Below are 112,276 nucleotides of genomic sequence, written 5' to 3'. Positions count from 1 at the left end.
ATGGGTTCGGGCGGCATCCAGATCGACATTGTTGGTACCGGTGGCGGTTACCAGTACCAGCTCAAGATCCGGGCAAGCGGCGAGCACCGATGCATCGATCACTGCCTTGTTGACGATGGCCACGCGGGCGGCCTGCAGCCGTTCGATGACCTGCTCCGACGTACTCCGCTCGTGCAATATCAGTTCGGCGAACTGCTCGCGCAGCGGGCTCATGTCCAGATCGCCGAGGTCGAGGGAACGGTAGTCGAGAAATACTGCGCGGCCGGTTTTGCTCATCAGCTGTACCTTTCTGGCAATCTTGTTGGGAAGTAAAGTGCAGCCTATCAGAACCTGTTCGCCGTCTGCGGCAGCTTGACCCTCAAGGGTGAAGCTCGACCATTGAAGGCCAGCGACAGGTTGAAGCCCAATGCGGAGCCGCTATGTACTGGATGGAATTCTTCACCGTCGCCCTGATTCACCTGCTGGCCGTGGCCAGCCCCGGGCCAGACTTCGCCATCGTGGTGCGCGAAAGCGTGGCGCACGGTCGCCGCACGGGTGTGTTCTGCGCGCTAGGCGTAGGCGTGGGGATTTTCGTTCACGTGGCGTATTCGCTGCTGGGGATCGGCCTGATCGTTTCCCAGTCCATCGTGTTGTTCAATGCCTTGAAGTGGTTGGCCGCCGCCTATTTGTTGTACATCGGTTTCAAGGCGCTACGCGCCAAGCCTGCGACTGCGGATGCCGCGCAGAATCAGGCTCCAGTGGTTGCGCGAACGCCTCGCGGGGCCTTCGTCACGGGTTTCGTCACTAATGGCCTGAACCCCAAGGCGACGCTGTTCTTCCTGTCGCTGTTCACCGTGGTGATCAACCCACACACACCGCTGCTGGTTCAGGGTGGTTACGGTGTCTACCTGGCCGTGGCCACCGCACTGTGGTTCTGCCTGGTGGCAATGCTGTTCAGCCATCAGCGGGTGCGTGATGGCTTTGCCCGCATGGGCCACTGGTTCGATCGCCTGATGGGCGCCGTGCTGGTCGGCCTGGGCATCAAACTGGCCTTCACCGAGTTGAAGTGAAGAGCGCAGGAGCGCTCCTCCTTCACTGAGCGCTAGATGATTTCCACGGCGATTGCCGTCGCCTCGCCGCCCCCGATGCACAGCGAGGCGATGCCGCGTTTACCACCGGTTTGGCGCAGTGCGTTGATCAGCGTGATGATGATCCGCGAGCCGGTCGAGCCCACCGGATGACCCTGGGCGCAGGCGCCGCCGTAGATGTTCACCTTGGCATGATCGAGGCCGTGTTCACGGATGGCCAGCATGCTGACCATGGCGAAAGCTTCGTTGATCTCGAACAGGTCGACCTCGTCTTTCTGCCAGCCGGTCTTGCGCAGCAGGTTGCTGATGGCGCCGATCGGGGCGAGGGTGAACTCGCTGGGATCCTGGCTCTGCGTTGCGTGGGCGACGATTCGAGCCAACGGCTTGAGGCCGCGCGCCTCGGCCTGCTCGGCACTCATCAGCAGCAGCGCGCTGGCACCATCGGAAATCGAGCTGGCGTTGGCTGCAGTGATGCTACCGTCCTTGCTAAAGGCCGGCTTCAGGCTCGGAATACGGTCGATCCTGGCGCTCAGCGGTTGCTCGTCCTCGCTTATCTGCGTATCGCCCTGTCGGGTGCTGAGGGTGACGGGCACGATCTCATCGGCCAGCAGCCCGGCGGTCATGGCGTGCTGTGCGCGGCGCAATGACTCGATGGCATAGGCATCCATGGCTTCGCGTGTGATGCCATAGCGATCCGCGGTTTCCTGGGCGAAGGAACCCATCAGGCGGCCCGTGCGGGCGTCCTCCAGGCCGTCGAAGAACATGTGATCCTTGACCTCACCATGGCCCATGCGCAGGCCTCCACGTGCCTTCGGCAGAAGGTACGGGGCATTGGACATGCTCTCCATGCCGCCGGCGATCATCACCTCGTTGCTGCCAGCCTTGATCAAGTCGTGGGCCAGCATCACCGCTTTCATGCCGGAACCACAGAGTTTGTTGAGGGTGGTGCAGCCTGTGGCGCTGGGCAGGCCGGCGGCCAATGAAGCCTGCCGTGCCGGCCCCTGTTTGAGGCCCGCGGGCAGCACGCAGCCCATGATCACTTCCTGCACATCGGCTGGCGCGATACCGGCTTTGGCTACCGCTGCGCGGATCGCGGTAGCGCCTAGCTCCACGGCGCTGACGGTCGACAGGCTGCCCTGGAAGCCCCCCATAGGCGTGCGTGCGCCGCTGACGATGACAATATCTGACATGTTTTTACCTCGATCTTCAGGAATGGGGCGAAACAGGCGCTGTGGTCTTGGGCTAGGGTTGAAAAGTCATCCTATCGGCTCATTTGAGCGGGTTCGTGCTCGCGGTACTGTCGGCCGAGATGCCAAGACACACCCAGGTTTCGCTTCATATCGTCGCTACCCACAATAGTCCATAACAGGTGAGCCCATGCTGCAGACCCGCATCATTCCTCCCGCTGCCAATGCCCATCAATACCCGCTGCTGATCAAGCACCTGCTGCTCTCTGGCTGTCGCTACGAGAAAACCCGCGAGATCGTCTATCGCGACACCTTGCGCTACAGCTACGCGACCTTCGCCGAGCGGGTGGCGCGTCTGGCCAATGTGCTTGGTCAGGCAGGGGTCAAGGCTGGGGATACGGTGGCGGTGATGGACTGGGACAGCCACCGCTATCTGGAGTGCATGTTCGCGGTGCCGATGATTGGTGCGGTGCTGCATACCATCAACATTCGCCTATCACCCGAGCAGATTCTCTACACCATGAACCACGCCGACGACCGTTTCGTGCTGGTCAACAGTGATTTCGTTGCGCTTTACCAAGGCATTGCCGATCAGCTCACCGGTGTCACCGGCACGCTGCTGCTGACCGATGGTGACGACTCCCGTGCAGAGCTGCCAAACCTGGTCGGTGAGTACGAGGCGCTGCTGGCTGCTGCCAGCCCGGCATACGAATTCGCCGATTTCGATGAGAACTCGGTGGCCACTACCTTCTACACCACGGGGACAACCGGCAACCCCAAGGGCGTGTACTTCACCCATCGCCAGTTGGTGCTGCACACTCTGTCCATGGCCTGCACCGTCGGCAGCCTGGACAGCATCCGCCTGATGGGTAGCGATGATGTGTACATGCCGATCACGCCGATGTTCCACGTGCATGCCTGGGGCGTGCCCTATGTCGCCACCTTGTTGGGGGTGAAGCAGGTTTACCCGGGCCGTTACGAGCCGGAAATGCTTTGCAAACTGATCAAGGGCGAGCAGGTGACCTTCTCCCACTGCGTGCCGACCATCCTGCAGATGCTGCTCGGCGCCCCAGGTGCCCAGGGTTACGATTTCAAGGGGCTGAAGGTCATCATCGGTGGCAGCGCCCTGAATCGCGCGCTGTATGACGCAGCCAAGGCGAGCGGCATCCAGCTCACAGCAGCCTATGGCATGTCGGAAACCTGCCCGCTGATTTCCTGTGGTTACCTCAACGAGGAGTTGCTTGCTGGCAGTGAAGACGAGCGCATCACCTATCGCATCAAGGCCGGAATTCCGGTGCCCCTGGTGGAGGCGGCGATCATGGACGCCGACGGCCAGCGACTACCAAACGATGGCGAAACCCAGGGTGAACTGGTATTGCGCTCCCCCTGGCTGACCCAGGGCTACCACCGCGAGCCGGAAAAGAGCGAAGAGCTGTGGGCGCATGGCTGGATGCACACCGGCGATGTGGCGACCCTGGACGCCATGGGCTTCATCGACATTCGCGACCGCATCAAAGATGTGATCAAGACCGGTGGTGAGTGGATCTCCTCGCTGGAGCTGGAAGACCTGATCAGTCGCCATCCTGCAGTGCGTGAAGTCGCGGTGGTTGGCGTGGCCGATCCGCAGTGGGGCGAGCGGCCGTTCGCGCTGGTGGTGGCGAAGGAGGGGCAGGCGCTGGACGCTAGAATTCTCATGGAGCACCTCACGCCTTTCGTCGAACAAGGCCACATAAACAAGTGGGCCATTCCCACTCAGGTCGCGCTTGTTACCGAAGTTCCCAAGACCAGTGTGGGCAAGCTGGACAAAAAGCGTATTCGCGTCGACATCGGGCAATGGCAGGCGGCAGGAAGTGAGTTTCTGTCGACCCTGTAAGGCACGAATTTCAACGCCAAAAATGTGACTGATCAGTCAAACAAGCGTTTGGCTTGCTAATTGCTGGTTTCAAGCCATTCTTGGCTTGTCACGGATGGGACTGATCCGTCGAAACCTGCGAGCCAGAGTGTCTCGAGCACTGTAAAGCACTCTTTAGGGTGATCACTTGGCAAAGCTCGCTGGCTATAGTCAATCAGCCATAACAAAAACAAATGGAGTAGCGTCGATGACCAACACAACAAGGCCGTTCTGGCGTCTGGCAAAACTGCCGCTGGCCGTCAGCCTCGCATCAGCTCTCGCCAGTCCGGCATTCGCCGTCAATTTCAATATCGGGGAGATCGAAGGGCAATTCGATTCGTCGCTGTCGGTAGGGGCTAGTTGGTCGACGGCTTCGCCGGACAAAAACCTCATCGGCAAGAACAATGGCGGCGACGGTCTGTCACAGACCTCCGACGATGGTCACCTAAACTTCAAGAAAGGCGAGACCTTCTCGAAGATCTTCAAGGGTATCCACGACCTCGAACTCAGGTATGGGGATACTGGTGTTTTCGTACGTGGCAAGTATTGGTACGACTTTGAGCTGAAGGACGAGGGCCGCGAGTTCAAGGAAATCAGTGATTCCAATCGCAAGGAAGGCGCGAAATCCTCGGGCGCTGAATTACTCGACGCGTTCGTGTATCACAATTACTCCATTGCCGATCAGCCGGGTTCTGTTCGCTTAGGCAAACAGGTGGTGAGCTGGGGCGAAAGCACTTTTATCTTGAATAGTATCAACTCAATCAACCCTATCGACGTCGCTGCCTTCCGCCGCCCTGGCGCCGAAGTCAAAGAGGGCTTGATTCCAGTCAATATGTTTTATGTTTCGCAGAGCTTGACCAACAACCTCTCGGCCGAAGCCTTTTATCAGCTGGAATGGGATCAGACCGTTGTAGATAACTGCGGTACGTTTTTCTCGCAGGCGGATATTGTTGCTGATGGGTGCAACAACAATCTTGCAGTGTTGAATCCGGCGGTGGCGGCATTTGGCCGAGGCGCAATTCCCGGCATTCGTTATAACGCCACGTCCGAAGGGATTATCGTGCCTCGTAGTGGGGATCGCGATGCACGTGACAGTGGCCAGTGGGGCGCTGCGCTGCGCTACCAGTTCGAGCCGCTGGATACTGAGTTCGGCGCGTATTTCATGAATTATCACAGCCGTAACCCTGTATTCAGTGCGGCTGCCGGGCCTCGGTCGCTGTATAACGCCACTGCGGGGGCTGCTGCAACTGTGCAAGGTGCTTGTGCAGGCGTCCCTGGCGCAACTGCAGCTTCGGTTGCAGCTTGTACTCAAGGTGTTTTGTTTTCCAACATCGCTGGTGGAAGCAACTATTTCATTGAGTACCCTGAGGACATCCAGCTGTACGGTTTGAGTTTCGCTACAACGCTGCCAACCGGCACGGCCTGGTCCGGCGAACTTAGCTACCGTCCTAACGCTCCAGTTCAGATAAATACGACGGATATTCTGTATGCGGGCGTTAGGGGGTTGGCTGGATACTCTGGGATTCCAGGGTTAGGCGGCTTGGCTGCTGCAAACAACTTGTCGCTACTAGGTGGCCCAGCTGCAGGCGTTCCTGGATCCACAGTCCATGGTTATAACCGCAAAGAAATCACTCAGTTCCAAACTACCCTTACGCATTTCTTCGATCAAGTCATGGGCGCGAGTCGCCTGACGGTGATTGGTGAAGTTGGTATCACCCACGTTGGTGGGCTGGAAAAAAGCAGTGAGCTGCGTTACGGCCGCGATCCGGTTTACGGCCCAGGCCCGCTGCCGAATGGCGCTTGCCCTGTCATCAATGGCGCTGGTAAAAATCAGAGCAAGTACTGTGAAGACGACGGCTTCGTTACCAGCACATCCTGGGGTTATCGCGCTCGTGCTATCTGGGAATATAATGACGTATTTGCTGGTGTAAACCTGCGCCCCAACGTCTCCTGGTCTCATGACGTAAGTGGATATGGTCTCTAACGGTCTGTTCAACGAAGGCGCCAAGGCAGTCAGTATGGGGGTCGAAGCCGAGTACCAAAACACCTATACCACCAGCCTGGCTTACACCGATTTCTTCGGCGGAACGTATAACACGCTGGTTGACCGCGACTTCCTGGCCCTCAGCTTCGGCATGAACTTCTAAGCGCCCGTATTCATAGGAAAATGCATTTATGAACACAACAAAAAGACTGTTGCAGACCGGCGCTTTGACCTTGTCGCTGCTGGCCTGTGGCGTGATGGCGGCAGTGTCTTCGGACGAGGCGGCCAAGCTGGGCAATACGTTGACGCCAGTTGGCGCGGAAAAGGCCGGCAATGCCGATGGCAGTATCCCGGCCTGGACTGGTGGGCTTCCTGTTAATGCGGGTGCAGTCGATGGTGGTGGTTTCCTGGCCGATCCATTCCCCAACGAGAAGCCGCTGTTCACCATCACCGCGCAGAACGTGGAGCAGTACAAGGACAAGCTGACTCCTGGGCAGTACGCGATGTTCAAGCGTTATCCGGAAACCTACCGGATGCCAGTATTTCCGACCCACCGCACGGCAAACCTGCCGGATAACATCATTGCGGCGGCCAAGCTCAACGCTACCAACACCAAGTTGATTCAGGGCGGCGAAGGTCTGGAAAACTTCCAACTGGCCAATCCTTTCCCGATTCCGAAAGACGGCCTGGAGGCAATCTGGAACCATATCACCCGTTACCGTGGTGCCAGCGTGCGACGCCACGTCGTACAGGTGACGCCGCAGGCCAATGGTTCGTTCAGTCCGGTCAGCCTGGAAGAGGAGTTCGCCTTCCGTGGGATGATGCCGGGGGTCGATACCAGCAAGCCGAGCAATATCCTGTTCTACTTCAAGCAACGAGTAACGGCGCCTTCGCGCCTGGCCGGTAACGTGCTGCTGGTGCACGAAACCATCGACCAGGTGAAGGAGCCGCGCATGGCGTGGCTGTACAACGCCGGTCAGCGCCGCGTGCGCCGTGCGCCACAGGTGTCCTATGACGGCCCGGGTACCGCAGCCGATGGCCTGCGTACCTCGGACAACCTGGACATGTACAACGGCTCGCCGGATCGCTATGACTGGCAGTTGCTGGGCAAGAAGGAAATCTACATTCCTTACAACAGCTACCGTCTTGATTCGCCGAAGCTGAAGTACGCCGATATCGTCAAGGCTGGGCACCTGAATCCCGATCTTACCCGCTATGAGCTGCACCGCGTCTGGCACGTGACCGCCACGCTCAAACAGGGCGAGCGCCACATCTATGCCAAGCGTGATTTCTACCTTGACGAAGACACCTGGCAGGCCTCAGCCATCGACCATTACGACGGTCGCGGTACTTTGTGGCGTGTAGCTGAAGCTCATGCTCAGTACTACTACGACAAGCAGGTACCTTGGTACGCTGTAGAAGTTATCCACGACCTGCTGTCTGGCCGTTACCTTGCCCTGGGTCTGAAGAACGAGGAGAAGCGTGCTTACGAGTTCGACTATCCGGCCAAAGAAAGCGATTACACCCCGGCAGCTTTGCGTCAGTCTGGCGTTCGCTGATCGAGTTGAGTGACGGAGAAGCCGGCCTTGAGCCGGCTTTTTCTTGTCAGTGGTATAGGTTCTGTAGTGAACAGCGTGTCTGCATACCGGCTCAAGCATGCGGTGCTAGCTGGGCATGGGTTGCAGAAACTTGACTGCATTTGAGTCATTACGGCCGCTAAAAAGTTGAATTAACGGCTCACTGATTTACTTCACTACAGCCTTGTTCTGCTGAAGCGAATAAGGCTGCTCCACTGCCGGAATCCTTTGCGGCTAGAATCTGCGCTTGGCCCGCCAGCAGCTTTACAGGAACACCCATGCAAACCACTCCGCCATCTCTCATCCGCGAAACCTTCCCCGTCGGGCCTTTGCAGTGCAACTGCACCATCATTGGCGACCCACTGACTGGAAAAGCCATCGTGGTCGATCCGGGCGGCAATCCTGAGTTGATCATGGCGCGCTTGGAGGTGTTGGGCCTGAAGGTTGTGAGCATCATTCACACCCACGCTCATCTCGATCACTTTCTCGCCTCGGGGCAGATGAAAGAGAAAACCGGGGCGACGCTGCACCTGAACAAGGACGACCAATTCCTTTGGGACAACCTGGAGATGCAGTGCCAAATGTTCGGTGTGCCTTACACGCCTGTGCCTGCGCCGGATCATTGGCTGGCGGATGACGAAGAGTTGGCCTGTGGTTGTGGAGTCGCACTGCATACGCCGGGACATACGCCGGGTTCAATGAGCTTCTGGTTTCCCGCGGCCAAGCTGCTGATTGCTGGCGATACGCTGTTCCGTCGAGGCATTGGTCGCACCGATTTGTGGGGTGGCGACTATGCCACCATCGAGCGCTCCATCAAGCGCCGTTTGTATAGCCTGGATGAAGACGCCACCGTAGTAACCGGCCATGGGGCTGACACTCGGTTAGGTGACGAGATGCGTGAAAACCCATTCGTGCGCGCTTGAAAAACAAGCGTTTACAGATTTTTACCAGTTTGATTGTTAGGCTTGGTCGGGAACTTGGCCCTGTTTGGTGGCTCGAACCCGCGGGCAAAGGTCTGTTATTACACGCAACAATACAAAGGATTCGTTCATGAAGAAGTACCGCTTTCTGATCGCCGCGGCCGCTGTACTCGCCGTTCTGTCCGGCTGTACGGCCAACCCCTATACCGGTGAAAGCCAGGCTGGCAAGGCCGGGATTTATGGTGGTGTTGGCGCCCTGGCAGGCGCTGCGGTTGGTGCTGCGACCTCGAGCAAGAAGGATCGTACCAAAGGCGCATTGATCGGTGCTGCCGTAGGTGGCGCGGCGGGTGGCGGCTATGGCTACTACGTCGATACCCAGGAAGCCAAGCTGCGTCAGCAACTGCAAGGCACGGGTGTTCAGGTGCAGCGCAATGGCAATGATCTGACGTTGATCATGCCGGGCAATATCACCTTTGCCAGTAACTCGGCGGACATCTCCGGTAGCTTCTACCCGACGCTGAACTCCCTGGTGCTGACCTTCAAGGAATTCAACAAGAACGGCGTGAACATCGTCGGTCATACCGATAGCACCGGTTCCGCCGAGCTGAACCAGAACCTGTCCACTCGTCGTGCTCAGAGCGTGGCGTCGTACCTGTCGGCCAATGGGGTTCCAGCGTCGCGCATCTCTGCCTACGGTGCTGGCCCTAACCAGCCGATTGCCAGCAACGCCAACGAAGCGGGTCGCGCGCAGAACCGTCGTGTAGAGATCAATCTGCGTCCGCTGTAACGGCTGCAGGTTCATCTGAAAACCCCGCCTCGGCGGGGTTTTTCATGCCTGCGATTCTGCTCTCGGGTACGTGGCTATGTTGCCGGGCGTAGCTAGACTGTGTGGAGCAATAGTCGAATGTCATGCGCGGTTGTCGATGTCGGGCACCCGCCTTGGTACGCAGTCGTGGCCATGGAGGTAGGTGTGCAGGATCAGGATGAGACGTTGGTAATCCTTGTCGTCGATGACCGCTGGGACAATCTGGAGGACATGCAGGAGCTACTGGATGAGATCGGCCGGCCGGTGCATTGCGTCGACTCCGGTGCCAAGGCGCTCGCGTACATGGCGCAAGGGCATGTGGGGCTCGTGTTGCTGGATGTGCAGATGCCGCGCATGGATGGTTTCGAGGTGGCGCGGCGCATGCGTGATGACCCGCGTACGCGCTTCACACCGATCATCTTCATCTCCGGGATGATTCAAACCGATGACGTGTTGAGCCAAGGCTACGGTGCTGGCGCAGTAGACTTTATTTCCAAACCCGTGCAACCGGTGATCCTGCTGCACAAGGTGCGCGCGCTGCTCGAGCATGAACAGTATCGCAGCGGCCTTTTGCGCCTCAGCCAGCAATTGGAGCGCGAGCGAGCCTTCAATGCATCGATTCTGGAGAATACCGCTGAAGGCATCATGGTGGTGGGGGATGACGGCCGCATCCGTTTCGCCAATCCGGCGATCACCAGGATGCTTGGCTGCACGAGTGATGAACTCACTGCCAGCGAGTTGCTGACCTGGATCGATACTCCGCGCGAAGAGCGTTGGCAGGCGTCGAGCTTCTATGGGCATTGGCAGCGCCGGGAAAATTTACGCCTGCATGACGCCAATCTACGTACTCGGGATGGGCGTAGCGTGCCGGTGGCGCTGTCCTGCTCACCTTTGCCGGATGACCAGAACGCGATGATTCTGCTTGCGCTGGACATGTCGGTGGTGCGCGACCTGCATCACCAGCTCGAGTCACTGGCCATCACTGATGCCTTGACGGGTTTACTCAACCGGCGCGGATTTCTCCAAGAGCTACAGGCCGCTATTTCGCGTAACGAGCGCACGGGCCAGAGCGCCGCGTTACTTTATCTCGACCTGGATGGCTTCAAGCACATCAACGACACCCTGGGCCATGAGAGGGGGGATCAGGTGTTGCGTTGGGTCAGTGTTCAGCTCAAGACCTGCCTCAGGCCTTACGACCATCTGGCGCGGATTGGTGGCGACGAGTTCACGGTGATCATCGACAGCCTGGGCGGCCCGACTGATGCTGCATCCGTGGCAGAGAAGTTGATTGAGCAGGTGTCCAGCGAGCAGAGTTTCCAAGGCGAATTGTTCCGTCTTGGTGTCAGTATCGGTATTGCGTTATTGCCCGCCGATGGCAAAACCATCGAAGAGGTGATGCGCGCAGCAGATACCGCAATGTACGCGGCCAAGCGAGGAGGGCGGCGACAATTCTGCTTTTACCGCTCCGATGTGCTTCCGGTTAGCTGAGTGCTCATGGATGCTGCTGATGCAACCGTGCCAACTGACTGTCCTTGTCCTGCCAGAGCGCGTTGATCCATTGCTGGAATTCCTTGCGATAGGCTTCGTCCTGATCATAAGCGCGGCCGATGAAGTGCGCGGGGATCGGTAGCTGTTCGATGAGCACCACCACGTCCTCCAGTTGGCCGCTGAGCAGCGCCCAGAATCCCGGGCTGCCCTGGGGATAATGCAGCGTGACGTTGATGATGCCGTGCAGTTGCTCGCCCATGGCGTCGAGTACGAAGGCGAGGCCACCCGCTTTGGGCTTGAGTAGGTAACGGTAGGGTGATTGTTGCTCTCGGTGCTTGGCCGGAGTCAGCCGCGTGCCCTCGACGAAGTTGAAGATGCCCACCGGGTTGTGTCGGAACTTGGCGCAGGTACGCCGCGTGGTCTGCAGATCCTTGCCCTTTTTTTCCGGGTGTTTGGCCAGGTATTCCTTGGAATAGCGCTTCATGAACGGGAAACCGAGCGCCCACCAGCACAGCCCGATTACCGGTACCCAGATCAACTCCTGCTTGAGGAAGAATTTCAGCGGGCGAATACGCCGGTTGAACAGGTATTGCAGCACCAGGATATCCACCCAGCTTTGGTGGTTGCTGGTTACCAGGTAGGAGTGCTGATAGTCGAAACCCTGCGCCCCTTCGATGTGCCAGCGGGTGTTGCCCAGAAGCTGCATCCAGACCTTGTTGCAGCTGATCCAGCCTTCGTGGATGAAGGTCATCATCCGGTCACACCCACGCTGCAGCACAGGTGCCGGCACAATGATGCGCAGCAGCGTGACGGCAAACAGCGGCCAGCACCAGAACAGGGTATTGAGGGCCAGCAGGGCGCTGCCCAGCAGGCCGAGTAATGGGGCAGGCAGAAAGTGCAGCATGGACGCTCGAACCTCTTGCAGGTTGGGCCCCGGCCATGGTCGCGGGGCAATTGCCGCACAGGTTAACGATTGGTGATGGAACTGCAAGCCGATCCGAACGCGAGCCGCATTGGCCGCGTTCGAAGTGGCTGCACCTCACTGGCGCATGTTGGCGGCCTGAATGGCGGTGAGCGCGATGGTGAAGACGATATCGTCGACCAGCGCCCCGCGGGACAGGTCGTTCACCGGCTTGCGCAGGCCCTGCAGCATAGGGCCGACACTGATGCAGTCGGCGCTGCGCTGCACCGCCTTGTAGGTAGTATTGCCAGTATTCAGATCCGGGAAAATGAACACTGTGGCCCGCCCTGCCACCGGGCTGTTGGGAGCCTTCTGCCGGCCGACGCTTTCGATGGCCGCGGCGTCGTACTGCAAGGGACCATCGAGAAGCAGATCCGGATTGGCCTTACGCGCCAGGCGGGTCGCCTCGCGGACTTTCTCCACTTCCTCGCCGCTGCCGGAGTCGCCGGTGGAATAGCTGAGCATGGCCACGCGTGGCGGAATGCCAAAGGCTTGGGCCGAGCGGGCGCTCTGTAGGGCAATCTCGGCCAGTTGCTCTGCATTGGGATCCGGGTTCACCGCGCAATCGCCGTACACCAGAACCTGATCCGGCAGCAGCATGAAGAACACCGAGGAAACCAGGTTGTAGCCAGGCGCCGTCTTGATCAGCTGCAGCGCCGGACGGATGGTGTTGGCAGTGGTGTGCACAGCACCGGACACTAGGCCATCGACCTCATCCAGAGCCAGCATCATGGTGCCCAGCACCACGGTGTCTTCCAGTTGGGCGCTGGCCATTGGGGCATTGAGGCCCTTGCCTTTGCGTAGCTCGACCATCGGCTCGACGTAACGCTCGCGGATCAGATCCGGATCGAGGATTTCCAGGCCCGGTGGCAGTTCGATGCCGAGCGCCTGAGCCACGGTGTGGACTTCTTCCGGCTTGGCCAGCAGCACGCAACGGGCGATGCCGCGGGTCTGACAGATGGCGGCAGCTTGTACGGTGCGGGGTTCCGCGCCTTCGGGCAGCACGATGCGTTTGTTCGCTGCCTTGGCCTGTTGTACCAACTGATAGCGGAATGCCGGAGGCGACAGACGCAGCTCTCGAGGTGTACCGCAGCGGGCGGCTAGCCAGTCGTGGTCGAGGTGGCTGGCGACGAAGTCGGCGACCTTCTCGGCGCGTTCCTTGTCGTCGACTGGAATCTCCTTATTCAGCCGGTTCAGGTTGGTGGCGGTGTCATAGGAACCGGTGCTCACGGTCATTACTGGCAGGCCGCTTTGCAGCGCACCTCGGCACAGTTCCATGATGCGTGGGTCAGGTGCGAAGTCGCTGCACAGCAGCAGGCCGGCCAGCGGCATGCCGTTCATCGCTGCCAGGCTGGCGGCGAGAATGATGTCGTCGCGGTCGCCCGGTGTCACCACCAGCGTGCCGGGCTTTAGCAACTGTACGGTGTTGGCCACGGCGCGGGCGCAGAGCACGATCTTCAGCATGCGTCGCTGTTCGTAGTCGCCGGCGTTGAGTACGCGGGCGCCAAGCAGCTCGGCGATGTCGCGGGTGCGCGGTGCATTCAGCTCGTCGAGCCAGGGAATGCAGCCGAGCAGGCGGAATTCCGGGTGGCGCAACAGCGAGGAGTGTTCACGCAAGCGTGCAGCGAACGCGTCCAGGCCGTCGTCACTGCGAACTTTGTTGAGGATCACCCCGAGCACCTTGGGATCCTTCGGGCCGCCGAACTGCTGGGCCTGGATTTCCACGCGGTCGCACAGCTCGCTGAGGCTTTCCTGCTCTGGCGCGGAAACCAGGATCACGTCGGCATCCAGGCTCTTGGCCAGGTGGAAGTTGACCCGTGCTGCATAACTGGCCTGACGCGTCGGCACCATGCCTTCGACGATCACCACGTCCTTGTCCTTGGCGGCCTCCTGATAGAGGCTGATGATTTCCTCGAGCAATTCGTCCAGATCGCCATCGCCGAGCATGCGCTCGACATGGGCCAGGGCCAGCGGTTTGGGGGAGTGCAGGCCGTGGGTGCGGGCGACCAGCTCACTGGAGCGTTCGGGGCCTGCATCGCCCAGGTGCGGTTGGGCGATGGGCTTGAAGAAACCGACCTTGAGGCCGGCACGCTCCAATGCGCCTACCAGGCCCAGGCTGATGGAGGTGAGGCCGACACCGAAGCCGGTCGGGGAGATGAAAAAGGTGTGCATGGGGTTCTCCGTGTCAGTCGAGCAGCGCCAAAGTGTCGAGGGCGATCTGTCGCTCTTCGTTGGTGGGCACCACCAGCACCCGAATATGCTCTTGCGCATGGATCGGCCCGCTGACGCCGCGCAGGCAGCGCTCGTTGGCCGTTTCGTCCAGTTTCAGGCCGAGTAGGCTCAGATGGGCGACCGTCTTGCTGCGGATCAGCGGCGAGTTCTCGCCGATGCCGCCGGTGAATATCAGCCCGTCGAGGCGCGGCAGGGCGCAGCTCATGGCCGCCAGGGATTTGGCCAGGCGATAGCAGAACACCTCGATGGCCAGGGTCGCACCGGCATGGCCCTCATCGCGGGCCTGTTCGAGGCTGCGCATGTCGTTGGAGAGGCCGGACAGGCCGAGCAGGCCGCTGTCGTGGTTGAGCATGCGATCGATCTGCGCAAGGCTCCAGCCCAGCGTGCGCGACAGGTGGCTGTGCAGGTTGGGGTCGACATCGCCGCTGCGAGTGCCCATTACCAGCCCTTCCAGAGGCGTCAGGCCCATGCTGGTGTCGCGGCTCTGGCCGTTGACCACGGCGCAGGTCGAGCAACCGTTGCCCAGGTGAGCGACCAGCCAGGCGCTGTCCTCGACAGGCAGGCCGGTGAGCTCGGCAGCGCGGACGCTGACGAAGCGGTGGCTGGTGCCATGAAAGCCATAACGGCGCACGCCGTGGTCGCGATACAGGTTCTCCGGCACAGCGTAGCGGAAGGCATGCTCAGGCAGGCTCTGGTGAAAGGCGGTGTCGAACACGGCGACCTGAGGCAGTTGTGGGTACAGCGCCAATGCCGCTTCGATGCCCAGCAAGCCGGCTGGGTTGTGCAGCGGTGCCAGAGGCGCCACGGCGCGGATCGCCGCGATTACTTCATCGTCCAGACGCTGGGCGCTGGTGAAGTGTTCGCCACCGTGCACCACACGGTGGCCTATGCCATGCAGATGACCGCCGGTGGTTTCCTGAACACGCTGCAGCAGATGAGCGAGCGCAGCGCGATGATCGTCACCGGCAATCACCTGGCTGTGCTTGATGCCATCGCGCTGCCAGTGCAGCACGGCGTCCGCGCTGCCGAGGCGTTCGGCCAGGCCGCTGATGGCGAACTGGGCCTGGTCGGGATCGACCAGCGCGAACTTGATGGAGGAGCTACCGCAATTGATCACCAGAATATTGCGTGCGGGCATTCAGAAGTCCTTAGGCGTTTCGGCTGGCGCTGCGACACACCAGCCACAGGTGAAGTTCGTGCCGATACGTGCGCGCCGTTGCGCGGCATCGAGCACCCATGCGCGATTTTGCCAGGGCGGCTGATGGCGCAGGTGTTGAGTATGGCCACAAGATAAGACAGCCACCCAGTGACCGTCATGATCCTGTTCAAAACCGAGCAGGGTAATGCCCGATGCGGCCCGCCCGTCTGGGGTTGGGTCGCTTTCGCATCGTCCCTTGGTTACAATCTCACGTTCATTTTCCTCGAGCAAAAGGTTCGCCCCATGCAGATCGCCGCCAACAAGGCCGTTTCCATCGACTATACCCTGACCAACGATGCCGGTGAGGTAATCGATAGTTCCGCTGGCGGCGCGCCGCTGGTTTACCTGCACGGTGCCGGCAACATCATCGTCGGTCTCGAGAAGGCACTGGTCGGCAAGCAGGCTGGTGACGAAGTCAATGTCTCCGTCGAGCCGGAAGAAGCCTACGGCGAATACAGCGCTGAGCTGGTCGCCACCCTGAATCGTTCGATGTTCGAAGGCGTCGACGAATTGGAAGTCGGCATGCAGTTCCATGCCTCCGGCCCGGACGGCGGCATGCAGATCGTCACTGTACGCGAACTGGACGGCGACGACGTGATCGTCGACGGTAACCACCCGCTGGCCGGCCAGCGCCTGACTTTCGCAGTCAAGATCGTCGATGTGCGTGACGCCAGTGCTGAAGAAGTCGCCCACGGTCATGTGCATGGCGAAGGTGGTCACCACCACTGATCCGTATGTCGGCAGTCGATCCTTCGCTGCTGGCCGCTGGTCATCAGTGGCTGCTAAGCTGCAGTCACTAGAAAGGGCGCCCTCTCAGGCGCCTTTTTTGTCTTTTTTCATCCGTTTTCGCGTTACCCGGAGCACAACCATGAGTGCCTTTCACGACCTGACACTGCACGCATTGGACGGCCAGGAGCTCCCTCTGGCACCGTTCAAGGGCAAGGTCTTGCTGGTGGTCAACGTCGCCTCGAAATGCGGGCTCACACCTCAGTATGCGGGGCTGGAGCACTTGCAGCAGGCCTATGCCGCCCAGGGTTTCAGTGTGCTGGGTGTGCCGTGCAACCAGTTCGCCGGCCAGGAGCCGGATAGCGAATCGGCTATCGCCCAGTTCTGCAGCCTCAACTATGGGGTGACCTTTCCGTTGAGCAGCAAGCTGGAGGTCAACGGCAGTGGTCGTCACCCGCTGTATCGGCTGCTGGCAGGTGAGGGGGCCGAGTTTCCCGGTGACATCACCTGGAACTTCGAGAAGTTCCTTGTGGGTCAGGATGGTCGTGTGCTGGCGCGTTTCTCGCCGCGCACCGCGCCGGATGATCCGGCCCTGATCCAGGCCATCGAGAAAGCGCTGGCCTGAATGAAAGGGGCCGCCTGCTTGGCGGCCTTTTCCTATGTACTGTTCCTGCTGGCCTCAGCACCGGCTCTAATGCGCCCGTTTTGTCTCGATCGCCAATGCGGCGGCACGCGCAGCGGTTTGCTGGTCGTTGCCGTGGATCGCGCCGTGCAGATGGTTTTCGAACTGTTCGATAATCAGTGACCAACTCTGTCTGGCGGCGTGCCGGCGTGCATTCAGGCGCACGCGGCGCAGATTTTCCCTGTCCTCGATCAGCCAGTGGGCGGCCTCGATGAACGTCCGTTGATCGTCGGCGCTGGCCAACATGCCGTTGTGCCCGTGTTCGACGTGCTGAGCCGCGGCCGCCTGATCAAAGGCAACCACTCCGAGCCCTGCCGCCATGGCTTCGAGCAGCACATTGCCAAAGGTTTCCGAGAGGCTGGGAAACAGAAACAGGTCGCCGCTGGCGTAGTGCTCGGCCAGCGTTTCGCCACGCTGTATGCCGCAGAACAGCGCATCCGGTAGCCTCTGCTGCAGGCTGTCGCGTTGCGGGCCGTCACCGACCATGATCAGCCTGAGCCGTTGCCCTGTGTGTTGTCGCTGCAGGGCCTGGAAGGTGCTGACCAGCAGATCCAGGTTCTTCTCCGCGGCCAGCCGGCCAACGTGCAACACGGCAATGTCCTGTTCACCCAAGCCCCAGCTGCGGCGCAATTCGTCGCTGCGTCGGGCCGGGTTGAACAATTGAGCATCGACACCGCGCGCGAGCAGTTCCAGGCGCTCGAAACCGCGGCGTTGCAGCTCACAGCGCTGGCTGAGGCTAGGCACCAGGGTCAGCCGTGAGGCGTTGTGAAACCAGCGCAAGTAGTTGGTCAGCAGCCGCGTCAGCAAGGTGATGCCGTAATGCCCGGTGTACTGCTGGAAGTTGGTGTGAAAGCCGCTGATTACTGGAATGCGCAGGCGTCGGGCGGCTCTCAGAGCGGACAGGCCCAGCGGCCCTTCGGTGGCGATGTACAGCACGTCCGGACGTTGCCTGCGCCACAGGCGTAGCAGCTTGTGGCGTGCCGACTGGCCCCACTGCAGGCCGCGATAACCGGGTAGCGGCCAGCCGCGGGTGAGCAGCAGGTCATCATCATTGGCCGCTGGCGTATCAGCTACCTGTCGGGGGCGTATCAACTGCAGGCGATGACCGCGCGCGCGCAGCCCGGTGACCAGATGGCCAAGGGTATTGGCCACTCCGTTGATTTCCGGGCTGAAGGTCTCGCTGACCAGGGCGATGAATAGCGGGGGAGTGCTCATGACAGCAGTCTGGGCCGCTGTCATGTAGCGTTTGTGACGTCAGCGTGGCGTTTGTGTGACAGCTCGCGCGCCATCGTTGACGCCGCCCTCGCGTACCCAGAACAGCGTCGCCCCGGCCACGGCTGCCGGCATCATCAGGATATTGACGAAAGGAATCAGCAGCGCCGCGTAGGTGATGCCGCCGAAGCCCAGCGACTGCCAGCGCTTTTCGCGCAGCCAGGCGAGCATGTCCTGCCAGCTGACCTTGTTGTTGTCGGCGGGGTAGTCGATGTACTGAATGGCCATCATCCACACGCCGAACAGCAGCCACAGAGGCGCGGCGATCAGGTTGACCACCGGGATGAACGACAGGATCAGCAGGCCCAGTGCCCGAGGTAGGAAGTACGCCAGTTTGCGGCCTTCGCGGCCCAGGGTGCGCGGCACCATGGCAATCAGCTCGCCCCAGCTGAATGGCGGGAAATTGTCCTCGCCACGTACCACCACCTCGACCTTCTCGGCGAGAAATCCGTTGAACGGCGCGGCGACGATATTGGCCAGCATGGTGAAGGTGAAGAACACCATCAGCACCACCAGTACCACGAACAGTGGCCAGAGAATGTACTGCAGGAAGCTCAACCAGCTGGGCAGGCTCGGCATGAAGGTATCCACCCAACCGCTGAATTGCTGAATGGCGAAGCCGATCATCAGGCTGAACAGGATCAGGTTGATCGTCAGGGGCAGCAGCACGAACAGTCGCAGGCCAGGGCTCAATACCAGCTTCAGGCCCTCGCTGAGGTATTGCGGGCCGGACAGCACGGGGGCGCGCATGAAGGTGTCTCCAGAAAGTGAACGTCGCGCGACCTTACCCATTTTGCCGCCCCTGGGAAAGCGCGGCAGCGTTACCGCTGGCGTCATAGGCTGCGGCTATACAGGGGATTGGCAAAGGGCATTTCCATCCCCGTTGCGGTGACCCGTAGTCTTCGCGCATCCCTTTCTGGAGCCGCTTCTGACAGATCCTTGCCCGTTGCCGATGGCTCCATTTTTCCGGCAGCCATGCCGTGAGGAGTTTGCGATGTCCAGTGTGCGACATGCTCGTGTGATCATTCTTGGCTCCGGCCCTGCCGGCTACAGCGCGGCGGTGTATGCCGCGCGCGCCAACCTCAAACCACTGCTGATCACCGGATTGCAGGCCGGCGGGCAACTGACCACGACCACGGAAGTGGACAACTGGCCCGGCGATGCCCACGGCCTGACCGGCCCGGATCTGATGCAGCGCATGCAAGCCCACGCCGAGCGGTTCGAAACCGAAATCATCTACGACCATATCCAGGCGGTTGATCTCGCGGCTCGGCCGTTCACCCTGGTGGGCGACAGCGTTTCCTATACCTGCGACGCCTTGATCATTGCCACGGGTGCCAGCGCCCGCTATCTGGGGTTGCCTAGCGAAGAGGCGTTCATGGGCAAGGGCGTGTCGGCCTGTGCCACGTGCGACGGTTTCTTCTACCGCAATCGCGAGGTCGCGGTGGTCGGCGGCGGCAATACTGCTGTGGAGGAAGCGCTGTACCTGGCCAATATCGCCAGTCGGGTGACGCTGATTCACCGGCGCAACGGCTTCCGGGCGGAAAAGATCCTGCAGAACAAGCTGCAGGCTCGGGTTGCCGAAGGGCGCATCGTGCTGGCGCTGAATGCCGAGGTCGATGAAGTACTCGGCGACGCCTCGGGCGTTACCGGCGTACGCCTGCGTGAGCGCGACGGTGGCACGCGGGACCTGGCGGTGGACGGACTGTTCGTAGCTATCGGGCATACGCCGAATACGGCGCTTTTCGAAGGTCAACTGGCGCTCAGGGATGGTTATCTGCAGGTCAATGGCGGGCGGGATGGGAATGTCACAGCGACCAATATTCCAGGCGTGTTCGCTGCTGGCGACGTAGCGGACAGCGTCTATCGCCAGGCGATTACCTCGGCGGGCGCTGGCTGCATGGCTGCGCTGGATGTGGAGCGCTATCTGGATGGTCTCTGATCGTCGAGACTAAGCCCGGCTTGAGCTATGCCCTGAACGAAAATGCCCGTATCCATTGATACGGGCATCTTTTTATCCGGCTCTGATACCGGCTTACAGATCGAAGTCGTATTCGGCCAACTGTTTGTGCAGGCGTCGCTCTTCGAGAAAGTTGTCGATGATGCGTCGCTTGGTCAGGTTGGTTTTCGCCACTTCCACGGGTGCTTCGCTGTTGTCCGTTTCGTCACTGACGAAGTCGTCTTCCAGCTCCAGCTCTTCTTTGCCGTTGCTCATGCGCTTCACTCCTGGCTACAGGGGCCATTTGCCGACCTTATAAGGGCAAACGTGAGGCGAGTAAAAAAGATTTTTTCAATCGACTCATACAAGGAGTATATGAAGCCTCAATCGTCAGAGGTCTTTAGTTTGTATTCGCACAGGTCTTCGATCCGGCAACTGCCGCAGCGCGGCTTGCGCGCCTGGCAAACATAGCGGCCATGCAGGATCAACCAGTGGTGGGCATCGAGGAGAAAACCCTTGGGTACGAACTTCAGTAGTTTCTTTTCGACCTCCACCACATTCTTGCCTGGAGCGATGCCGGTGCGATTGCTGACCCGGAAAATGTGCGTGTCCACCGCCATGGTCAGTTGACGAAAAGCGGTGTTGAGCACCACGTTGGCAGTCTTGCGACCGACGCCTGGCAGCGCCTCCAGCGCTTCACGGGATTCCGGAACCTGGCTGCCGTGCAGCTCGACAAGCATGCGGCAGGTCTCGATGACGTTTTTGGCCTTGCTGTTGTACAGGCCAATGGTCTTGATGTATTCGCTGAGCCCTTCGACACCAAGGGCCAGAATCGCTTCCGGGGTATTGGCCACCGGATAGAGTTTCGCGGTGGCCTTGTTGACCCCGACATCGGTGGCCTGGGCGGAGAGAATCACCGCGATCAGCAGTTCGAAGGGCGTGCTGTAGGCCAGCTCGGTCTTCGGCTCCGGGTTGTCTTCGTGCAGGCGGCGGAAGATTTCAAGGCGTTTGGCGGCGTTCATCGTCAGGGCGGTTCACGGTAGTCGGTGCGCTCTAGGTGGCGCTGATATGCGCTTGCAGCCGGCGTTCGGCGACGGCAAGGCGTTCGATTGCTGCATTCAGGGTGTCGCTTTCAGTGTTTGCGCTGCGTTGCAGCTTGCTCACGGCAGCACGGGCGTAGGCCAGGTCGGTTTTCAGCTGACGCAGTTCGGCGCTCACGCCGGCCTTGTCGACCAGTACCCGCTGTGGAGCGGGTTTGCCGCAGTGCTGCTCGGCATCGTGTAGCGCCTGCTGCGCTGCCGCGTAGTCTGCTTGCAAGGTACTCAGCTGGACGTCATCGACGCCCCGGCGCTCGCCGGACTGCAGCGCTGCGCGGCGGTTGGTGACTTCGATCTTGGCCTGCTTCAGTGCCTGCTCTCCGGCGCTGGGCGTCTTGCCGGAGGTGTCGGGCAGCAATCGATCCAACTGCCGTTGCGCCTGTTCGGCTGCCTGGCGCAGCGTATCGAGTTGCAGCCGCTGGGGTTCGTCCGGCGTTTCGCCAAAGGCCTTGAGGGCCTTCTGCAACTGAGCACGGCTCATTGCCGCATCGATCTTTGCCTGTTTCAACGCGCCGTCGTCGCTGGCTGCAGCGACAGCGACAGCGACCGTCGATGGCGAGTCGTGCTGAGCAGCCTGCAGTGCCGCCGCGGCCTGCTCGCTGGCGCTTTGCAGGGCATCAAGCTGCGCTGCGAACGGTGAGTCGGGGTGCAGAGCCACCTGTTTGCGGATCTTTTCGTAGGCGACCTTGGCCATCGATGCGTCGATTTTCAGGCGCTTGAGCCGAGCGGTTTGATCGCCATCGTTGGCTGTACGGGTAACGGCTGCTTCCGGTTCTGGGCGCACGACCGGGGTGCTGCGTGCTGCGCGGCGGCGCGCATCGTCGCGAGCGAGGCGGGCGAGGCGTGCCTGATGACGAGCGCGAAACTGGTCGGCACGCTCACGCTGAATGGTCGCCTGCGGCGCAGCCAGGGTGATCAGGTCGATGCAGTCCACCGGGCAGGGCGCAATGCACAGTTCACAACCGGTACATTCATCGCTGATCACCGTGTGCATCAGTTTGGCGGCGCCGACGATGGCGTCCACCGGACAGGCCTGGATGCATTTGGTGCAGCCGATGCACTCGGCCTCGCGGATCACCGCGAGCTGCGCGGGAGTTGTCGGTAATGCCAGTGGCAGTTCCGGAACTTGCAGCAGGTTGGCCAGCGCGTGGATGGTGGCGGTGCCGCCTGGCGGACACTTGTTGATCGCTTCGCCCGCAGCGATGCCTTCGGCGTAGGGCTGACAGCCTGGGTGGCCGCATTTGCCGCATTGCGTCTGCGGTAGCAGGGCGTCTATGGCGGCTATACGCAGGGCGTTGCTCATGCTCGAGGCACGCAGCGTCGCTCGCACGGGGTCGGCCCGTGGGAGCGCATGCAGGAGAGGTCGCGAGATTCGATCATCGGTGTTGCAGATCTGGCTGAAGCGTTGGCTGTGCATTATCCGGCATGCGCCGCGCCCGGTACAGCAGCACGGCGCCGCCTGGACTCACTCAGACCTTGTTGCGGGCGCGACTGGCCTTGCGCCACAGCCAACGGATCAGCAGGGCAAGCGGGAACAGGATGATCACGAAGGGGATGCCGTAGCCGAGCAGCTTGAGGGCTTCCGTAGCGCCTTCGGTGGCATTGTCGAGCATGCCGCCAGCGGCTTCGCCGATACGCGCCAGGCGACCGACAGGCTCGCCCTCGGTGCTGAAGCTCAGGGTCAGCAAGTTGGTGGTAAGGCGACGTTGCTGCTGGGCCGACTGCTGGGCTGCGCCCGCCAGCTGTACCTCCACCTCGGCCAGTTCGCGGGCAAGGGCGAGCATGTCGCTGACGCTGAGGTCACTGCGTGTCTGGTATTGCAACAGGGTTTTCTGCTGGCGTTCCAGGCGCTGGCGTTGTTGCTCGGTATCGCTGACGGCCTGGGCGAGATCCTCGGCGCGGGTGTGACGGCTCTGCAGCTCGCCGCCTTCGCCGGCAAAGCCGACCAGCGGCTCGACACCGCTCGGAGCGATGCGCACGGTAATGCTGGCGGCCTGGTAGTGGCCCTGGCTCTGCTCGATGGCCAGCAGGTCGCACTGGCCGAAACGCTGGCTGTTGCACGCTTCACGCACCGCCGCCAGGCGTGATTCGACCTGCTCGACGGGCAGGCGAATGCCCACGCTGTGCTCGTAGGCGAGGAACGCGCCCTGCTGCGCGCTTTCACCCAGCAGCGCCGCACCAGCGGGCGAACGGTTTTCGCCGGATGGCGAGCAGCCGCCGAGCATCAGCAGGAAGGCAAACAGGGCGAGCAGTGGATGGCGGCGGAGAAACATCCTTGTACCTCGAGAATTGTTGACGATCGTTGCCCAGCGTCTGCTGGCGTTTTTACATGAGGCAATTCATAAGATGGGTCGGGCCGCGCAGGCCGAAGAGCGATAATACCTATCAGTTTTTGCGCGTGCCCCATGATGGGTATCGTTTCGCTCAACGCCATCCTACGGCAACGACCCTGTCAGATCGTTTCTTACGCTCTGCGTGTGAATGCCTCTCGGACGCTTTGCGTCCGATGTCGAAGCTGGTGGCTGGCCCATGAGGGGGCAGAGCACCCTGGCCTGGACTCCCACGCTGGAGCGTGGGAGTCATCAGTCTTGCATGGCGCGGCCGGTTGTTTACTTGACGCGCTGACCCGGCTTGGCACCGCTGTCCGGGCTGAGCAGGTAGATTTCTTCGCCGCCAGGGCCCGCAGCCAGCACCATGCCTTCCGACACGCCGAACTTCATCTTGCGTGCGGCCAGGTTGGCCACGTACAGCGTCAGCCGGCCTTCGAGCTTGCTTGGGTCTGGATAAGCGCTCTTGATGCCGGAAAACACGTTGCGCTTCTCGTCACCGATATCCAGGGTCAGGCGCAGCAGCTTGTCGGCACCTTCCACGAACTCGCACTTCTCGATCAGCGCGATACGCAGATCGACCGCTGCGAAGGCATCAAAGGCGATTTCGGCGGCCAGCGGATCCTTCGTCAGTTCGCCATTGCCTCGGGGAGCGTCCTCCTGTGGAGCGTTCTGCTGGCCGGCGTTGGCGGCGGCCAGGTCTTCCTTGGAGGCTTCGACCATGGCTTCGACCTTGGCCGGTTCGATGCGGCTGAGCAGTGGGGTGAACGGATTCAACTGATGATCGGCCAGCGGCGTGGTCAGGTCATCCCAGGTCAGCGGTGCGACGTTGAGGAAGGCCTCGGCATCGCGGGCCAGATGCGGCAGCACCGGCTTGAGGAAGATCACCAGTTGACGGAACAGGTTGACGCCCAGGGCGCAGATCGCCTGCACCTCGTCGGCCTTGCCTTCCTGCTTGGCCAGCGACCACGGCGCCTTGTCGGCGATCCAGGCGTTGGCGCGGTCGGCCAGGGCCATGATTTCACGCATGGCACGGGCGAAGTCGCGACTCTCGTAGGCGTCGGCGATGCTCGGGGCGGCGCTTTGGAAAGCATTCCACAGTTCCGACTCGGGGTTGGCCGCCACCAGCACACCGGCATTGCCCTTGTGGATGAAGCCGGCACAACGGCTGGCGATGTTGACCACTTTGCCGACCAGATCCGAATTGACCTTCTGGATGAAGTCCTCGAGGTTCAGGTCGAGGTCATCGACGCCGCGCCCGAGCTTGGCCGCGTAGTAGTAGCGCAGGTATTCCGGATTGAGGTGATCCAGATAGGTGCGCGCCTTGATGAAGGTGCCGCGCGACTTGGACATCTTCTGCCCGTTCACGGTCAGGTAGCCGTGCACGTTGATGGCGGTCGGTTTGCGGTAGCCGGCACCTTCAAGCATGGCAGGCCAGAACAGGGCGTGGAAGTTGACGATGTCCTTGCCGATGAAGTGGTACACCTCGGCGCTGGAATCCTTGTTCCAGAACGCATCGAAATCCAGCTCCGGACGGCGTGCGCAGAGGTTCTTGAAGCTGGCCATGTAGCCGATCGGCGCATCCAGCCAAACGTAGAAATACTTGCCCGGCTCGTCGGGGATCTCGAAGCCGAAGTAGGGTGCATCACGGCTGATGTCCCACTCGTGCAGGCCGCCATCGAGCCATTCGGCGAGCTTGTTGGCGACCGACTCCTGCAGCGTGCCGCTACGCGTCCATTTCTGCAGCATTTCCTGGAACTGCGGCAGCTTGAAGAAGAAGTGCTTGGAGTCCTTGAGCACCGGCACCGCACCGGAAATTGCCGAGCGCGGGTCTTTCAGTTCGGTGGGCTCGTAGGTGGCACCGCATTTTTCGCAGTTGTCGCCGTACTGGTCGGGCGTCGCGCATTTCGGGCAGGTGCCCTTGATGAAGCGATCGGCCAGGAACATGCCTTTTTCCGGGTCGAAATACTGGGTCACCGAGCGCGTGGCAATGTGGCCATTGTCACGCAGCGCCTTGTAGATCGACTCTGACAACTCGCGGTTTTCCGGCGAGTGGGTCGAGTGGAAGTTGTCGAACTCCACCAGGAAGTCGGCGAAGTCACCGCTGTGCTCGGCCTTGACGCCGTCGATCAGCTGTTCGGCGGTGATGCCTTCCTTTTCCGCACGCAGCATGATGGCCGAACCGTGGGCATCGTCCGCGCAAACGTAGATGCACTGGTTGCCGCGCAGTTTCTGATAGCGCACCCACATGTCGGTCTGGATGTACTCGAGCATGTGGCCAAGGTGGATCGAACCGTTGGCGTAGGGCAGGGCGCTGGTAACGAGAATCTGGCGAGCTTGGGACATTGTCAGGCTGTCATCGGGTGGAGGGAGGTCGGTCACTATAAAGTAACCGAGCGCGTTCCGGCCAGCGGGCAAATAGCGCGGACATCGACTTGAATTTAGAGGCGTAAGCGGGTTCCAACGAGAACCTTCCGCTCCCAGCAAGGAGATGAACCATGCCTGCAGTTTTACGTCCGCTCGCCTGTGCCACCGCTCTGGCCCTGATGGTTGGCTGTGCTTCGAACAACCCTTACGACAACGCTGGTGGTGGAGCAGCCAGTGGCGGCGGCCACCGTACTGCCACCTATGGTGGCCTGGCAGCGCTGGCCGGTGCTGCAGTCGGTGCGGCGGTCAGCCATGATGACCGCGGCAAGGGCGCCGCCATCGGTGCTGTGCTCGCCGGTGCTGCAGGTGCTGGCTATGGCTACTACGCCGATCGCCAGGAAGCCGAGCTGCGTCGCAGTATGGAGGGCACCGGTGTGGAGGTGCAGCGTCAGGGCGATGACATCAAGCTGATCATGCCCGGCAATATCACCTTCGCTACCGATTCTGCGGATATCGCTCCCAGCTTCTATGCGCCGCTGAATAACCTGGCGACTTCGTTCCAGCAGTTCCAGAACAACAGCATCGAGATCGTCGGTTACACCGACAGCACCGGTTCGCGTCAGCACAACATGGCGCTGTCGCAGCGCCGCGCGCAGAGCGTGACCAGCTATTTGACCGCCCAGGGTATCGACGGCACTCGCCTGTCCAGCCGCGGTGCCGGCCCGGATCAGCCGATCGCCGACAACGCCAGCGCCGATGGCCGTGCGCAGAACCGCCGCGTCGAGGTAAATCTCAAGCCACTGCCCGGTCAGCCCGTGCAGTGAGTGTTGATGGCCGGCGGCCCTTCGGGTCACCGGTCTGCATCCGACTGGTAGCTCGGGTAGGATAGGCGTCTTTTCCTGCCATCTCCGGAGCTAAGCATGAGCGCTGATATCCGCGCCGCGGTCGAAGCCGTGTTGCGCCAGTACACCGATCCCCATCTCGATCAGGATCCGCTCAGCGCAGGTTGTGTGCGCGCTATCGACGTGCTGGGCGACCAGGTCAGCGTCAAGTTGGAGCTGGGTTACGCTGCCGGCCTGTTCAAGCAGGGCTGGTCACAGCTGCTGCAACTGGCCATCGAGAATATCGAGGGTGTACGCAGCGCCAGCGTAGAGGTGAACTGCGTGATCGCCGCCCACAAGGCGCAGGCTCAGGTGCCGGCCCTGGCCAACGTCAAGAACGTGGTTGCCGTGGCGTCCGGCAAGGGCGGGGTGGGCAAGTCGACCACTGCTGCCAACCTGGCGTTGGCACTGGCCCGTGAAGGTGCGCGGGTGGGCATTCTCGATGCGGATATCTACGGCCCGAGCCAGGGCATCATGTTCGGTATCCCGGAAGGCACGCGCCCTCAAGTGCGTGATCAGAAGTGGTTCGTGCCGCTCGAAGCCCATGGCGTACAGGTGATGTCCATGGCCTTTCTCACCGATGACAACACGCCGGTGGTATGGCGTGGCCCGATGGTCTCCGGCGCGTTGCTGCAGCTGGTCACCCAGACCGCCTGGGATGACCTCGACTATCTGATCATCGACATGCCGCCCGGCACGGGCGATATCCACCTGACCCTGGCGCAGAAGGTTCCGGTAGCGGGGGCGGTCATCGTCACCACGCCGCAGGATCTGGCCCTGCTCGACGCCCGAAAAGGCGTGGAGATGTTCCGCAAGGTGAACATTCCGGTGCTCGGCGTGGTGGAGAACATGGCCGTGCACATCTGCTCCAGCTGTGGCCATGCCGAGCATCTGTTCGGTGAGGGTGGTGGCGAGAAGCTGGCTGCCCAGTTCGGCGTCGATCTGCTGGCTTCCATGCCGCTGTCCATGGCCATCCGTATGCAGGCTGACGGTGGCAAGCCGACGACCATCGCCGATCCGGAAAGCCAGATCGCCATGCTCTATCAGCAGGTGGCTCGTCAGGTCGGGGCGCGCATCGCCTCTAGCGCGGCGACGGCCCAGGCCATGCCGACCATCGTCATCGCCGACGATTGATCGCCATAGCGCGGCCGCCGGGCGGGCGCGCTGCATAAAACTCAGGCATAAAAAAACCCCGCCGAAGCGGGGTTTTTATAGAAAGAGCAGGTTAGATAACCTGAACTTCCTCAGCTTGCATGCCTTTCTGACCACGAGTGGCCACGAAGGAAACTTGCTGGCCTTCTTTCAGGCTCTTGAAGCCATCGCTCTGGATAGCTTTGAAGTGTACGAACAGGTCGTCACCGGATTGCGGAGTGATGAAGCCGTAGCCTTTCTCATCGTTGAACCACTTAACGGTGCCATTCTGACGATTGGACATGTGATGTCTCCTAATATCTAAAGAAATAACAGCCCTGGATAAAACCAGGCCGGGACTGAGTGCAACGAGTACTAGGAGTCGGACGATGTTTGGATCGAAATCTAGGCATCATGTAGCGATTCGCGGTGACACATGCAGCACAGTGGGGTCACCATACCCGCTTTTTTCGGGAAGTGCGAATGGTCTGTAAGTCTTTCTGCGATTTACTTGCATTCTTCTCGTCGGCTTATAGCCGAAACGCTCTGTCAAGAGGCTTTGAACCCAGCCCTCCAGCCCGGTAAGATGCGCTCACTTTTTCACCGATCAGACCTTCAGGACGGCCCCGCCATGAGCATCAAATCAGACAAGTGGATTCGCCGCATGGCCCAGGAACACGGCATGATCGAGCCGTTCGTCGAGCGCCAGGTGCGTAATGAAGGCGGTTTGCCGCTGATTTCTTACGGGGTGTCCAGCTACGGTTACGACGTGCGCTGCGCCGATGAATTCAAGGTCTTCACCAATATCAACTCGGCCACCGTCGACCCGAAGAATTTCGATGAAAAAAGCTTCGTCGATGTAAAAAGCGATGTGTGCATCATCCCGCCGAACTCGTTCGCGCTGGCCCGTACCGTGGAATTCTTCCGCATTCCGCGCAACGTTTTGACCATATGCCTGGGCAAGAGCACTTATGCGCGCTGCGGCATCATCGTCAACGTCACGCCGCTGGAACCGGAATGGGAAGGGCATGTGACCCTGGAATTTTCCAACACCACCACTTTGCCTGCGAAGATTTACGCTAATGAGGGCGTGGCGCAGATGCTGTTCCTCGAGTCCGACGAAGCCTGTGAGGTGTCGTACAAGGATCGTGGCGGTAAGTATCAAGGGCAACGAGGGGTCACGCTGCCTAGGGCCTGATACGGCCTCTACTGCTCGTTTCGAAGAAACCGGGATTTTCCCGGTTTTTTTGTGCGCCGCGTTTACCCGATGCTCAAGTTCCTGGCGGCGTGAGGTCAAATCGCAGGCAAAAAAATGGGCGCCATGGGCGCCCGGAGAAATCAATCGATGCCTAGTTTCTGAGTGGAGGTGTGCTGCGAAGTTCCGGGGATTTATAGGTCGAACTGTTCACGGACGACAGGTCTACATGGTTAATGGTGCGGTACGCGCATGATTGCGTGCCAGCCACAAAGCCCCCCGCTGGAGACTCACTATGAGCCAATGGAATATTGCCTACAGCCGAGATGAGGCGGCCGAAGTCCTCAAGGTCAAATCGAAAGACAAACCCAGCCTCGAGCAGGCCGTGATCTGGCTGCTGGAGTGGGCCGAAGAGAACCTGGAGCGCCTCGAACCGAAGGAGCAGCCCCGTGAGGAGCAGACTCCCGCAGTTCGCTTGGAGGAGCGCTTCGGCATCACCGTAACGGGCATTGCCCGCGACTGATCGCAGCATCTAGGCGCGAGCGCGCTCCTTGCCGGCCGGCTCTTTAGCTGCGGCAGCGCGGTGTGCGCTCATGGGTTCGACCTTGCGCTGTTTTTCGTGCAGGAAACTCAGCACGGCATGCCGATAGGCGTTGTAGCGCGGGTCGTCAGCCAAAGCGATGCGGTCACGGGGCCGCGGCAGATCGATGGTGAGGATTTCACCAATGGTCGCCGAAGGGCCGTTGGTCATCATCACGATGCGATCGGAAAGCAGCACGGCTTCGTCGACATCGTGGGTGATCATCATCACCGTGTTGTGCAGCTCGCTCTGGATACGCATGACCTCGTCCTGCAAGTGGGCGCGGGTCAGGGCGTCGAGTGCGCCAAAGGGCTCGTCTAGCAGCAGCACCTTGGGTTCCATGGCCAGCGCGCGGGCAATGCCTACACGCTGCTTCATGCCGCCGGAAATTTCGCTGGGCCGTTTGTGCAATGCGTGGCCCATGCTCACCAGCTCCAGATGATGCAGCGTCCAGTCGCGGCGCTCGGCCTTGCTCTTGGTACGCTTGAAGACCTTGTCGACGGCCAGGGCGACGTTTTCCTGCACCGTCAGCCAGGGCAGCAGCGAGTGGTTCTGAAACACCAGGCTGCGATCCGGGCCGGGGCCGCGAACTTCCTTGCCGTCGAGAATCACTGCGCCGCTGCTTGAGTCGGTCAGGCCGGCGACGATGTTCAGCACCGTCGATTTGCCGCAACCGGAGTGGCCGATGATGGAGATGTATTCGCCACGCTCGACGTTGAGGTTGATCTGGTTCAGTACATGGGAGCTGACGCCGTCACGCTCGAAGTACTTTTCCACATGTTCGATGCTCAGATAGTGCTTGCTCATGTCTGTCTCCTCAGGCCGATGTGCCACGGGTGATGCGGTTGCCGACGAACAGCACCAGGCGGTCGAGCAGGAAGCCGACCACGCCGACGTAGACCAGGGCGAGAATGATGTCGCTGATGCGCGAGGCGTTCCACGCGTCCCAGATGAAGAAGCCGATACCCACGCCACCAATCAGCATCTCTGCCGCGATGATCGCCAGCCAGGACAGCCCCACGCCAATGCGCAGCCCTGAGAAGATGTAGGGGGCGGCGGCGGGCAGCATGATCTTCTGGAAGTACTCCAGGCCATTGAGGCGCAGCACTTTGGCGACGTTGCGGTAGTCCTCGGGGATGTTGCGGATGCCCACCGAGGTATTGATGATGATCGGCCAGATTGCAGTGATGAAAATCACGAACAGCGCCGACGGGTGACTGTCCTTGAAACCGGCCAGCGACAGCGGCAACCAGGCCAGCGGCGGCACGGTACGCAGGATCTGGAACAGCGGGTCGAGACCGCGCATCGCCCAGGTCGACTGGCCGACCAGCACCCCCAACGCTACACCGACTACGACTGCCAGGGCATAGCCGTAGGCCACCCGCTCGAGGCTGGCGAGCAGTTGCCAGGCCATGCCGACGTCGGTGCCGCCGTTGTCATAGAAGGGGTTGATGATCAACTCCCAGGTGTCTTCGATGACCTGGCTGGGCGGCGGCAGCGACGCGTTGGGGCCACTGCACAGCAGTTGCCAGATCAGCAGCAGTGCTGTGGTGATCACCAAGGGCGGCAGCACCGACTGCATGAGCGTGGTCGACAGCCGCTTCAGCCAGCTTGGAGCGATGACACCGGCCGGCAGGGCCAGCGATTTTACGGGCGCATTCATGGAGCGTTCCTCCGGTTAGGCCTTCAGGGACAGGCTGTCGAGATAGGCTTGCGGGTTCTGCGGGTCGAAGGTCTTGCCGTCGAAGAAGGTCTCGACGCCTCGCGATTTGGATTGCGGAATCTGCTCGGCAGGTACCGCGAGCTCGGCGGCGGCCTGGCGCCAGATGTCCTCGCGGTTGACGGTGTCGATCAGTGCCTGGCTGTCGAAGTCCTTCGGCAGGTAGCCCCAGCGTTTGTTTTCGGTCAAGAACCACAGGTCGTGGCTCTGGAAGGGGTAGGAGGCGAACTCGCTCCAGAAGCGCATCAGGTGCGGGCTGTTTTCCACCACGCGGCCGTTGCCGTAATCGATGTTGCCCTGCAGGCGAGCCAGCAGGTCCTGGCGGGAGCGCCGATCCAGCGGCGCTTGGCGCAGATTTCCGCGACCTGCTCTTTGTTCTCCGCCGCTTCGCAGAACATCTGCGCTTCCATCACCGCCTTGAGCAGGGCACGGGTGGCGTTGGGGTTGGCATCGACATAATCGGCGCGCAGCGACAGGGCTTTCTCCGGGTGGTTGGCCCACAGCTCGCCGGTGGTTACCGCGCTGTAGCCAATGCCCTGGTTGATCAACTGAGCGTTCCATGGCTCACCGACGCAGAATGCGTCCATGCTGCCGACCTTCATGTTGGCGACCATCTGCGGCGGTGGGATCACCACCGTCGGCAGATCCTTGTTGGGTTCGATGCCGCCAGCTGCCATCCAGTAGCGCAGCCACAGGTCGTGGGTGCCGCCCGGGAAGGTCATCGCCGCGGCGATCTTTTGACCCTTGGCCAGCTTGGCGGCAACGGCCTGCTTGAAGGCGCTGGCGTCGGTGCCGAGTTTGAGATCCTGGTATTCCTTGCTGATGGAGATGCCCTGACCGTTGAGGTTCAGGCGCGCCAGCAGGTACATCGGCAGCGGAGTATTGTTGGTGGTGACCTTGCCGGCGGCCATCAGGTAGGGCATTGGCGTGAGGATATGGGCGCCGTCGATGCCGCCACTGCCGGAGCCGAGCACCAGGTTGTCGCGGGTAGTGCCCCACGACGACTGCTTGAGCACTTCCACGCCGGTCATGCCGTGCTTGGCGAACAGGCCCAGTTCATCCGCCACGAACAGCGGTGCGGCGTCGGTCAGGGCGATAAAGCCGAGCTTGGCCTTGGTGGTCTCCAGACCATCGGTGCCAGCAGCCCACACCGCGCTGCTCAGCCCCGCCGGCAGCAGGCTCATCAGCGCACCGCCACCAAGCAGGCCCATGGACTGCTTGAGAAAGGTGCGGCGTGGCTGGCTGGCGCTGTCGTCGATGCTCGGCAATGTACGTGGCTTGTCGTCCATATCGTTTTCCCCAAAAGGCACGCATAAAAAAACGGCGTCACTCTCATGGCAGCGCTTGGGCTGCAACAAGGGTGGACGCCGTTGTCCAGGATTCGGATTGTGGAGGGGCAGAGCCTGCCTCCCTGTCAGGGACTTAGCAGGTTGCGTGCCAGTAGTGAGCGCACCGGGCAGAGTCTCAAGTCAGGCGACCCTGAACCGCGCGGTATGCTGAGTTAACTATCTGAATGGGAAAACGTTTCTGGCTGTGCAGGGGTATTTCATCGAGGCGGTGATGGCTAACGGCAAAGGTCGGTGCCGCACAGTGGCGGGGCGTCGACCGCCAAGCGTGCGCGGCTCAGGTGCATGGTTATCTGGGCGATTGCCACAGGCACCTTCGCGGAGTCGCTTTGCTATAAGGGCGCAGTAACTTGGACGTAGCCTGTGGTTGAGCGAAGCGATACCCAGGGCGGATTTCGGGCGTGCGCCAGTTTTGCACTGACTATCCCTTTTCGGCATCGCTGCGCTCAGCGCTGGGCCACCAGATCACGGCGCGTTGGTCATTGCCACGATTGAGCGCAGCTAAGCAAAGGTACAGATCAAGCGCGCTTGTGCTTGTCGCTGCGCGGATTTTCCTGGGCCTTGCGGGCGGCGAAGGCGAGCAGGCTCTGGGCGACGTCGACCAGGCGCATGCTGCGCTCCATGGCGGATTGGCGCAGGCGTGCGTAGGCATCTTCTTCACTGAGCCGGTAATCGTTCATCAGCAGCTTCTTGGCCCGCTCGATCACTTTGCGTTCGTTGAGGGTCTCGCGGGTTTCCTTGAGCTCGTCACTGACCCGCTGCAGGCGCTGATTCTGCTCGTGGAGAAGGTCGAGCACCGAACGCGCCAGGTGGTTGCCCACCGAATCCTGAGGTGCACTGTCCAGGGTGCTGCTGTGCACGCTGAACAGCAGCGCCTGATCGCTACCGACATCCATCTGCCCCAGACGCTTGAGCAGCGTGCGATGGTTGTCCAGGTCTGCATGGGCCTCGGCGATGCTGCGGCGGCAGTGTTCCAGCAGGCGATTGGCGAGGTGGTTTTCCACTTCCTTCATGGCGTCGATGCGTCGGGTATTGAGTTCGAACCACAGTTCACACAGGCTCGGATCGACCGTGGCATTGGCAGACGTGCGCTTGGCGATGCCGCGCAGACTGATTACCTGGGCGACGGTGTCGCCGCTGTGAATCTGCTGCCACAGGGCCACCGCCTCGGCATCGGCGAACTCGCTGAACACATCGAAGCAACGCTCCTGGCCGTCTTCGAGATGCTGCAGGCGCTCCTGCAACTCGGCATCGAAATGCCCGCGCGAGAAGCCCTCGACACCCGCAGCGCGCTCCTGACCGGCCAGCTCCTTGCCCTGCATGAAGTTGAACATGGCCACCAGCAGCCGGGTGATGCCTGGGTCGACTGCGGTATCGGCGGCTTCGAAGACCACGGCCATCAACCCGCCGATCAGTCGCGTGAAGGCCTGGGTGGCCAGCCGTGGCGTCGGCTCCAGCTCGCGGATGCGGCTGCGCAGGCCGGGCAGTTCGTCCAGACCATGCAGTACATAGGCGATGCGGTTGAACAGGCGGGCACGATCCGCGGCATTGGCCTGGGCGGTATCCATGGCCATGAAGCATTCGTGTACCTGACGCTCTACGGCGGCTGACTCGGCACTGTGTGCATCAAGTTGGTGCAGATAATGGCTCGACTGGTTGCCCAGATAGATGTTGGAGTAGCCCCGTTCCTTCTGCAGCTGGTGCACCAACTGACTGACATTGGTCACCAGTTGGCAGGTGAAGGACAGGCTTTCCAGGCCCTGCAGCTCGCAGCGGCGGGCGGCGAGCATGAATCGCAGGGCGGCAGGCATGGTGGTGTCAGGCATGAGGGCAGTCTTTCAGGCAGTACGGTTGAACTAAAACAGTGCAAATAGCAGTCCAGTTGCATAGACCGGACTGTCGTAAGGGGTCAGGCGCTGCGTACCTCAAGTTCTCGCGCAGCATCCATAGCAGCGCCAACCACATCGCCGATGACCAGAATGGCCGGGCTTTTCAGCTTGAATGCCAGTGCAGCGTCGGCCATGTCCAGCAGCGTGCTACGGCACTCGCGTTGATCCGGTAGCGAGGCGTTCTCGATCATCGCCACGGCGGTGTGCGCCGCCATACCGGCATCGAGCAGATGCTGGCGGGTATCGGCCAGAGTAGCGATGCCCATGTACACCACCAGCGTCGTGCCGCTGTCGGCCAGCGCCTGCCAGTTGGGCGAGCTGCCATCCTGGGTGTGGGCGGTAACCAGAGTGACGCCGCGTGCGATGCCGCGCAGGGTCAGGGAGATGCCGCAGCGGGTCGCCGCAGCCAGGCCGGCGGTGATGCCGTTGACGATCTCGCAATGCACGCCGCGGGCGGCCAGCCAGTCGGCTTCTTCGCCACCACGGCCGAAGATGCACGGGTCGCCGCCCTTGAGGCGCGCGACCACCTTGCCCTGGCGGGCATAGCGCAGCATCAGGCGATGGATGAAGGCCTGGGGCGTCGAGCGGCAGCCGCCGCGCTTGCCCACGCGGATCACCCGGGCGTCGGGGCAGTGCTGCAACACCTGCGGGTTGACCAGGTCATCGATCAGCACCACGTCGGCCAGGCCGAGGGCACGCACCGCCTTGAGAGTGAGCAGTTCCGGGTCGCCTGGGCCGGCGCCGATTAGCCATACGCTTGGGTTCATCACGGTATTCCTTTTGTCTAGGCTCAGCCCAGTTTTCGCTAGGCTTCGATGGTCTGTAGCGCCAGCAGGCGCTTGATTTCAGGTACGCAGGAGCCGCACTGGGTGCCGCAGCCGAGATTCTGTTTGAGCGCGATGAGGTCGCAGCCGCGCTCGATACCCTCGCGTACTGCCGTCTCGCTGACGTTCATGCAGGTGCACAGGGTCTTGCCGGTCTGCCGGCGGCTCTGGCCGGGCGGGCTTTCCACCGGCGCCAGCAGCCAGCGGCGCAGGCCGCGGCCGTTGTCGTCATCGAGTGAGGTCTGGTTTTGCCAGAGGTCACGCAGCCAGCCGCGCGCGCGCGTCTCGCCGCTCAGGGCGAAGCCCGTCAGGCGACCGCCGTCGATACGCACGCGCTTGTGAATGGACAGGGCGCCTGGGTCGTCGTAACGGATCACCGATCCTTCGGCCAGGCCCAGTTGTTCCTGAAGCTGTTCGAGTAATTCAGCATCCGGCGCGTGATGGTGTGCGACGCGCATCACCAGCGCCGAGGTCTCGCGACCGGCCAGGCCGAAGCTCGCGTAGGCGAAGGTTTCGCACAGCGGGCGCAAGGCTTCCAGGCGTTGCTGAACGTCACCTTCGACCAGCGCGTGGAATGTCCAGGGCAGGTCGATGGGCTGCACGTCGATACCGGCGTGTTTCAGCTCCGGCTGCTTCGACAGCGGATCGAACGCTGGCAAGGTCAGGGCGTTGATGCCGAGGCCTTTGAGAAAGCGATCGCCCCAGTGCATGGGCAGAAAAGCCTGGCCTTGCTGCAGGCTGGCGTCGGCCTGGACGCGCACCACCAGCGCGCCGCGGCGGCTGCGCACCTCGACCAGTTGGCCGCTCTGCAGGTGCCGCTGCGCCATGTCTTGCGGGTGCAGGTCGAGCAGCGGCTCTTCGACATGGGCGAACAGCCGTGCCGCGGTGCCTGTGCGGCTCATGCCGTGCCACTGATCGCGCAGGCGACCGGTATTGAGCGTCAATGGATACTGGCTGTCGCGTTGCTCTTTAGCCGCTTGATAGGTCTCGGCGATAAAGCGCGCGCGGTCGTTGACGCTTGGAAAGCGGCCGTCGCCATAGAGGCGCGGCGTGCCGTTTTGCGCACCTTCGGGAAAGGGCCATTGCTGCGGGCCGCGTGTTTCCAGTAGCGCGTAGCCGAGGCCACAAAGATCCAGATCCCGGCCTCGGGTCAGCACCTTGTATTCCTCGAACAGCTGCTCGCTATTGTCGAAGGCGAAATGCCCGGAAGGCACGCCCGGCAGGCGAGCTTCCAGGCGCCTGGCGAAATTGCAGGTGATCGACCAGTCGGCTCGTGCCTCACCAGGGGCAGGCACGGCACGGCGCACGCGGCTCACGCGGCGCTCGGAGTTGGTCACCGTGCCTTCCTTCTCGCCCCAACTGGCAGCGGGCAACAGCAGGTCGGCGTAGCGGCAGGTTTCGGTGGTGAAGAAGGCCTCCTGCACCACCACGAATGGACAGTCGCTCAAGGCTTTGTGGATGCTGTGTTGATCCGGCATGGACTGGGCCGGGTTGGTGCAGGCGATCCACAGCGCCTTGATCTTGCCACTGCCCACCGCCTCGAACAGTTCGATGGCGCTGAGCCCCGGGTTTTGCGGCAGTGTGTCGACGCCCCAGTAAGCGGCCACTTCGGCACGGTGCTGCGGGTTGGCGACCTCACGGTGACCGGGCAGCAAATTGGACAGGCTGCCGGTTTCCCGACCGCCCATGGCATTCGGCTGGCCGGTGAGGGAAAACGGCCCGCTGCCGACCTTGCCGATCTGCCCGGTGGCCAGGTGCAGGTTGATGATCGCGGCGTTCTTTGCGGTGCCGGCGGTGGACTGATTGACGCCCATGCACCACAGCGACAGAAAACGCGGCGAGCTGCCGATCCAGTCCGCACAGCGGCGCAAATCCGCTTCGCTGATTGCGCAGAGCTGGGCGACGCGCGCGGGCTCGTAGTCGGCGACCAATTCTTGTAGCGCCTCGAAGCCTTCGGTGTGCGCCTCGATGAAGGCGTGGTCGATACGCCCCTGTTCCAGCAGCAGGTGCAGCACGCCGTGCAGAAGTGCCACATCGCTGCCGGGCGCGATGGCCAGGTGCAGGTCGGCGAGGTCGCAGGTGTCGGTGCGCCGTGGGTCGACGACGATGACCTTCATCTGCGGGTTGCCTGCCTTGGCCGCTTCCAGGCGGCGAAACAGGATCGGGTGGGCATAGGCCATGTTGCTGCCGATGATCAGCAACGTGTCGGCCTGCTCGATGTCTTCGTATGAGCAGGGCGGCGCATCGGCGCCCAGGCTGCGCTTGTAGCCGACCACGGCCGAGGACATGCACAAGCGCGAGTTGCTGTCGATATTGTTGGTGCCGACCAGGGCGCGGGCCAGCTTGTTGAAGGCGTAGTAATCCTCGGTCAGCAGTTGCCCGGAGATATAGAAGGCGACGCTGTCCGGGCCGTGCTGGCGAATCGTTTCGGCGAACACATCGGCAGCGTGATCCAGGGCGCTGTCCCAGTCGGTACGAACACGACCCAATCCTTTGCCGAGGCGCAGTTCGGGGTACAGGGCGCGGGCTGCGATGTCTCCGGTCAGGTGCAGCGAGGCGCCCTTGCTGCACAGTTTGCCGAAGTTCGCCGGGTGTGCAGGATCGCCACTGACGCCGAGAATGCGCTCACCGTCGTGCTCGATCAGCACGCCGCAGCCGACGCCGCAATAACAGCAGGTCGATGCGGTGGTGCGCGTCGCGGCGCCGAGTTCCTGAGCGCCCATCAGGCCGCTCCCAGCAGGAGAATCGGCTCGGCGTTGCAGGCGGGTGACAGGCTGTTCACCGCGTCCTCGCCAAACATCAGCATGTCGCGGACATCCGCCACCTTGCGGCCTTCGCGGATCAGTTGCAGGTACCAGGCGCCATCGGCGGTATCGCCATACAGGCAGGCGCCGACCAGCACGTCGTTCTTCAGCACCAGCTTGCGGTAACTGCCGGTGACCGGGTCGTCGAGAATGATGCTCTGCGTGCCCGGGCCGCCAGCGAAGTCCCCGGCGGAGAACAGGTCGATACCGGTGACCTTTAGCTTGGTGGCGGTCAGCGAACCGAGATAGCGGCGAAAGCCCTGCATGGCCAGGTGGCTGGCACATACCCGCGCCTGTTCGAACAGGGGGGCCACCAGGCCGTAGGCGACGCCACGGTGGCTGACGCATTCGCCAACCGCGTAGACCCGGGGGTCGAAGCTCTGCAGTGTGTCGTTGACCAGGATGCCGCGGGCGCAGGGAAGGCCGGCGCGCTGGGCCAGTTCGATGTTGGGGCGAATGCCGGCGGCCATCACTACCAGATCGGCGGGTAGTTGCTCGCCATCGCTGAAACGCACGGCGCTGACCCGGCCGCTGTCGGTGCCGATCAGCTCGGCGGTCTGTTTGCCCAGCGCGAAGTGCAGGCCTCGTCGTTCCAGAGCGTTCTGCAGCAATCTGCCGGCACGCTCGTCGAGCTGGCGTTCCAGCAGGGTGGCGCCGTTGTGCACCACGCTCACGTCCATGCCACGTAGCTTGAGGCCGTGGGCTGCTTCCAGGCCAAGCAGGCCGCCGCCGATGACCACTGCGCGGCGGTGCAGGTTGGCGCTGTCGAGCATGCAGCGGGTGTCGGCGATGTCGCGGTAGCCGATCACGCCGTCCAGCTCGTTGCCCGGTATTGGCAGGATGAATGGCCGGGAGCCGGTGGCGATCAGCAGGCGGTCATAGTCGGCACTGCTGCCATCATCGGCGATCACCCGACGGTGCACGCGGTCGATCTCCACCACCTTGCGACCCAGCAGCAGTTGGATGCCGTGCTCGGTGTACCAGCTCAGTTCGTTGAGCACGATGTCATCGAAGGTCTGTTCGCCCGCCAGCACCGGCGACAGCAGGATGCGGTTGTAGTTGGGATGTGGCTCGGCGCCGAACACGGTGATGTCGTAGAGGTCGGGGGCGATCTTGAGCAGCTCTTCCAGCGTGCGTACGCCGGCCATGCCGTTGCCGATCATCACCAGTTTCAATCGTTTCATCCGCTACCTCCGTGGCCCTGAGTGAATCGCGGCAAACAACAAAATGGCCGGGAGCCATTTGTGACGTCGGCTCCGCCGACGGCCCGTAGGGTGTCCGCCAGGGATGGCGGGGCACAAAAAAGGCGTCCTGCACGCTGAGTGCAAGGACGCCTTTGTCCAGTCCCGATTCGTTTCGGGGAGCCCTGCCATCTACCGGCGTGCTCTATGTCTGCAAGAACATGAGCAGGGAGTGTGCCAATTGCTCGAGAACGGCCGGGCAGGGTGAGGAAATGGCCTTGGAATAAGGGGAAGCGTTGCCGTAACCCAGTGTGGCCTAGTTCCTGTCCACCGAAGGGGTGGGTTGTGACGTAGCCGGCGTCGTATCAGTCGATACCGGCTGCGCCTGATTCATTCCCGTTCCTGCGCGTTGTTGGTGCGTTGCGCACCTGGGTTGTGCGTCAGGGCGTCAACAGCAGGCGTTTGCTGCCGTAGGTCTTTTCCAGGTTCTGCTGTTGCACGGGGAAACTCAGGTACTTGGCCCGGCGCCAGGCGTCGATGCCGTCGGCGTAGTGCGGGCTGGCCGGGTTGCCGGATTGCCCGGAGCTGTTGAGGCCGATCATGGGTTCCTCGCGGCCGAAGTCGACGATCATCCGCATGCTGGGGATCAGCCAGGTATCGAAGTCCTGGCCCCAGTTGTAGGCCGACACGTTCAACGTGCTGTGGTCTCCGCCGGCCGGGTACGGGCCGCGGTCAAGATAGCCCTTCAGCGAGCCGATGCTGGTGCGCTGGCCGGCGCTCAGGTAGGGCGCCATCTGCGTGCTGCCGCTCAGCCACTCGTAAGTGTGCAGCTTGCCCCACTGCCAGGCGGTGCGTTCAGTGCCCAGGCGCTGCTCGAGCAACTCGATGCTGGCCGCCAGGCTGCGGGCGAGAATCGCCGGCTTGTCTTCTTTTTGCGGTGTGCGCACGTCGTCCCAGAACGGGCTGTCGTCGCGGCCAAGGAGGTGATCGGCCTGGGCCGAATAGGACAGGTTGGCGTTATTCACCAGGGCTTTCCAGGCTGATGAGGTTTCCGGGCCGAGCTCGTCGAGGAAGATCTGTCGGGCACTTTCGTGCAGGAAGGCGCTGTACACGGCTGCGTCCGCGGAGGTCGCGGAGAGTTTGCCGTCGAAGGCCATCAATCGGCTCAGTGCTTCATGGGCCTTGCCACGCTGGGCATCGGGCAGGCGGTCGATAGCCTTACGCAGTGGTTCGGCCATGTTCTGCGCCTCGAACATGTTCTGCAGCTTGGCGGCGAACGGCGTGGTCTGGTCGTACTGCATGGCAATCATGCTTTGCGTGTCATGACGGCCACTGCCGGCCAACTGCGCGATGCGCTCGTAGCGCTCCGGGGCGTACCAGGAGTTGGACAGCTGCATGCCGTAACCGCGCGGCACGCTGCGCTGGTTGGCGCTACCCAGCCAGCCCTGCTGCGGGTCCTGATCGTAAGGATGGAGCATCGGGTCGGCGAAACCATCCCACTCGTAGCGGCTGTCCCAGCCCGGTGATGGCACCAGACCCTGGCCTTCACGGCGATTCGGGAAACGCCCGGTAACCTGCCAACCGATGTTGCTGGCGTCCGCGAACACCAGGTTCAGCGGCATGGCGCGGATTTCCCGGGTTGCCTCGAAGGCCTGCTCCACGGATTGCGCGCGAGACAGATTGAAGAAGGCGTCGAGGCTGGCGTCCTCCTCGAACTGGGTGGTTTGCAGCGCCAGGCCGTAGCCGCTTTGCAACTGCAGGGGCTGCAGCGGATGTTTGCGTTCGCCCAGCACACTGTTGAGCAGCGGGCCGTGGCGGGTTTCATAAACGGTTTCGCGGATCGACTTCTGACCCTTTATGAAGAAGGTTTCCTGGCGCTCCTGAGCGTGTAGCCATTTACCGTCGGCGAGATATAGCAGGCGATTGCCTTCGCGTTTGACCTTCTCGAGGAACAGATCCTGGTTGTCGCCCATGACCATGGTCATGCCCCAGGCCAGCTTACCGTTGAAGCCGGCAACCACCGCCGGCATACCGGCGACCGTTACCCCGGAGGCCTGAAATTTCGGCGCGCGAATCTGCACGAAGCTCCATACCGAAGGCAGTTCGATCGGCAGATGGGTGTCGTTGGCCAACAGGCTCTTGCCGCTACGGCTGCGCGAGGGGGCGATGGCCCAATTGTTCGAGGCAGCGACGCCGAGCATGTGCCGCTCGGACACCTGGGCGGCGGCTGTCTTCACCGCCTGCAGGCCAGGAATGTTGCCGCCAAGCGCCAGGCCCTTGAGCTTCTCGGCTTCCTCGAACGGCAACGGCTCGTCCGGATAGGTGGGCAGCAGCCAGGCCAGTTTGTCGGCGCCGACTTTCTGGGTGAGGGTCAGTGCCGCGATCTCTTCCTGCAGGTTCACCGACAGACCGAAATTGAGCAGGCAGAAGATCATCACTGAGTCTTCGGGTTTCCAGTAGGGTGGACGATAGCCGGCCTCGGCCAGATCCATCGGCAGCTTGTCGCGGTAGCGGAACAGGTAGGCGTTGACGCCCCGGGCATAGACTTCGAAGAACGCCTTCATCCGTGGCGAGGCATTCTTGTAGAGCACCTCGGCGCTTTTCTTGAGGTTCACCGCGCGCATGAACCGGTCCATTTCCAGCACGCCAGGGCCGGCCATTTCCGCCAGGCGACCTTCGGCCATCAGGCGCAGGCTGACCATCTGGCTGAGGCGGTCGCTAGCGTGCACGTAGCCCAGGGTGAACAGGGCGTCGTGAAAGGTATGGGTTTCGATCAGCGGCATGCCCAGCGGGTTGCGGCGTACCGAAGCGGTCTGCGCCAGCCCCTGCACGCGGAAGGAACCTTGATCCGGGTGCACGCTATTGCGGTAGCGGCTGTCGAGCAGGGATTGGCAACCGCTCAGCGCAACCATACCGGTGACGATGCCAGCGAGGCTCAAAGTGGCAAAAGGACGGAAAGCGCGCGGCAGCATGCGGCGGACTCCTAGAGGAAAAGGGCGGCGGTGGGCGGGCCGGAATGGCGCTAAAGGTAGAGAGCGGCATGGCGCCTGGCAAGTGGCGCGGTGATTGGAGCGACGGTCGTCGCTCCAGGGACTATGGGCGGGTGTTCAGTCCCTCGTCGAGCAGCCAGCGTGCAGCCTCCCGGGCTTGCTGGTCGTGCGCCAGGGTCAATTCGGCAAATCGACTATCGTGTTGGCGGCGCTCGGCCCTGCTCAGGGCTTTCCAGTCAGCGTGGGTAGGCACGTGTTCGGTCGCTTCGTACAGGTGCTGAAAGACCTGAACCTGGGGTGTCAGGCTAAGCGTGCTGTCGTAATTATCGAGCAGTACCTTGATGCGGATCGCGCCTTCGATCAGGGGTACCTGGCCGTCGAGCAGGCAACTGGCCAGTACCCGTAAATCATCGTGAAGACGCTGGCGCTGGGCGTGGCGAGCATCGCTCTGCTGGCGCTGCCTGGCCCAGACCTGGCGCCACAGATAAGCGGCGTACAGGGTCAGTGCTACGACAATCAGTACCGCGAGCAGGATCAGCAGGTGATCAGGCCCCATGGCACTTCTTGAATTTCTTCTCGCTGCCGCATGGGCAAGGATCATTGCGGCCAACATCCTTCAGGGCGTTGCGTACCGGCTCCTGAGGCGCGTGGTTGCAATGCGGGCCGTGCACATGGCCGTGATCGTCATGGCCATGATCATGGTCGTGATCGTGGTTGCAGTCAGGGCCGTGAACATGAGGTTGCTGGGTCATGCGAGGTTACTCCGGAAGATATTCGCCGGGAATTATCTCGCCATTGCGCTTCATGTGCACGCGTCGGCCGAAGAATAGTCCGGTTTTCACTTCGCCCTGCAGGCGGTAGCTGATGGGTTCATCCGGCTGTTCCAGCAACTTGACCACCTGACGAACGTGACGCCACAGGTTGGTACGCACGGGAACGTCGAACTCGATATGACCATTGGCAGGCACGGTGAACCAGACTTCCGACTCACCCTCGGCGAGCTTCACGTCGTTGAGGTGCACCACGTAGTTGAGACCACGCACGGGCAGGCTGACGTCGTTGGGGTTGTCGATCCGGAAACGCAGAACGAAGCGCTGCTCAAGCAGCTTGGCTCTTACTACGTCGACATTCACGAGACGAACATCGGGATCTTCGAAATCGTCCGAAAGCCAGGTCGAGCAACCGCTCAATGCCGAGCACAGACCAAGAAACACCATTAGGCTAAGAATTCTTATCATTTGCGCCTGAGAAAACATTTCATACTCCGTTCGAGGCCTCAGTGTAACAAGAGACGGCTTTGCTGCCCTAGGGGCTGTCGTCATTTCATTGCGAGCGCTTTACTACGAGGAAATGCCGACAGACTCTCGTGTGCTCGCAAAAAGCTGCGTCATACTGGCCTGCGTGCATTTAGGTTTTATTGCTGTGGCCAAAGCGGCACACGAAATGACAGAAAGGAGCGTGGTGATGGCGCGATATGAAATCGCATTTTCCGGTGAGCTGGTGCCTGGTGCCCAGCTGGAAACCGTGCAGGCCAACCTGGCCAGGCTGTTCCAGGCCGATGCCCAGCGTATCGCTCAGCTGTTTTCCGGACGGCGGGTGGTGATCAAGAACAACCTGGACGAAGCTGCTGCCGAGAAGTACCGCAGCACCCTGGAGCGCGCCGGGGCACGTGTCGAGGTGGTCGATACGGATATGGAGGTCGAAGAGATCGAACTGGCGCCGCCACCACCGGCCAACCCTGTTGCTCAGGTCGCCAGTCAGCCTCAAGGGCGCCTGCAGGTGGCGCCGCGTGACGAGTACATGGCAGCCTTCGCCGATGTCGATGCGCCGGATTTCGGTGTGGCGGCGCTGGGCGACGATCTGCAGGATGCAGCGCCGCAAGTGGCTGAGCCAGCATTGGATCTATCGCAGTTCAGCCTTGCCCCGGCGGGCAGTGATATGGGCCAGATAAAGGCCCAGCCCGCTGCACCGGCTCCGGACACCTCGCACCTGAAACTGGTGTGAGGCTGCTGCTATAAGTAGCCCGCGCAGCACTTCTTGAACTTCTGGCCACTCGCGCAAGGACAGGGATCGTTGCGTCCGGCCTGCAGCCCTACGGTCGGGTCGAGGAAATACCAGCGGCCCTGATTCTGCACAAAAGCGGAGCATTCACGATGGCTATGCTCGCCGGCCTCGTCATGCCAGCGGGCAACGAAGGTAACCCGCGCATGTTCAGGCTGACCGCCTAGCAATTCCGAGCGTTCGACCTCAAGGCCCAGCCAGGTGCTCTGCAGGCTCCAGGTGCGGATACCTTCTACATCCAGTTTTGCCTGCTGTGCCGGCAGCGAGGTCGCCACCAGATAGTCGATGTTGCCAAGCACGTAAGCGCTATAGCGCGAGCGCATCAAACTCTGCGCACAAGGGGCAGGCAAGCCACTGTGATAACGGCCGCAGCAGTCCGGTAGGGAATCGCCGCTGCCGCAGGGGCAGCTGGTTTGCGAGGTTCTGGTTTCCATCCTTACCACCAGTACTTGCCGAAATTTTCCGGGTTGGCCCAGAACTTGGCGTTCAGCCAGTCGGGGGCCTGTTTGTAATCCAGCAGGTCATAGGTGAATAGGCTGAGTACCTGCTCATCCCGTGCGAAGCGCTCGCTGACATGCAGGGCGAGGCCGAAGAAATCGGTGTCTTTCCAGCCACTGGCCTGCAGGTCGACCAGGACGGCCATGCGGCTGGCATTCAAATTGCGTATACCACCGAGCAGTTGCAGGCCATCGCGTTTAGGCATGTGCTCCAGGCAGTCGACCACGATGGCGAGATCGAAACGCTGCCCGGCGAGTTCTGCGGGCAGGTTGCCGGTGGCGGCATGGGCGATCAAGCTCTGTGGGTGCGCTTGCCTGAAGGCATTGACGGCAGGTTGTTCGCTGGCGCCGATCAGCAGCAGGCGTTTGGGCTCATAACGCTGCAGTAGAGCTGCCAACGATTGTTGTGGCGTACGGGTAGAAGTGATGTGGCTCATCGAAAACCTCGAAGGAATCACAAAAGACTACCCCGCGCGGATGCAATCAACTAGAACTGTTCGTTCTGCTTGGCTGTCGTAACGCTGTCTGGCAGATTTTAAAACGGGCGTCTTTAATCCAGAGTGTCGGTTTTTGCACCGATTCCCATTAGGAGACTTGCATATGAGTATTACAAGGAAAGCGGTACCCCTGATCATTGCTACCACCTTTCTGACGGGTTGCGCTGGCGTTCAGAAATCCGACTGGCCGACTTGTGCTGCGGTAGGTGGCGTCAGTGGTGCTGCGTTGGGTGCCATCGAAAGCTCGGCATGGGCTGGTGGTGGTGCGGTAATCGGTGCTGGCTTCGCTGCCGCCTATTGCTGGGTACATGGCGCTGATGGCCAGGAAGAGCTGGTGATGGTCGAAGAAACCATCGTCGAAGAGCCGGTGGTTGCTGAGCCGGTCGCTGAAGCGGTACGTGTCGAACTGGACGTTAAGTTCGATTTCGACAAGTCGCAAGTCAAGCAAGAAAGCCTCGGCGATATCCAGAGCCTGGCTGACTTCCTCAAGCAATACCCACAAACCACTACTGTGGTTGAAGGTCATACCGACTCCGTTGGTACTGACGCCTACAACCAAGCCCTGTCCGAGCGCCGTGCGAATGCCGTGCGTGAAGTGCTGGTCAATCAGTACGGTGTTGGTGGTACCCGCGTGAACGCAGTCGGCTATGGTGAAAGCCGTCCGGTTGCAGACAACGCCACCGAAGAAGGCCGTGCGATCAACCGTCGCGTGGAAGCGGAAGTCGAAGCACGGCCATAAGCCAGCCTCGACATTCGTGAGAGTCCTGACCGGCTTTATGCCGGTCAGGAGCACGACGCCACGCAATGGGCATCGTTTTCGTTAGAACCCCTAGTCTCCTTACCCGCAAACACAGTAATGTGCCGCACAATCATAAGCGGTCGGGGCGGGCATGAAGACTATCGCGGGGCTGGGCAAACTATTGGCGACACTGTTCTGGTGCGTCATCTTGGTCAATCTGATCAATCCTTACGCTCAACCTTTCGCACAGTTGCTGGCACTTGCCGGTGTTTCTGTGCTGGTGCTGCATCTGCTTGAGCTGGCGTTGTTCAATGGCGTGCTTCGCGCGCAACCTCGCGCCGCTGTCGCACGTATTCAGGTTCTGGCTTTTGGCATCTTCCATATCTGGACATTGCCCCACGTCATCGTGGCGACCCAACATGTGAGCAGCGAGGAGGCTGTCCATGCGTAAGCTGATGCTGTTGGCAGCGCTGTGCTGCCCCTTGCTGGCGGTGGCTGAAGCGGTCATCGAGGTCGACTCCCATCACTTTATGCGTTTGCCCGCTCAGGGCAGTGTGCTGCAGTTGAAACGCCTGGTAGTCGCCGATAACGGTACCTTGCTGATTCCGGTCGGCGTGAGTGAGTTGCGCATCGATGAGTTGTACCTCGGGCACAACGCGCAGATCGCCATCGCACCGTCCAACGAAAGCCTACACCTGGATATCGGCTCCGGCGAGATCGCCTCGGGGGCGCAGATCAGTGCACCAGGCGCGCCGGGCACTGCCCAGCGTGCGGCGGTACCTGGGCGTACGTTGGTCGTTCGTCTGCAAGCGGTCAGCACCGATCAGTGGTTGCTCGACGCCCGTGGTGGCCGCGGCGCTTCTGGTTATGCAGGGCTGGACGGCGCTAACGGGAAGACGGGAGGCTGCGCCTGGGGGCAGGCCAGCGCAGGCCATGATGGCCAGGACGGTACTGATGGGCATCCGGGTGCCCCAGGTGGGCAGGTAAGGCTGGAAGTGCCGGCGGATTTCCCCATCGAACGTTTGCAGGCTCGGCTGGAAGGCGGTGCGGGCGGCCCTGCTGGTGTCGCCGGTAACGCTGGTGCTGGTGGCGCGAGTAAAGGTTGCTGGATCTACAGCACCAGCGGCGCTCGTGATGGGCGTCCGGGCATGGCAGGCCAACCGGGTACAGCCGGGCATGACGGGCGCCTGGACGTGGTGCGTTTCTGATCACGCAACAGTGCTAGTGCGTAGCAGACTTTTACCTGTCTCTTAGAAGCTAGGGCGGGCTGCCGCGATCGCCACGACAACCAACCCTAGCAGCAGGTTGATCGCGACCAGCCGGCGGATACGGCCCAACACGGCACCACCCTCCGGCCAGTCCTGGGCTTCCACTGCGCGGCGCAACGCCGGCAGTTGCAGGGCCTGTATGCGCAGGAACAGCGCCAGCATCGCCAAGTACAACCCCATCATCACGTTGACATAGCGTGGTGCGCCATCGAAGCCGCTGAAACCCATGTGCAGCATGCCGATCCCGCTGATCGGCAGCAGCACGACCGCGACCCACACCCAGACGAAGAAGCGGCGAAATACGTCCAGCCATAGCGTCAGGCGCTCCGCAGGCTGCAGCGTGGCCACGGTCGCGGGGCGCAGCACCATCCAGGCGAAGAACATGCCGCCGACCCAGACCAGCGCAGCGAGCAGGTGCAGGGTGTAGATCAAGGAATAAGGTTGCATTCATGTACTCCGGTTACAGGCCTGATCATGTTGCGTTGGCTGGTGCAATCCGAGCCGTGCCTGGCTGATGTTCGTGAAGTCCATTTCTTCGCCGTCCCTCAGGGCGGCTCGATTGCCAGCGGCAATACGCTGATCGGGTTTCAGAAAGTCTTGCCACACGCTGCTCTTCATCCGGTTTCGGCAAGCGAGTCAGCGCGCAGTCGATTGGCGCGTTATGATAGCGGCCGTTTGCAAACACTGAAAATATATCCAGCCTTTTTAGCCTAAGTTCTTCATGCTCAGTACCGAACTCAAGTCCCAGATCCAGGGCGCCTATTCCCGTTTTCTCGAGTCCAAGGGGCTCAAGCCGCGCTATGGGCAGCGTTTGATGATCGCTGAAATAGCCAAGGTGCTCGGTACGATCAAGACCGACGACGAGGAGCGCCGCCTTGGCGATCCAGCCGTGGTCGCGGTGGAGGCCGGCACCGGTACCGGCAAGACGGTCGCCTACAGCATGGCGGCCATCCCTATCGCCAAGGCAGCGGGTAAGCGGCTGGTGATCGCCACGGCCACCGTGGCCTTGCAAGAGCAAATCGTGCACAAGGATCTGCCGGATCTGATGCGCAACAGCGGGCTTAGTTTCAGCTTCGCGCTGGCCAAAGGCCGCGGCCGTTATCTGTGCCTGTCGAAACTCGACGTATTGCTGCAGGAAGGTCAGGCGCAGAGTTCCACTGCTCAGTTGTTCGAGGAAGAAGGTTTTCGCATCGACGTGGACGAAGAAGGGCAGAAGCTCTTCACTACCATGATCGAGAAGCTCGCCGGCAATAAATGGGATGGTGACCGTGACAGCTGGCCCCAGGAGCTGGAAGACAGCCGTTGGGCGCAACTGACCACCGATCACAGTCAGTGCACCAGCCGGCACTGCCCCAACTTCGGCCAGTGCGCCTTCTACAAGGCCCGCGAAGGGATGGGCAAGGTCGACGTTATCGTCACCAACCACGACATGGTGCTGGCGGATCTCGCCCTGGGCGGCGGTGCGGTGCTGCCCGATCCACGCGACACCCTTTATGTGTTCGACGAGGGCCATCACCTGCCGGACAAGGCCATCGGTCATTTCGCTCATTTCACCCGGCTGCGCTCAACCGCCGACTGGCTGGAGCAGACCGCCAAGAACCTCACCAAACTGCTGGCTCAGCATCCCTTGCCTGGCGATCTCGGCCGGCTGATCGAGCAGGTGCCGGAGCTGGCGCGCGAGCTCAAGACCCATCAGCAGTTCATGTTCAGTGCCTGTGAGCAGGTCGCGGATTTCAAACCGGGCGAGGACATGGAGGGGCGCGAGCGGCCACGCCATCGCTTTATCGGTGGGGTCGTGCCCGAGCACCTGATCGAACTGGGCCTGGAGTTGAAGAAAGGCTTTTCCAAACTCACCGACCTGTTCACCGGCGTGACCGAAAAGCTCAAGGAGGCCATGGACGGCGAGGGCAGCATCGGTATCGCCAGCCATCAGGCCGAAGAGTGGTACCCGCTGTTCGGCAGCTTGCTGGCGCGCGCCAAGGGCACTTGGGAACTGTGGCTGGCGTTCACCAGTGAAGATCCGGAAAACAGCCCGCCGATGGCGCGCTGGCTGACCCTCGCTGACAGTGGCGCGTTGTTCGACATCGAGGTCAATGCCAGCCCGATCCTCGCTGCCGAGACCCTGCGGCGCAACCTCTGGAACGTGGCGTATGGTGCTTTGGTGACCTCGGCGACACTCACCGCCCTGGGCACCTTCGACCGTTATCGCATGCGTGCCGGACTGCCGAAAGTGGCCGTCACGGCGGTCGTGCCGAGCCCGTTCCATCACGCCGACGCAGGCGTGTTGCGGGTGCCGGACCTGAAGGCCGACCCGCGCAATGCCGCTGAGCACACTGCCGCGATCATCCGCGAGTTGCCGGGATTGGTGCAGGGTTCGCGGGGAACCCTGGTGCTGTTTTCCTCGCGCCGGCAGATGCAGGACGTGTTCGATGGTCTGGAGCGCGACTGGCGTAAGCGGGTGTTCATCCAGGGCAACCTGTCCAAGCAGGAAACCCTCAACAAGCACAAGGCGCGGGTCGACAGCGGCGAGGAGAGCGTATTGTTCGGTCTTGCCAGTTTCGCCGAGGGTGTCGACTTGCCTGGCGCCTATTGCGAGCACGTGGTGATCGCCAAGATTCCCTTCGCCGTGCCGGATGATCCTGTCGAGGCAGCGCTGGCGGAGTGGATTGAAGCCCGGGGCGGTAATCCGTTCATGGAAATTTCCGTGCCCGACGCCTCCTTGCGCCTGGTTCAGGCCTGCGGGCGCCTGCTGCGTACCGAAGCCGATCGCGGCACCATCACCCTGCTGGATCGCCGGGTAGTCACCCAGCGTTACGGCAAGGCGATTCTCAACGCCTTGCCGCCGTTTCGCCGGGAAATCTCCTGACGCCGTTTCAGCAGCGGCGTGAAAAAACAGGCACCAAAATGGCCCTTAATCGACATGCGGGCTTTGCGGTCAGGCCCCCATCTGGCGCACTATTGCCGCTTCGCGCGTGAAGCGCGGCAAAGGGCCCGTGGCGGGACTGTCGCGGGCCATTCTTATCTGTCGAGTTGCGGGGAGAAGGGGTCTTGAAGGTCAACACCTGGCTGCTGTCGGCCGAACGTTCGGGGCAGTGCGAAGCGCGCGCGTCCACCGACGGTCTGGTTTCCAAAGTACTGTCACTGTGCATCGCTGCAGCCCGTCCTCGACAACCCTTGGCGATGGGGCGCCTGGCGCTGATCGCGTTGCTGGGCTTCCCGGCGGTGGGCAGCGCCGCTGACCGTCAGGAACTCTTCAATTTCGTGCGCCCGATGGATGCGGTGCAGGTCGGCGGCGACAACGCCTACCTGCCCAGCGTCACTGCGGAAAGCGCTGCAGAGGGCGAAATCCTGCGCCGCGCCACGTTCAATCCGGGTGAGCGGCCGACCTTGCGCCTGACGCCGCAGAGCGGCAACTGGGACTGGTCGAGTCCAGCGCCATGAGTCTGCGTGTGCAGAACGCCATGGATTGGGCGCTGACCGTCGATGTCAGCATCGAAAGCGCCGACGGTAAGCGCCTGACCACCCAGATCGCACTGCCAGCCGGACCCGCGCAGACTTTGCTGGTGCCGCTGGGCGCCACTTCGCCCCGTGCCCAGGGCATGCGTGCCGGGGCGGTGATGCCGTGGCGTCATGACGGGCGCCTGCTGCTGTTGGCGGAAACCGTCAACGGTGAGATCGACCCGGCCAAGGTCACCGCGGTGACGCTCTCTATCCCCAATCCACAAGCTGCCCAGCACCTGCTGCTGGGGCGTTTCGGTGTGCGTGACAGCGCCGATCTGGAAGAAGCCTATCGCGGTATCGTCGACAGCTATGGCCAGTTCACCCGCCGCGACTGGCCGGGCAAGGTCAAGAACGACGATCAGCTGCGCCAGGGTGTCGCTCAGGAAGACAAGCAGCTGCAAGCCTGGCAGGCCGATCGGCCGAAGCAGGACAACTACGGCGGCTGGATTGGTGGGCCGTCTTTCGAGGCCACCGGCTTTTTCCGCACCGAAAAGCGCGCAGGGCGTTGGTTCCTGATCACGCCTGAGGGCAATCCGTTCTATTCGCTGGGCGTCAACACGGTCATTGGCAGCGAAAGCCAGACCTATATCGAAGGCCGTGAAAAGATGTTCAGCGCGCTGCCGGCCGAAGGCGAGCCGCTGGCGGCGTTCTACGGCAGCAGCGACAACCAGTCCGATACCGGTGCCAACCGTGGTCGCGCCTTCGACAGTGGCCGCTGGTACGATTTCTACGGCGCCAACCTGCAGCGTACCTATGGTGCCCAGGAGCCCAAAGTCTGGCGCGAGCGGGCGCAGAATCGTCTGCAGGCCTGGGGGTTCAACACCCTGGGTAACTGGAGCGAGAGCGATTTCGCCGTCGACAAGCGCATGCCGTACAGCATCCCGCTGTCCATTCACGGCGATTACGCCACCATCAGCACCGGGATCGATTGGTGGGGCGGCATGCCCGACCCGTTCGATCCACGATTCGCCATGGCCGCGGAGCGTGCCATCGCCATCGCCACCCGTGACCATCGTGACGACCCATGGGTGATGGGCTATTACGCCGACAACGAACTGGCCTGGGCCGGCCCGGCGGAAGACCCGCTGTCTCGTTACGCCCTGGCATACGCGACGTTGCGTCTGACCACCGACGTACCGGCCAAGCGCGCCTTCCTGAAACAGCTGCGCGACAAGTACCGCAACCAGGAAGGTCTGTCCAAAGCCTGGGGGATCGAACTGACAGCCTGGGAATTGATGGAAGACCCTGGCTTCCAGGCGCCGCCGATCAACCCGGCCTACCCGGCGATCGAAAACGACATGAAGCGGTTCCTGCGTCTGTTCGCGGACACCTACTTCAAGACCATCGCCGATTCGCTCGACTGGCACACGCCGAACCATCTGCTGCTCGGTGGCCGTTTCTCCGCCAGCATCCCTGAAGCGGTGGAAGCCTGCGCCCAGTACTGTGACGTGTTGAGCTTCAACTTCTATACCCGCGAGCCGCAGCACGGTTACGACTTTGAAACGCTGCGCAAGCTGGACAAACCGATGCTGGTCACTGAGTTCCATTTCGGCTCCCGCGACCGCGGCCCGTTCTGGGGTGGCGTGTCCGAGGTGTACAAGGAAGAAGAGCGCGGCCCAGCCTATGCCCACTTCCTGGAGAAGGCTCTCGAAGAGCCGCAGGTCGTTGGCGTGCACTGGTTCCAGTACCTTGACCAGCCCGTAACCGGGCGCCTGCTCGATGGCGAGAACGGTCACCTGGGGCTGGTGGCGATCACCGACAGGCCGTGGGACGGCTTCGTCAAGGCAGTACGCAAGGCCAACCTGAGCGTACCGGCCAAGGTACTCGAGGAAGCCGCCAAAGAGCCTAAGCCTGAGGAAGTCCCCGTCAAGGATGCGGCGGCCGAGCCAGAAGCCAAGCCGGCTGAAGCGCCCAAGCCTTAATTACCGGGCGCCGGGCGAGCCTGGCGCCTCCCTCGCAGGAGCAAGCAGTGCAGATTCAGGGTTACTTCGACCTCAAGTTCGAAGCAGTTAAAGACGCCTTCGCCGAATTCTTCGACGACCCTCAGGAGCGTGGTGCAGCGCTCTGCGTACAGGTCGGCGGTGAGACCGTAGTGGATATCTGGGCCGGGGTCGCGGACAAGGACGGCCAGCAGGCCTGGCACAGCGATACCATCCTCAACCTGTTTTCCTGTACCAAGCCCTTCACGGCCGTTACCGCGCTGCAGTTGGTCGGCGAAGGCAAGCTGGAGCTGGATGCCCCGGTGGCTCGCTACTGGCCGGAGTTCGCGGCAGCGGGCAAGGAACGCATCACCTTGCGCCATCTGCTCAGCCACCAGGCCGGGCTGCCGGCGATACGCGAGAGCCTGCCGGCCGAAGCCCTTTACGACTGGCAGACCATGACCCAGGCACTGGCAGCCGAAGCCCCCTGGTGGGCACTTGGTGAAGGGCATGGTTATGCTCCGATCACCTACGGCTGGTTGGTCGGAGAATTGTTACGGCGTATTGAAGGGCGCGGCCCTGGTGAATCGATCGTTGCTCGCACGGCCAAGCCATTGGGGCTGGATTTTCATGTCGGCCTGGCTGACGAGGAATTCCACCGGGTGGCGACCATCACTCGTGGCAAGGGCAATGTCGGTGACGCTGCGGCCCAGCGCCTGCTCAAGACCATGATGAGTGATGCCCAAGCCCTGACCACCCGGGCGTTCGCTAACCCCCCATCGATCATGACCAGCACCAACAAGCCGGAGTGGCGGCGTATGCAGCAGCCCGCCGCCAATGGCCACGGCAATGCCCGTAGCCTCGCTGGTTTCTATAGCGGTTTGCTCGATGGCAGCCTGCTCAACAGCGAACTGCTGGGTGAACTCACTCGCGAGCACAGCATCGGCGAAGACAAGACGTTGCTGACTTCGACGCGCTTCGGCCTTGGCTGCATGCTCGATCAGCCCGCTGTGGCCAACGCCACCTACGGCATGGGATCGGGCGCTTTTGGCCACCCCGGCGCGGGTGGTTCGACCGGTTTCGCGGATCCGCAGCGCGATGTGGCTGTGGGTTTCGTTACGAATAACCTGGGGCCGTTCGTCTTAATGGATCCGCGGGCACAGAAACTTGCAGGTATCTTATGCGAGTGTTTTTAACAATCGCAGCTAAACTCTTGCGCAATATGGCTTTTAGCTGCTGACTCCGGTTTGCCCGGGTGACTTCGACCGATTAGATGTGGATGACCGATGCTTTCCTATAAGACTTGCGCGCTGGCGCTTTGCGTACTGTTGACAGGTTGCTCCCTGTTCGAGAAGAAGGAAGATCCCAAGCCGGCACCGATGCCGCCGCCCGAGGTCACTCAGGCCTGGCTGGATGAGTACGAGCCACTGGTGCGCGATGCTATCAAGGGCAGCAACTTCGAAATCGAGCGTCGTGAAAACCTGTTGGTGGTCACCGCGCCGGTCAAGGGTTCGTTCAACCCGGATCGCCCTGGCATGCTGCTGCCGGTCACCCTTGGCCCGATCACTCGCGTAGCCAAGGTACTGGAGAAGGACAACAAGGTCGGCGTTCTGGTCCTGGGTCATGCCGATAGTAGCGGCTCGCTGGAAACCAACCGTGAGCTCAGCCACGAGCGCGCGCGTGCCTTCACCGCCATCTTCCGCCTCAGCGGCCTCAAGCAGGGCCGCCTGATGGTTCAGGGCATGGGCCCGGACATGCCGCGTGCGGCCAACGACAGTGCCAATGGTCGTGAGCTGAACCGCCGTGTGGAAATCCTCCTGACCCGTCAGGATACCCTGCGCGCGCTGATCGCCCAGTACAGCCGTCCAGATCCGGCTCCAGTGGCAGCCGCCGCTACCGCCGTTGCTGTTGCCGACAAGCCGGCTGCCAAGGCTGACGCAAAACCTGCCGCCAAGGCCGCGAGCAAACCAGCAGCCAAGGCCGTGGCAAAGGCACCGGCCAAACCGGCAGCAAAACCAGCGGCCAAACCCGCAGTAGCCAAAGCCACCGCCAAGCCTGCGGACAAGAACACCACCAAGCTGGCCGATGCCAAGAAAGTGGTTGCTGCAGATCAAGCCAAATAAGCGTTACGCCTTTAGACTAGGGTCTTTGTCGCTTCCGAGAGCACTCTCATGACTCAGACCCTGGCCGACATGCGCCGTGACTACACCCGTGACGGCTTGAGCGAAGATCAGGCCCCACTGGAACCTCTCGCGCTGTTCAGAAGCTGGTTCGCCGACGCGGTGAAAACCGAGCAACTGCCTGTAGAACCGAACGCCATGTCCCTGGCGACCGTCGATGCCGAGGGCCGCCCACACTGCCGTGTGCTGCTGCTCAAGGGCCTCGATGATCAGGGTTTCACCTTCTTCAGCAATTACCAGAGCGCCAAGGGCGAGCAGTTGCAGGCCAACCCCTTCGCGGCGCTGACCTTCTTCTGGCCGACTCTCGAGCGTCAGGTGCGTATCGAAGGTCGGGTAGAGCGGGTTTCCCCTGCCGAGTCCGATGCCTACTTTCAGGTGCGTCCCCTGGGCAGCCGCCTGGGTGCCTGGGCTTCGCCACAGAGCCGGGTGATCCATGATCGTGCCGAACTGGAGGGGCTGTTGGCGCAGATCGAGCGACGTTTTACCGATCACGCTCCCGAGTGCCCGCCGCACTGGGGCGGATATCGCCTGCTGCCCGAGCGCATCGAGTTCTGGCAGGGCCGCGCCAGCCGTCTGCACGACCGTCTCGATTATCGCCGCGAGGGCGAAGCCTGGTTGCGTCAGCGCCTGGCTCCCTGAGGCCATTCATTCTGCCTACAATGGCGGCTTCCTCCCGGAGGCCGCGCAATGCTCGAACTCGACTCCACCCTGGCCCAGCACATCGTTGATCGGGCCATGGCGATCCTGCCGTACAACATCAACGTGATGGATGCTCAAGGCATGATCATCGGCAGCGGTGATCCAGCGCGCCTGCATACCCGGCATGAGGGCGCGCAACTGGTGCTGGCCAACCGTCGTGTGGTGGAGATCGACGAGCAGGCCGCGACCTGCCTGCGTGGCGTTCGCCCCGGCGTCAACCTGCCTTTGCTGCATGCCGACGACCTCATCGGTGTACTGGGTATCACCGGCGCGCCCGAGGTGGTGCGGCCTTATGCCGAGCTGGTGCGCATGGCTGCAGAGATGCTGGTCGAGCAGCGTCAGGTGCAGGCCGAGCGCCATTGGCAGCGGCATCAGCTGGATGCGTGGCTGCGCCAGCTGTTCGATCCGTCGGTCGCCCTGAGCGCGTTGGCGGCGGATGCCGAGCGTCAGGGCCTGGCACTCGGCTGGCCGCGCCAGGTATGCCTGCTTGAGCTGCAGGAACAGGGTGAGCCCTTGGCGCAGCAGGCTCGTTTGCTCGGTGCGTTGACTGGCAAGAGCGAGCATTTGTGCGCACCACTGGGTATGCGCGAGCTGCTCTGGTGCCGGCCGTTGGCGGCAGGCCGTGATGATAGCCACTGGCTGGAAAGCGCCGATGAACGGGGCTGGGGTGTGGCACGTCTGCTGGTCAGCGATCCGGTGCAATCCCTTGGGCAATTGCGTCAGGCCTGCCTGGCCCTGCGTGATCTGCAGGCCTTCGCACGGGCGCGTTATCCATCTCGGCGCCTGATGTGCCTTGAAGAGCATCGCCTGCCGACGCTGCTTTATTCCCAGCGCAACAGTTGGCTGTTGCAAGGTTGGCTGGCGCCGTTGAAGCAGGTGCTGGCCCAGGATGGCAGCGGTGCGCTTCGCGAAACGCTGGAGGCGTGGTGCGCCCATGACGGTCAGGTTCAGAGTTGTGCCGCAGCGCTGGGGATTCACCGCAATACCCTGCGTTATCGCCTGGAACGCATCGCCGAACTCAGCGGCGTCGAGCTAACGCGTCTGGATCGGCGTCTGCAGCTGTCATTGGGCCTGGGGCTGATCGAGTCAGACTGAGCACCATCCCCATAAATGATGCGTCTGCACAGTAACTGGCCTGCGCTTTACCTTTCTCGTTGTGCGAGTGAACAGGGTGTCGCCCACTATTGCTGGGTGACAATGCACGGCACCTGGCAAATCACATAACAACAATGAGGAAACCGGCATGGCTCTGGTTCTGATCCTGGTCGCGCTCATCGCGTTTATCGTGGTGTCGACTACCCGTCTCAAATTGCATCCCTTTCTCGCTCTGCTGATCGCCGCGATAGTCGCCGGCTTCGCTTACCAACTGCCCCATCAGGACATTCTCAAGACGGTCGCTACCGGTTTCGGCGGCATCCTGGGCAACATTGGTGTGGTGATCGTGTTAGGCACCATCATCGGTGTGATTCTCGAGCGCAGCGGCGCCGCCATCACCCTGGCGGAAACCGTGATCAAGCTGCTCGGCGAACGTTTCCCCACGCTGACCATGTCGATCATCGGTTACATCGTGTCGATTCCGGTGTTCTGCGATTCTGGCTACATCATCCTCAACTCGCTGAAGAACGCTCTGGCCGCGCGCATGAAAGTGTCGATGATCGCCATGAGCGTCGCCTTGGCGACCGGCTTGTATGCCACGCATACCTTCGTGCCGCCGACCCCGGGGCCGATCGCCGCTGCCGGCAACCTCGGTCTTGAATCGAGCCTGGGCCTGGTGATCGCCGTTGGCCTGTTCGTCGCCATGGTTTCCGCGCTGGCCGGCCTGCTGTGGGCCAACCGCTTCATCGGCAAGGACATCGCCCTCGAAGACGACGGCACGCCAATGCCGGGTGCCGAGGATTTCGAGGCGCTGAAGGCACAGTACGGAATACTGCCGACCGCTACCCAGGCCTTCGCGCCGATCCTGGTGCCCATCGTGCTGATCTGCCTGGGTTCGGTATCGGTATTCCCCAGTCGCCCGCTCGGCGATGGCACGCTGCAGGCGGTGCTGAGTTTCCTCGGTCAGCCAGTGGTGGCATTGCTGGTCGGTCTGGTGCTGGCCTGCACGCTGCTCAGAGGCAACGGCAAGCGCCAGCAGCTGCACGACCGCGTGACTGACGGCATTCTTGCCGCGGCGCCGATCATCCTCATCACCGGTGCCGGTGGTGCCTTCGGTGCGGTGCTCAGCGCTTCGCCGCTGGGCGCCTACCTGGGTAGCACGCTGTCGGCACTCGGTATCGGGCTGTTCATGCCGTTCCTGGTTGCCGCGGCGCTGAAAACTGCTCAGGGCTCCACCACCGTGGCAATGGTCACCACCTCGGCGATGGTCGCCCCGCTGCTCGGCCAGATCGGTCTGGATAGCGAGATGGGGCGTGTGCTCACCGTACTGGCCATCGGCGCCGGCGGTATGACCGTTTCCCACGCCAACGACAGCTACTTCTGGGTCGTTACCCAGTTCAGCCGCATGCCGGTAGCCGTCGCCTACCGCGCGCAAACCATGGCTACGCTGATTCAGGGTGTCGTCGGTATTACCACCGTATGGCTGCTGAGCCTGGTATTGCTGTAATCCATCGTATTACGGGACGCCCCCGTGGCGTCCTGCTGTTATCGAGGTCTTCCCATGAAAATCGTCATCGCTCCTGATTCCTTCAAGGAGAGCCTGAGTGCGCCCGACGTGGCCGAAGCCATCGCCCGGGGCTGGCTCGCTGTTTACCCGGATGCCGAGATCGCCTTGTGCCCGATGGCCGACGGTGGTGAGGGCACTGTAGATGCGGTGTTGGCAGCCACTGGCGGCGAGCGCCGCGAACTGAGTGTGCAGGGGCCGCTGGGTAAGCCGGTGCAGGCGCACTGGGGTTGGCTGGGCGACGGTACTGCAGTGATCGAGATGGCCGCTGCCAGCGGCCTGCATTGGGTGCCGAGTGCGCAACGCGACGCTCGGGTGACCAGCAGTTACGGCACCGGAGAGTTGATTCGCGCAGCGCTGGATGCCGGCGCCACACGGATCATTCTCGGTCTTGGCGGCAGTGCCACCAACGATGGTGGCAGTGGTCTGCTGCGTGCATTGGGCGCGCGCTTTCTCGACGCCGGTGGTAGCGAGCTGCGGCCAGGCGGGGCGGCACTGGCGACCCTGCAGCGTGTCGACCTCAGCGCACTCGATGCACGGCTGCAGGATATTCAGGTCGACGTGGCCGCAGATGTCGATAACCCGTTATGCGGCCCTCAAGGCGCCTCTGCTGTCTTCGGCCCGCAGAAGGGCGCGAGCCCGGAACAGGTCAAGGAACTGGACGCCGCCCTGGCGCGTATGGCCGAAGTGGTCGGTGAGGCGCTTGGCGAAGACTTCAGTACCTTCCCCGGAGTTGGCGCTGCCGGTGGTCTGGGTTTCGCTGCCAAGGCCTTTTTCGGCGCTCGTTTTCGTCCGGGTATCGAGCTGGTCGCTGAACTGTCCGGGCTCGCTGAAGCGGTAAAGGGTGCCGACCTGGTGATCACCGGAGAAGGGCGCCTGGACGCCCAGAGCCTGCACGGCAAGACGCCGGTCGGCGTCGCGCGGGTGGCACAGGCCCAGGGCGTCCCGGTGATCGCCCTGGCCGGCAGCCTGGGTGAGGGTTATCAACGGGTACGCGAAGCCGGTATCGAGGCTTCGTTCAGCCTGGCGCCCGGGCCGATAACCCTTGAGCATGCCTGTGCCCACGCCGCACAGGAGCTGGAAGCACGGGCTGCCGACCTCGCCAGGTTCTGGCGCCTGGCTCAGGCTGCTCGTCGCTGATCATCACGCATACGGACTGTGACGAACGCGGCCGACTGCTGTCTATACTCCTGTCAGGGGAGAGGCCTCGTTGCATCGCCCGTCCTGTACCGCTGCTGAACGGGTGATGCAATTTATCGGCATTCACCGTGACCGTCCTGGCGGCCGTGCTGTCATAGCGTTATCAGTCCAGTCTGGAGAATCGTCATGCATAAACCTGGTATTTTCGTTGTCCTGTTTGCCGCAGCGACTCTCACCCTCGGCGGCTGCGCATCGAGCCTGACCGGCGACAGTTATTCCCGTGATGAAGCGCGTGCCGTGCAGACCGTACGCATGGGCACCATCGAATCCCTGCGTCCGGTGAAGATCGAAGGCACCAAGACGCCAATCGGTGGCGGCGCGGGTGCCGTGCTCGGTGGTGTGGCAGGCAGCGGCGTTGGCGGCGGTCGTGGTTCGGCCGTGGCCGCAGTGATCGGCGCGGTAGCCGGTGGTCTGCTGGGTGCTGCAGCCGAAGAAGGCATCACCCGCACCCAGGGTGTTGAAATCACCGTACGTGAAGACGACGGCAGCATGCGTGCCTACGTGCAGGCCGTTGAAGAGAACCAGATCTTCCGTGTCGGTGAGCGCGTTCGCATCATGACCGTGAACGGTACCAGCCGCGTAACCAACTGATGTTTGGTTAACGGCGCCCAGAGCGTCGTTAGTGCCGCTGCACGAAGGCCGGATCGGTTTGCCGATCCGGCCTTTTTTGTGGGCAATATCGCTGGTAACTGGCTATCTAGAGCATTCGAGAGGTTTTTGGGAAATACTGGCCTGTAATCGTCTGAAGATAGTTTTAGTAATAATTCTATCCATGACGTGAAGTCGATAGTTAAGCATAATCGCGCACGCTTTCCCGGTCAGCGCGCTCGCGGCCCGCGACTGTAAAAACAAGTCGAACGCCGCAGGTGTTTAGCCAGTCAGTTAGAGCGACCGCAGTTTATGCGGAGATTGATCGAAACTGACTTGGCATGCTCCGAGTTGGACTGCTACAGGCGGTTTCTCCGCCTGCCGGGTTGGCATCACGCACACCATCGCAGGGATCGGCCGGACGCCAGGCGCCCGGTATTCTGGCACACACTAACTGGCCGTCTGGCTGCATGACGGGCTTGTACAAGGGGTTTAGTGTATGGCGCTTGCGCTGATCATCGCCTTACCATTTTTAGGTATGTTTCTACCGCTGCTGGCTGACCGCATGGGGCGCTCGCTCTGTGCGCTGGCGGCCGCGCTGGGGCCAGCGGCCGCGCTGATTCTGCTGTGGCTGCAGCAGCCGGCGGTGTTCGCTGGCGAGGTGCAGATCGTCCGCTATCCGTGGCTCTCGGATCTCGGTCTGGATCTGAGCCTGCGCCTCGACGGGCTAGGCTTTCTGTTCGCGTTGATGATTCTCGGCATCGGCTTGCTGGTGATCCTCTACGCCCGCTATTACCTGGGCAAACAGGAGCCGATGGGGCGCTTCTTCGCTTACCTGCTGCTGTTCATGGGCGCCATGCTGGGCGTGGTGCTCTCAGAAAACATGCTGCTGATGATGGTGTTCTGGGAACTGACCAGTCTGTCGTCGTTCCTGTTGATCGGCTTCTGGAGTGGTAGCTCGGACGCGCGTCGCGGCTCGCGCATGGCCCTGACCGTCACGGGCGGTGGTGGCCTGGCGTTGCTGGCGGGGATTCTGCTGCTTGGCAACATTGTTGGCAGCTTCGAGCTGACCCAGGTGCTGGCAGCTGGCGATGTGATCCGCAACCACGCCCTGTACCCGATTACCCTGATCCTGATCCTGCTGGGCGTATTTACCAAGTCCGCGCAGTTTCCCTTCCATTTCTGGCTGCCGCAGGCCATGTCCGCGCCCACGCCGGTGTCGGCCTATCTGCACTCGGCGACCATGGTCAAAGCCGGTGTGTTCCTGCTGGCGCGTTTTTACCCGGTTCTGGCAGGTACGGAGTGGTGGTTCTATCTGGTCAGCGTGACCGGCATGGCGACCCTGCTGTTCGGTGCCGGCATGGCATTGTTCCAGCACGACCTCAAAGGGCTGCTGGCCTACTCGACCATCAGCCACCTCGGTCTGATCACCCTGCTGTTCGGTTTCAATACCGACCTTTCCTCCGTCGCGGCGGTGTTTCACATCATCAACCACGCGACCTTCAAGGCCTCGTTGTTCATGGCCGCCGGCATCATCGACCATGAAACCGGAAGCCGCGATATGCGGCGTATCGCCGGGCTATGGAAGTACATGCCACATACCGCCGTGCTGGCCATGGTCGCGGCATCGGCAATGGCCGGGGTACCGCTGCTGAACGGCTTCCTGAGCAAGGAAATGTTCTTCACCGAGACGCTCAATCAGGATCTGCTCGGTATCTTCAGCTGGATGATTCCCGCAGCCGCGACCCTGGCCGGGGTGTTCTCGGTCGCCTATTCGCTGCGTTTCATCCACGACGTGTTCTTCAACGGCGAGCCGAAGGATCTGCCCAAGTATCCGCCCCATGAGCCGCCGCGCTACATGAAGATCCCGGTGGAAGTGCTGGTCTTCCTGTGTCTGCTGGTGGGCATGCTGCCGGCCTATACCGTGGCGCCGCTGCTGGCCTCGGCGGCCTCGGCGACCCTGGGTGGCGAAGTACCTTATTACAGCCTGTCGATCTGGCACGGCTTCAACCTGCCGCTGGGCATGAGCGTGATCGCCCTGGTGGGCGGGATCATCGTCTATGCCTGCCGCGAGCCGTTGTTCCGCTGGTACAACGGCATGCCGGAGGTGGACGCCAAGGAGATGTTCGAGCTGCTCAACAGCCGTCTGGTCAAGAGCGCTCGCTGGATCACCAGGCTTCTCGAAAGCGGTTCCCAGCAGCGTTACGTGGCGCTGCTGCTGATCAGTGCCCTGGTGCTGATCACCGTTGCGATGTCGTCGATGAGTTCGCTCGGCGGCGAGATACCGCTGTCACCGCTCGACGGCATCACCGTGCTCGGCATGCTGGTGCTGTGCGTGATGGCCGTGCTCACGGTGGTGTTCCACCGCAACCGCCTCAAGGCGCTGATGACTCTGAGCTGCGCCGGACTGATGGTGGCCCTGGCATTCGCCCGTTATTCCGCGCCGGATCTGGCATTGACCCAGCTGTCCGTGGAAGTGGTAACCATCATCCTGCTGGTGCTGGCGCTGTTCTTCATGCCCGACCGCACGCCGATGGAGTCGAGCAGCCTGCGCGGTCTGCGTGACGTGCTGCTGGCCGGCGGTACCGGTATTGCCGTCGCGCTGCTGGCTTACGCAGTCATGACCCGTCCTTACGACAGCATCTCCTCGTTCTTCCTCGAGAACAGCGTCAGTGGTGGTGGCGGTACCAACGTGGTCAACGTGATCCTGGTCGACTTCCGCGGCTTCGATACCCTTGGCGAGATCAGCGTGCTGGCCATCGCCGCGATAGGCATCTACGGCCTGCTTGCCGGGCTGCACCTGCCGCATCCGCTGACCGACCCGAATGGCAAACCCTGGTCGCGCGACAGCCACCCGATGATTCTCGACAACATCGCCCGGGTACTGCTGCCCATGGCGCTGCTGGTGTCTGCCTTCATCTTCGTGCGTGGTCACAACCTGCCGGGCGGCGGTTTCATTGCCGGGTTGATCACTGCCATCGCGCTGATCCTGCAGTACGTCGCCCATGGCGTGGAGTGGACGCAGCGGCGCATGCCCTGGAGTTACCACAGCATCGCCGGTCTTGGCGTGATGATCGCCGCGCTCACCGGCCTCGGCAGCCTGGCTTTCGGCGCGCCATTCCTGACGTCGGCCTTCGACCATTTCCACCTGCCAGTGATTGGTGAATTCGAATTGGCCACCGCGCTGCTGTTCGACCTTGGCGTATACCTGGCCGTGGTCGGTTCCACGCTGCTGATCCTGTCCAACATCGGTCACGTCAGTCAGGACGAATCGAGCAAGGAGGTACTCTGATGGAAGCGCTATTCGCCATGACTCTGGGCGTGCTGGCCGCCAGCGGTGTGTACCTGCTGATGCGCGCACGCATTTACCCGGTGGTCATGGGGCTCACCCTGATCTCTTACGCGGTCAACCTGTTCCTGTTCGCCATGGGCCGTCTCGGTACCGGCGTGCCGGCGGTGATCGGCAAGAGTACCGAGCACGGCGACCCGATTCCCCAGGCGCTGGTGCTCACCGCCATCGTCATCGGCTTCGCCATGACGGCATTCGTCGTGGTGCTATCGCTGCGTGCGCTGGGCGAGCTGCGTACCGACCATGTCGATGGTGAGGAGCCGCGCTGATGAATCATGCGTTGATCCTGCCCATCCTCATCCCGCTGTTCACCGGTAGCCTGCTGCTGATTCGCTCGCAGCTATCGCTGACGGCCAAGCGCTGGATTTCCCTGCTGGCCACCTGGGCATTGGTGCCACTGAGCGCCTACTTGGTACTGCAGGCTGACTCCGGTGCATTGCAGATCTATGCCTTGGGTAACTGGCAGCCGCCATTCGGCATCGTGCTGCTGCTCGATCGGCTGGCGGCAATGATGCTGCTGGTCACCGCCGTGTTGGCCAGCTTCGCCATGCTCTATGCCGTGCGCGGCGACGACGAGCGCGGGCCGAACTTCCATGCCCTGATGCAGTTCCAGCTGCTCGGTATCAATGGCGCGTTTCTCACCGGCGATCTGTTCAACCTGTTCGTGTTCTTCGAGATCCTGCTGATCGCGTCTTACTCGCTGCTGGTTTATGGCGGTGGCCCGAAGCGCATCAAGGCGGGCATGCACTACGTGGTGCTCAACCTGGTGGCCTCGTCGTTCTTCCTGATCGGCGTGGGCATGCTCTATGGCCTGCTCGGTACGCTGAACATCGCCGACCTGGCACTGAAGGTGTCCGAGGCCGATGCCGACCGACAGCCGCTGCTCGCTGCCGCTGGCTACCTGCTGTTGATCGTGTTCGGACTCAAAGGCGCCATCCTGCCGCTGTATTTCTGGTTGCCCAACGCCTACGCAGCCGCCACCGCGCCTGTTGCCGCGCTGTTTGCGATCATGACCAAGGTCGGGCTGTATGCGGTAATCCGCGTCTTCACTCTGGTGTTTGGCAGCGAGGCGGGCGGGCTTGCCCACCTTATCGACTACCTGTTGTGGCCGCTGGCAACCCTGACCTTGTTGGCAGGCGTTGTCGGCGCCCTGGCCGCACGCAGCCTGGGCCGATTGATCGGCTACCTGGTGATCGTGTCGGTCGGCACTTTGCTGGCGGGCGTCGCCATGGGCACGGTGCAGAGCATCGGTGCTGCGCTGTACTACCTGATACACAGCACCTGGGTGTGTGGCGGCTTGTTCCTGCTCGCCGACCTGCTGGCCCGCCAGCGCGGCGAGATCGGCTTGCGGCTACGCAAAGGGCCGCAGTTGCTGCAGCCGAAACTGCTCGGCGGGCTGTTCTTCATCGGTGCCATTTCCGTCGCCGGTCTGCCGCCTTTCTCCGGGTTCCTCGGTAAGCTGATGCTGTTGCGCTCGGTAGAAACCGGTATGCAGACCCTGGTGCTCTGGCCGGTCGTGCTAGTCGGTGGCTTGGGCATGGTGATCGCTCTGGTACGCGCAGGCAGCACGCTTTTCTGGCGCTGCACCGGCGAGACTGCACCGGCCGCCGAGTTCGACCGAATTCGCGCCCTGGCGGCTATCGGCCTTCTGGCCGGCGGGCCGTTGTTGGTAATCGCCGCACAGCCGATCCATGAGTACGTCCTGGCCGTCGCCCAGCAGTTGCTGGATGTCGATAGCTACCTGCAGATCGTCCGCGGAGGTGATGCATGAGCCGATCCCGATGGTTACCCCATCCCATGCTGAGCGTGCTGCTGACGATCATCTGGTTGTTGATGGTCAATGCACCCAGCTTTGGCCACTTGCTGCTGGGCGCCTTTCTTGGCTGGGGCATCGCTTTTCTGTGCCAAGGCTTCATGCTCGACGTGCCGCGCTTGCGCCGCCCGCTGCTGCTGTGCCGCTACCTGCTGATGGTGCTCTGGGACATCGTGATCGCCAACCTGCACGTCGCGCGGCTGGTGCTGGGCCCAACGCGCAAGTTGCGTCCGGCATTCGTCGAGGTGCCGATGGCCATCGAAAACGAATTCATGCTGTCGGTGCTTGCCTGCATCCTGTCGCTGACGCCGGGAACCGTTTCCTCGGGCCTGAGCAACGATCACAAGACCCTGCTGCTGCATGGTCTGGATGTACCCGATGAGCAGGAGCTGGTTGCCGAGCTCAAGTCGCGCTACGAAGCCCCGCTGATGGAGATTTTCGAATGCTCGCGTACGTAATTCCCTTTTGCATGACGCTGATGGGCGTCGCCGTGACGCTCAACGTGATCCGCCTGGTGCGCGGCCCGGATATGCCGGATCGGGTGCTGGCCCTGGATACGCTGTACATCAATGCCCTGGCGTTGATCGTGGTGTTTGGTATCTGGCTGAAGTCGGATCTGTTTTTCGAGGCGGCGCTGCTGATCGCCGTCATGGGTTTCGTCGGTACCGTTGCGGTGGGCAAGCACCTGCTTCACGGCGAGATCATCGACTGAGGAGAGTATTGCCATGCCATTCTGGATCGAAGCATTGGTGGCGTTTTTTCTGCTGGTCGGCTGCTCGTTTGCGCTGATCGGCGCCATTGGCCTGTACCGCCTGCCGGACTTCTTCACCCGCCTGCACGGCCCCACCAAAGCCACCACGCTGGGAGTCGGCAGCATGGTGGTGGCGTCGATGATCTTCTTCGGTAATCACGAGGAAGGCCTGAGTTTCCATGAACTGCTGATCGTCATGTTTCTGTTCATCACCGCTCCGGTCAGCGCGCACATGCTCGCCAAGGCGGCGATGCAGCAGAAGGTCAAGCTGGTGCGTCGCACCCGCGGGCGGCCCTGGGAGTCCTGAACTGGGCTGCCTGTTTGCCGCCTGACTGTGCCTGTCGGCGGCTCTGCATCACTTCTACACTGCGTCAGTCCTTATCCCGAGCGAGGCCTGGCAGATGCAGTGGCAAACACGTGCGGCGATCGCCGCTGACATCGAAGCGCTCTGTGCGCTGATCTTCGAGCACGGCCCCAATCCCTGGAATCATCTACCGCACGCCGAGGTGACTGCCCATTTGCATGGCATCGCCGCTGGCAGCACGCGTGCCTTGCTGGCGGAAGGCGAGGGTGGACTGCTAGGGTTCGTCAGCTACGTGCTTACCACCTGGTTCCACGAGTATCAGCCCCTGGGCCGAGGCGATGACGAGCACGCTTATATCTGCGAGGCGGTGACCCACCGTGACATGGCAGGGCGCGGCCTGGGTTCGGCGTTACTGCGCCAGGTGGTGACGGATATCCGCAGCGAGGGCATCAGCGATATCTATATCGACCGCCATGAAGAGAACGCCGCTTCGGCGGGCATGATGCGCAAGGCCGGGTTCGTCGAGATCACCCGTTACGATGATCCCGAACGCCGGCCCAACGGCTCGCGGCGTACGACTTTGTGCCGTTGGCAGTCCGCCTAGTCGGCCAGTAGCGCTCGTGCCACGCCTTCGGCAACGCGGATGCCATCGACACCGGCGGAGAGGATGCCGCCCGCGTAACCGGCCCCTTCGCCTGCCGGGAACAGGCCACGCACGTTGAGGCTCTGCAGGTCTTCACCGCGAGTGATGCGCAGCGGTGACGAGGTGCGGGTTTCGATGCCGGTAAGCACCGCATCGTGCAGGTCGAAGCCCCTGATCTGCTTGCCGAAGGCCGGCAGTGCCTCGCGGATCGCCTCGATAGCGAAATCCGGCAGGGCCGCTGCCAAATCACCCAGCTTGATCCCCGGCTTGTAGGACGGCTCGACGCTGCCCAGGGCTTCGCTCGGCTTGCCAGCGATAAAGTCGCCCACCAGCTGACCCGGTGCTTCGTAATTGCTGCCGCCCAGCACGTAGGCATGGGATTCCAGACGCTCCTGCAGCTCGATACCTGCCAGCGGGCCACCTGGGTAATCCTGCTCCGGGGTGATGCCGACTACGATGCCGGCGTTGGCATTACGCTCGTTGCGCGAATACTGGCTCATGCCATTGGTTACCACGCGATGCGCCTCGCTGGTGGCGGCGACCACGGTGCCGCCCGGGCACATGCAGAAGCTGTACACCGAGCGGCCATTCTTGGCGTGGTGCACCAGCTTGTAGTCGGCGGCGCCCAGCTTCGGGTGGCCGGCGTATTTGCCGAGGCGAGCGCGGTCGATCAGCGACTGCGGGTGTTCGATGCGAAAGCCCACCGAGAAGGGCTTGGCTTCCATGAACACGCCGCGCTTGTGCAGCGCGCGAAAGGTGTCCCGTGAGCTGTGGCCGAGTGCCAGGATGACGTGGCGACTATGCACTTGCTCGCCGTTCTCCAGTTCCACGCCGACCAGTTGGCCGTCTTCGATCAGCACATCACTGACACGTTGCTGGAAGCGTACTTCGCCGCCCAGGGCCTTGATCTCTTCACGCATGCTGGCGACCACGCCAGTCAGGCGGAAGGTACCGATATGCGGCTTGCTGACATAGAGGATCTCCTCCGGTGCACCGGCCTTGACGAATTCCTCGAGCACCTTGCGGCCGTAGTGGTTCGGGTCCTTGATCTGGCTGTACAGCTTGCCATCGGAAAACGTCCCCGCGCCGCCTTCGCCGAATTGGACGTTGGACTCCGGGTCGAGGATCTTCTTGCGCCACAGGCCCCAGGTGTCCTTGGTGCGCTGACGCACTTCCTTGCCACGTTCGAGGACGATCGGCTTGAGGCCCATCTGTGCCAGCAGCAGGGCCGCGAAGATGCCGCAAGGGCCGAAGCCGATCACCAGCGGGCGCTGTTGCGGCTGCTGTTCTGCAGGAATGCTCAGGGGCTTGTAACGCACATCCGGGGCGATGCCGAGATTGCGGTCGTTGCTCAGGCGCGCCAGCAGCGCCGCTTCGTCGCGCACGCTGAAGTCGATGGTGTAGATGAACGGCATGTCGCCGGACTTCTTGCGGGCATCGTAGCTGCGCTTGAACACGCTGAACTCGAGCAATTCGCTGTCTTCGATAGCCAGGCGCTCGACCAGGGCAGGGCGCAATGCGTCGTCCGCATGGTCGAGGGGCAGTTTCAGTTCGGTGATGCGCAGCATGGGAAGTCTACCTATCAGGGCCGGAGGTCACCCGGCAGCTTTTCGAGGGCGGCGATTATGGACGAAAAAAGCCAATCAGGCTGCAGTTCGCGCGTCGCAGTCGACGGGCAGCGGCAGCTGGCTCGGTGTTCGGGTGTGTCCCTCTGAGGATCGGGCGCGTCAATGCAGGTATTCCACTGGCGCAAAAGGACATTCGCATGCAGTCGCACAGGACGCACAGAACGCTCACCCTCGGTTATTTGGCTGGTCTCATCACGCCTCTCTGGCTGGCGCTCGGCGTAGCTCTGGCTGGAGCGCTTTACCCCGGTTACAGCCACTTCGATCAGGCCATGAGCCTGCTCGGCGCCGAGGGTGCACCGACTCAATTCATATCGCCGTTGATCAACAACTTCCCGTTGGGTGCGCTGTTCATGCTGTTCGGTGTCGCCGTGCTGCTGAGCTTTGACAACCATTGGGCGCGGTTCAGCGGCCTGCTGATCATCCTCCATGGTCTGGGTAGCTTCGGCACTGGCTACTTCGCCTGTGACGCAGGTTGTGCACCGCAAAGCCCATCGACCAGCCAGAACCTGCATAACCTGGCGGGGCTGGTGATGGCGCTCAGCCTGCTGCTCGCCAGTGCGCTTTGGGTGTATCTGGGCCGCCGTCTGCTCGGCTCCCGGCGGTTTTCCTGGTTCTCTCTGCTGTGCACGTTACTGGCGCTCGGCACCTTGCCGTTGATGGCGGAGGCTGTGCAAAGCGGACAGGGTTTTGGTTTCTATCAACGCATCAATTACGGAGTGTCGCTGCTGTGGCTGGCCGCGCTGGCGTTGATGTTGATGTTGATGCGCCGTGCGCGGGGATAGCTCGCGTTTGCTTACGATTTGCCGGTGTCGCCACACGAGGGGAGTTGTTAGGGTCTTAGGCTCACCTTTCATAGGGATATCAAGGGGGCAAGATGAGCGAGCAACCCTGGGGCGACGGAGCACCTGTCAGCGTTCTGCTGGCCACTGATCTGAGTGTGCGCTGCGACCGCGCGCTGGATCGCGCTGCGCAGTTGGCCAGTGAGTGGCAGGCCATGTTGGTCGGTGTCAACGTGCTGGAGGCAGCTCACGCGCCGGATCTGGTGCTCGGTTGGGCCGGCGCACGGGATGATGCCAGTCTGGCGCGCTTCGCCGAGCAGCAACTGCAAGATGATCTCTCCGGCCTCGACGTGCCTGTACGGCTGCGTGTCGAGCGCGGCGAACCCGTGCAGGCCATTGCCAAGGCCGCGCGGGAAACCGGTAGTGCTCTGGTGGTGACCGGCGTTGCCAGCAACGAACTGTGGGGCCGGCTGCTGCTCGGCTCTACGCTCGAGTCGCTGACCCGGCAACTGCCACAGCCCTTGTTGGTGGTTCGCCAGCGACCGCGCGGGCGCTATGAGCGCATTCTGGTTGCCACCGACTTTTCCGAATCGTCGCGCCATGCACTGCATGTCGCGGCCCGCTATTTCCCGGATCGCGAGCTGGTGCTCTATCACGCCACCGAAGCGCCGATGTCCGATCGTCTGGAGCGGGTGATCGACGGGCAGACGCGCCAGCATATCGAGGAGGGCGATTACGCCGCCTTTCTTGCCGCCAGCGATCTGCCGGAGGAGGTGCGCAAGCGTACCCGCATCGTCATCGAACAGGGCTCGCTGGGAGCATCACTGAGCCACTACGTGCGTGAGCATGCCGTGGATCTGGTGGTGATGGGCACCCACGGCCGCAGCGGGCTGATGAACGTGTTGTTGGGCAGTGCGGCCAGCGAGCTGTTGCAGTGGGTGCCGTGTGACACCCTGATTGTGCGCGAGCCTCGGGCCGGCGAGTAGCTAGCGCTGTTGCAGCCAGCGCCGACGCTGCTCGGCATCGTGGAACGTCCAGGCCACGAAGCGGCTCTGCTTCTGGCCCTGGCTCATTTCCACGGTGCGCGTTTCCAGGGCGCCGACTTTCTTCAGCGTGGCGTACACACCGGGCAGGTTGGCGGATTTGGAAATCAGTGTGCTGAACCACAATACCTGCTCGCGGTGATCCGTGCTTTCGCGAATCAGCCGGGCGACGAACGCTGCCTCGCCGCCGGGGCACCACAGTTCGGCAGCCTGGCCACCGAAGTTCAGCACCGGCAGCTTGCGCTTGGGGTCGAGCTTGCCGAGGTTGCGCCATTTGCGCTTGCTGCCACTGGTGGCTTCGTCTGCCGAGGCATGGAAGGGCGGGTTGCACAGGGTCAGTTCGAAGCGCTCTTCAGGGGCCAGCAAACCACTCAACACACGATCGGCATCGGGCTGCAGGCGCAATTCGATCTGTTCGCTCAGGCCGGGATTCGACTGCACGATGGCTTTCGCCGAGGCGATTGCCTGAGGCGCGATGTCGCCCCCCAGAAAATGCCAGCCGTACTCGCGGTTGCCGAGCAGCGGGTAGATGCAGTTGGCGCCCACGCCGATATCCAGCGCCCGCACCGCCGCGCCTCTGGGGATCTCGCCGGCATTGTCGCTGGCCAGCAAATCGGCCAGGTAATGCAAATAATCCGCGCGCCCGGGAATGGGCGGGCACAGGTAGTCCGCCGGGATGTCCCAGTGCGCGATGCCGTAGAACTGCCGGAGCAGGGCACGGTTGAACACCTTGACCGCCGCCGGGTTGGCGAAATCGATGCTCTCCTTGCCGTACGGATTGATGATCACGAACGCCGCCAGTTCCGGGCTGGTCTTGATCAGCGCCGGAAAGTCATAACGCCCCTGATGGCGGTTGCGAGGATGCAACTGACCTTTATCGGCTGACGGGGCGGATGGTTTCGGTGGGCGTTTGGCAGACATGCTGATGGATCACGAGAAGGGCGAGGCGCGCATTTTCCCACAGGCGGTAGCGGCGTGCTTGCCGGCTTTTTACAGAACCATCGGAAAACCGCTGCCAGCCGCCCTCAAGTGTCGGGATGCGCACTGACCCAGGTCAAAGGGCTGCTGAGTGCTCAGCCCTAGACTGGCTGCATCTTGGGAATGACACGGAGGCCGAGCATGGCCTATCTGAATTGGAGCGATGATCTGAACACCGGAATCGCAGTGATCGACGGCCAGCACCGGCGTATCGTCGACATGATCAATGAGCTGTACATCGCGCAGCAGAAGGGCGCCCGCGAGGGCGTAGCGCAGGTGATCGAGGAGCTGGTGGATTACACCACCTCGCACTTCGCCTTCGAGGAAGCGATGCTCGAGGAGGCCGGCTACGTCTTCACCAAGGCCCATAAGCGGGTGCACGACATTTTCATCAAGCGGGTCGACGACTACCGCACGCGATTCAAGCAGGGCGAAGATGTCTCCGATGAATTGCGCAGCCTGCTCGGTCGCTGGCTGTTCGGGCATATCCGCAACGACGACCAGAGCTATGTAGCAGCGGTCACCGAAAACCTGCGCCGCTTGGCCGCCGACAGGAGCGAAGAGGGCTGGTTGAGCCGCGCCAAACGCCGCTTCTTCCGCGCGGCGTAGCGGGCTGTTTCAAGGCGCAAGCGTGCATCTGCTGATGGCTCCCACGCTCCAGCGTGGGAGCCTGGGCCAGGGCGCTCTGCGCCCGCTTCCCTAGCCTGCGGGGACGCAGAGCGTCCCTGAATGCATTCCCACGCGGAGCGTGAGGAACGATCTGATCACCTGTCCACACCGAACGGCCGCTCCCGCCTTTAATCCCGCTGCTGTCTTTTCCGTGAGCTAGAGCGGGAATATCCACGGCACCATTACCACGCTGACGATCATCACCAGGATGGTGAACGGCACGCCGAGGCGCACGAAATCTCCGAAACGGTACTGACCAGGCCCTAGCACCAGGGTATTCACTGGCGACGAGATCGGCGTCATGAAGGCGGCCGAGGCTGCCAGGGCGACGGTCATGGCGAAGGGTACGGGTGAGGCACCCAGCGCCTGGGCCGTGGCGATCGCCACCGGGGCCATCAGTACTGCCGTCGCGGTATTGGAGATGAACAGGCCGATCAGGGCGGTGACGGCGAACAGGCTGGCGAGAATTACGCGCGGCCCGGCTTCGCCAAGCGCCCCGACCAGGCCGTTGACCGCCAGGTCGATTCCTCCGGTTTTCTGCAGGGCCAGGGCGAAGGGCAGCATGCCGACGATAAGGATCAGGCTCGGCCAGTGGATCGACCGGTAGGCGCTGGGCATGTCGACGCAGCGGAAGGCGCCCATCAGCAGGCAGCCGATCAGTGCGGCCATGACGTTGGGCACCAGGCCGCTGATCATCAGGCCGACCATCACCGCCAGGCTCAGCAGGGCATAGGGCGCCTGGCGCGCGGCGGGGGCCACTTCATCGACCTCGGCGGGCAGGCTGAGTACCAGAAAGTCGCGATTGAGGCTTTGCAGGTGATGGATCCGCTTCCAGCTGCCGGCCACCAGCAGGGTGTCGGCGTGGGTCAGCTTCTCGTCCACCAACAGGCCTTCGAGCGCCTGGCCCTGACGGCGCAGGCCAACCACGTTGAGCTTGTAGCGGCTGCGCAGACCGAGCTCCTGAATGCTCTTGCCCGGCAGCTGCGATTCCGGCGGCAACGCCACTTCGGCCAGCCCCAACTCGTGGGAGTGCACGCTGTAGTAGGAATTGCGCAGCGGCAACGCTTCCAGGCCCAACTCCTGATAGGCGCCAAGCAAGGCGATGGCCGGGCTGGCCAGGTCGACCAGCAGCACGTCGTTGGGCTGCAGTTGAGTATTACCGGTGGCCATCAGCAGCAGGTTGCGGAACTGCCGCTGACGCTCCACGGCGATCACGTTGATGCCGTACTGCGAGCGCAGATGCAGCTCGTCCAGCGCCTGGTTGGCAAGTGGTGAGTCGGCGCGTACACGCAGGCGCCGTTCGCGCTCGTGGAGGCGGTAGCTGTTGGCCAGATCGCCAAGGGTCAGGCGCGGCGCTGCCGATGCGTCGCCATCGACGTCACGTTGCAGCCAGCGACGTGTGGCGAGCATGTAGAGCACGCCAAGCACCAGCACGGTCAGCCCGATGGGCGTGAAGCTGAAGAAGTCGAAGCCCGGCAGACCCGCGCGCAGCAGTTCGCTATGCACCACCATGTTCGGCGGCGTGGCCACCAGGGTCAGCATGCCGCTGATCAAACCGGCGAACGCCAGCGGCATCATCAGCCGGCCCGGGGCGATCTTCAGCCGCGCCGCCACACCGAGCACCACCGGGATGAAGATCGCCACCACACCGGTCGAACTCATCACCGAACCGAGCCCGGCTACTGCCACCATCAGTAATACCAGCAGACGGGTTTCGCTGCTGCCGGCCCTGGCCACCAGCCAGTCGCCGAGGCGGTAGGCGATTCCGGTACGCACCAGGCCCTCACCGATCACGAACAGCGCGGCAATCAGGATCACGCTGGGGTCGCTAAAGCCGGCCAGGGTTTCCTGAATGCTGAGCACGCCCGTGATCGGCAGGGCGACGATGATCATCAGTGCGACCACGTCCATGCGCGGTTTGTTGATGACGAACAGCACCACTGCGCTGAACAGCAGGCCGAGCACCATGAATAGGTCGAGGGTCATTCTGGCTCCTTGCCCCGATCTGCTGCCTTGGCTGTTACTCAGGCCTTAGCGCGAGATCGTATGAGTTTCCTGCAGTGTTTCAGGGATAGCCGAGGACAGCCTTGATCTGCTGCAGGTTGGCGGCGATCCAGCGTTTGTCGATGGCGCCCCAGTCGCGGATCACGTAGTGACCGGCGTTGTTGCGCTCGCCGTCCTGCTGCTGGAACTGGCAGTCGATATCCAGCTCCTCCAGCGCGCTCAGGGTGTCCTGGGCTGTGCGCCGTGGCATGCCGGTGGCGGCCATCAGGGCTGGCACGCTATCGGCGGCGCCACTGTCGATCAGCCAGGCGACGTAGAGACGGCGGTAGAAACTGGTCTTGGTCTTGCTCACTTCCATTTGCAGGGGCCCGATGATGTGAGGAGCTTCGAGGATACTGCGTGCCGGGCCGGGATAACAAACGGCCTGGCCACAAACGAAAACGGCCTGCCGGGCTTTCACCGCGGCAGGCCGTTTTCAATTGCGCACTGGTTTAGAGGCTGGCGATCTTGCCGCGCTGCTCCACCAGATTGGCCAGCGCCTGCTCGGCCTCTGCCAGCTTGGCGCGCTCCTTCTCCAGTACTTCAGCCGGAGCCTTGGCGACGAAGCCCTCGTTGGCCAGCTTGCCGCCGACCCGCTTGGCTTCACCTTCCAGGCGCTGGATTTCCTTGTCCAGGCGCGCCAGTTCGGCTTCCTTGTCGATCAGCCCGGCCATCGGCACCAGTACCTGCATGTCGCCGACCAGGGCGGTGGCGGACATCGGCGCTTCTTCGCCAGCTGCCAGTACCTTCACCGACTCGAACTTGGCCAGCTTGTTGAGCAGCGGGGCGTTGTCGTTCAGGCGGCGCAAGTCTTCGGCATTGGCGTTGGCGAGGATGACGTCGATGCGCTTGGCCATGGAGATCTTCATCTCGCCACGGATCTGCCGTACGCCGAGCATCAGCTGCTTGACCCACTCGATATCGCCTTCGGCCGCCGCGTCGATGCGGGCCTCAACGGCCACCGGCCAGGGTTGCAGCATCAGCGTTTCGCCGCTGACGCCGGCCTGGCCCTTGATGCGCTGCCAGATTTCTTCGGTGATGAACGGCATGAACGGGTGAGCCAGGCGCAGGATCACTTCCAGCACACGCACCAGCGTGCGGCGGGTGCCGCGCTGGCGCTCGATGGGGGCGTTCTCGTCCCACAGCACCGGCTTGACCAGTTCCAGGTACCAGGCGCAGTACTCGTCCCAGACGAACTCGTACAGGGCCTGGGTCGCCAGGTCGAAGCGGAAGGCGTCGAGGTGGCGGGTCACGTCCTGCTCGCAACGCTGCAGCGCGGAGATGATCCAGCGATCGACCGGCGACAGATCGACCTGCTCACCATTGATGCCGGTGTCCTGGCCATCGGTGTTCTCGATGACGAAGTTGGCGGCGTTCCACAGCTTGTTGCAGAAGTTGCGATAGCCCTCGACGCGGCCCATGTCGAACTTCACGTCGCGGCCGGTGGTGGCCAGCGAGCAGAAGGTGAAGCGCAGGGCGTCGGTACCGTAGCTGGCGATCCCTTCCGGGAACTCGGCCTTGGTCTGCTTGGCGATCTTCTCGGCGAGCTTGGGCTGCATCATGCCGCTGGTGCGTTTGGCCAGCAGGGTTTCCAGGTCGATGCCATCGACGATATCCAGCGGGTCGAGGACGTTGCCCTTGGACTTGGACATCTTTTGACCCAGGCCGTCGCGTACCAGGCCGTGAACGTACACGGTCTTGAACGGGATTTGCTTGGTCAGGTGGGTGGACAGCATGATCATCCGGGCAACCCAGAAGAAAATGATGTCGAAACCGGTGACCAGCACGTCGGTCGGGTGATGGGTCTTCAGGAAGTCGGTCTCTTCCGGCCAGCCGAGGGTGGAGAAGGTGCCCACAGGCCCGAGCTGAACCAGGTATCCAGTACGTCGTCGTCCTGGCGCAGCGGGATGTCGCCCAGGTTGTGCTTGGCGCGTACTTCCGCTTCGTCACGGCCGACATAGACGTTGCCCGCCTGGTCGTACCAGGCCGGAATGCGGTGGCCCCACCAGAGCTGACGGCTGATGCACCAGTCTTGGATGTCGCGCATCCAGCTGAAGTACATGTTTTCGTACTGCTTGGGTACGAACTGGATTTCACCGTTCTCGACCACTTCGATGGCTTTCTCGGCCAGCGGCTTGGTGGACACGTACCACTGATCGGTCAGCCACGGCTCGATGATGGTGCCGGAGCGATCGCCTTTCGGCACTTTCAGGGCGTGGTCGTCGATCTTTTCCAGCAGGCCGAGGGCGTCGAAGGCGGCAACGATCTGCTTGCGCGCTTCGAAACGATCCAGGCCGGCGTATTCGGCAGGCAGGCTGGCATCGAGCAGGGCGTTGACACTGCCGTCGATGTTGAATATCTGCGCACCCGGCAGCACGGCTGCGTCCTGGTCGAAGATGTTGATCAACGGCAGGTTGTGGCGCTTGCCGACTTCATAGTCGTTGAAGTCGTGGGCCGGGGTGATCTTCACGCAGCCGGTGCCGAATTCCGGGTCGCAGTAATCGTCCGCGATGATCGGGATGCGACGGCCAAGCAGCGGCAGTTCGACGTACTGGCCGATCAGAGCCTTGTAGCGTTCGTCTTCCGGGTTCACAGCGACGGCAGCGTCGCCCAGCATGGTTTCCGGGCGCGTGGTGGCGACGATCAGGTAATCAGCACCTTCGGCGGTCTTGTTGCCGTCAGCCAGCGGATAACGCAGGTTCCACAGGTGGCCCTTCTCGTCGTGGCTTTCCACTTCCAGATCGGAAATGGCGGTGTGGAACTTGGTGTCCCAGTTGACCAGACGCTTGCCACGGTAGATCAGGCCGTCCTCGTGCAGGCGCACGAAAGCTTCCTTGACCGCTTCGGACAGGCCGTCGTCCATGGTGAAGCGCTCGCGCGACCAATCCACGGACGAGCCCAGGCGACGGATCTGCCGGGTGATGTTGCCACCGGACTCGGCTTTCCAATCCCAGACCTTGTCGAGGAATTTCTCGCGGCCCAGATCATGGCGATCGATACCCTGAGCGGCCAGTTGACGTTCCACCACCATCTGCGTGGCAATGCCGGCGTGATCGGTGCCCGGCTGCCACAGGGTGTTGCGACCCTGCATGCGGCGGAAGCGGATCAGGGCATCCATGATCGCGTTGTTGAACCCGTGGCCCATGTGCAGGCTGCCGGTCACGTTCGGCGGCGGGATCATGATGGTGTAAGGGTCACCGGAACCCTGCGGAGCGAAGTAGCCCTTCGCCTCCCAGTTTTCGTACAGGGCGGTTTCGATGGCGTGGGGCTGGTAGGTCTTGTCCATGCGTGGCGGGACCTTCTGGCGTCTGATCGGAAAAGCCGAGCAGTATAACGAACCACCGTATAGTTTTCCTCCGCTCTCGAGGCTATCGGTCGAGCGGAGAAAGGCGCTTCGCTAATGCGCAGTATTGGAGCGCATGAAGGGTGGGATTTGTTAGCGACGCTGTGGCAGCAGGCGGTGCAGGCGCGCTTGTAGGCGGCGTTTGAGCTCGGCTTCGATTTGCGGCACGAAATCGTCGATCACATCCTGCAGGAGTAACTGAGCGGCGGCGCGTAGCTCGCTGTCGAGACGGTTGATCTCGTTGTCCCGGCCAATGGCGCGTTGCACTGTCTGACGCAACTCATTTTCGGAGGCCATGCCGGTCGCAGTGCCGCTCGTGGCCGATGGTTGCGGGCTAGGTGCGTGCACGGGTGCAGGGACTACCTCCGAAAGCAGCGGGATATCGTCAGGGTCGAATTTCTCGGTCAGCAGCGGCGGATCGAGATCGTCACCCAGCAGTTCACGAATCGACTCGAGATCGTTCAGCAGGGCGCCGGGTTTTTGCGGTGGGTTTGGGTTGTCCATGGGGGCTTTACAGTTCGACACGTTTGGGATCATAGCCCTGTTGACGGTAGCTGCGGAAATTCTCCCGGCAGGCGGTCAGCAGGTCGGGTTCCTGGTTGACGATCTCGATCACCCGACTGAAGTGCTCGATATGTGGGCTTAGCGTGCTGCCCAGGTTGATCAGCACGCCCTGGGCTACCTCGGGCACTTCGTCGGTGCCGATCACAATGGGTGATTTCGGGTCGTCTTGATGCAGGTCGTGGGGGATGAAGCTTTCCTGGCGCGCGCGCCACAGCAGCTCGTCGAGCTCGCTGCATTGAGCCGCGTCGCTGCCGCGCAGGAACACCGGCAAACCATGACGCCAGGCCTTGCCGGCGAGCTGACAGGCCGCGCGCAGGCGTTCGGCCGTGGTGCTCGACGACAGTACGTAGAATTCTATTCGGGGCATGAAGGTATCCGCAGACAGCCATCAGGCAGTGCGCCGCCAGCCGGCGGCGCACTGCTCAGGCTTATATCAGCGCTGCTCCTGCGGTACGCGATCGAGCAGGTACTGGGTCAGCAGGGGCACTGGGCGGCCAGTGGCACCCTTGTCCTTGCCGCCGCTGATCCAGGCCGTACCGGCGATGTCCAGGTGGGCCCAGCGGTAGCTCTTGGCGAAGCGCGACAGGAAGCAGCCCGCGGTGATGGTGCCGGCCTTGGGGCCACCGATATTGGCGATGTCGGCAAACGGGCTGTCCAGCTGCTCCTGATATTCGTCATACAGCGGCAGTTGCCAGGCGCGGTCATCGGCGTGGCGGCCAGCGGCGAGAATCTCGCCAACCAGGTCGTCATCGTTGCCCATCAGGCCAGACACATTGCTGCCCAGGGCGACGATGCAGGCGCCGGTGAGGGTGGCGATATCGATCACCGCCTGCGGCTTGAAGCGCTCGGCGTAAGTCAGGGTATCGCACAGCACCAGACGGCCTTCGGCGTCGGTGTTGAGGATTTCCACGGTCTGCCCGCTCATGGTGGTGACGATGTCACCTGGGCGGGTAGCGCCGCCGCTGGGCATGTTCTCGGCGCAGGCGAACAGGCACACGAGATTGATCGGCAGTTGCAGCTCCAGTACGGCGCGCAGGGTGCCGAACACGCTGGCGGCGCCGCACATGTCGTATTTCATCTCATCCATGCCAGCGGCCGGCTTGATGCTGATGCCGCCAGTGTCGAAGGTGATGCCTTTACCGACCAGTACGTAGGGTTTGTCGGTCTTCTTCGCGCCCTGATAGTTGAGCACGATCATCCGCGGCGGCTGATCGCTGCCCTGGGCGACGGCGAGGAAGGCACCAGCGCCGAGCGCCTGCAGTTTCTTCTCGTCGAGGATGTCGACCTTGAGGTTCTTGTGTGCCTTGGCCAACTCTTTTGCCTGCTCGGCAAGGTAGCTGGGGTGGCAGATGTTCGGTGGCAGGTTGCCCAGATCCTTGGTCAGTGCCATGCCGATGCTGATGGCGCGTGCTTCGGTGGTCGCGCGCTCGACACCTGCGACGCTGGCCTTGTCGGTGATCAGGGTGATTTTCTTCAGCGCGCCAGGCGTGGCCTTCTGGCTCTTGAAACGGTCGAACTGGTAGCCGGCATCGGCCAGGCTTTCCACCAGCAGACGCGCCTTACCGTAGGCGTCGCGGTTCTTTACCTGTACATCCTGCAGGGCGAGCAGGGCATCGCTGCCGTTGAGGTTCTTCAACACTGCATACACAGCGGCGACCAATTTGCGCAGTTGGCGGTCAGAGAGCTCGGCGTCTTTGCCGGTGCCGACCAGCAGCACGCGCTCGGCCTTCAGATTCGGCAGGCCGTGGGCCAATAGGGTCTGGCCAGGTTTGCCGGCCAGGTCGCCACGCTTGAGCAGGGCGCTGATCGCACCGCCGCTGGCGGCGTCCACCGCTTTGGCGGTGGCGCCGAGAGTTCCACCTTCGCCGACTGGAATGACCAGGGTGGCGGTTTTCAATGTTTCCGGGCGAGCGCTTTTGACAATAAATTCCATGCGTGGTGTCCCCAAGACAACGAGTCGCGAATGCAGAATGATTTACAGGGTTTTCGCTAAGATCCCTGCATTAAAGGGCTTTAATCTGGATTCCTGATTTTGCTGTACCGATGTTTACCATCTGTATCGGTCGACAGCTTAGCCAACTCTGACCAGTCGCCCTGGCAATTGATCCGTTCGGCGTAGGTGCTGAGCAGCACTTCTATCGTGTGTCCGGGCGGATTGGCAATAAAAGCCGCGTTCATTCCAGCCATCAGGCACAGGTCGCGTAAATGTGTCGGGTATCGTACAGCCGGTGTTGGCGGATGCCCAGTGCCTTCAGGGCTGTCTGGTGACGCCGCCCCGTGGTAGCAGAGCGCTGCACGGGTTGCGGTTCTTGGTGCGTATCAGCCACTTCGCTGTCTACCCATCCTGTAGATTGATTTCTCTCACGCCTCGCCCGGCGTATTCGCATTTACGACCTGAGCTCGCGCAGCTTGCTGAGTTCGATGGCCAAATGTCGCTAGAACCTCTCAATAGGGGGTATCTAGGGCCAGATATTCGGTGTGCTCGGCTAAATAGGCCTCAAACCGGCTAGGCCGTGTGCTTAAGAGCGCAGTGCTCATCTCAGTAATATGGCGGTTATCCATTGCGGTTTCGCAACTATTCACAGTGCTTGAGTTCAATTAAGGCTCACCCTGCGTGGCAATGGCCATGTGAGGCCCTGAATTAGGAGGCTTCATGTTCAAGGTTCCATTGCTTAGCCGTTCCTGGCAATGGTTGCATGCGCTCAGCGCCGGCCAGCGCAAACGTGCATTTTTCTGGGCGACAGCGGCTTCTCTGACGGTCGCAGTGAGTGCGCTCATTCTTCAGCCACCACACATGGCAGATCTGTCAGAGGAAAGCAGGCATGAGCTGCCCAACCTGTTGGTTCAATGGGAAAGTGGCGATGTGATTGTTCTGCTCCGCCATCTCGAGCGGTGTGACAAGGAAGACTACCCATGCCTGCAGGGCACGGAAGGTGTGACCTCCAGGTCAGTGGTCGTTGGCAATTTTCTCGCGGAGGGTTTCAGCCAATTAGGTCTCGGCAAAACCGACATTTACAACAGCCCACTGACTCGAACGGCTCAGACCGAGTCAATCGTGTTTGACGATGTCGGGATAGATGAAGACTGGCTGTATCAATGCAGAGAAACGATGCTCAAGGACGCGCTACAGCATAAAGCTCCGGGTAAAAACCTGATTCTGGTTACCCACAGCAGTTGTATCTCCGCGTTCGAGCAGGCGCTGGGCTACGACAGTGACACACCTGAATACGGGACTTCCCTGTTCTTTACCAAAGCATCTGAGCCTGACTCCCTGGATGTGCTGGGCTTTCTCGACGCAGATGACTGGGGTGTCACCCTGGGGGCTGAGGCAGGAAAAGTTGGCGAGGTGGTCTATCAAGGTCATGACGGCAGGCGAGTAGCGCAGGAAACACTACCGCCCTATCTGCGTGAGATGGATATATAGGCTGGCTCTGATACTCGCACTGATCCAGTTGCTGCGCACCAGGCAGGTCGTAGGGCTGACTTCGCGTAGTGGGGTCTTTGCGGCGCGCACGGCTTTTATGTGCAGTGACACGCCAGCTTAATCGCAGGATAATAACGGCAATTTTTCGGCCGGTTCGCTTAAACACGCGTACCAGCATGCAGTGCGGTTCGATTGAGCACAGCCGCCTGAGCCTGACAACCCTGGAGTGTCTGTTTGATCGTCTTCCGATATTTGTCCCGAGAGGTTCTGGTTACCTTGAGTGCGGTCAGTGCCGTGCTGCTGGTGATCATCATGAGTGGTCGCTTCATCAAGTACCTGGCCCAGGCGGCCCAAGGGATACTCGATCCGAGTGTGCTGTTTTTGATCATGGGCTTTCGTCTGCCTGGCTTCCTGCAGCTGATTTTGCCGCTGGGACTGTTCCTGGGGTTCCTGTTGGCCTACGGGCGTCTGTACCTCGACAGCGAGATGACCGTGCTGTCGGCGACCGGCATGAGCCAGCAGAAGCTGTTTATCTACAGCCTGGCTCCGGCCACTGTAGTGGCGCTGCTGGTTGCCTGGCTGAGCATGGGCTTGGCGCCTCAGGGCGTTTCTCAGGTCGCGAAGATATTCAATCAGCAGGATTCTTTGACCGAATTCGATACCTTGATGCCTGGCCGCTTTCAGTCCATGCGCAATGGCTCCCGGGTGACCTATACCCAGGAGCTGTCAGAAGATCGCACCGAGTTGGGCGGCATCTTCATCTCCGACAAGCGCCTGTCCCGTGAAGGCGACAAGGAGCGCGGCATCACTGTGCTGGTGGCCGAGAGTGGTCGTCAGGAAGTGCAAGCCGACGGCAGCCGTTATCTGATTCTGGAAAACGGCTATCGCTATGACGGCAATCCTGGTCAAGCCGATTATCGCGTCGTGCAGTACGACACCTACGGCGTGCTGCTGCCCAAGCCTTCAGTAACCGCAGACATCAGTGAGCGTGAGGCCATCCCCACGTCGCAACTATTCGGCAGTGACGAGCCGCGCCTGCAATCCGAACTGCAGTGGCGTCTATCCATTCCGTTGCTGGTGTTTATCGTCACCCTGATGGCGGTTCCTCTGTCTCGGGTCAATCCGCGTCAGGGCCGCTTCCTCAAGCTGCTGCCGGCGATTCTGTTGTATATGACCTACCTCGGTTTGCTGGTGGCCGCGCGCAGTGCGTTGGACAAGGGGCGAATTCCGCCCGCAATCGGCCTGTGGGGCGTGCACCTGTTGTTCCTGCTGATCGGTCTGGCTCTGCTGTACTGGGAGCCGATGCGTCTGAAGCTGGTAAGTCGTCGGGAGAGTGCTCGTGGTTAAGCTGGATCGTTACATTGGCACTCAAGTGCTGTTCGCCATCCTGGCTGTGCTCGGCATCATCGTCGGTCTCGCCCTGCTGTTCGCGTTCATCGACGAGCTGGGCGATATAGAGGGTAGCTACGGCCTGGGCGATGCCCTGTGGTACGTCTTTCTCACTGCGCCGCGGCGCATCTACGACATGCTGCCCATGGCGGCCTTGGTGGGTTGCCTGATCGGCCTGGGTACTCTGGCCAGCAACAGCGAATTGACCATCATGCGCGCAGCTGGTGTGTCCATCGGGCGCATTGTTTGGGGTGTGATGAAGCCGATGCTGGCGCTGATGCTGGTGGGCATCCTGATCGGTGAGTATGTCGCGCCCTGGAGCGAGAATCAGGCCCAGGCGGGCAGGGCGATGGCGCAGGGCGGTGGTGAAGCGCAGACCTCGAAACGTGGTATGTGGCACCGTCAGGGGCAGGAGTTCGTGCACATCAACGCCGTGCAACCTGACGGCGTGTTGTTCGGCGTGACGCGTTACCAGTTCGACGATCAGCGTCGTCTGGAATCGTCCAGCTTCGCTCGTCGTGCTACCTATGAAGGCAGCTATTGGCAGCTGGAGGATGTGGCGACCACCCGGTTCCACGAGCGCAACACCGAAGTGGTCAACGTGCCGAGCGAGCGTTGGGAGATCGAGCTTAATCCGCAGCTGCTCGGCACCGTGGTGCTGGAGCCCGAAGCGCTATCGGTCAGTGGTTTGTGGCGCTACATCCACTACCTGAAGGAGCAGGGCTTGAGTAATGGTCAGTACTGGCTAGCGTTCTGGACCAAGGTGCTGCAGCCGCTGGTCACCGCTGCGCTGGTGCTGATGGCCATTTCCTTCATCTTCGGGCCACTGCGCTCGGTCACCCTCGGTCAGCGTGTATTCACGGGGGTGCTGGTCGGCTTCGTGTTCCGTATCGCCCAGGATCTGCTCGGCCCCTCAAGCCTGGTATTCGGCTTCTCGCCACTGTTCGCGGTGCTGATCCCGGCTGGTATCTGTGCGGTGGCGGGCTTGTGGCTATTGCGCCGAGCCGGCTGATCTATCGCGCCTTCTCCCGTCTGGCGGGGGAGGGCGTGGCGCATTCTTTGCGCCTTTTCTTTATGCAGGCATTCACCCTGCCGCTGGGTGCCATTCGTTACTCTTCTCGCTACTTGCGATGCGCGTTCTTCGGCAGTTGCACGGTAACGCTATCTGAGTAGCGGTCGTGCCAGCTGCATTTGCGTTTGTCGAAGAGCACCCACAGGTAGCCCAGGCCCAGGGCCAGCCCTGAAACAAGCGCGACCAGAAAGCGCAACAAGGCTTGCCACAGGTTGATCGCTGTTCCGTCCGCATTCTGTACGCGTATGCCCCAGACCTGCATGCCCAGTGTCTGGCCGTTGCGTGTCCAGAATGTGGCGAAGAAGCTGAACAGGCTGAACAGCAGTAAGGTGGAAAGCAGTGGGTCGCCGTCCAAAGTCCCGGCTTCCGACCACTGCCGTAGCTGCGCTTCACCATAGATGGCCATCTGAATCAGCTTGTAGGTGAAGGTGGTGACGATCAGCAGGGCGATGCACAGAAAGCTGTCGTACAGCACGGCAGCCAGGCGGCGGCCCAGCCCGGCTGCGGGAAAGTCGCCTTGCGGGCGCAGTGCGTGTTTCGACATGGCGGGCTCTTCGTGGAGGCAATGGCGGCGATACTAATTTGCAGGCATAAAAAAACCCCTGATATGCATCAGGGGTTTTTCAAACAGCGGCTTATTCCTGGACTTGAACCTGGTCAGCCTGCATGCCTTTTTGACCTTGTACAGCAACGAAGCTAACTTTCTGGCCTTCTTTCAGACTCTTGAAGCCGTTACCTTCGATGGCGCGGAAGTGTACGAACAGATCCGGACCGCTTTCTGGAGTGATAAAACCAAAACCTTTCTCGTCGTTAAACCACTTGACGGTACCGTTCTGACGATTCGACATGTCTCTTTTCCTTGGAACTAGAGTTGATGACAGCCTCCATATATAGAGGACTGAAGACTGGTTGCAAGGAGTGTGGAAGTCGAACGGGATGTAGCGGATCTTGAGCGATCTACTGCATCAGGTCACGATTCTCGGCGACCCATGCAAACACAGTGGCTGAACTCTACGCTAACTATGAAGCAAATGCCAACCCCTCGGGCACGCATAAACCCACGTAAAATTCGTGAGGCTTTTAAGCGAGTTCCAAGTTGGTTTTTTATAATGGCTAATTGATTGCGCAAAGAGGAGTCGCGCAGCACAACTTTGGTGCGAACTGTCACAAGTGGGTAACAGTTGAAGGATATATGGTGCCCCGGGGGAGACTCGAACTCCCACTTCTTTCGAAAACGGATTTTGAATCCGCCGCGTCTACCGGTTCCGCCACCGGGGCACAATCGCGGCGCAGTATAGGGAGCAAGTTGCCGTTGGTCAATGCACTTGCGTGGTCACCGTGTAGGAATTCCGGTAAGCTGCTCCGCCCTGCAAGACGACACCTTTTCCACCATGCGCGTTGCCGACTTTCATTTTGATCTGCCTGATGAGCAGATTGCCCGTCACCCTCTTGCCGAACGCCGCGCCAGCCGTCTGCTGATTCTCGACGGGGCCAGTGGCGCGCTCGCTCATCGGCATTTCGCCGACGTGCTTGAATATCTGCGCCCGGGCGACCTGATGGTGTTCAACAATACCCGTGTGATTCCGGCGCGGCTGTTCGGCCAGAAAGCTTCCGGTGGCAAGCTCGAAATACTGATCGAGCGTGTGCTCGACGAGCATCGTGTGCTGGCCCATGTGCGTGCCAGTAAGTCGCCCAAGCCGGGCTCGACGATTCTTATCGAGGGCGGTGCTCAGGCGCAGATGGTGGCGCGTCACGATGCACTGTTCGAGCTGCGTTTCGACGAGGCGGTGCTGCCGCTGCTCGAGCGTGTCGGGCACATGCCGTTGCCTCCTTATATAGACAGGCCGGATGAAGACGCGGATCGCGAGCGCTATCAGACCGTTTATGCGCAGAAGGCCGGTGCCGTAGCGGCGCCTACCGCAGGCCTGCATTTCGATGACGAGTTGCTAGCGGCCTTGCGCGAGCGGGGCGTCGAGAGCGCCTTTGTCACGCTGCACGTCGGCGCTGGTACCTTCCAGCCGGTGCGTGTGGAGCGTATCGAAGATCATCACATGCACAGCGAGTGGCTGGAGGTCGGTCAAGACGTGGTCGACGCCGTGCAGGCCTGTCGCGCACGGGGCGGCCGAGTGGTTGCCGTGGGCACTACCAGCGTCCGCTCGCTGGAAAGCGCAGCTCGCGATGGTGAGCTGAAGCCGTTCAGTGGTGATACCGACATCTTCATCTACCCCGGTCGGCCGTTCCATGTGGTCGATGCCCTGGTAACCAACTTTCATCTGCCCGAATCGACCCTGCTGATGCTGGTGTCGGCATTCGCCGGCTATGCGGAAACCATGGCGGCCTACGCTCAGGCGGTGGCCGAGGGATATCGCTTCTTCAGTTACGGTGATGCCATGTTCATCACCCGCAATCCCGCGCCACGCGGGCCCGAGGATCACCTATGACGCGCAGCTGCCGCATGTCTTTCGAACTGCTGGCCACCGACGGCAAGGCCCGCCGTGGCCGCCTGACTTTCCCCCGTGGCGTGGTCGAGACCCCGGCCTTCATGCCGGTTGGCACCTACGGCACGGTTAAAGGCATGCTGCCGCGCGATATCGAAGCCATCGGTGCGCAGATGATCCTCGGCAATACCTTTCACCTGTGGCTGCGTCCGGGCACCGAAGTTATCAAGCGCCATGGCGACCTGCATGATTTCATGCAGTGGCAGGGGCCGATTCTCACCGACTCGGGTGGCTTCCAGGTGTTCAGCCTGGGCGCGATGCGCAAGATCAAGGAAGAGGGCGTGACCTTTGCCTCGCCGGTCGACGGTTCCAAGGTGTTCATGGGGCCCGAAGAGTCGATGCAGGTGCAGCGCGATCTGGGCTCCGACGTTGTGATGATCTTCGACGAGTGCACGCCGTATCCCGCTGAGTTCGACGTGGCCAAGACCTCTATGGAGCTGTCGCTGCGCTGGGCCAAGCGCTCCAAGGTCGCTCATGGCGACAGCAGCGCGGCGCTGTTCGGTATCGTTCAGGGTGGCATGCACGAATCCCTGCGCATGCGCTCTCTGGAAGGGCTGAGCGATCTGGATTTCGACGGCCTGGCCATTGGCGGCCTGTCGGTCGGCGAGCCGAAGGAAGAGATGATCAAGGTGCTGGACTACCTGCCGGGCCAGATGCCGGCCGACAAGCCGCGTTACCTGATGGGCGTCGGCAAGCCGGAAGACCTGGTCGAAGGCGTGCGCCGTGGTGTGGATATGTTCGACTGCGTGATGCCGACGCGCAACGCGCGCAACGGCCACCTGTTCATCGACACTGGTGTGCTGAAAATCCGCAATGCGTTTCACCGTCATGATGACTCGCCGCTGGATCCGACCTGTGACTGTTACACCTGCAAACACTTCTCGCGTGCCTATCTGCATCATTTGGATAAGTGCGGTGAAATGCTCGGCAGCATGTTGAATACAATCCACAACTTGCGTCATTACCAGCGCCTTATGGCTGGTTTGCGCGAGGCAATTCAACAGGGTACATTGGCCGCCTTTGTCGATGCCTTCTACACCCGGCGCGGTCTGCCAACGCCTCCGCTGGATTGATGATTCGATGGCTAAAAGATCTTTAAACAGGAGTGTCAAATGAGCTTTTTTATTCCCGCTGCCTACGCTGATGCTGGTGCTGCCGGCCCGGCTGGTTCCGGTTTCGAGTGGATCTTCCTGGTCGGCTTCCTGGTCATCTTCTATCTGATGATCTGGCGCCCTCAGGCCAAACGTGCCAAAGAGCACAAGAGCCTGCTCGGCAATCTGCAGAAGGGCGACGAAGTGGTTACCTCCGGTGGCATTGCCGGCAAGGTTTCCAAGGTCAGCGACGATTTCGTGGTAATCGAAGTGTCCGACACCGTCGAACTGAAGATCCAGAAAGGCGCCATCGCAGCAACTCTGCCTAAGGGCACGCTGAAAGCCATCTGATGACGGTTGAAAAACTACCTGCGTTGCCATCGCTGCGTTAAAAACAAGCTCGGAATGCTCATGTACCAAAGTACACTCCGCTTCCTCGCCTGTTTTTGCCTTGCGCTGGCTGCCTCGCCTACGTTTTTCAGCAGTTTGTTGACTATCTGTTCCAGTTTTATCCATCCCGCGGGGCGCAGATTGCGCCCCGCGTCATAAGCGGGCGGCGTCATTCATGCTCAACAAATACCCTCTGTGGAAATACCTGCTGATTGCAGCCGTACTCGGCATTAGCCTGGTTTATTCCGCACCCAATCTCTACCCTGATGATCCGGCCATCCAGGTCAGCGGGGCTAGCTCGGCACAGACCATCGAGCAAGCCGATCTTGATCGCGTCAGCAAGGCGCTGACCGATGCCGGCATCGAGGTCAAGGCATCGAGCGTTGGCGAGCAAGGCCGTAGCGGCCTGCTGCGCCTGACCAAGCAGGGCGACCAGCTGCCGGCCAAGGATGTCGTGCGCAAGGCGCTTGGCGACAACTATGTAGTCGCCCTCAACCTGGCCCAGACCACTCCCGACTGGCTGCGTAACCTGGGCGCTAGCCCGATGAAGCTCGGCCTCGACCTGTCTGGCGGTGTGCACTTCCTGCTCGAAGTCGATATGGACAAGGCGCTGGACGTCCGTCGTCAGGTTTATGAAGGTGAGCTCAAGAGCCTGTTGCGCAAGGAGCGTGTGCGCTATCGCAGCATGCCGCAGCAGGGCGGTGCCATCCAGCTGGGCTTCGCTGACAGTGAAACCCTGCAAAAGGCTCAGCAGCTGATCCGCAAGGATTTCAACGATTTCGAATTGAATGCTCAGGAACGTGGCGGCCAGCAAGTGCTGCGCGTGATCATGACTGCAGCTAAGATCGCCGAGATTCGCGAATACTCGATCCGCCAGAACCTGACTACCGTGCGTAACCGGGTCAACGAACTGGGCGTCGCCGAGCCGCTGGTTCAGCGTCAGGGTGCTAACCGCATCGTGGTCGAGCTGCCAGGCGTGCAGGACACCGCCGAAGCCAAGCGTATTCTCGGCAAGACCGCCAACCTTGAATTCCGTCTGGCGGCCGACCCGAATGCGCCGCGTGGCACCACCGAGCAGTTCGGCTTTCGTGAGGAAGGCCGTCCGCCGGTGCAGCTCGAGCGTGAGCTGATCATCACTGGTGACCAGGTGACCGATGCGCAGGCCAGCTTCGACGAGAATGGCCGTCCGCAAGTGAACATCCGTCTGGATGGTCATGGCGGTGACCTGATGAACCGTTCTACCCGCAGCAACGTCGGGCGCAGCATGGCGGTGATCTTCATCGAGCAGCGTCCGCTGACCCGCTACGTGAAGCAGATGGTCGATGGCGTCGAGCAGGAGGTGCAGGTCGACTCCTTCAAGGAGGAGAAACTGATCATCAGCCTGGCGACCATCCAGTCGCCGCTGGGCAGCCAGTTCCGTATCACCGGCCTTAACGGTCAGGGCGAGTCGTCCGAGCTGGCGTTGCTGCTACGTGCCGGTGGCCTTGCTGCGCCGATGTACTTCGCTGAAGAGCGTACCATCGGCCCGAGTTTGGGTGCCGAGAACATCACCAAGGGTATCGAATCCACTGAGTGGGCGATGATCTTCGTGTCGTTGTTCATGATCGCCATCTACCGCTTCTTTGGTGTTCTGGCGACCGTGGCGCTGGCCTTCAACCTGGTTCTGTTGGTCGGGTTGATGTCGGTGATCGGCGCGACTCTGACCTTGCCGGGTATTGCCGGTATCGTGCTGACCCTGGGTATGGCGGTGGACGCCAACGTGTTGATCTACTCGCGGATACGTGAGGAGCTGAACAATGGCCTGTCGGTGCAGCGGGCGATCCACGAAGGCTTCGACCGTGCCTACTCGGCGATTCTCGACAGTAACCTGACCACGCTGCTGGTCGGTGCCATCTTGTTCGCGCTGGGTACTGGGCCGATCAAGGGCTTCGCTGTGACGCTGTCGATCGGGATCATTACCTCGATGTTCACTGCGATCATGTTCACCCGAGGGATGGTCAACCTGATCTTCGGTGGCCGTAACTTCAAGAAACTGTGGATCTGAGGTGAGGCTATGAGACTTCCATCCCGCATTCCGTTCATGGCGATACGCAACATCGCGTTCGCCATCACCGTGGTCATCAGCCTTATTGGTCTTGGTAGCCTGTTCAAGCATGGCCTCAACTTTGGCCTCGATTTCACCGGCGGTACGCTAATCGAGCTGACCTACGAGCAGCCGGCCGACCTGGAGCTGATCAAGCGCGAGCTGGGTCAGGCGGGTTACCCGGATGCCGTGGTGCAGAGCTTCGGTTCCACCACTGATGTGCTGGTGCGCATGGCTGGCGATTCGGCCGATCTGGGTAACCAGGTCGCTGCTGCGCTGCGCAAGATCGACGTCGACACCTCGTTCGAGGTCAAGCGCGTTGAGTTCGTCGGCCCGCAGGTGGGTGAGGAGCTGCGTGATCAGGGCGGCCTGGCCATGCTTCTGGCGCTCGGCGGTATCCTGCTGTACTTGGCCTTCCGCTTTCAGTGGAAGTTCGGTTTGGGTGCCGTGGCCTCGTTGGCCCATGACGTGATCGTTACCTTGGGTATTCTGGCGTTCTTCCAGGTGCCGTTCGACCTGACGGTGATGGCGGCCGTGCTGGCGATGTTGGGTTACTCGCTGAACGACACCATCATCATCTACGACCGTATCCGCGAGAACTTCCGGGTGCTGCGCAAGGCTGAGATTGTCGAGAACATCGATGTGTCGGTGACCCAGACGCTGCTGCGTACCATCGCCACGTCGACATCGACGGCCATGGCGCTGGTCGCGCTGCTGGTGTTCGGCGGTGACAGCCTCGCAGGTTTCGCCCTGACGCTGCTGATCGGTGTATTCGTCGGTACCTATTCGTCGATCTATATCAGTGCTCCGGTGCTGATCTGGCTGAAGCTGTCCTCCGAGGATCTGATTCCTCCGGTGGCCACTGCCGAGGGCGCCGACGAGCGTCCCTGATATGTGACGCACTGCTCCGAACGCAGTGGATAAAGGCGGGCGACAAGGGAACTTGTCGCCCGTTTTGCGTTTCCAAGGCAGGGAGTAGAGCGCAAGTGCGCTGCAGTTGTGATCAGGAGGTTCGCATGAATAAGTCATTGTTGATTGGTGCTGTGTTGGGTGCTGTCGGTGTCACGGCAGGTGGCGCTGTTGCGACCTACAGCTTGGTCGGCGGCGGGCCTAAGTACGCTGAGGTTCTGGCAGTCAAACCGGTGACTGAAACCATCAAGACGCCGCGTGAGGAATGCAAGGACGTGGCCGTTACCCGTCAGCGTCCGGTTCAGGATCAGCACCAGATCGCAGGTACCGCTATCGGTGCCGTGGTCGGCGGTCTGCTCGGCAATCAGGTTGGCGGTGGTAATGGCAAGAAGATCGCTACCGTGGCAGGTGCCGTTGGTGGTGGCTACGCAGGCAACAAGGTGCAGGAAGGTATGCAGGGCCGCGATACCTATACCACCACCGAGACGCGCTGCAAGACCGTCACTGACTCCAGCGATAAGATCGTCGGCTATGACGTGAAATACGATCTGGATGGCAAGATCGGCAAGGTGCGCATGGATGAAGAGCCGGGCAGCAAGATCCCGGTGCGCGACGGCAAGCTGGTGTTGGCCGACTCTGAATCGGACGAGTAATCGGTTCGGTTGGTTGTAGAAAAGGCGCTCTCAGGAGCGCCTTTTTCATGGGCAATAAAAAACCGGCGCTAGGCCGGTTTTTAAAGGAGCAGCGATTAGCGCTTGAGCGCCGCCGAGAGGTGCGGCTGGATCGCGGTCAGTACGGCCTTGAAGCACTTGGTGTTGCCGGCAACGATCTGGCCCTTCTCGAGGAATTCATGACCGCCGCTGAAGTCGCTGACCAGGCCGCCTGCTTCCTGAATCAGCAGGGCGCCAGCTGCCATGTCCCACTCGGACAGGCCGAATTCCCAGAACGCGTCATAACGGCCAGCCGCCACGTAAGCCAGATCCAGGCTGGCGGCACCGGCACGGCGTACGCCTGCGGTCTGGCCGACCAGGCTGCGGAACATGCCTAGGTAGTTTTCCAGGTTGTCCAGCTGGCTGTCGCGGAACGGGAAGCCGGTGCCCAGCAGGGCGCCGTCCAGGCTCTTGCGGTTGCTGACGCGCAGGCGACGGCCGTTCAGGGCTGCGCCACGGCCGCGGCTGGCGGTGAATTCTTCCTGGCGTACCGGGTCGATGATCACCGCATGCTCCAGGCGGCCGCGGTATTTGCAGGCCAGGCTTACAGCGAAGTGCGGTACGCCGCGAATGAAGTTGGTGGTGCCATCCAGTGGGTCGATGATCCACTGGTAATCGGTGCCTTCACCGCTGCCTTCCAAGAGGCCGCCTTCTTCGCCAAGGAAGCTGTGAGTCGGGTAGGCCTTGCGCAAAGCCTGGATAATCATCAGCTCGGCTGACCTGTCGATCTCGGTGACGTAGTCCTTGGCGTCCTTTTCATCTACGGAGATGACGTCCAGGCGTTCGATGGAGCGGAAGATCATTTCACCGGCGCTACGGGCTGCGCGCAGCGCGATATTCAGCATGGGCTGCATGGAAGTTCACCTGGGGTCGTAATAAAGCCGGCCATTCTAGCAGAAAAGCGTCTCGCTTGAAGTGCCGTCCGTGCTTGCGTGGCATAAAGCTGGGGGCTTCTGTAAGATTTGTCGCCTTATTTATCCGATGCGGGCGTCTCCCTTGCTGCAGAACATTCGAGTGGTACTGGTCAATACCAGTCATCCCGGCAATATCGGTGGGGCGGCTCGTGCCATGAAAAACATGGGATTCTCGCGGCTGGTGCTGGTCGAGCCGCGCCAGTTCCCGAGCGAGGAGGCGGTGGCGCGTGCTTCGGGTGCTAACGACGTCCTCGATTCTGCTCAAGTGGTCAGTTGCCTCGAAGATGCGTTGGTCGGATGCAGTCTGGTGTTTGGCACCAGTGCCCGTGAGCGGCGTATTCCTTGGCCGCTTATTGATCCGCGCGATTGCGGGGTGGCGGCTGTGGATAAGGCTGTTGCCGGTGGTGAGGTGGCGCTGGTGTTTGGTCGCGAGCACGCCGGTCTCACCAATGAGGAGCTGCAGCGCTGTCACTTTCACGTGCACATTCCATCCGATCCGACATTCAGCTCGCTGAACTTGGCGGCTGCCGTGCAGGTGCTGACGTATGAAGCGCGCATGGCAGCTCTGGCGCTGGAGAATGCGTCCCTTGTGGCGCCTCGCCAGGAGGTCGATGCTGACGAGGGTGAGCAGCCGGTGACCGCTGACGAGATGGAGTCCTTCTACGGGCACCTCGAAAAATCGCTGGTGGAGATCGGTTTTCTCGATCCGGTCAATCCGCGTCATTTGATGAGTCGTCTGCGTCGTCTTTACGGTCGCAGTGGTGTCACCAAGTTGGAAATGAACATCTTGCGTGGCGTGTTGACCGAAACGCTCAAGGCGGCGCGCGGCGAGCACCATAAGCGGGGGAAGACTGATGTTTGAGCGCATGCGGGAAGATATCCAGGGTGTTTTTCATCGTGATCCTGCGGCGCGCAATGCGTTCGAAGTGGTCACCTGCTACCCCGGATTGCATGCGGTTTGGCTGCATCGAGCGGCCCATGGGCTTTGGGTGTCAGGCTGGAAGTGGCTAGCGCGCAGCGTGTCGAACTTCAGTCGCTGGTTGACCGGCATCGAGATTCACCCGGGTGCTGTGATTGGTCGGCGTTTTTTCATCGATCATGGTATGGGTATCGTCATCGGTGAAACCGCCGAGATCGGCGATGACGTGACGCTCTATCAAGGTGTCACCCTGGGCGGCACCAGCTGGAACAAGGGCAAGCGTCACCCGACTCTCGAGGATGGCGTGGTGGTTGGGGCTGGTGCCAAGGTGCTGGGGCCGTTCACGGTCGGTGCTGGTGCCAAAATCGGTTCCAACGCGGTAGTCACCAAGGCGGTGCCGGCTGGGGCAACGGCGGTCGGTATTCCGGCCAAGATCATCGTCAAGGATGATGCGGGGCTCGAGGCGCAGCGCCAGGCCATTGCGGACAAGCTGGGTTTCGATGCCTACGGCGTCAGTCAGGACATGCCGGATCCGGTGGCGCGGGCAATCGCGCAGCTGCTCGACCACCTGCATGCGGTCGACAATCGTCTGGAAGGCATGTGTGAGGCGCTTGGTGCGCTGGGTAGTGATTACCGGGCCAAAGACTTGCCTGAGTTGCGCGCCGAGGACTTCGATGGAGTGTGCAAGGGGCAGGGTGACAAGCCCGCCGCCTAATGCGTGGCAGGCCTAGCTTTGCTATGATCCGCCGCCGCTTGCGGCTTGCAAGGCGTTTAAACCTGAGTGTTTTGGTTGGTCTTATAGTTGACTTAAATACTCGGGAATAGGATAATTGCGGCACATTGTGATTCCTTGGTAACCCTTCATGCGACTGACTACCAAAGGCCGATACGCCGTGACTGCCATGCTCGATTTGGCGCTGCATGCGCAAAATGGGCCGGTATCCCTGGCCGATATCTCTGAGCGCCAGGGTATTTCTCTCTCCTACCTCGAGCAGCTGTTCGCCAAGCTCCGTCGTGGGAGTCTGGTTTCCAGCGTGCGTGGCCCGGGTGGTGGTTATCAACTGTCGCGCAACATGCAGGGTATCCAGGTCGCTGAAGTGATCGACGCGGTCAACGAATCCGTCGACGCCACCCGTTGCCAAGGGCAGGGTGGTTGTCACTCTGGCGACATCTGCCTGACCCATCACCTGTGGTGCGATCTGAGCCAGCAGATCCACGAGTTCCTCAGCGGCATCAGCTTGGCCGATCTGGTCACTCGCCGCGAGGTGCAGGAAGTCGCCCAGCGCCAGGATCAGCGTCGCTGCAATAGCAATGGCCGGGCACACCTTCTGGATAAGATTGAAGCGTCCACCGTCGATTGAGCACGCAAGGCGCCGGCCTGATACCTGATTAGGAGATACCTGAATGAAATTGCCGATCTACATGGACTATTCCGCGACAACGCCAGTCGACCCACGCGTTGCGCAAAAGATGATCGAATGCCTGACCAACGAAGGCAACTTCGGCAACCCGGCTTCGCGTTCCCACGTATTCGGCTGGAAAGCCGAAGAAGCAGTGGAAAATGCCCGCCGCCAAGTCGCCGAGCTGGTCAATGCCGACCCCCGCGAAATCGTCTGGACGTCCGGTGCCACCGAATCCGACAACCTCGCCATCAAGGGCGTTGCCAGCTTCTACGCCAGCAAAGGCAAGCACCTGATTACCTCGAAGATCGAGCACAAAGCGGTGCTCGACACCATGCGTCAGCTTGAGCGTGAAGGCTTCGAAGTTACCTATATCGAGCCGCGTGAAGATGGCCTGATCACCCCTGATATGGTCGCAGCAGCACTGCGTGAAGACACCATTCTGGTGTCGATCATGCACGTCAACAACGAAATCGGCACCGTCAATGACATTGCTGCGATCGGCGAGATGCTGCGTGCACGTGGCGTGTTCTTCCACGTCGACGCCGCCCAGTCGACCGGCAAGGTCGAGATCGATCTGCAGAATCTCAAAGTCGACCTGATGTCTTTCTCGGCGCACAAGACCTATGGCCCGAAAGGTGTCGGCGCTCTGTACGTACGCCGCAAGCCGCGTATCCGTCTGGAGGCTCAGACTCACGGTGGCGGCCACGAGCGCGGTATGCGTTCCGGCACCCTGGCGACCCATCAGTGTGTCGGCATGGGCGAAGCCTTCCGCATCGCCAAGGAAGAAATGGCCGCAGAGAACGCCAAGGTACTGGCCCTGCGTGATCGTTTCTTCAAGCACGTTGATGGTCTGGAAGAGCTGTACATCAACGGCAGCATGACTGCCCGTGTACCGCACAACCTGAACCTCAGCTTCAACTACGTCGAAGGCGAGTCGTTGATCATGGCCCTCAAGGATCTGGCGGTATCGTCCGGTTCGGCCTGTACCTCGGCCTCTCTGGAGCCTTCCTACGTGCTGCGCGCTCTTGGCCGCAACGACGAACTGGCGCACAGCTCGATTCGCTTCACCTTCGGTCGCTTCACCACCGAAGAAGAAGTCGATTACGCCGCGGAGAAAGTACGCGAGGCGGTCACCAAGCTGCGCGAACTGTCGCCGCTCTGGGATATGTTCAAAGAAGGTGTCGACATTTCCAAAGTGGAATGGGCAGCACACTAAAAGCTGCCGGTGAGCGGCGCCTGATGAAAGAGGATTCATAACATGGCTTACAGCGAAAAGGTCATCGACCACTACGAGAACCCGCGCAACGTCGGCAAGATGAACGCGGAAGATCCTGATGTCGGCACCGGCATGGTCGGCGCGCCGGCCTGCGGCGACGTGATGCGTCTGCAGATCAAGGTCAACGAGCAGGGTGTTATTGAGGACGCCAAGTTCAAGACCTACGGCTGTGGCTCCGCCATCGCTTCCAGTTCCCTGGCCACTGAGTGGATGAAGGGCAAGACGCTGGACGAGGCAGAGACCATCAAGAACACCCAGCTTGCCGAAGAATTGGCACTGCCACCCGTGAAGATTCACTGTTCGGTACTCGCTGAGGACGCCATCAAGGCAGCCGTACGCGATTACAAACAGAAGAAAGGTTTGCTCTAAGGAGGTTCGTCGATGACCATCAGCATGACTCCAGCCGCTGCCCAGCATATTCGTCGTTCGCTCGACGGGCGTGGTAAGGGTGAGGGTATCCGTCTGGGTGTTCGCACCACGGGCTGCTCCGGCTTGGCTTACGTACTGGAGTTCGTCGATGAGACCGCCAGCGAAGATCAGGTGTTCGAGAGCCATGGCGTCAAGGTGATCATCGATCCCAAAAGCCTGGTCTACCTCGACGGTACCGAGCTGGATTTCGTCAAGGAAGGGTTGAACGAAGGCTTCAAGTTCAGCAACCCGAATGTCCGTGGCGAGTGCGGTTGCGGCGAAAGCTTTAACATCTGATGAGCAGTTCTGGCCCCTGTCACTTCGCCCTGTTCGAGTTGCAGCCGAGTTTTCGTCTGGATCTTGATCAGTTGGCGGCCCGCTACCGCGAGCTTGCTCGTAGCGTGCATCCCGATCGCTTTGCTGACGCTTCTGAGCGTGAGCAGCGTCTGGCGCTTGAGCGTTCGGCAAGCCTTAACGAGGCCTATAGCACGCTCAAGAGTGATTCGCGGCGGGCCCGTTATCTGCTTGCGATGCGTGGTCCCGAGCTGCCGTTGGAAGTGACTGTGCAGGATGCTGACTTCCTCATGCAGCAGATGCAGTGGCGCGAAGAACTCGAAGAGTTGCAAGACGACGCTGATCTGGCGGGGGTTGCTGCGTTCAAGGGACGTTTGAAGATCGCCAAGCAAAACCTCAACGATAGCTTCGCCGAGGCTTGGGAGGACAATGCGCGCCGAGAAGAGGCTGAACGCCTGATGCGCCGCATGCAGTTCCTCGACAAGCTTTCCCACGAGGTGCGCCAGCTGGAAGAGCGCCTCGACGATTAATGTACGTACGGCTGCCGTGGCCGTGCCTGATACCCAGATAAGCACCGACTACCTATGGCTTTATTGCAGATTGCTGAGCCCGGACAGAGCCCACAACCACACCAGCGTCGTCTGGCTGTAGGGATCGATCTGGGCACCACCAATTCCCTGGTCGCTGCCGTGCGCAGCGGCGTCAGCGAGCCGCTGCCGGACAGTGAAGGGCGCTTGATTCTGCCCTCGGCCGTGCGTTATCACGCCGATCGCGTCGAGGTCGGTGAAACGGCCCGTCGTGATGCCGCCAGCGACCCCTTCAACAGCATCCTGTCGGTCAAACGCCTGATGGGCCGTGGCCTTGCCGATGTGAAACAATTGGGTGAGCAACTGCCTTACCGCTTCGTCGCCGGCGAGTCGCACATGCCCTTCATCGACACCGTGCAGGGGCTGAAAAGCCCTGTGGAAGTGTCCGCCGACATCCTCCGTGTTTTGCGTCAGCGCGCAGAGGCGACCCTGGGTGGCGAACTGGTCGGGGCGGTGATCACCGTGCCGGCCTATTTCGACGACTCCCAGCGCCAAGCCACCAAGGATGCTGCGCGTTTGGCTGGCCTGAGCGTGCTGCGTCTGCTCAACGAGCCCACCGCTGCCGCGGTCGCCTATGGTCTCGACCAGAACGCCGAAGGCGTGGTGGCGATCTACGACCTGGGCGGCGGCACCTTCGATATCTCCATTCTGCGTTTGACCGGTGGCGTGTTCGAGGTGCTGGCTACCGGTGGCGACAGTGCTTTGGGTGGTGACGATTTCGACCATGCAATCGCTGGCTGGATCGTCGAGCAGGCTGGTTTGTCCGCCGATATCGCGCCGGGTGCCCAGCGCAGCCTGCTGCAGACCGCCTGTGCCGCCAAGGAAGCACTGACTGATGCCGAGAGCGTCGAGGTCGTGCATGGTCAGTGGCGTGGCGTGTTGTCCCGCGCGGATTTTCAGGCGCTGGTCGAACCGATGGTGGCGCGCAGTCTGAAAGCCTGCCGCCGTGCCGTACGTGATTCCGGTGTCGAAGTCGAAGATGTCGGTGCCGTGGTCATGGTCGGTGGTTCTACTCGTGTACCGCGTGTGCGTGAAGCGGTCGGCGAGCTGTTTGGCCGTCAGCCGCTGACCGATATCGACCCGGATCAGGTGGTCGCCATTGGTGCGGCAATCCAGGCCGATGCCCTTGCCGGCAATCGCCGTGCAGACGGCGAAGAATTGCTACTGCTGGACGTCATCCCATTGTCCCTGGGGCTGGAAACCATGGGTGGGCTGATGGAGAAGGTGATTCCGCGCAACACCACGATTCCGGTGGCTCGTGCGCAGGAATTCACTACTTACAAAGATGGCCAGAGCGCCATGATGATCCATGTGCTGCAGGGTGAGCGCGAGCTGATCAGCGATTGCCGCTCCCTGGCGCGTTTCGAGTTGCGCGGTATTCCGCCAATGGTGGCTGGCGCGGCGAAGATCCGCGTGACCTTCCAGGTGGATGCCGATGGTCTGCTCAGCGTAAGTGCCCGCGAGCTCGCGTCGGGCGTCGAAGCCAGTATCCAGGTCAAGCCGTCCTACGGCCTTACCGATGGTGAGGTGGCGCGCATGCTCAAGGACTCCTTCCAGCATGCGGGTGGCGACAAGGCCGCCCGCGCGCTGCGCGAGCAGCAGGTCGACGCCCAGCGTCTGGTCGAGGCGGTCGAGGCTGCCCTGCAGGTCGATGGCGAGCGGCTGCTGGATGCCGAAGAGCGCATGGTGATCGACCTGCAAATGCAGGAACTACGTGATTTGTTGACCGGTACCGATGGCGTGGCCATCGAGCAGCAGACCAAGCGTCTGTCGCAAGTGACCGATGCTTTTGCAGCCCGCCGCATGGATCTGACGGTGAAAGCCGCGCTGGCCGGGCGCAACCTGAATGAGATCGAGGAATAACTGATGCCTCAGGTAATTTTTCTGCCCCACGAGAAATTCTGTCCGGAAGGGCTGGTGGTGGAGGCTCAGCCTGGTACTTCCATTCTGGAGCTTGCCCACGAGCACCATATCGAGATGGAAAGCGCCTGTGGTGGCGTGTGTGCCTGTACCACCTGCCACTGCGTTGTGCGTGAAGGTTTCGACTCGCTGAACGAAGCCGACGAGCTCGAAGAGGATTACCTCGATAAGGCCTGGGGCTTGGAAGCTCAGTCGCGTCTCGCCTGTCAGGCTATCGTGGGTGAAGAAGACATCACCGTCGAAATCCCCAAGTACTCGCTCAACCACGCCGCCGAAGCGCCGCACTGATCAGGAAGCCCACGTATGAGCCTGAAATGGGTTGATGTTCTCGAGATCGCTATCCAGCTCGCCGACGGCAAGCCGGAGGTCGATCCCCGTTACGTGAATTTTGTCCAGTTGCATCGCTGGGTGGTCGAGCTGCCGGAGTTTTCCGACGACCCGCAACGTGGCGGCGAAAAGGTACTCGAAGCCATTCAGGCTGCGTGGATCGAAGAATCGCAATAACGCGTCAGGGCGGCTTTTTGCCGGCCCGGATGTGAGGAGTGAGTGCCAGTACGGGCACCGCTCTTATGCTTTTGACTGGAACCCGCGTATAATTCGCGGGTTTAATTTTTGGCTTTAATCCACCGTTTCTGGAGTTTCACATGGCTGTTCAACGCACTTTCTCCATCATCAAGCCTGATGCCGTCGCTAAAAACGTTATCGGCCAGATCACCACTCGCTTCGAAGAAGCTGGTCTGCGTATCGTTGCTTCCAAGCAACTGCAACTGTCCGAGCGCGAAGCTGCTGGCTTCTACGCCGAGCACAGCGAGCGCGGTTTCTTCAAGGATCTGGTTGCATTCATGACTTCCGGTCCGGTCATCGTGCAGGTTCTGGAAGGCGAAAACGCCATCGCCAAGAACCGTGAGCTGATGGGCGCTACCAACCCGAAAGAAGCTGCTGCCGGCACCATCCGTGCTGACTTCGCTGTTTCCATCGACGAGAACGCTGTTCACGGTTCCGACTCGGAAGCTTCCGCTGCTCGCGAAATCGCTTACTTCTTCTCCGCTACTGAGGTAAACGCTCGCATTCGCTAAGGCGAAGCGTGCGAAGGTGACGTCATGATCGACACGAATGGCAAAATCAACCTGCTGGGCCTGACCCAGCCGGAAATGGAGCAGTTCTTCGACAGTCTCGGAGAGAAGCGCTTTCGTGCCGGTCAGGTCATGAAGTGGATTCACCACTTTGGCGTCGATGATTTCGCCGCCATGACCAACGTCGGCAAGGCCTTGCGCGAGAAGCTCGAGGCCGCTGCCTACATTCGCGGGCCCGAAGTGGTCAGCGAAGATATTTCTACCGATGGCACCCGCAAGTGGGTCGTGCGTGTGGCGTCGGGTAGCTGTGTGGAAACCGTGTACATCCCCCAAGGTGGGCGTGGCACTCTTTGCGTTTCCTCGCAAGCCGGCTGTGCCCTGGACTGCAGTTTCTGCTCCACGGGCAAGCAAGGTTTCAACAGCGACCTCACCGCGGCCGAGATCATTGGCCAGGTGTGGATCGCCTGCAAATCGTTCGGCAGCGTGCCGGCGAAGATCGATCGTGCCGTCACCAATGTGGTGATGATGGGCATGGGCGAGCCGCTGCTGAACTTCGACAACGTCGTCGCCGCCATGAAAATCATGATGGACGACCTCGGCTACGGCATCTCCAAGCGCAAGGTGACCCTGTCGACCTCCGGCGTGGTGCCGATGATCGACAAGCTGGGTGAAGTGATCGACGTGTCTCTGGCGCTGTCGCTGCACGCACCGAACGACGAGCTGCGCAGCCAATTGGTACCGATCAACAAGAAGTATCCGCTGGAAATGCTGCTGGCCGCCTGCAAGCGTTACGTCTCCCGTCTTGGCGAGAAACGTGTGCTGACAATCGAGTACACCCTGCTCAAGGACGTGAACGATAAACTCGAGCACGCCGAGCAGATGGTCGCGCTGCTGGCGGACATGCCCTGCAAGATCAACCTGATTCCGTTCAACCCGTTCCCCCATTCGGGTTATGAGCGCCCGAGCAATAACGCCATTCGCCGTTTCCAGGAACTCTTGCAAAAAGCCGGTCACAACGTCACGGTGCGCACCACCCGTGGTGAAGATATCGACGCGGCGTGCGGGCAACTGGTTGGCCAGGTAATGGACCGCACCCGTCGCAGCGAACGTTATATTGCCGTGCGCCAACTGAACGGCGATGCGGATACTCCGCGTCCTGCCGTCAGTCGTACCTGAGAGGATCTCCATGACCGTGCTGCGTTCCCTGCTGTTTCTGCTGAGTGCAAGTCTGCTCACCGCCTGTGTTTCCACCGGTGATGTCGACCCGATGAAAACATCCGAGGGCCGTAAGAAGGCTTACGATTCATTCGTCCAGCTCGGCATTGGTTATTTGCAGCAGGGGCAAACGGGGCCGGCCAAGGTGCCGTTGAAGAACGCGCTGAATATCGACTCGTCCGCTCCCGATGCACATGCGGTGCTGGCCCTGGTGTTCCAGCGCGAAATGGAGCCTAAGCTGGCCGACGAGCACTTTCGTAAATCGTTGTCGAAAAACTCGAAAGACGCCCGCCTGTTGAACAATTACGCCGGTTTTCTGTTCGAACAGAAGCGCTACAAGGAAGCGTTCGAGCGTTACAGCCTTGCCGCCGAAGACAGTCTCTATCCGGAGCGCGCCCGTGTGTTCGAGAACATGGGCATGACCGCCATGATGCTCAAGCAGCGTGATGAGGCCAAAGGCTATTTCGAGCGTTCGCTGCGCCTGGACAGCCGTCAGCCACGGGCGCTGCTCGAGATGGCTACCCTCTCCTTTGAGGACAAACAATATGTTCCGGCGCGTAGCTACTACGACGGCTACAGCGCCATCGCCGAGCAGAACGCCCGCAGCCTGTTGTTGGGCGCGCGCCTGGCCACGATCTTCGAGGATCGTGACCGTGCCGCCAGCATCGGTTTGCAGTTGAAGCGTCTTTATCCCGGTACGCCGGAATATCAGCAATATCTGTCGGAGCAAAGATGAAAGCGGCCCAACCTGAAGTTGCAGCAGCTCATCACGTCAATCCTGGTGAAGCACTGCGTGCGGCACGTGAGAGCAGGGGCTGGTCGGTTGCGGAAGTCGCGACTCAGCTCAATCTCACGCCAATGCGCCTGACCCAATTGGAAGCTGGCGAATTCGATAAGCTGCCGGGTAATACATTCGCCCGTGGCTACATCCGTGCCTATGCAAAGCTGCTGGGTCTGGAGCAAGCGCCGCTGGTTGCCGATTTCGACCAATTCACGGGCAGCAATGCCATTGGCAGCAGCGTGCATGCACTCGGCCATATCGAAGAGCCGACGCGGTACTCGCAGAGCATCCTGCGCCTGGTCAGTTTCCTGTTACTGGTGGGGGTGGGAAGCGCCTGTTTCTATTGGTGGCAGGATCAGGGCTGGCAGCTTGATGATCTGAAAAATGTTGGCATGGGCCACGTGGAAGTCGATGGCGCCGACGGCAATACGCAGATTCATACCCTTGATGAGCCGGAAGATCAGGCCGTGGCCGCAGCACAGACTCAAGGTGCTACCGAACTGCCGCTGCCGAGCATTCCCGCCGAGCAGTCAGGCGACTCAGTCGACACCACGCCGGAAGCCACAGCCAGTGAGCTGCTGGAGCAGAATCCTCCTGCTACTCAAACCGAGCCGGCCAATGCAGCACAAGCGCCTGCCCAGTCCGGCACGCCTGCTGCTCCTGCAACGCCAGCCACACCCGTAGCGCCAGCTGCTAGCGCTCCTGCGCCAGCCGCCGCTCAGCCGCAGGCGCCAGTCGCCGCAGGTGAAGGGCTGGTGAGTCTGAAATTCACCGCTGACTGCTGGATTCAGGTGACTGACGCCAACGGCAAGGTCGTGGCCAGCGGCCTGAAGCGTGCTGGCGACAGCCTCGACGCCCGCGGCCAGGCACCACTCGAATTGCGTCTGGGCTTCGCTCGCGGTGCCCAAGTGAGCTACAACGGCGCAGCCGTCGACGTGACGCCGCACATCTCCGGTGAAACCGCACGCTTGAAGTTGGGTGGGCAGTAATATGCATGGTGAATCGCCGATCAAACGCCGCCTGTCGCGCAAGATCTGGGTGGGCTCGGTTCCGGTAGGGGGTGATGCACCCATTGCCGTGCAGAGCATGACCAATACCGATACCAACGATGTTGCAGCGACCGTCGAGCAGATTCGTCGCCTCGAAGCAGCTGGTGCTGACATCGTGCGGGTTTCCGTGCCAGACATGGATGCTGCCGAAGCCTTTGGCCGCATCAAGCAGCAGGTCAATCTGCCGTTGGTGGCGGATATTCACTTCGATTACCTGATTGCCCTGCGTGTGGCCGAGTTGGGCGTCGATTGCCTGCGTATCAACCCCGGCAACATCGGTCGTGAAGACCGCGTTAGAGCTGTGGTTGAGGCGGCCCGTGACAAGGGCATTCCGATCCGCATCGGCGTCAACGCCGGTTCGCTGGAAAAGGACTTGCAGAAGAAATACGGCGAGCCGACTCCAGCAGCGTTGGTAGAGTCCGCTCTGCGTCATGTAGAGCATCTGGATCGCCTGAACTTCCCGGATTTCAAAGTCAGTGTAAAAGCGTCCGATGTGTTCATGGCCGTTGAGGCTTATCGCCTGCTGGCCAAGCAGATCGAGCAACCGCTGCACTTGGGTATCACCGAAGCGGGTGGTTTGCGCTCCGGTACTGTGAAGTCTTCCGTTGGCCTGGGCATGCTGCTCGCCGACGGTATTGGCGACACCATTCGTATCTCCCTGGCCGCCGACCCGGTGGAAGAGATCAAGGTCGGCTTCGATATTCTCAAGTCGCTGCGCCTGCGTTCGCGGGGCATCAACTTCATCGCCTGCCCAAGCTGCTCGCGCCAGAACTTCGACGTGGTCAAGACCATGAACGAGCTGGAAACCCGCGTCGAGGATCTGCTGGTACCGCTGGATGTCGCCGTGATCGGCTGCGTGGTCAACGGCCCGGGCGAAGCCAAGGAAGCACATATCGGCCTCACTGGCGGCAGCCCGAACAACCTGGTCTACATCGACGGCAAGCCCGTCTCGAAATTGACCAACACCAACCTAGTGGATGAGCTGGAACGGCTGATCCGCACAAAGGCGGCCGAGAAGGTCGCAGCCGACGCGGCCGTGATCGTGCGCGGCTGATCCGTGCTTAAGGAAAACAATTGAGCAAGTCCCTGCAAGCCATTCGTGGCATGAACGATATCCTGCCGCAGCAGACCCCAGCCTGGCGTTACCTGGAAACTACCCTGGCAGAGCTGCTGGACAGCTACGGCTATCAGGAAATGCGTCTGCCGATCCTCGAGTTCACCGAACTGTTCGCCCGCGGCATCGGCGAGGGCACCGACGTGGTCGACAAGGAGATGTACACCTTTCTCGACCGCAACAACGAATCCCTGACCCTGCGCCCCGAAGGCACCGCTGGCTGCGTGCGCGCCGTGCTCGAGCATGGCATGACCGGTGGCGGCCAGGTGCAGAAGCTCTGGTACGCGGGCCCCATGTTCCGCTACGAGAAGCCGCAGAAGGGCCGCTATCGCCAGTTCCACCAGATCGGCGTTGAAGTCTTCAACCTGCCTGGGCCGGACATCGATGCTGAACTGATCACCCTGACCTGGCGCCTGTGGAAGCAACTGGGCCTCGGCGATGCCGTGACCCTGCAGCTCAACAGTCTGGGTTCCAGCGAAGCCCGTGCGGTGTATCGCGATGCGCTGGTGGCCTACCTGCAGGAGCGCTTCGATCAGCTCGATGAAGACAGCCAGCGCCGCTTGACCACCAACCCGCTGCGCATTCTCGACAGCAAGGTGGCCACGACTCAGGCGCTGCTCGTCGACGCACCGACGCTGCACGACTATCTCGACGAAGAGTCCCGCGTACATTTCGAGGGCCTCAAGGCGCGTCTCGATGCCGTCGGTATTGCCTACCAGATCAACCCCAAGCTGGTGCGTGGCCTGGATTACTACGGCCGTACCGTGTTCGAGTGGGTCACCGATAAACTCGGTTCCCAAGGCACCGTGTGTGCCGGTGGCCGTTACGATGGCCTGATCACCCAGTTCGGCGGTAAACCGACCCCGGGTGTTGGCTTCGCCATGGGCGTCGAGCGTCTGGTGCTGTTGCTGGAAACCCTGCAGCGCGTGCCCGCCGAGCTGAGCCGTCCGGCTGATGCCTTCATCTGCGCCTTTGGCGAGCCTGCCGAACTGGCAGCCCTGGCCCTGGCGGAGAAACTGCGTAACGAAGTTCCGGGGCTACGCCTGCTGGTTAACGCTGGTAGCGGTAGTTTCAAGAGTCAGTTCAAGAAGGCCGACAAGAGCGGCGCCACCTATGCATTGATTCTGGGTGAGGACGAACTGGCTGCTCGCGTGGTAGGTTGCAAACCTTTGCGCGATGACAGCGAACAACAAAGCATTGCCTGGTCGGATCTTGCCGGCCATCTGGCGTCCTGCACCCAGCAGGCTTGAGCGATTTAGCGATTAAGGAGTATTTGGGGTGGCGTTGAATAGCGATGATGATGAACTGGCCGGCTTCAAAGACTGGTGGCAGCGCAACGGTAAACCGCTGATAGCGGGCGGTGCTCTGGCGCTGATCGTGGTATTCGGCTGGCAGGCCTGGCAGAAGTACCAGAGCAATCAGGCTCAGGGTGCCTCTGTGCTCTACCAGCAATTGCTGGAGTCAGCCCTGACGCCGAGCGGTGAGCCTGATGCAGCCAAGGTGGCGGCGCTGGCGGGTCAACTGAAGAGTGATTTCGGCGGTACTCAGTACGCTCAGTACGGCAGCCTGTTCGTGGCCAAGGTCGCGGTCGAGTCTGGCAAGCTGGACGACGCTGCCATTGAATTGCGCAGCGTTGTCGACAAGCCAGCCAATGACACCCTTGGTGAGCTCGCTCGCCAACGTCTGGCTCGCGTTCTGGCTGCCCAGGACAAAGCCGACGAAGCCTTGAAGCTGCTTGATGGCGACGCCGACAATGCTTACCTGGCCAGCCGCGAAGAACTCAAGGGTGACTTGCTGGTGAAGCTGGGCCGCGCCGATGATGCCCATGCTGCCTATGTGAAGGCTAAGGGCGCGCTGTCTGAAGAGGCTGCCGTGGGTGGTCTACAGATGAAGATCGACGACCTGGCCAAAGGGGATGCATGACGTGATGCGTTGGAAGAATGTCGCACTGCTGGCCCTGGCCGTTCTGGTCGTTGGTTGCAGCAGCAACAGCAAGAAAGAACTGCCACCTGCCGAGCTTCCCAAATTCAAAGAGGAAGTGAAGCTGCAGAAAGAGTGGAGCCGTTCGATCGGTAACGGTCAGGGCGACATCTACAACATGCTCGAGCCTGTGGTCGACGGCGAGCAGATCTTCGCCGCTGATGTCGAAGGCCTGATCATGTCCATGGAGCGCACCACCGGCAAGGTGTCCTGGAAGAAAGAGCTCGACGTACCGGTTTCCGGCGGCGTAGCTGCTGGCTACGGCATGGTTGTGGTTGGCACCCTCAAAGGTGAAGTGATCGCGCTGGATTCGTCCACCGGTGAAGAGAAGTGGCGCGCCAAGGTGCCGAGCGAAGTTCTCTCGGCTCCGGCCATCAGCAGCGACACCGTGCTGGTACAGACCCAGGATGACACTCTGGTTGCCCTGGATGCCTACAGCGGCCAGCAGCGCTGGATCTTCGAAAATACCCCGGCGGTACTGACTCTGCGCGGCACTGGCAGCCCGGTACTGACCAACCAGTTGGCCATCGCTGGTTTGTCGAGCGGTAAGGTCGTTGCCCTGGATGCCCAGCGTGGCATTCCAGTGTGGGAGCAACGTGTTGCCATCCCGCAAGGCCGTTCCGAGCTTGATCGTATTGTTGATATCGACGGTGGCCTGCTGCTGTCCGGCGGCCAACTGTACGTAGTGACCTACCAGGGGCGTGTCGCCTCCCTCGATCTGGAAAGTGGCCGTGTGCTGTGGCAGCGCGAGGCTTCCAGCTCCATGGGTGTGGCGCAGGGCTTTGGTAACGTCTATGTGACCCTTGCCAGCGGCACCGTGGAAAGTATCGACGAGCGTTCGGCTTCGGCCCTGTGGAGCAACGATGCCCTGGCCCGTCGCCAGCTGTCGGCGCCTCAGGTGTTCTCCAGCTATGTCGCGTTTGGTGATCTGGAAGGCTACCTGCACCTGATCAGTCAGGTCGATGGCCGTTTCGTCGGCCGTATCCGCATTGACAGCGACGGCCTGCGTACTCGTCCGCTGGTCGTCGGCGACTGGCTGTATGCCTTCGGCAACGGCGGCAAACTGGTGGCATTGACCATCAAGTAAAGCCCGGCTCCACCTGTCCGGTATCGCCGGGCAAGTGGGGCAGATAGCGCAAGATTTGTGGCCGCTGCCTGTGCAGCGGCTTTTGTATTTTCTGAAATAACGAAGTGGAGAGCCGAATGGTTCCCGTAATTGCCCTGGTGGGCCGGCCGAACGTCGGCAAATCCACCCTGTTCAACCGCCTGACCCGCACCCGCGACGCGATCGTCGGTGACCTTTCGGGTCTGACCCGCGACCGCCAGTACGGCGAGGCCAAATGGCAGGGGCGTACCTATATCGTGATCGACACCGGTGGTATTTCCGGTGACGAAGAAGGCATCGACGCGAAAATGGCCGAGCAGTCCCTGCACGCCATCGAAGAAGCCGATGCGGTGCTGTTCCTGGTCGACGCTCGTGCCGGGCTGTCCGCCTCCGATCAGATGATTGGCGAGCACCTGCGCAAGCGCAACAAGCGCAGCTTCCTGGTGGTCAACAAGGTCGATAACATCGACCCGGATCTGGCCCGCGCGGAATTCGCCCCGCTGGGCATGGGCGAAGCCCTGGCCATCGCCGGTGCCCATGGCCGTGGCATCACCCAGATGCTCGAAGCGGCACTGGGCAGCTTTCCCAAGGATGCTGGCGAGTTGGCTGACGGTGAAGAGCCTGAGATCGTCGCCGAGGGCGAGGAACCCAAGCGTATTCCCGGCCCGAGCGAGAAGGACGGCATCAAGCTGGCCATCATCGGTCGTCCCAACGTCGGCAAGTCGACCCTAGTCAACCGCATGCTCGGCGAAGATCGGGTCATCGTCTACGATCAGGCCGGCACCACCCGCGACAGCATCTACATCCCGTTCGAGCGCGATGACGAGAAGTACACCCTGATCGACACTGCCGGCGTGCGCCGCCGCGGCAAGATCTTCGAAGCGGTGGAAAAGTTCTCGGTGGTGAAAACCCTGCAGGCGATTCAGGATTCCAACGTGGTGGTGTTCGTCATGGATGCCCGCGAAGGTGTGGTCGACCATGACCTCAACCTGCTCGGCTTCGTGCTCGAGAGTGGTCGTGCTTTGGTCATCGCGCTGAACAAGTGGGACGGCATGGAGCCCAGCGAGCGTGAATACGTGAAAACCGAGCTGCAACGCCGGTTGTTCTTCGTCGACTTCGCTGACATCCACTTCATCTCGGCGCTGCATGGCACCGGTGTGGGTCATATTTACAAGTCGGTGCAGGCCTCGTTCCAGTCGGCGATCACGCGCTGGCCGACCAATCGCCTGACCCAGATCCTTGAAGACGCAGTCGGCGACCATGCGCCGCCGATGGTCAACAACCGCCGCATCAAGCTGCGTTACGCTCACTTGGGCGGCGCCAACCCACCGTTGATCGTGATCCACGGCAACCAGGTCGATGCGGTGCCCAAGTCGTATATTCGCTACCTCGAGAACACCTACCGTCGTGTGCTCAAACTGGTCGGTACGCCGATCCGTATCGAGTTCAAAGGTGGCGAGAACCCGTATGAGGGCAATAAAAATACCCTTACGGATCGCCAGGTGAACAAGAAGCGTCGTTTGATGAGCCACCACAAGAAGGCCGAGAAGAAGCGCAAGGACAAGCGCTGATCGATGTTGCGAAAGGCCTAGGCGCTTAGCCGCTTCAGGGTGGCATGGCGTATCAAGAGAAAGGGGTAGCTACAACCGTAGCTACCCCTTTTTCGTTTCAGATGCAGGTGATCAGAACTGCGTGCGCAGGGTGACCGACATGCTGCGTGGGTCGCCGTAGATGGCGCCAGCGTAGAAGCCGTAGCGGGTGTAGTAGGTCTTGTCGAACAGGTTGTTGACGTTCAGCGAGACGTCGGTGTCGTCGTTGATGTCGTACCTGGCCATGGCATTCCAGATCGCGTAGCCGGACCAGTTCACCTCGGTCGAGCTGCGGCTTACGCCTGCGGTGGGGACGCCAGCCGGGCTGGACAGCGCACGGATGTTGCTCTGGGCGCTGACACCGGTTCCCAGGGTCAGGCGATCCAGTGGGCCGGACAGACGATAGGTGGTCGAGGCCTTGAACAGGTGCGACGGATCACTGCGCCCATCCGAGTCCAAGCGGCGGAAATGCAGGTAGGTGTAGCCGCCGTAGACGTTCCAGTTCGGGGTGATGGCGCCGGCCAGTTCGACATCGATACCGTCGGTTTCCGTGCCGCTGCCCGCCACATAGGCCTGGGTTTCGGAAGGCGTCTGGTTGGCGCCGTCGGTGACCGCCTTGTTGTCCTGCTTGGTGCGGAAGTAGGCGACCTGTGCGTTCAGGCGACCATCGAACCACTCACCCTTGATACCGGTTTCGTAGCTTTGCCCGACGATGGGTTCTACCCGATTGCCGCTGGTGGTTTGCTCGCTTTGCGGCGTGAACAGGTCGGTGTAGCTGGCGTACAGCGAGTAGTTGTCGTTGAGGTCGTAGACCGCGCCCACGTAGGGCGTGACCACGCCTGACTCGGTCTGGCTGCTTCTGACACCGGCGGCGGTAGCATTCTTGGTGTGATAGTCGCTGGCGCGCACGCCGAGGATTACCGACAGCGGGTCGGTGATGCTCAGGCGCGTGGCGGCGTACATGCCTTGCAGGCGGGTCACGCTCTTGCCATGTCGGCCGGTTTCGCTGGCCGTCATGTACAGGTCGTCGTCGACACCGTTGTGCCAGTCGGTGAGCGGCAGACCATTGTTGCTGCGGAACTGGCAGCCCAACGCCGGCGCCGTGGTGCGCGTGGCGCTGGACATCGTGCAGCTGTATTCCGGCGTCCAGCCTACGGTGCGGCTGTCGCTGTAACCGAACATCGCCTGGTGGCTGCGGCCGAGTAGCTGGAATGCGCCGCTGAGGTCGAACTGGGCGGATTGCTGAGTGGTGTCACTGGAGCTGTGCAGGCCGTTGAGAACCATACCGCTGCCGTCCTGTTCGGGATAGCCGGTGTAGACCCCACGGCTGAACTGATTGACCTTGGCCAGGCCGTAATGATTGAGCGCTTCTGTAGTGCTCTGCGCGGCCTGCACATCGAGCTTCCAGTCCTCGTTGAAGCGATGGCTGAGCGAGGCGAATGCCGTGCGCGTCTGGTTTTCACCATGGCTCCAGCTGGGTACCAGGTTGGTGCTGCGCGACAGATCGGTCTTGCTGCCATCGGCGTACCAGATCGGGATGTTGGCCCCCCAGCCTCCACCCACCGTCTTGCTGTATTCGTACTGATAGCCGGCGCCCAGCGTGGTGTCGTCGCTCAGGTCGAACTCGACGTTGGCCAGCGCGGCACGGGCGCGCTCGGACTGATGATCGCGAAAGGAGTTGGCGTCCTCCTGGGTGATGACGAACCGTGAACGCAGGCGGCCGTCCTCGCTAAGCGGCACGTTGAGGTCGGCGCCCAGGCGGGTCTTGTCCCAGCTGCCGTAGGTCAGGTAGGCGCTGCCGCCGAAGTCTTTGCCGGGGCGTTTGCGGATCAGGTCGACCGTGGCCGATGGATCGCCCGTACCGCCAAGCAGGCCATTGGCGCCGCGGACGATATCGACGCGCTCGTACATGTCCATGTTCATGGAGTTGCCGGCGCCGCTGAAGCCTGAGTCCCCGGAGTACTGCAGGCCGTCGACCTTCCAGTTGGTGATCTTGTAGCCGCGGGCGCGGAAATCGGTGCGGCCGCCCACTTCGTACTTGCTCGCACTCACGCCTGGCGTCACTTCCAGGGCCTGCTCGATGTTGGTGATACCGCGATCGTTCATCTGCTGTCTGGTGATGGTGGTGACGCTTTGCGGGGTTTGCCGCGGCGTCAGCGCCAGGCCTGTGGAGCTGGTGCTGCCACGTACCGTGTAGCCCAATTGTTGGGTGGCGTCGTCGGCATCGATGGCGCTGTCTTCGATGCTGATCGCACCGAGTTCGAGAGCGCCAAGTTGGGCGCCCGCATCTGCGTGGCCGAGCGGGCTGAGCAGCAACCCGCTCAGGCCCATGGCCGCTACCAGCAGACTGCGTTGTGACGCAAAACGCGGCAGGTCACGATGGGCGGAGGAGGTGTGAGGCGTAAGTGCGTTCATGATGTCTCGTATGTCGTTGGCATTAATTCTCATATGCATGAGATTTTTGTTACGATTCTAAGTACTGCGCAGGCTGCGCAATTTCTTGGTTTGTACGGGCGTGTAATGGAACGTAACGAGGGGCGGGAGCTGAGGCCGCAAAGCATCACAGCCACATTGGAAACCCTGCTGGTGGTGGACGATGACGACGAGATTCGCGAACTGCTCTGTGAGTACCTGAGCGAATCCGGCTATCGGGTACTTGCGGCGGCCGATGGCCGGCAAATGTGGCAACTGCTCGAGCAGCAGACGGTGCAGTTGCTGATCCTCGACCTGATGCTGCCCGGTGAAGATGGCCTCTCCCTGTGCCGGCAGGTGCAGGCTCTCGATGGCCCCGGCGTGATCATGCTGTCGGCCAAGGGCTCGGCGCTGGATCGCATCGTCGGCCTGGAAGTCGGTGCCGATGACTACCTCAGCAAGCCCTTCGAACCCCGCGAACTGCTGGCGCGGGTCAAGGCGGTGCTGCGCCGTGCCGGTGTCGCCCGTGCCAGGGCTGAAGCGGCCAGTCAGAGCGACGCGCCGATCTGCTTCGCCAACTACCGGCTCGATCACGTCAAGCGGACGCTGATCCAGCCGGATGGCACATTCCTGCTGCTGCCGCGCTCCGACTACCGCGTGCTGTGCGAACTGCTCAACGCACAGAACCGCGTGCT

General features: G+C 61.5%; 105 protein-coding genes, 1 tRNA gene and 4 pseudogenes (2 of these 110 only partly in view). 68 read left to right on the top strand and 42 right to left on the bottom strand.

Features of this window, described 5'->3' with window-relative positions:
• On the bottom strand, window positions 1-276 hold the 5' portion of the coding sequence (locus tag K5Q02_RS22840; protein WP_225834630.1) for a 2-hydroxyacid dehydrogenase. The gene continues 690 nt to the left of window position 1, outside the view; the window shows 276 of its 966 coding nt (coding positions 1-276); it begins with the start codon at window positions 274-276; its stop codon lies off the left edge, out of view.
• 143 nt (window positions 277-419) lie between these two features.
• On the opposite strand from K5Q02_RS22840, the gene K5Q02_RS22835 reads away from it, so the two are divergent.
• Window positions 420-1,049: a LysE family transporter gene (locus tag K5Q02_RS22835; protein WP_225834629.1), complete on the top strand. Its 630-nt coding sequence runs from the start codon at window positions 420-422 to the stop codon at window positions 1,047-1,049.
• Between the two features lie 32 nt (window positions 1,050-1,081).
• Here K5Q02_RS22835 and K5Q02_RS22830 read toward each other — a convergent pair whose 3' ends face one another.
• Window positions 1,082-2,257, bottom strand: a complete 1,176-nt coding sequence (locus K5Q02_RS22830) for a thiolase family protein (protein WP_225834627.1) — start codon at window positions 2,255-2,257, stop codon at window positions 1,082-1,084.
• A gap of 187 nt (window positions 2,258-2,444) precedes the next feature.
• On the opposite strand from K5Q02_RS22830, the gene K5Q02_RS22825 reads away from it, so the two are divergent.
• The 7 genes from K5Q02_RS22825 (at window position 2,445) to K5Q02_RS22800 (ending at window position 10,919) form a co-directional block, all read left to right on the top strand.
• The gene (locus K5Q02_RS22825) at window positions 2,445-4,127 is read left to right on the top strand and encodes a fatty acid--CoA ligase (RefSeq protein ID WP_225834625.1); all 1,683 of its coding nucleotides are present in this window, start codon (window positions 2,445-2,447) and stop codon (window positions 4,125-4,127) included.
• 226 nt (window positions 4,128-4,353) lie between these two features.
• On the top strand, window positions 4,354-6,129 hold the full coding sequence (locus K5Q02_RS22820; RefSeq protein WP_442963945.1) for a DUF1302 domain-containing protein: 1,776 nt from the start codon (window positions 4,354-4,356) through the stop codon (window positions 6,127-6,129).
• Window positions 6,119-6,292 (top strand): DUF1302 family protein, encoded by a 174-nt coding sequence (locus K5Q02_RS24670; RefSeq protein ID WP_442963944.1) that lies wholly within the window; start codon window positions 6,119-6,121, stop codon window positions 6,290-6,292. The genes K5Q02_RS22820 and K5Q02_RS24670 overlap by 11 nt, the downstream gene beginning before the upstream one ends.
• 28 nt (window positions 6,293-6,320) lie before the next feature.
• Window positions 6,321-7,688 carry a DUF1329 domain-containing protein gene (locus tag K5Q02_RS22815; RefSeq protein ID WP_225834623.1) on the top strand — a complete coding sequence of 456 codons (1,368 nt, stop codon included), beginning with the start codon at window positions 6,321-6,323 and terminating at the stop codon, window positions 7,686-7,688.
• A 296-nt stretch (window positions 7,689-7,984) separates the two neighbouring features.
• Entirely contained in the window at window positions 7,985-8,629 is a 645-nt protein-coding gene (locus tag K5Q02_RS22810; protein WP_225834621.1) for an MBL fold metallo-hydrolase, read from the top strand.
• A gap of 127 nt (window positions 8,630-8,756) precedes the next feature.
• Window positions 8,757-9,413 (top strand): OmpA family protein, encoded by a 657-nt coding sequence (locus K5Q02_RS22805; RefSeq protein WP_225834619.1) that lies wholly within the window; start codon window positions 8,757-8,759, stop codon window positions 9,411-9,413.
• A gap of 117 nt (window positions 9,414-9,530) precedes the next feature.
• Window positions 9,531-10,919 (top strand): diguanylate cyclase domain-containing protein, encoded by a 1,389-nt coding sequence (locus K5Q02_RS22800; protein WP_225834617.1) that lies wholly within the window; start codon window positions 9,531-9,533, stop codon window positions 10,917-10,919.
• A gap of 4 nt (window positions 10,920-10,923) precedes the next feature.
• Here K5Q02_RS22800 and K5Q02_RS22795 read toward each other — a convergent pair whose 3' ends face one another.
• The 4 genes from K5Q02_RS22795 to K5Q02_RS24440 form a co-directional block, all read right to left on the bottom strand.
• Window positions 10,924-11,823 carry an acyltransferase gene (locus K5Q02_RS22795; RefSeq protein WP_225834608.1) on the bottom strand — a complete coding sequence of 300 codons (900 nt, stop codon included), beginning with the start codon at window positions 11,821-11,823 and terminating at the stop codon, window positions 10,924-10,926.
• Between the two features lie 135 nt (window positions 11,824-11,958).
• On the bottom strand, window positions 11,959-14,052 hold the full coding sequence (pta, locus tag K5Q02_RS22790) for a phosphate acetyltransferase (RefSeq protein WP_225834606.1): 2,094 nt from the start codon (window positions 14,050-14,052) through the stop codon (window positions 11,959-11,961).
• A gap of 13 nt (window positions 14,053-14,065) precedes the next feature.
• Window positions 14,066-15,250: an acetate kinase gene (locus K5Q02_RS22785; RefSeq protein WP_225834604.1), complete on the bottom strand. Its 1,185-nt coding sequence runs from the start codon at window positions 15,248-15,250 to the stop codon at window positions 14,066-14,068.
• Entirely contained in the window at window positions 15,251-15,415 is a 165-nt protein-coding gene (locus K5Q02_RS24440; RefSeq protein WP_329959567.1) for a DUF3565 domain-containing protein, read from the bottom strand.
• A 138-nt stretch (window positions 15,416-15,553) separates the two neighbouring features.
• On the opposite strand from K5Q02_RS24440, the gene K5Q02_RS22775 reads away from it, so the two are divergent.
• Window positions 15,554-16,039, top strand: coding sequence for an FKBP-type peptidyl-prolyl cis-trans isomerase (locus tag K5Q02_RS22775; protein WP_225834595.1), 486 nt, complete (start codon window positions 15,554-15,556; stop codon window positions 16,037-16,039).
• A 139-nt stretch (window positions 16,040-16,178) separates the two neighbouring features.
• Window positions 16,179-16,661 (top strand): glutathione peroxidase, encoded by a 483-nt coding sequence (locus tag K5Q02_RS22770; protein ID WP_225834593.1) that lies wholly within the window; start codon window positions 16,179-16,181, stop codon window positions 16,659-16,661.
• 66 nt (window positions 16,662-16,727) lie between these two features.
• Here K5Q02_RS22770 and K5Q02_RS22765 read toward each other — a convergent pair whose 3' ends face one another.
• Window positions 16,728-17,933, bottom strand: a complete 1,206-nt coding sequence (locus K5Q02_RS22765) for a glycosyltransferase family 4 protein (RefSeq protein ID WP_225834591.1) — start codon at window positions 17,931-17,933, stop codon at window positions 16,728-16,730.
• A 39-nt stretch (window positions 17,934-17,972) separates the two neighbouring features.
• On the bottom strand, window positions 17,973-18,740 hold the full coding sequence (gene cysZ, locus K5Q02_RS22760) for a sulfate transporter CysZ (RefSeq protein WP_225834589.1): 768 nt from the start codon (window positions 18,738-18,740) through the stop codon (window positions 17,973-17,975).
• A 244-nt stretch (window positions 18,741-18,984) separates the two neighbouring features.
• Between cysZ and trxB the strand changes: the two genes are divergently transcribed.
• Window positions 18,985-19,932: a thioredoxin-disulfide reductase gene (gene trxB / locus K5Q02_RS22755; RefSeq protein WP_225834587.1), complete on the top strand. Its 948-nt coding sequence runs from the start codon at window positions 18,985-18,987 to the stop codon at window positions 19,930-19,932.
• A gap of 93 nt (window positions 19,933-20,025) precedes the next feature.
• Here trxB and K5Q02_RS22750 read toward each other — a convergent pair whose 3' ends face one another.
• The 5 genes from K5Q02_RS22750 to metG form a co-directional block, all read right to left on the bottom strand.
• Entirely contained in the window at window positions 20,026-20,205 is a 180-nt protein-coding gene (locus K5Q02_RS22750; protein ID WP_225834585.1) for a PA3496 family putative envelope integrity protein, read from the bottom strand.
• A gap of 107 nt (window positions 20,206-20,312) precedes the next feature.
• Complete coding sequence (gene nth, locus K5Q02_RS22745; RefSeq protein WP_225834583.1) at window positions 20,313-20,951, bottom strand: endonuclease III; 639 nt, start codon at window positions 20,949-20,951, stop codon at window positions 20,313-20,315.
• Window positions 20,952-20,982: 31 nt separating this feature from the next.
• A complete protein-coding gene (locus K5Q02_RS22740) occupies window positions 20,983-22,329 on the bottom strand; it encodes an RnfABCDGE type electron transport complex subunit B (protein ID WP_225834581.1) in 1,347 nt (448 codons plus the stop codon).
• A 166-nt stretch (window positions 22,330-22,495) separates the two neighbouring features.
• Window positions 22,496-23,299 (bottom strand): DUF4349 domain-containing protein, encoded by an 804-nt coding sequence (locus K5Q02_RS22735; protein WP_225834579.1) that lies wholly within the window; start codon window positions 23,297-23,299, stop codon window positions 22,496-22,498.
• A 336-nt stretch (window positions 23,300-23,635) separates the two neighbouring features.
• Window positions 23,636-25,699, bottom strand: a complete 2,064-nt coding sequence (gene metG, locus K5Q02_RS22730) for a methionine--tRNA ligase (protein ID WP_225834578.1) — start codon at window positions 25,697-25,699, stop codon at window positions 23,636-23,638.
• Window positions 25,700-25,851: 152 nt separating this feature from the next.
• On the opposite strand from metG, the gene K5Q02_RS22725 reads away from it, so the two are divergent.
• On the top strand, window positions 25,852-26,544 hold the full coding sequence (locus K5Q02_RS22725; protein WP_225834563.1) for an OmpA family protein: 693 nt from the start codon (window positions 25,852-25,854) through the stop codon (window positions 26,542-26,544).
• A 96-nt stretch (window positions 26,545-26,640) separates the two neighbouring features.
• Window positions 26,641-27,735, top strand: coding sequence for an iron-sulfur cluster carrier protein ApbC (gene apbC, locus K5Q02_RS22720; RefSeq protein WP_225834561.1), 1,095 nt, complete (start codon window positions 26,641-26,643; stop codon window positions 27,733-27,735).
• 91 nt (window positions 27,736-27,826) lie between these two features.
• On the opposite strand, the gene K5Q02_RS22715 is transcribed toward apbC, so the two are convergent.
• Window positions 27,827-28,036 carry a cold-shock protein gene (locus K5Q02_RS22715; protein WP_042555234.1) on the bottom strand — a complete coding sequence of 70 codons (210 nt, stop codon included), beginning with the start codon at window positions 28,034-28,036 and terminating at the stop codon, window positions 27,827-27,829.
• 327 nt (window positions 28,037-28,363) lie between these two features.
• Between K5Q02_RS22715 and dcd the strand changes: the two genes are divergently transcribed.
• Window positions 28,364-28,930 carry a dCTP deaminase gene (gene dcd, locus K5Q02_RS22710; RefSeq protein WP_225834559.1) on the top strand — a complete coding sequence of 189 codons (567 nt, stop codon included), beginning with the start codon at window positions 28,364-28,366 and terminating at the stop codon, window positions 28,928-28,930.
• A gap of 292 nt (window positions 28,931-29,222) precedes the next feature.
• Window positions 29,223-29,450, top strand: a complete 228-nt coding sequence (locus K5Q02_RS22705; RefSeq protein ID WP_225834557.1) for a hypothetical protein — start codon at window positions 29,223-29,225, stop codon at window positions 29,448-29,450.
• Window positions 29,451-29,459: 9 nt separating this feature from the next.
• Here the strand turns inward: K5Q02_RS22705 and K5Q02_RS22700 are convergent, their stop codons facing one another.
• The 12 genes from K5Q02_RS22700 to K5Q02_RS22645 form a co-directional block, all read right to left on the bottom strand.
• A complete protein-coding gene (locus K5Q02_RS22700; RefSeq protein WP_225834552.1) occupies window positions 29,460-30,314 on the bottom strand; it encodes an ABC transporter ATP-binding protein in 855 nt (284 codons plus the stop codon).
• Between the two features lie 10 nt (window positions 30,315-30,324).
• The gene (gene ntrB / locus K5Q02_RS22695) at window positions 30,325-31,170 is read right to left on the bottom strand and encodes a nitrate ABC transporter permease (protein WP_225834551.1); all 846 of its coding nucleotides are present in this window, start codon (window positions 31,168-31,170) and stop codon (window positions 30,325-30,327) included.
• Window positions 31,171-31,185: 15 nt separating this feature from the next.
• Entirely contained in the window at window positions 31,186-31,497 is a 312-nt protein-coding gene (locus K5Q02_RS22690; RefSeq protein ID WP_225834549.1) for a hypothetical protein, read from the bottom strand.
• Entirely contained in the window at window positions 31,473-32,516 is a 1,044-nt protein-coding gene (locus tag K5Q02_RS22685) for a CmpA/NrtA family ABC transporter substrate-binding protein (protein WP_225834547.1), read from the bottom strand. The genes K5Q02_RS22690 and K5Q02_RS22685 overlap by 25 nt, the downstream gene beginning before the upstream one ends.
• Window positions 32,517-33,091: 575 nt before the next feature.
• Entirely contained in the window at window positions 33,092-34,399 is a 1,308-nt protein-coding gene (locus K5Q02_RS22680; protein WP_225834545.1) for a nitrate regulatory protein, read from the bottom strand.
• An 83-nt stretch (window positions 34,400-34,482) separates the two neighbouring features.
• On the bottom strand, window positions 34,483-35,229 hold the full coding sequence (gene cobA, locus K5Q02_RS22675; protein ID WP_225834543.1) for a uroporphyrinogen-III C-methyltransferase: 747 nt from the start codon (window positions 35,227-35,229) through the stop codon (window positions 34,483-34,485).
• Window positions 35,230-35,267: 38 nt separating this feature from the next.
• Entirely contained in the window at window positions 35,268-38,009 is a 2,742-nt protein-coding gene (locus K5Q02_RS22670; protein ID WP_225834541.1) for a nitrate reductase, read from the bottom strand.
• A complete protein-coding gene (locus K5Q02_RS22665; RefSeq protein WP_225834539.1) occupies window positions 38,009-39,274 on the bottom strand; it encodes an NAD(P)/FAD-dependent oxidoreductase in 1,266 nt (421 codons plus the stop codon). Before K5Q02_RS22665 ends, K5Q02_RS22670 begins: the two co-directional genes overlap by 1 nt.
• A 437-nt stretch (window positions 39,275-39,711) precedes the next feature.
• A complete protein-coding gene (locus K5Q02_RS22660) occupies window positions 39,712-42,243 on the bottom strand; it encodes a penicillin acylase family protein (RefSeq protein ID WP_225834537.1) in 2,532 nt (843 codons plus the stop codon).
• 121 nt (window positions 42,244-42,364) lie between these two features.
• The gene (locus tag K5Q02_RS22655) at window positions 42,365-42,817 is read right to left on the bottom strand and encodes a DUF2489 domain-containing protein (protein ID WP_225834534.1); all 453 of its coding nucleotides are present in this window, start codon (window positions 42,815-42,817) and stop codon (window positions 42,365-42,367) included.
• Complete coding sequence (locus K5Q02_RS22650) at window positions 42,807-43,013, bottom strand: SEC-C metal-binding domain-containing protein (protein ID WP_225834532.1); 207 nt, start codon at window positions 43,011-43,013, stop codon at window positions 42,807-42,809. Before K5Q02_RS22650 ends, K5Q02_RS22655 begins: the two co-directional genes overlap by 11 nt.
• A 6-nt stretch (window positions 43,014-43,019) precedes the next feature.
• Window positions 43,020-43,517, bottom strand: coding sequence for an LEA type 2 family protein (locus K5Q02_RS22645; protein WP_225834530.1), 498 nt, complete (start codon window positions 43,515-43,517; stop codon window positions 43,020-43,022).
• 208 nt (window positions 43,518-43,725) lie between these two features.
• Here K5Q02_RS22645 and K5Q02_RS22640 point away from each other — a divergent pair, with 208 nt between their 5' ends.
• Window positions 43,726-44,265, top strand: coding sequence for a hypothetical protein (locus tag K5Q02_RS22640; RefSeq protein WP_225834528.1), 540 nt, complete (start codon window positions 43,726-43,728; stop codon window positions 44,263-44,265).
• An 8-nt stretch (window positions 44,266-44,273) separates the two neighbouring features.
• Here the strand turns inward: K5Q02_RS22640 and K5Q02_RS22635 are convergent, their stop codons facing one another.
• On the bottom strand, window positions 44,274-44,756 hold the full coding sequence (locus K5Q02_RS22635; protein WP_225834526.1) for a YchJ family protein: 483 nt from the start codon (window positions 44,754-44,756) through the stop codon (window positions 44,274-44,276).
• Between the two features lie 2 nt (window positions 44,757-44,758).
• On the bottom strand, window positions 44,759-45,256 hold the full coding sequence (locus K5Q02_RS22630) for a DUF6231 family protein (RefSeq protein ID WP_225834524.1): 498 nt from the start codon (window positions 45,254-45,256) through the stop codon (window positions 44,759-44,761).
• A gap of 442 nt (window positions 45,257-45,698) precedes the next feature.
• On the opposite strand from K5Q02_RS22630, the pseudogene K5Q02_RS22625 reads away from it, so the two are divergent.
• The 3 genes and pseudogenes from K5Q02_RS22625 to K5Q02_RS22615 all read left to right on the top strand — a co-directional run.
• Window positions 45,699-46,055 (top strand): annotated as a pseudogene (locus tag K5Q02_RS22625) (OmpA family protein); the annotation flags it as partial.
• Window positions 46,056-46,206: 151 nt separating this feature from the next.
• Window positions 46,207-46,506: a DUF1145 domain-containing protein gene (locus K5Q02_RS22620; RefSeq protein WP_225834517.1), complete on the top strand. Its 300-nt coding sequence runs from the start codon at window positions 46,207-46,209 to the stop codon at window positions 46,504-46,506.
• Window positions 46,499-47,263, top strand: coding sequence for a collagen-like protein (locus K5Q02_RS22615; protein ID WP_225834515.1), 765 nt, complete (start codon window positions 46,499-46,501; stop codon window positions 47,261-47,263). The genes K5Q02_RS22620 and K5Q02_RS22615 overlap by 8 nt, the downstream gene beginning before the upstream one ends.
• Window positions 47,264-47,305: 42 nt before the next feature.
• Here the strand turns inward: K5Q02_RS22615 and K5Q02_RS22610 are convergent, their stop codons facing one another.
• Window positions 47,306-47,770, bottom strand: coding sequence for a CopD family protein (locus K5Q02_RS22610; protein WP_225834512.1), 465 nt, complete (start codon window positions 47,768-47,770; stop codon window positions 47,306-47,308).
• A gap of 27 nt (window positions 47,771-47,797) precedes the next feature.
• Between K5Q02_RS22610 and K5Q02_RS22605 the strand changes: the two genes are divergently transcribed.
• The 17 genes and pseudogenes from K5Q02_RS22605 (at window position 47,798) to K5Q02_RS22525 (ending at window position 66,890) form a co-directional block, all read left to right on the top strand.
• Window positions 47,798-48,037: a hypothetical protein gene (locus K5Q02_RS22605; RefSeq protein WP_225834511.1), complete on the top strand. Its 240-nt coding sequence runs from the start codon at window positions 47,798-47,800 to the stop codon at window positions 48,035-48,037.
• A 7-nt stretch (window positions 48,038-48,044) separates the two neighbouring features.
• A complete protein-coding gene (gene dinG / locus K5Q02_RS22600; protein WP_225834509.1) occupies window positions 48,045-50,189 on the top strand; it encodes an ATP-dependent DNA helicase DinG in 2,145 nt (714 codons plus the stop codon).
• A gap of 314 nt (window positions 50,190-50,503) precedes the next feature.
• Window positions 50,504-52,746, top strand: a pseudogene (locus tag K5Q02_RS22595) (beta-agarase).
• 47 nt (window positions 52,747-52,793) lie between these two features.
• Window positions 52,794-53,939 (top strand): serine hydrolase domain-containing protein, encoded by a 1,146-nt coding sequence (locus K5Q02_RS22590; RefSeq protein ID WP_225834507.1) that lies wholly within the window; start codon window positions 52,794-52,796, stop codon window positions 53,937-53,939.
• Between the two features lie 153 nt (window positions 53,940-54,092).
• A pseudogene (locus tag K5Q02_RS22585) lies at window positions 54,093-54,866 on the top strand (OmpA family protein); the annotation flags it as partial.
• A 48-nt stretch (window positions 54,867-54,914) separates the two neighbouring features.
• Window positions 54,915-55,562 carry a pyridoxamine 5'-phosphate oxidase gene (pdxH, locus tag K5Q02_RS22580; protein WP_225834504.1) on the top strand — a complete coding sequence of 216 codons (648 nt, stop codon included), beginning with the start codon at window positions 54,915-54,917 and terminating at the stop codon, window positions 55,560-55,562.
• Between the two features lie 48 nt (window positions 55,563-55,610).
• Window positions 55,611-56,717, top strand: coding sequence for a sugar diacid recognition domain-containing protein (locus tag K5Q02_RS22575; RefSeq protein WP_225834502.1), 1,107 nt, complete (start codon window positions 55,611-55,613; stop codon window positions 56,715-56,717).
• A gap of 148 nt (window positions 56,718-56,865) precedes the next feature.
• Window positions 56,866-58,224, top strand: a complete 1,359-nt coding sequence (locus K5Q02_RS22570) for a GntP family permease (RefSeq protein ID WP_225834501.1) — start codon at window positions 56,866-56,868, stop codon at window positions 58,222-58,224.
• A gap of 54 nt (window positions 58,225-58,278) precedes the next feature.
• A complete protein-coding gene (locus tag K5Q02_RS22565) occupies window positions 58,279-59,421 on the top strand; it encodes a glycerate kinase (protein WP_225834499.1) in 1,143 nt (380 codons plus the stop codon).
• A 186-nt stretch (window positions 59,422-59,607) separates the two neighbouring features.
• Window positions 59,608-60,072: a hypothetical protein gene (locus tag K5Q02_RS22560; protein ID WP_225834497.1), complete on the top strand. Its 465-nt coding sequence runs from the start codon at window positions 59,608-59,610 to the stop codon at window positions 60,070-60,072.
• Between the two features lie 496 nt (window positions 60,073-60,568).
• Window positions 60,569-63,361, top strand: a complete 2,793-nt coding sequence (locus K5Q02_RS22555; protein ID WP_225834495.1) for a monovalent cation/H+ antiporter subunit A — start codon at window positions 60,569-60,571, stop codon at window positions 63,359-63,361.
• On the top strand, window positions 63,361-63,687 hold the full coding sequence (locus tag K5Q02_RS22550; protein ID WP_225834493.1) for a Na+/H+ antiporter subunit C: 327 nt from the start codon (window positions 63,361-63,363) through the stop codon (window positions 63,685-63,687). Before K5Q02_RS22555 ends, K5Q02_RS22550 begins: the two co-directional genes overlap by 1 nt.
• Window positions 63,687-65,189 carry a monovalent cation/H+ antiporter subunit D gene (locus K5Q02_RS22545; protein WP_225834491.1) on the top strand — a complete coding sequence of 501 codons (1,503 nt, stop codon included), beginning with the start codon at window positions 63,687-63,689 and terminating at the stop codon, window positions 65,187-65,189. Before K5Q02_RS22550 ends, K5Q02_RS22545 begins: the two co-directional genes overlap by 1 nt.
• The gene (locus tag K5Q02_RS22540) at window positions 65,186-65,689 is read left to right on the top strand and encodes a Na+/H+ antiporter subunit E (protein WP_225834489.1); all 504 of its coding nucleotides are present in this window, start codon (window positions 65,186-65,188) and stop codon (window positions 65,687-65,689) included. Before K5Q02_RS22545 ends, K5Q02_RS22540 begins: the two co-directional genes overlap by 4 nt.
• Window positions 65,674-65,943: a K+/H+ antiporter subunit F gene (locus tag K5Q02_RS22535; protein WP_042555266.1), complete on the top strand. Its 270-nt coding sequence runs from the start codon at window positions 65,674-65,676 to the stop codon at window positions 65,941-65,943. Before K5Q02_RS22540 ends, K5Q02_RS22535 begins: the two co-directional genes overlap by 16 nt.
• Before the next feature lie 13 nt (window positions 65,944-65,956).
• Complete coding sequence (locus tag K5Q02_RS22530; RefSeq protein ID WP_225834488.1) at window positions 65,957-66,289, top strand: Na+/H+ antiporter subunit G; 333 nt, start codon at window positions 65,957-65,959, stop codon at window positions 66,287-66,289.
• A gap of 94 nt (window positions 66,290-66,383) precedes the next feature.
• The gene (locus K5Q02_RS22525) at window positions 66,384-66,890 is read left to right on the top strand and encodes a GNAT family N-acetyltransferase (RefSeq protein WP_225834486.1); all 507 of its coding nucleotides are present in this window, start codon (window positions 66,384-66,386) and stop codon (window positions 66,888-66,890) included.
• Here the strand turns inward: K5Q02_RS22525 and K5Q02_RS22520 are convergent.
• The gene (locus K5Q02_RS22520; protein WP_225834485.1) at window positions 66,887-68,497 is read right to left on the bottom strand and encodes an NAD(P)/FAD-dependent oxidoreductase; all 1,611 of its coding nucleotides are present in this window, start codon (window positions 68,495-68,497) and stop codon (window positions 66,887-66,889) included. The genes K5Q02_RS22525 and K5Q02_RS22520 overlap by 4 nt on opposite strands.
• A gap of 197 nt (window positions 68,498-68,694) precedes the next feature.
• Between K5Q02_RS22520 and K5Q02_RS22515 the strand changes: the two genes are divergently transcribed.
• Window positions 68,695-69,339 carry a DUF998 domain-containing protein gene (locus K5Q02_RS22515; RefSeq protein ID WP_225834484.1) on the top strand — a complete coding sequence of 215 codons (645 nt, stop codon included), beginning with the start codon at window positions 68,695-68,697 and terminating at the stop codon, window positions 69,337-69,339.
• 92 nt (window positions 69,340-69,431) lie between these two features.
• Window positions 69,432-70,322, top strand: coding sequence for a universal stress protein (locus tag K5Q02_RS22510; RefSeq protein ID WP_225834482.1), 891 nt, complete (start codon window positions 69,432-69,434; stop codon window positions 70,320-70,322).
• Here K5Q02_RS22510 and rlmF read toward each other — a convergent pair whose 3' ends face one another.
• Window positions 70,323-71,300, bottom strand: a complete 978-nt coding sequence (gene rlmF, locus K5Q02_RS22505) for a 23S rRNA (adenine(1618)-N(6))-methyltransferase RlmF (RefSeq protein WP_225834480.1) — start codon at window positions 71,298-71,300, stop codon at window positions 70,323-70,325.
• 198 nt (window positions 71,301-71,498) lie between these two features.
• Between rlmF and K5Q02_RS22500 the strand changes: the two genes are divergently transcribed.
• Window positions 71,499-71,966, top strand: coding sequence for a bacteriohemerythrin (locus K5Q02_RS22500; RefSeq protein WP_225834478.1), 468 nt, complete (start codon window positions 71,499-71,501; stop codon window positions 71,964-71,966).
• Between the two features lie 216 nt (window positions 71,967-72,182).
• On the opposite strand, the gene K5Q02_RS22495 is transcribed toward K5Q02_RS22500, so the two are convergent.
• The 6 genes and pseudogenes from K5Q02_RS22495 to K5Q02_RS22470 form a co-directional block, all read right to left on the bottom strand.
• Window positions 72,183-74,012: an SLC13 family permease gene (locus K5Q02_RS22495; protein ID WP_225834470.1), complete on the bottom strand. Its 1,830-nt coding sequence runs from the start codon at window positions 74,010-74,012 to the stop codon at window positions 72,183-72,185.
• A gap of 79 nt (window positions 74,013-74,091) precedes the next feature.
• Complete coding sequence (locus K5Q02_RS22490) at window positions 74,092-74,388, bottom strand: winged helix-turn-helix domain-containing protein (protein ID WP_225834469.1); 297 nt, start codon at window positions 74,386-74,388, stop codon at window positions 74,092-74,094.
• 133 nt (window positions 74,389-74,521) lie between these two features.
• A pseudogene (locus K5Q02_RS22485) lies at window positions 74,522-77,355 on the bottom strand (valine--tRNA ligase).
• 150 nt (window positions 77,356-77,505) lie between these two features.
• Window positions 77,506-77,916 (bottom strand): DNA polymerase III subunit chi, encoded by a 411-nt coding sequence (locus K5Q02_RS22480; RefSeq protein ID WP_225834467.1) that lies wholly within the window; start codon window positions 77,914-77,916, stop codon window positions 77,506-77,508.
• A gap of 7 nt (window positions 77,917-77,923) precedes the next feature.
• Window positions 77,924-78,343 (bottom strand): DNA polymerase III subunit chi, encoded by a 420-nt coding sequence (locus K5Q02_RS22475; RefSeq protein ID WP_225834465.1) that lies wholly within the window; start codon window positions 78,341-78,343, stop codon window positions 77,924-77,926.
• Window positions 78,344-78,409: 66 nt separating this feature from the next.
• Window positions 78,410-79,909, bottom strand: coding sequence for a leucyl aminopeptidase (locus K5Q02_RS22470; protein ID WP_225834463.1), 1,500 nt, complete (start codon window positions 79,907-79,909; stop codon window positions 78,410-78,412).
• A 720-nt stretch (window positions 79,910-80,629) separates the two neighbouring features.
• Between K5Q02_RS22470 and K5Q02_RS22460 the strand changes: the two genes are divergently transcribed.
• The 3 genes from K5Q02_RS22460 (at window position 80,630) to lptG (ending at window position 83,801) form a co-directional block, all read left to right on the top strand.
• Window positions 80,630-81,400, top strand: a complete 771-nt coding sequence (locus tag K5Q02_RS22460) for a histidine phosphatase family protein (protein WP_225834462.1) — start codon at window positions 80,630-80,632, stop codon at window positions 81,398-81,400.
• 234 nt (window positions 81,401-81,634) lie between these two features.
• Window positions 81,635-82,747 (top strand): LPS export ABC transporter permease LptF, encoded by a 1,113-nt coding sequence (gene lptF / locus K5Q02_RS22455; RefSeq protein WP_225834460.1) that lies wholly within the window; start codon window positions 81,635-81,637, stop codon window positions 82,745-82,747.
• Entirely contained in the window at window positions 82,740-83,801 is a 1,062-nt protein-coding gene (lptG, locus tag K5Q02_RS22450; protein ID WP_225834459.1) for an LPS export ABC transporter permease LptG, read from the top strand. The genes lptF and lptG overlap by 8 nt, the downstream gene beginning before the upstream one ends.
• 109 nt (window positions 83,802-83,910) lie before the next feature.
• Here the strand turns inward: lptG and K5Q02_RS22445 are convergent, their stop codons facing one another.
• The 3 genes from K5Q02_RS22445 to K5Q02_RS22435 all read right to left on the bottom strand — a co-directional run bounded on the left by K5Q02_RS22445 (window position 83,911) and on the right by K5Q02_RS22435 (window position 85,139).
• Window positions 83,911-84,405 (bottom strand): RDD family protein, encoded by a 495-nt coding sequence (locus K5Q02_RS22445; protein WP_225834457.1) that lies wholly within the window; start codon window positions 84,403-84,405, stop codon window positions 83,911-83,913.
• A 91-nt stretch (window positions 84,406-84,496) separates the two neighbouring features.
• The gene (locus tag K5Q02_RS22440; RefSeq protein ID WP_010486675.1) at window positions 84,497-84,709 is read right to left on the bottom strand and encodes a cold-shock protein; all 213 of its coding nucleotides are present in this window, start codon (window positions 84,707-84,709) and stop codon (window positions 84,497-84,499) included.
• A 345-nt stretch (window positions 84,710-85,054) separates the two neighbouring features.
• Window positions 85,055-85,139, bottom strand: a tRNA-Leu gene (locus K5Q02_RS22435).
• Between the two features lie 113 nt (window positions 85,140-85,252).
• Between K5Q02_RS22435 and queA the strand changes: the two genes are divergently transcribed.
• From queA to K5Q02_RS22405, 6 genes are all read left to right on the top strand, one after another.
• A complete protein-coding gene (gene queA, locus K5Q02_RS22430) occupies window positions 85,253-86,302 on the top strand; it encodes a tRNA preQ1(34) S-adenosylmethionine ribosyltransferase-isomerase QueA (protein WP_225839841.1) in 1,050 nt (349 codons plus the stop codon).
• Between the two features lie 14 nt (window positions 86,303-86,316).
• Window positions 86,317-87,432 carry a tRNA guanosine(34) transglycosylase Tgt gene (gene tgt / locus K5Q02_RS22425; protein WP_225839831.1) on the top strand — a complete coding sequence of 372 codons (1,116 nt, stop codon included), beginning with the start codon at window positions 86,317-86,319 and terminating at the stop codon, window positions 87,430-87,432.
• Window positions 87,433-87,471: 39 nt separating this feature from the next.
• On the top strand, window positions 87,472-87,801 hold the full coding sequence (gene yajC, locus K5Q02_RS22420; protein WP_225834455.1) for a preprotein translocase subunit YajC: 330 nt from the start codon (window positions 87,472-87,474) through the stop codon (window positions 87,799-87,801).
• Between the two features lie 214 nt (window positions 87,802-88,015).
• Complete coding sequence (secD, locus tag K5Q02_RS22415) at window positions 88,016-89,884, top strand: protein translocase subunit SecD (RefSeq protein WP_225834448.1); 1,869 nt, start codon at window positions 88,016-88,018, stop codon at window positions 89,882-89,884.
• A 9-nt stretch (window positions 89,885-89,893) separates the two neighbouring features.
• Complete coding sequence (gene secF, locus K5Q02_RS22410) at window positions 89,894-90,814, top strand: protein translocase subunit SecF (RefSeq protein WP_225834446.1); 921 nt, start codon at window positions 89,894-89,896, stop codon at window positions 90,812-90,814.
• 125 nt (window positions 90,815-90,939) lie between these two features.
• Window positions 90,940-91,485, top strand: a complete 546-nt coding sequence (locus tag K5Q02_RS22405) for a glycine zipper 2TM domain-containing protein (protein WP_225834444.1) — start codon at window positions 90,940-90,942, stop codon at window positions 91,483-91,485.
• A gap of 95 nt (window positions 91,486-91,580) precedes the next feature.
• Here the strand turns inward: K5Q02_RS22405 and suhB are convergent, their stop codons facing one another.
• Window positions 91,581-92,396 (bottom strand): inositol monophosphatase family protein, encoded by an 816-nt coding sequence (gene suhB, locus K5Q02_RS22400; protein WP_225834442.1) that lies wholly within the window; start codon window positions 92,394-92,396, stop codon window positions 91,581-91,583.
• Window positions 92,397-92,523: 127 nt separating this feature from the next.
• On the opposite strand from suhB, the gene trmJ reads away from it, so the two are divergent.
• From trmJ to der, 19 genes are all read left to right on the top strand, one after another.
• The gene (gene trmJ / locus K5Q02_RS22395; RefSeq protein ID WP_225839829.1) at window positions 92,524-93,318 is read left to right on the top strand and encodes a tRNA (cytosine(32)/uridine(32)-2'-O)-methyltransferase TrmJ; all 795 of its coding nucleotides are present in this window, start codon (window positions 92,524-92,526) and stop codon (window positions 93,316-93,318) included.
• Window positions 93,311-94,090, top strand: coding sequence for a serine O-acetyltransferase (cysE, locus tag K5Q02_RS22390; protein WP_225834439.1), 780 nt, complete (start codon window positions 93,311-93,313; stop codon window positions 94,088-94,090). Before trmJ ends, cysE begins: the two co-directional genes overlap by 8 nt.
• 148 nt (window positions 94,091-94,238) lie before the next feature.
• Entirely contained in the window at window positions 94,239-94,736 is a 498-nt protein-coding gene (iscR, locus tag K5Q02_RS22385) for a Fe-S cluster assembly transcriptional regulator IscR (protein ID WP_225834437.1), read from the top strand.
• Between the two features lie 43 nt (window positions 94,737-94,779).
• Window positions 94,780-95,994, top strand: a complete 1,215-nt coding sequence (locus K5Q02_RS22380) for an IscS subfamily cysteine desulfurase (protein WP_225834435.1) — start codon at window positions 94,780-94,782, stop codon at window positions 95,992-95,994.
• Window positions 95,995-96,036: 42 nt separating this feature from the next.
• Entirely contained in the window at window positions 96,037-96,423 is a 387-nt protein-coding gene (gene iscU / locus K5Q02_RS22375; RefSeq protein ID WP_002552476.1) for a Fe-S cluster assembly scaffold IscU, read from the top strand.
• A 12-nt stretch (window positions 96,424-96,435) separates the two neighbouring features.
• Window positions 96,436-96,759, top strand: coding sequence for an iron-sulfur cluster assembly protein IscA (gene iscA / locus K5Q02_RS22370; RefSeq protein ID WP_225834433.1), 324 nt, complete (start codon window positions 96,436-96,438; stop codon window positions 96,757-96,759).
• A complete protein-coding gene (gene hscB, locus K5Q02_RS22365) occupies window positions 96,759-97,286 on the top strand; it encodes a co-chaperone HscB (protein WP_225834432.1) in 528 nt (175 codons plus the stop codon). Before iscA ends, hscB begins: the two co-directional genes overlap by 1 nt.
• A gap of 54 nt (window positions 97,287-97,340) precedes the next feature.
• The gene (gene hscA / locus K5Q02_RS22360) at window positions 97,341-99,206 is read left to right on the top strand and encodes a Fe-S protein assembly chaperone HscA (RefSeq protein ID WP_225834430.1); all 1,866 of its coding nucleotides are present in this window, start codon (window positions 97,341-97,343) and stop codon (window positions 99,204-99,206) included.
• A gap of 3 nt (window positions 99,207-99,209) precedes the next feature.
• The gene (fdx, locus tag K5Q02_RS22355) at window positions 99,210-99,551 is read left to right on the top strand and encodes an ISC system 2Fe-2S type ferredoxin (RefSeq protein ID WP_042555296.1); all 342 of its coding nucleotides are present in this window, start codon (window positions 99,210-99,212) and stop codon (window positions 99,549-99,551) included.
• Window positions 99,552-99,566: 15 nt separating this feature from the next.
• On the top strand, window positions 99,567-99,767 hold the full coding sequence (gene iscX / locus K5Q02_RS22350; protein ID WP_225834429.1) for a Fe-S cluster assembly protein IscX: 201 nt from the start codon (window positions 99,567-99,569) through the stop codon (window positions 99,765-99,767).
• A 140-nt stretch (window positions 99,768-99,907) separates the two neighbouring features.
• Entirely contained in the window at window positions 99,908-100,339 is a 432-nt protein-coding gene (ndk, locus tag K5Q02_RS22345) for a nucleoside-diphosphate kinase (RefSeq protein WP_225834427.1), read from the top strand.
• 24 nt (window positions 100,340-100,363) lie between these two features.
• Window positions 100,364-101,512 (top strand): 23S rRNA (adenine(2503)-C(2))-methyltransferase RlmN, encoded by a 1,149-nt coding sequence (rlmN, locus tag K5Q02_RS22340; protein WP_225834425.1) that lies wholly within the window; start codon window positions 100,364-100,366, stop codon window positions 101,510-101,512.
• A 10-nt stretch (window positions 101,513-101,522) separates the two neighbouring features.
• The gene (gene pilW, locus K5Q02_RS22335) at window positions 101,523-102,287 is read left to right on the top strand and encodes a type IV pilus biogenesis/stability protein PilW (RefSeq protein ID WP_225834422.1); all 765 of its coding nucleotides are present in this window, start codon (window positions 101,523-101,525) and stop codon (window positions 102,285-102,287) included.
• A complete protein-coding gene (locus K5Q02_RS22330; protein ID WP_225834420.1) occupies window positions 102,284-103,321 on the top strand; it encodes a RodZ domain-containing protein in 1,038 nt (345 codons plus the stop codon). The genes pilW and K5Q02_RS22330 overlap by 4 nt, the downstream gene beginning before the upstream one ends.
• Window position 103,322: 1 nt before the next feature.
• Window positions 103,323-104,435, top strand: a complete 1,113-nt coding sequence (ispG, locus tag K5Q02_RS22325; RefSeq protein ID WP_225834418.1) for a flavodoxin-dependent (E)-4-hydroxy-3-methylbut-2-enyl-diphosphate synthase — start codon at window positions 103,323-103,325, stop codon at window positions 104,433-104,435.
• 20 nt (window positions 104,436-104,455) lie between these two features.
• A complete protein-coding gene (hisS, locus tag K5Q02_RS22320; RefSeq protein ID WP_225834416.1) occupies window positions 104,456-105,745 on the top strand; it encodes a histidine--tRNA ligase in 1,290 nt (429 codons plus the stop codon).
• A 34-nt stretch (window positions 105,746-105,779) separates the two neighbouring features.
• Window positions 105,780-106,418: a tetratricopeptide repeat protein gene (locus tag K5Q02_RS22315; protein ID WP_225839828.1), complete on the top strand. Its 639-nt coding sequence runs from the start codon at window positions 105,780-105,782 to the stop codon at window positions 106,416-106,418.
• Window positions 106,411-107,562 (top strand): outer membrane protein assembly factor BamB, encoded by a 1,152-nt coding sequence (gene bamB / locus K5Q02_RS22310; RefSeq protein ID WP_225834414.1) that lies wholly within the window; start codon window positions 106,411-106,413, stop codon window positions 107,560-107,562. Before K5Q02_RS22315 ends, bamB begins: the two co-directional genes overlap by 8 nt.
• 116 nt (window positions 107,563-107,678) lie before the next feature.
• Window positions 107,679-109,151 carry a ribosome biogenesis GTPase Der gene (der, locus tag K5Q02_RS22305; RefSeq protein ID WP_225834412.1) on the top strand — a complete coding sequence of 491 codons (1,473 nt, stop codon included), beginning with the start codon at window positions 107,679-107,681 and terminating at the stop codon, window positions 109,149-109,151.
• Window positions 109,152-109,262: 111 nt separating this feature from the next.
• On the opposite strand, the gene K5Q02_RS22300 is transcribed toward der, so the two are convergent.
• Window positions 109,263-111,500, bottom strand: a complete 2,238-nt coding sequence (locus K5Q02_RS22300; RefSeq protein WP_442964024.1) for a TonB-dependent siderophore receptor — start codon at window positions 111,498-111,500, stop codon at window positions 109,263-109,265.
• Window positions 111,501-111,689: 189 nt separating this feature from the next.
• Here K5Q02_RS22300 and K5Q02_RS22295 point away from each other — a divergent pair, with 189 nt between their 5' ends.
• Window positions 111,690-112,276: the 5' portion of a response regulator gene (locus K5Q02_RS22295; protein ID WP_225834396.1), read on the top strand. It continues 184 nt past the right edge of the window; the window shows 587 of its 771 coding nt (coding positions 1-587); it begins with the start codon at window positions 111,690-111,692; the stop codon falls past the right edge of the window.

The organism is Pseudomonas sp. MM211 (assembly GCF_020386635.1).
In the GTDB taxonomy this organism is placed as follows: domain Bacteria; phylum Pseudomonadota; class Gammaproteobacteria; order Pseudomonadales; family Pseudomonadaceae; genus Aquipseudomonas.
This window is presented reverse-complemented; position numbering and strand designations above follow the sequence as displayed.

What these genes read in the sequence shown, in the direction of transcription:
- K5Q02_RS22525 (WP_225834486.1), top strand. Translation starts at nt 66,384, where the DNA reads ATGCAGTGGCAAACACGTGCGGCGATCGCCGCTGACATCGAAGCGCTC.
- K5Q02_RS22535 (WP_042555266.1), top strand. Translation starts at nt 65,674, where the DNA reads ATGCTCGCGTACGTAATTCCCTTTTGCATGACGCTGATGGGCGTCGCC.
- cysE (WP_225834439.1), top strand. Translation starts at nt 93,311, where the DNA reads ATGTTTGAGCGCATGCGGGAAGATATCCAGGGTGTTTTTCATCGTGAT.
- pta (WP_225834606.1), bottom strand. Translation starts at nt 14,052, where the DNA reads ATGCACACCTTTTTCATCTCCCCGACCGGCTTCGGTGTCGGCCTCACC.
- iscX (WP_225834429.1), top strand. Translation starts at nt 99,567, where the DNA reads ATGAGCCTGAAATGGGTTGATGTTCTCGAGATCGCTATCCAGCTCGCC.
- iscU (WP_002552476.1), top strand. Translation starts at nt 96,037, where the DNA reads ATGGCTTACAGCGAAAAGGTCATCGACCACTACGAGAACCCGCGCAAC.
- ndk (WP_225834427.1), top strand. Translation starts at nt 99,908, where the DNA reads ATGGCTGTTCAACGCACTTTCTCCATCATCAAGCCTGATGCCGTCGCT.
- iscA (WP_225834433.1), top strand. Translation starts at nt 96,436, where the DNA reads ATGACCATCAGCATGACTCCAGCCGCTGCCCAGCATATTCGTCGTTCG.
- K5Q02_RS22530 (WP_225834488.1), top strand. Translation starts at nt 65,957, where the DNA reads ATGCCATTCTGGATCGAAGCATTGGTGGCGTTTTTTCTGCTGGTCGGC.
- trmJ (WP_225839829.1), top strand. Translation starts at nt 92,524, where the DNA reads ATGCGGGCGTCTCCCTTGCTGCAGAACATTCGAGTGGTACTGGTCAAT.
- K5Q02_RS22565 (WP_225834499.1), top strand. Translation starts at nt 58,279, where the DNA reads ATGAAAATCGTCATCGCTCCTGATTCCTTCAAGGAGAGCCTGAGTGCG.
- pdxH (WP_225834504.1), top strand. Translation starts at nt 54,915, where the DNA reads ATGACTCAGACCCTGGCCGACATGCGCCGTGACTACACCCGTGACGGC.
- K5Q02_RS22805 (WP_225834619.1), top strand. Translation starts at nt 8,757, where the DNA reads ATGAAGAAGTACCGCTTTCTGATCGCCGCGGCCGCTGTACTCGCCGTT.
- K5Q02_RS22800 (WP_225834617.1), top strand. Translation starts at nt 9,531, where the DNA reads ATGTCATGCGCGGTTGTCGATGTCGGGCACCCGCCTTGGTACGCAGTC.
- K5Q02_RS22725 (WP_225834563.1), top strand. Translation starts at nt 25,852, where the DNA reads ATGCCTGCAGTTTTACGTCCGCTCGCCTGTGCCACCGCTCTGGCCCTG.
- K5Q02_RS22540 (WP_225834489.1), top strand. Translation starts at nt 65,186, where the DNA reads ATGAGCCGATCCCGATGGTTACCCCATCCCATGCTGAGCGTGCTGCTG.
- K5Q02_RS22610 (WP_225834512.1), bottom strand. Translation starts at nt 47,770, where the DNA reads ATGCAACCTTATTCCTTGATCTACACCCTGCACCTGCTCGCTGCGCTG.
- K5Q02_RS22615 (WP_225834515.1), top strand. Translation starts at nt 46,499, where the DNA reads ATGCGTAAGCTGATGCTGTTGGCAGCGCTGTGCTGCCCCTTGCTGGCG.
- K5Q02_RS22640 (WP_225834528.1), top strand. Translation starts at nt 43,726, where the DNA reads ATGGCGCGATATGAAATCGCATTTTCCGGTGAGCTGGTGCCTGGTGCC.
- ispG (WP_225834418.1), top strand. Translation starts at nt 103,323, where the DNA reads ATGCATGGTGAATCGCCGATCAAACGCCGCCTGTCGCGCAAGATCTGG.
- K5Q02_RS22630 (WP_225834524.1), bottom strand. Translation starts at nt 45,256, where the DNA reads ATGAGCCACATCACTTCTACCCGTACGCCACAACAATCGTTGGCAGCT.
- trxB (WP_225834587.1), top strand. Translation starts at nt 18,985, where the DNA reads ATGTCCAGTGTGCGACATGCTCGTGTGATCATTCTTGGCTCCGGCCCT.
- bamB (WP_225834414.1), top strand. Translation starts at nt 106,411, where the DNA reads ATGCATGACGTGATGCGTTGGAAGAATGTCGCACTGCTGGCCCTGGCC.
- K5Q02_RS22770 (WP_225834593.1), top strand. Translation starts at nt 16,179, where the DNA reads ATGAGTGCCTTTCACGACCTGACACTGCACGCATTGGACGGCCAGGAG.
- K5Q02_RS22510 (WP_225834482.1), top strand. Translation starts at nt 69,432, where the DNA reads ATGAGCGAGCAACCCTGGGGCGACGGAGCACCTGTCAGCGTTCTGCTG.
- secF (WP_225834446.1), top strand. Translation starts at nt 89,894, where the DNA reads ATGAGACTTCCATCCCGCATTCCGTTCATGGCGATACGCAACATCGCG.
- K5Q02_RS22495 (WP_225834470.1), bottom strand. Translation starts at nt 74,012, where the DNA reads ATGACCCTCGACCTATTCATGGTGCTCGGCCTGCTGTTCAGCGCAGTG.
- K5Q02_RS22705 (WP_225834557.1), top strand. Translation starts at nt 29,223, where the DNA reads ATGAGCCAATGGAATATTGCCTACAGCCGAGATGAGGCGGCCGAAGTC.
- K5Q02_RS22825 (WP_225834625.1), top strand. Translation starts at nt 2,445, where the DNA reads ATGCTGCAGACCCGCATCATTCCTCCCGCTGCCAATGCCCATCAATAC.
- K5Q02_RS22735 (WP_225834579.1), bottom strand. Translation starts at nt 23,299, where the DNA reads ATGTTTCTCCGCCGCCATCCACTGCTCGCCCTGTTTGCCTTCCTGCTG.
- iscR (WP_225834437.1), top strand. Translation starts at nt 94,239, where the DNA reads ATGCGACTGACTACCAAAGGCCGATACGCCGTGACTGCCATGCTCGAT.
- K5Q02_RS22810 (WP_225834621.1), top strand. Translation starts at nt 7,985, where the DNA reads ATGCAAACCACTCCGCCATCTCTCATCCGCGAAACCTTCCCCGTCGGG.
- K5Q02_RS22440 (WP_010486675.1), bottom strand. Translation starts at nt 84,709, where the DNA reads ATGTCGAATCGTCAGAACGGTACCGTCAAGTGGTTTAACGACGAGAAA.
- K5Q02_RS22680 (WP_225834545.1), bottom strand. Translation starts at nt 34,399, where the DNA reads ATGCCTGACACCACCATGCCTGCCGCCCTGCGATTCATGCTCGCCGCC.
- K5Q02_RS22475 (WP_225834465.1), bottom strand. Translation starts at nt 78,343, where the DNA reads ATGCCCCGAATAGAATTCTACGTACTGTCGTCGAGCACCACGGCCGAA.
- K5Q02_RS22490 (WP_225834469.1), bottom strand. Translation starts at nt 74,388, where the DNA reads ATGGAAGTGAGCAAGACCAAGACCAGTTTCTACCGCCGTCTCTACGTC.
- K5Q02_RS22665 (WP_225834539.1), bottom strand. Translation starts at nt 39,274, where the DNA reads ATGAAACGATTGAAACTGGTGATGATCGGCAACGGCATGGCCGGCGTA.
- K5Q02_RS22515 (WP_225834484.1), top strand. Translation starts at nt 68,695, where the DNA reads ATGCAGTCGCACAGGACGCACAGAACGCTCACCCTCGGTTATTTGGCT.
- K5Q02_RS22300 (WP_442964024.1), bottom strand. Translation starts at nt 111,500, where the DNA reads ATGGGCCTGAGCGGGTTGCTGCTCAGCCCGCTCGGCCACGCAGATGCG.
- hscA (WP_225834430.1), top strand. Translation starts at nt 97,341, where the DNA reads ATGGCTTTATTGCAGATTGCTGAGCCCGGACAGAGCCCACAACCACAC.
- cysZ (WP_225834589.1), bottom strand. Translation starts at nt 18,740, where the DNA reads ATGCGCGCCCCCGTGCTGTCCGGCCCGCAATACCTCAGCGAGGGCCTG.
- dinG (WP_225834509.1), top strand. Translation starts at nt 48,045, where the DNA reads ATGCTCAGTACCGAACTCAAGTCCCAGATCCAGGGCGCCTATTCCCGT.
- hscB (WP_225834432.1), top strand. Translation starts at nt 96,759, where the DNA reads ATGAGCAGTTCTGGCCCCTGTCACTTCGCCCTGTTCGAGTTGCAGCCG.
- K5Q02_RS22650 (WP_225834532.1), bottom strand. Translation starts at nt 43,013, where the DNA reads ATGACCCAGCAACCTCATGTTCACGGCCCTGACTGCAACCACGATCAC.
- rlmN (WP_225834425.1), top strand. Translation starts at nt 100,364, where the DNA reads ATGATCGACACGAATGGCAAAATCAACCTGCTGGGCCTGACCCAGCCG.
- K5Q02_RS22545 (WP_225834491.1), top strand. Translation starts at nt 63,687, where the DNA reads ATGAATCATGCGTTGATCCTGCCCATCCTCATCCCGCTGTTCACCGGT.
- K5Q02_RS22670 (WP_225834541.1), bottom strand. Translation starts at nt 38,009, where the DNA reads ATGGGCGCTCAGGAACTCGGCGCCGCGACGCGCACCACCGCATCGACC.
- queA (WP_225839841.1), top strand. Translation starts at nt 85,253, where the DNA reads ATGCGCGTTGCCGACTTTCATTTTGATCTGCCTGATGAGCAGATTGCC.
- secD (WP_225834448.1), top strand. Translation starts at nt 88,016, where the DNA reads ATGCTCAACAAATACCCTCTGTGGAAATACCTGCTGATTGCAGCCGTA.
- K5Q02_RS22750 (WP_225834585.1), bottom strand. Translation starts at nt 20,205, where the DNA reads ATGAGCAACGGCAAAGAAGAGCTGGAGCTGGAAGACGACTTCGTCAGT.
- cobA (WP_225834543.1), bottom strand. Translation starts at nt 35,229, where the DNA reads ATGAACCCAAGCGTATGGCTAATCGGCGCCGGCCCAGGCGACCCGGAA.
- dcd (WP_225834559.1), top strand. Translation starts at nt 28,364, where the DNA reads ATGAGCATCAAATCAGACAAGTGGATTCGCCGCATGGCCCAGGAACAC.
- K5Q02_RS22635 (WP_225834526.1), bottom strand. Translation starts at nt 44,756, where the DNA reads ATGGAAACCAGAACCTCGCAAACCAGCTGCCCCTGCGGCAGCGGCGAT.
- K5Q02_RS22570 (WP_225834501.1), top strand. Translation starts at nt 56,866, where the DNA reads ATGGCTCTGGTTCTGATCCTGGTCGCGCTCATCGCGTTTATCGTGGTG.
- K5Q02_RS22645 (WP_225834530.1), bottom strand. Translation starts at nt 43,517, where the DNA reads ATGTTTTCTCAGGCGCAAATGATAAGAATTCTTAGCCTAATGGTGTTT.
- suhB (WP_225834442.1), bottom strand. Translation starts at nt 92,396, where the DNA reads ATGCAGCCCATGCTGAATATCGCGCTGCGCGCAGCCCGTAGCGCCGGT.
- K5Q02_RS22685 (WP_225834547.1), bottom strand. Translation starts at nt 32,516, where the DNA reads ATGGACGACAAGCCACGTACATTGCCGAGCATCGACGACAGCGCCAGC.
- tgt (WP_225839831.1), top strand. Translation starts at nt 86,317, where the DNA reads ATGTCTTTCGAACTGCTGGCCACCGACGGCAAGGCCCGCCGTGGCCGC.
- K5Q02_RS22480 (WP_225834467.1), bottom strand. Translation starts at nt 77,916, where the DNA reads ATGGACAACCCAAACCCACCGCAAAAACCCGGCGCCCTGCTGAACGAT.
- rlmF (WP_225834480.1), bottom strand. Translation starts at nt 71,300, where the DNA reads ATGTCTGCCAAACGCCCACCGAAACCATCCGCCCCGTCAGCCGATAAA.
- K5Q02_RS22820 (WP_442963945.1), top strand. Translation starts at nt 4,354, where the DNA reads ATGACCAACACAACAAGGCCGTTCTGGCGTCTGGCAAAACTGCCGCTG.
- ntrB (WP_225834551.1), bottom strand. Translation starts at nt 31,170, where the DNA reads ATGAATGCGCCCGTAAAATCGCTGGCCCTGCCGGCCGGTGTCATCGCT.
- der (WP_225834412.1), top strand. Translation starts at nt 107,679, where the DNA reads ATGGTTCCCGTAATTGCCCTGGTGGGCCGGCCGAACGTCGGCAAATCC.
- apbC (WP_225834561.1), top strand. Translation starts at nt 26,641, where the DNA reads ATGAGCGCTGATATCCGCGCCGCGGTCGAAGCCGTGTTGCGCCAGTAC.
- K5Q02_RS22655 (WP_225834534.1), bottom strand. Translation starts at nt 42,817, where the DNA reads ATGGGGCCTGATCACCTGCTGATCCTGCTCGCGGTACTGATTGTCGTA.
- K5Q02_RS22500 (WP_225834478.1), top strand. Translation starts at nt 71,499, where the DNA reads ATGGCCTATCTGAATTGGAGCGATGATCTGAACACCGGAATCGCAGTG.
- fdx (WP_042555296.1), top strand. Translation starts at nt 99,210, where the DNA reads ATGCCTCAGGTAATTTTTCTGCCCCACGAGAAATTCTGTCCGGAAGGG.
- K5Q02_RS22520 (WP_225834485.1), bottom strand. Translation starts at nt 68,497, where the DNA reads ATGCTGCGCATCACCGAACTGAAACTGCCCCTCGACCATGCGGACGAC.
- K5Q02_RS22775 (WP_225834595.1), top strand. Translation starts at nt 15,554, where the DNA reads ATGCAGATCGCCGCCAACAAGGCCGTTTCCATCGACTATACCCTGACC.
- K5Q02_RS22405 (WP_225834444.1), top strand. Translation starts at nt 90,940, where the DNA reads ATGAATAAGTCATTGTTGATTGGTGCTGTGTTGGGTGCTGTCGGTGTC.
- K5Q02_RS22555 (WP_225834495.1), top strand. Translation starts at nt 60,569, where the DNA reads ATGGCGCTTGCGCTGATCATCGCCTTACCATTTTTAGGTATGTTTCTA.
- yajC (WP_225834455.1), top strand. Translation starts at nt 87,472, where the DNA reads ATGAGCTTTTTTATTCCCGCTGCCTACGCTGATGCTGGTGCTGCCGGC.
- K5Q02_RS22330 (WP_225834420.1), top strand. Translation starts at nt 102,284, where the DNA reads ATGAAAGCGGCCCAACCTGAAGTTGCAGCAGCTCATCACGTCAATCCT.
- K5Q02_RS22575 (WP_225834502.1), top strand. Translation starts at nt 55,611, where the DNA reads ATGCTCGAACTCGACTCCACCCTGGCCCAGCACATCGTTGATCGGGCC.
- pilW (WP_225834422.1), top strand. Translation starts at nt 101,523, where the DNA reads ATGACCGTGCTGCGTTCCCTGCTGTTTCTGCTGAGTGCAAGTCTGCTC.
- K5Q02_RS22835 (WP_225834629.1), top strand. Translation starts at nt 420, where the DNA reads ATGTACTGGATGGAATTCTTCACCGTCGCCCTGATTCACCTGCTGGCC.
- K5Q02_RS22620 (WP_225834517.1), top strand. Translation starts at nt 46,207, where the DNA reads ATGAAGACTATCGCGGGGCTGGGCAAACTATTGGCGACACTGTTCTGG.
- K5Q02_RS22815 (WP_225834623.1), top strand. Translation starts at nt 6,321, where the DNA reads ATGAACACAACAAAAAGACTGTTGCAGACCGGCGCTTTGACCTTGTCG.
- K5Q02_RS22470 (WP_225834463.1), bottom strand. Translation starts at nt 79,909, where the DNA reads ATGGAATTTATTGTCAAAAGCGCTCGCCCGGAAACATTGAAAACCGCC.
- metG (WP_225834578.1), bottom strand. Translation starts at nt 25,699, where the DNA reads ATGTCCCAAGCTCGCCAGATTCTCGTTACCAGCGCCCTGCCCTACGCC.
- K5Q02_RS24670 (WP_442963944.1), top strand. Translation starts at nt 6,119, where the DNA reads ATGGTCTCTAACGGTCTGTTCAACGAAGGCGCCAAGGCAGTCAGTATG.
- K5Q02_RS22445 (WP_225834457.1), bottom strand. Translation starts at nt 84,405, where the DNA reads ATGTCGAAACACGCACTGCGCCCGCAAGGCGACTTTCCCGCAGCCGGG.
- K5Q02_RS22740 (WP_225834581.1), bottom strand. Translation starts at nt 22,329, where the DNA reads ATGAGCAACGCCCTGCGTATAGCCGCCATAGACGCCCTGCTACCGCAG.
- nth (WP_225834583.1), bottom strand. Translation starts at nt 20,951, where the DNA reads ATGAACGCCGCCAAACGCCTTGAAATCTTCCGCCGCCTGCACGAAGAC.
- K5Q02_RS22460 (WP_225834462.1), top strand. Translation starts at nt 80,630, where the DNA reads ATGTTCAAGGTTCCATTGCTTAGCCGTTCCTGGCAATGGTTGCATGCG.
- K5Q02_RS22605 (WP_225834511.1), top strand. Translation starts at nt 47,798, where the DNA reads ATGTTGCGTTGGCTGGTGCAATCCGAGCCGTGCCTGGCTGATGTTCGT.
- K5Q02_RS22550 (WP_225834493.1), top strand. Translation starts at nt 63,361, where the DNA reads ATGGAAGCGCTATTCGCCATGACTCTGGGCGTGCTGGCCGCCAGCGGT.
- K5Q02_RS22380 (WP_225834435.1), top strand. Translation starts at nt 94,780, where the DNA reads ATGAAATTGCCGATCTACATGGACTATTCCGCGACAACGCCAGTCGAC.
- K5Q02_RS22700 (WP_225834552.1), bottom strand. Translation starts at nt 30,314, where the DNA reads ATGAGCAAGCACTATCTGAGCATCGAACATGTGGAAAAGTACTTCGAG.
- K5Q02_RS22660 (WP_225834537.1), bottom strand. Translation starts at nt 42,243, where the DNA reads ATGCTGCCGCGCGCTTTCCGTCCTTTTGCCACTTTGAGCCTCGCTGGC.
- K5Q02_RS22765 (WP_225834591.1), bottom strand. Translation starts at nt 17,933, where the DNA reads ATGAGCACTCCCCCGCTATTCATCGCCCTGGTCAGCGAGACCTTCAGC.
- K5Q02_RS22560 (WP_225834497.1), top strand. Translation starts at nt 59,608, where the DNA reads ATGCATAAACCTGGTATTTTCGTTGTCCTGTTTGCCGCAGCGACTCTC.
- K5Q02_RS22785 (WP_225834604.1), bottom strand. Translation starts at nt 15,250, where the DNA reads ATGCCCGCACGCAATATTCTGGTGATCAATTGCGGTAGCTCCTCCATC.
- K5Q02_RS22715 (WP_042555234.1), bottom strand. Translation starts at nt 28,036, where the DNA reads ATGTCCAATCGTCAGAATGGCACCGTTAAGTGGTTCAACGATGAGAAA.
- K5Q02_RS22795 (WP_225834608.1), bottom strand. Translation starts at nt 11,823, where the DNA reads ATGCTGCACTTTCTGCCTGCCCCATTACTCGGCCTGCTGGGCAGCGCC.
- K5Q02_RS22830 (WP_225834627.1), bottom strand. Translation starts at nt 2,257, where the DNA reads ATGTCAGATATTGTCATCGTCAGCGGCGCACGCACGCCTATGGGGGGC.